Origin of the sequence: Croceibacter atlanticus HTCC2559, assembly GCF_000196315.1 — a bacterium.
Classification (GTDB): domain Bacteria; phylum Bacteroidota; class Bacteroidia; order Flavobacteriales; family Flavobacteriaceae; genus Croceibacter; species Croceibacter atlanticus.
The window spans coordinates 57,672-173,014 of the sequence record NC_014230.1 but is presented as its reverse complement, the minus strand read 5'-3'; the positions used below and the strand labels follow the sequence as shown (position 1 = coordinate 173,014).

The following is a 115,343-nucleotide window of genomic DNA, read 5'->3' as shown; positions in this document are numbered from 1 at the left end:
TCAGGTTGATTATCAAACCCTATAACGTCCTTATATATATGGTAAAGTGGTAAGTAGCCAAAAGATGCAGTGAAAAAGACGCCTACAAAACAAAGTAACATACCCACAAATTGGGCTAAAATTCCTGCAACAAGAATTAACCCAAAGGTAATAAGCCATTTTTTGTTACCTAACTTAAAACTTAGCTTAATAACTTCTGATATGCTTAATTCTGGATGAAATGCAAAAAATAAAACAAAAAATTGAAGAGGTACAATAGCGTAGATTAAAGGTAAATAGCATAATAATGCAGATACCAGTGCTATACCTATTAATGCTAAACTAAGGATTAAAGATTTCTTTAAATATGGTTGTTTAAAGTACATGAAGAAATTTACATCTTCATTAGTTTCCTTGTGGTCTATTTTTTTAATCATTTTAAAAAAAGCAGCTTGTAACGCAAAACTTAAAGCAGAGATTATTACAATAACCACAATTAATGTGATCGCCATTATAAAAATGGGTAAAGCTGCAAGGTCACCTTGTTCAAAAGCACTTGGGTCTGCTATGCCATATACAATCATTGGAATGTATATTAACATTATTAAAGGTAACGTGATAGCAATACTTATTAGCGTTAGAATAAGCCCTTGTACCCAAGTTTCCTTAAATAAATCTAAACTGCGTTGAAAGATGCTGCCAAAATCTAATTCTTTGGCTGTATCTATTCGTCTTTGTAATTCTTGAAACATAACAATTGGTTTTAGTTAGCTTCTCAAAGGTAGCAGAATTAAAAAGATTTAAAATATTTATAAACTTAATTTATAGTAAGTTAAACTCACTTAGCAATGTTAGGCCGTCTTCGGTATATAAATATTGAAAAATTGAAGTTTCGCTTACCATAATCAACTTATCGTCTTGTGGAATAACATCTAATGCAGTAGCATTTTCGAAAAGCTGAATTTGTTCTAAAACTGGTGTCTGGCTAGCGTTAAAAACACGTAAGCCTACACCTTGGTCACAAACAAAAACCAAATCATCTTTTACACCCAATCCATAAGGTTGGTCTAAGCTGTATTGTTCTAGTATAAAAGGGTTTTGTTTATCTTCAACGTTTATAACTTCTAGGATACTTAGATCTTGTCCGCAAAGATTACCACCACGAATTGTAACATAAGCAAAGTTACCTTGTACAACTACAGGATCGCAACCTACAATATGAGATATTTCTGATTGGTATGTAGGGCTAGAAGGTGTGTCTAAAGAATAAATGAACATACCTGCTGTACTACCTATGTAAAGATAGTCTTCATAACTAAAAATAGTTTCAATTTGCCAGCCTACGTGTTCTTCGCCTAAATCTTGTGGGTTGTCAAGATTTGTGATGTCAAAAACATTTAAGCTAAAATTGTCTACGGCATACAGAAAATCTCCTGTAATATTAAATCTAGCTAAAGATCCGCCTTGTCCAGTATTCCCAGAACCAGCATCATTTGACGCTTCAACTACGGCTGTATCATAAAATACTTCTCTTCTAGTTTCTATGGTAAAGCCAACAATTACATCTTCATCTGCATTAAAAGTAGAATAATCTATAAAGTCTGCACCTTCTGGAGTTAGCTCATTATAGGTTGGAAACACATTTTCTAATCTGGCTACAGTTGTAATATTAGTGATGTTCGAAATGTTGAATGCCACTAAATCTATTCCGCTATCTGCATATAGAATATCATCTTTTACAGCAATATCTTGATTTGCAGGAATTTTTAGATAGCTAAGTTTTACTGGGTTTTCAGGGTTAGAGTTGTCAATAATATGTATGCCTTGAAAAAAATCATTTACAAATATATAATCTTCATAGGTGTAAATTTTTCCTGGTTGCTGTATTGGTTGAGGATCTTCAATACTTACAGATGCTCTAAAATCTGTTAAAGATTGTGTTACAGGAATAGCAACTTGATAATCAATAAAATCACCATTATCATCTTGGACACAGCTAACTATTAGCAGTGAAATAACAAAAAGGCTAATGCGGTAAAAGGCTTTCATAGTGAGTTGTTTAGTATACATTAAAGATGCAAAATTTCATAAAACGTTGCGTAGAAAACTATAAATAATAGCTGACACTTTGTCACTCGACAATGAAGCCCTATCTTTGCATTCAATTTCTTCGGAAGGCAAGATGTTATGGAAAAGATTTTAGATGAAAAATTACAAGGTAATAGCCTTGTCTTAGAGCAGGACGCTACTAATAAGCGTAAGCTTTTTATTGAAAGTTATGGCTGTGCTATGAATTTTAGCGACAGTGAAATTGTAGCTTCTATAATGGCTAAAGAAGGTTTTAATACTACTCCAAATTTAGAAGATGCAGATTTGGTTTTGGTAAATACCTGTTCAATTAGAGATAAAGCAGAACAGACTGTAAGAAAGCGGTTAGAGAAATATAATGCTGTAAAACGCGATCATAACCCAAATATGAAAGTTGGTGTTTTGGGATGTATGGCAGAGCGTTTAAAAAGTAAGTTTTTAGAAGAAGAAAAAATTGTTGATCTAGTTGTAGGACCAGACGCTTATAAAGATTTACCAAACCTTATAAAAGAGGTAGAGGAAGGTAGAGATGCTGTAAATGTAATTTTATCTAAAGACGAAACGTATGGAGATGTCTCTCCAGTGAGATTGCAAACCAACGGTGTATCTGCGTTTGTATCCATAACAAGAGGTTGTGATAATATGTGCACGTTTTGTGTTGTGCCTTTTACTAGAGGAAGAGAACGCAGTCGAGATCCACAGAGTATATTAGATGAAGTTAGAAACTTATCAGAAAACGGTTATAAAGAAATTACCTTATTAGGTCAAAATGTAGATAGCTACCTTTGGTATGGTGGTGGTATGAAAAAAGACTTTAGCAAGGCAACTCCTATGCAACAGGCTACCGCTACAGGATTTCCGCAATTATTAAAAATGGTTGCAGAAACATTTCCTAATATGAGAATTCGTTTTTCCACATCTAATCCGCAGGATATGACAGAAGATGTGATTAAAACAATGGCAGCCTACAGCAACATTTGTAAACACATACACTTACCTGTGCAAAGCGGAAGCGATCGCATTCTTAAAGAAATGAATAGGTTGCATACGCGAGAAGAGTATTTTAGTTTAATTGATACTATTAGGGCTTATATGCCAGATTGTAGTATCTCTCAAGATATGATTATAGGATTTCCTACAGAAACCGAGCAAGATCATAAAGACACATTATCGTTAATGGAAAAAGTACAATATAACTTCGGGTATATGTACAAATATTCAGAACGACCTGGTACAATGGCTGGTCGTAAAATGGAAGATGACGTGCCAGAAGAGGTGAAGAAAAGAAGGCTTTCTGAGGTTGTAGCATTGCAGAGACAACTAAGTCAACTTCAAACTGAAAAGAATATTGGTAAAACTGTAGAGGTTCTTGTTGAAAGAGAATCAAAAAAATCTGATAAAGAATGGAGTGGTCGTACTTCACAAAATGCAGTGGCAGTATTTCCAAAAGAGCATTATAAAGTAGGGGATTTAGTAAACGTAAAAATTCACGATTGTACAAGTGCCACGTTAATTGGTAATGCTATAGGCTATAGTGGTACTAATTAAGTAGAATTTTAAATTAAACCTGTAGTTTCAGGTACCAGCATTATGGAGTCAGTTCAAGTTACAAAACAACGTTTCGGTATAATAGGTAATGATACCAAGCTTAACCGAGCTATTGAGAAAGCAATAAAAGTATCTCCTACAGATATTTCTGTATTGGTTATAGGAGAAAGTGGTGTAGGTAAAGAAAGTATACCGCGTATAATACATTCCCTTTCGCATAGAAAACACGCCAAGTATATAGCTGTAAACTGTGGTGCAATTCCAGAAGGAACTATAGATAGTGAACTTTTTGGTCATGAAAAAGGTGCTTTTACTGGAGCTACACAAACTAGAAATGGTTATTTTGAAGTTGCAGATGGTGGTACAATATTCTTAGATGAGGTAGGTGAGTTACCACTACCAACTCAAGTACGTTTATTACGTGTTTTAGAAAATGGAGAGTTTATAAAAGTAGGATCTTCAAAAGTTCAAAAAACAAATGTTCGTATTGTAGCAGCTACAAACGTTAATATGTTTGAAGCTATAAATAAAGAAAAATTTAGAGAAGATTTATATTACAGGTTAAGCACAATCGAGATTGAGTTGCCACCTTTAAGAGAGCGTGAAGAAGATATTCATTTGCTATTTAGAAAATTTGCTTCAGACTTTGCCTTAAAATATAAAATGCCAACCGTGCGTTTAACAGATGAGGCAACTGCATTACTGCAAAACTACAGATGGTCTGGTAATATAAGACAGTTAAGAAATGTTGCAGAACAACTTTCTGTATTAGAGCAATCTAGAGAGGTAGATGCTCGCTCACTAAGAGAATATTTGCCAGATATGGGCAAAAACTTACCTGCTGTGGTTTCTAAAACAAAAAAGGATAGCGACTTTAGTAATGAACGCGAAATTTTATACAAGGTTCTTTTCGATATGAAAAGTGATTTAAATGACTTGAAAAAACTCACTATGGAGTTAATGAAAAATGGAGATTCAAGTCAGGTTAAAGAAGATAATGAAAGCTTGATTCAAAAAATTTATGGTGAAGATGATGAGGTGGCAGAATTTGAGGAAGAATTAGAAGACAAGTTTGAGGTCCTTCAAATCCCAGAAAACAATCATCCAGCAGAACGCAAAGAAGACAAATATCATTTTGCTGAAGAAATAGAAGAAGAGGAAACATTATCCTTACAAGACAAGGAACTTGAACTTATAAAAAAATCTTTAGAACGTCACGGCGGAAAACGAAAAGCCGCTGCACAAGAACTAGGAATAAGCGAGCGCACTTTATATAGAAAAATTAAGCAATACGACCTAAACTAAAACCATTAAAAGATGGTAAATCACACAGTTATGAAATTAAAACTTATTGTTATTATATGCCTTGCTTTTAGTATAACATCTTGCGGAATTTATTCCTTCTCAGGAGCAGATGTTGGTGAGGCTAAGACGTTTCAGGTTAACTATATAAACAACAACGCATCTATAGTTGAGCCAGGAATAGAACGTACGTTTAGATTAGAGCTACAAGACCTTATTCAAAATCAAACAAATTTAGGCTTGTCTACAGAAGGTGCAGATTTAATTTATGAAGGTGAAATTACAGAGTATTATATTGCGCCAATAACAGCAGTTGCAGAAAATACAGCTGCACAAAACAGGTTAACAATATCTGTAAACATTAGGTTTATAAATACTCTCGAACCAGAAAATGATCTGGAAAGACGCTTTTCGTTTTACTACGATTATCCTGGTGGGCAACAATTAATAGGAAGCACTTTAGCTACAGCTTTAGATGAAATCTATGAACGTCTTACACAAGACATTTTTAATGCAACATTAGCAAACTGGTAATTTGAATACAACAGAATTTATAGCACTTTTACAGCAGCCCTCAAAACTAACTGCATCTCAAACTAGAGCCCTAGAGGCAATCGTGGAAGAGTTTCCGTATATGCAATCTGCAAGGGCTATGCAGTTAAAAGGCTTAAAAGATTCAGAAAGCTTTTCCTATAATAAAGAGCTAAAGACTACTGCAGCACATACAGTAGATAGAAGTGTTTTGTTTGAATACATTACTTCAGAAGAATTTTCACAAAATGAAATTGCAAACACCCTTCAATCTCGAGATGACTATTTAAGAAATATTACAGTCTTTGAGCCCGAAGAAGTTATCACTCAAAAAAGTGTAGCTATTGATGATGCAATAAAGATGAAACTTAAAGAGGCGCATCAAGTATTTGACGAAGATTTGTTTGAATTGCCAGCAAAACCTTTAAAAAAAGCACCTAAAGAAGAGGATTTAAGTGCAGATGAAGCGGTAAAAGTAAATCAAGCTTCAGAAGAAGAGATAAAGGATAAGCTTCAAATTGGAAAACCATTAGAATTTGATAAGTCTGAGTCTCATAGCTTTTCTGAGTGGTTACAACTAACAGCTGTAAAGCCTATAGACAGATCTTCTGAAACATTAGAAAACCCAGTTTCAGACTCTAAAATAGGAAATAGGGCAGAAAGTGACGAAAAAGCGAAGAAATTTGAATTAATAGATAATTTTATTGCTTCAAATCCTAAGATAGTTCCTAAGAAAACACCACTTAATGCTAACTTTTTAAAAGACAACGAAGTGCCTCAAGAAAGCCTAATGACGGCTACTTTGGCAAGAGTTTACTTAGAGCAGAAAAATTATAAGAAAGCAATTCAAGCATATAAAATATTAATTTTGAAAAATCCCGAAAAAAGTAGTTTCTTTGCAGACCAAATTCGGGAAATAGAAACCCTGATAGAAAAACAATAATAATGAGCACGTTTACAATATTCTTAGTCCTAATAGTTATCGTAGCATTTTTGCTAATCGTCGTAATAATGGTACAAAACCCAAAAGGTGGCGGTTTATCTTCATCTTTCGGTGGTGGTGGTACACAACAATTAGGTGGTGTTAAAAAAACAACCGACTTTTTAGATAAAAGTACGTGGACACTTGCAACTGTAATGTTAGCATTAATCCTTTTGTCTAACATTAATTTATTTGGTGGCGCTGTAAGTACAGAGTCTCGTATTTTAGATGAAGATGCAGTACCTGCAACAACACTTCCGCAATCTACACCTGCAACAAACGATGCTGAAACTACAACACAAGCTACAGATAGCGTACAGTAGTTTTAAAGACATATTTACAATACAAAATGCCAGCTTATGACAAGCTGGCATTTTTTGTTTGTTATATGTCATAAGCGTAGTGGTGGCATACTTTTGGAATAGTATTAAGTCAAAAAATTAATTTAACTAATAACTAAAAATAAAGACAATGGCACTTAACATTAAACCATTATCAGATCGTGTTTTAGTAGAGCCTCAAGCCGCTGAAACTCAAACTGCTTCTGGAATATATATCCCAGAAACAGCAAAGGAAAAACCACAAAAAGGTAAAGTTGTCGCTGTAGGTGGCGGTAAAAAAGACCACGACATGACCGTTAAGGTCGGAGATATTGTTCTTTACGGTAAGTACTCTGGAACAGAGCTTAAATTAGAAGGTAATGATTACCTAATGATGCGTGAAGATGATATTCTTGCAGTAATCTAAATATAAAATAGTGTAGTCCATTTTAGGATGTTACACATTTTCAATTTAATTAAAGTAAAAACAGTATAAAGCATTAGTTTACCAACTAAGGCTTATGCATAAAGAATTTATAAAATGGCAAAAGATATAAAATTTGATTTAGCAGCAAGAGACGGCATTAAACGCGGTGTCGATGCTTTAGCTAACGCAGTAAAAGTAACTCTAGGACCAAAAGGTCGTAACGTAATTATTAGCAAATCATTTGGAGCACCACAGGTTACAAAAGATGGTGTTAGTGTTGCTAAGGAAATAGAATTAGAAGACGCTCTTGAAAATATGGGAGCGCAAATGGTTAAAGAAGTAGCTTCAAAAACTAATGATTTAGCTGGAGACGGTACAACTACTGCTACAGTTTTGGCTCAAGCAATAGTAGCAGAAGGTTTAAAGAATGTTGCTGCAGGTGCTAACCCAATGGACCTAAAACGCGGTATAGATAAAGCTGTAGAGGCATTAACAAAAGACCTTGCAAAGCAATCTAAAGAAGTAGGTAACTCTTCAGAAAAAATTAAGCAAGTGGCATCTATTTCTGCAAACAATGATGACCAAATTGGTGAGCTTATTGCACAGGCATTTGGTAAAGTAGGAAAAGAAGGTGTTATCACTGTTGAAGAAGCTAAAGGAACAGATACGTATGTAGATGTTGTCGAAGGTATGCAGTTTGACCGTGGTTTCTTATCGCCATACTTTGTTACAGATAGCGAAAAGATGACAACAGACTTAGAGAACCCTTATATTCTTTTAGTAGATAAGAAGGTGTCTTCTATGAAAGATTTATTACCAGTTTTAGAGCCAGTTGCTCAAACAGGTAAGCCGTTGTTAATTATTGCAGAAGATGTAGACGGTGAAGCATTGGCAACTCTTGTAGTAAATAAATTACGCGGTTCTTTAAAAATTGCAGCTGTAAAAGCACCAGGATTTGGAGACCGTCGTAAAGCAATGCTTGAAGATATAGCAATCCTAACTGGTGGTCAGGTAATTTCTGAAGAAAGAGGCTTTACTCTTGAAAATGCAACTATCGAGCAATTAGGTACAGCAGAAACTGTAACTATAGATAAGGATAACACAACAGTTGTAAATGGTTCTGGAGATAAAGACATGATTAAGAATCGTGTTAATCAGATTAAATCTCAAATTGAAACTACAACTTCAGATTACGATAAAGAAAAATTACAAGAGCGTTTAGCTAAACTTTCTGGTGGTGTTGCTGTACTTTATGTAGGTGCTGCAAGTGAAGTTGAGATGAAAGAGAAAAAAGATCGTGTAGATGATGCACTTCATGCAACTCGTGCAGCTGTAGAAGAAGGTATTGTTGCTGGTGGTGGTGTTGCATTAGTACGCGCTAAAAAAGTTTTAGAGAAATTAACTTCTGAAACTTTAGATGAAACTACCGGTATACAGATTGTATCTAAAGCTATCGAGGCACCATTACGTACAATTGTACAAAATGCAGGTGGCGAAGGTTCTGTTGTTATTAACAAAGTTCTTGAAGGTAAGAAAGACTTTGGATATGATGCTAAAACAGAGCAATATGTAGATATGCTTAAAGCTGGAATTATAGATCCTAAAAAAGTAACACGTATAGCATTAGAAAATGCTGCATCTGTTGCCGGAATGATCTTAACTACAGAATGTGCTTTAATCGATATTAAAGAAGATAACGCTGGTGGCGGAATGCCTCCAATGGGTGGCGGAATGCCAGGAATGATGTAAGACAAATACCCGCTAATGCAGGAATGTCTTCACTATAAATTTAAAACCTGTCAACTTTAATGTTGGCAGGTTTTTTTATTTGGGCGTTCCCTCATTATATTCGGTCAGGCTTTCACTACTCACTTTTTTGCGAAAAGCAAAAAGAGTTCAAACAAACCGTTCAATCCCTAACGCAGGATTTTCAACGCTCTTGTTATTTTGTGCTTGACACGGATTTTCTTTATCTAAAACTCCAACCTTTATAATTGTTAGAAGCCTCTAATTTATCTTCAAGGTCATCTTCTAAATGAGGGAAGAAATCAATGCCAGTTAATTCTTCAATTTTGTCTGTAGTCGTAACAAAATCATAGAGAGGTTTATTGGATTCTCTATGAGGAAATAAAAATGCTACAAGTTTTGGCTTACCATTATTGTAGTCTAAAACTAATTTATAAAAGTATTTAGGAACGGTAACATGTTCGTCTCCTATGGTTATTTCTGTGTCATTTAATATGCCACCAGTAACTACATAAACACCATCATATTTTGTAGCCCAATACCGCACCTTTTGTTCTAGCCTATTCCAAATACCAGCATTAAAATCGTGATCTTGTGGTGAAATATTACTGGTTAAAAAAGTTTCAGTAAACGCTTCTTTAGAAAACTTACGATCTCCTGCTGGGCAAAAATGACCTCTATCATAACCAGAATTCTTGTAGTTTCTCCAATCGGCCGACACTGTTGGAACGCCGTTGTCTACTTCAAAATAAGGTCTTTTAAAATCATTTCTAGAGATATGATTTTTTTTCAACTCATAGGCAACCCATTCGGCTTGCTCATTGTCTTCAGAATAAGATAAGGAGTAATACTTATGATGTACAATAGCACCTGTTGTTGAGGTTGGTAAAAAGTTACTGTTTGTAGTTTCTTTAAGCTCTTTAGCTTCTTTAATTAAAGGCTCTCGCTCTTTTTCATCTAAATAACTATTTACAATGTAAATTATAGAAACTGCTAATATGGTTAAAATGGGGTATATGTACTTTCGATTCATATTAAGTTTTTCTTATTAACTAATATTTAAATCAACAACATAACCTTCCCAATTTCTAACATTAAAAACGGTGTTGTCTTCAAAAATAAGATATTGTCCTTTTATGCCCTTTAACGTGCCTTTAAAAATTGGGGTCTTATCTAAATTTAAGCTCTTTACTTTTTCAGGATATTGCACTACAGGAAAATCGATATTGGTTTCACTGTTACTTTCAATAAAATAGGGCAGAGCCTCATCTGGAATATATTGTTTAAGGTGGTCTCTTACCGTTACTAAATTTTCATCTTTAATATCATTTTTTAACATTGAGCGCCAATTGGTTTTATCTGCCACATGTTCTTTTAAGGCAACTTCTGTAATACCTGCAAGATATCTGTTTGGTACTTCTACAATTTCAATAGCTTCGTGAGCGCCTTGGTCTATCCAACGTGTAGGGACTTGTGTTTTTCGAGTTACGCCAACCTTTACATTGCTAGAATTTGCTAAATAAACAATATGCGGTTTTAGTTGTACCTTCTTTTCATACTCTAGGTCTCTATCTTCAATATCTAGATGTGCAGTACTCAATTCTGGTTTCATTATCCAATCTCCAGCTTGAGGTTGGTTAAAAAAATCATCGTAACAGTAGCCTTGGCGGTAAATCTTTTTGTCTTTTCCACAAGCTAAACATTGGTAACGAACAAACTCTATAGATAATGTTTTATCTATAAGTTGGTTCATATGTATGAAGGAAGATTCAAAAACAAGATAGTATTGTACCGGACTTGCTAATTCTGTTTGCATCTTTGTTAAGACGCCTTGGTATTGCATAACTTATTTTTATTAATTTTAGTGGCATAAAGATAGTCAACGTATGCCATTTCCCATAGTCAATTCTGTTGCTTCCTGGTTTTTAAAAAAGAGGATTCACCAAATGGAATTATTTATAAAATATCCTAATGAGGTGCAACATGAACTTTTACACCAATTACTGTATAAAGCAAAAGATACAGAAATGGGTAAAACCTATGGTTTTGATACGATTACAAATTATAAAACCTTTTCGGAGCGTGTTCCTATTCAATCTTACGAACAATATACTGAGCGCATAGAGCGAAGCCGAAGCGGTGAAAACAACATTTTCTGGCCAACACCTATAAAGTGGTTTGCCAAATCCAGCGGTACTACAAATGCCAAAAGTAAATTTATTCCTGTAAGTGAAGACTCTCTCGAAGATTGCCACTATGCAGGTAGTAAAGACTTGTTGTGCATGTATCTTAATAATAATCCTGAAGCCAATTTGTTTACAGGAAAAAGTTTACGCCTAGGCGGAAGCAAAGATTTATATAAAGAGAATGGAACTGTTTATGGTGATTTATCGGCTATTTTAATAGATAATATGCCTTTTTGGGCCACGTATAGTAGTACGCCGAGCAATGAAATTTCCTTAATGAGCGATTGGGAAACTAAGATGCAGGCCATTGTAGATGAAACCATTACGCAAAATGTAACTAGTCTAGCTGGAGTGCCAAGTTGGATGTTAGTATTGCTAAATAATGTACTCGAAACAACTGGCAAGTCTTGTATACATGACGTTTGGCCAAATTTAGAGGTTTATTTTCATGGCGGTGTAAGTTTTGAACCTTATCGCGATCAATACAAGGCAATTATGTCTTCTGAAAAAGTGAAGTATTATGAAATATATAATGCTTCTGAAGGCTTTTTTGCAATTCAAGATAAAAATGATAGTCGTGATTTATTGTTGATGCTTGACTATGGTATTTTTTATGAATTTATACCAATGGATAGCTACGGTAGCGAAGAGGAAAGTGTTATTCCTTTATCTGAAGTAGAGTTAAATAAAAATTACGCCATTATAGTTACCACTAATGGAGGATTGTGGCGATATAAAATTGGAGATACAATTAGATTTACAAGTTTAAGTCCTTATAGAATACGAGTTTCAGGACGTACAAAGCATCACATAAATGTGTTTGGAGAAGAGCTTATTATTGAAAATGCCGAAGAAGCATTAAGAAAGGCTTCACAGCAAACAAATTGTGAGATAGTAGATTATACTGCAGGACCAATTTTTATGGAAGGTACCGAAAAAGGCGCACACGAGTGGATTATAGAATTTAAGAAAGCACCTGAAAGTATAGAGCAATTTCAAAAATGTTTAGATGATAGTTTGCAAACTATTAATAGTGATTATGAAGCTAAACGTTATAATAATATGACCTTAAATATGCTCACTGTTCACAAAGCTAAAGACAAGTTGTTTTATGAATGGTTAAAGAAAAACGACAAACTTGGAGGACAACATAAAATTCCGCGATTATCTAATACTCGGGATTATTTAGATGAGTTATTGAAAATGAATATTTAAATCTGCAATCTCTTAAATTAAGTTTAAACAGAAAAAAGACCTTGAATACAATTCAAGGTCTTTTTTTATTGTTATTGTAATAGATTCTGAATTAACTTCAGAATAAAAATAGATGTTCTTAACCTTTAAAACTTGCTATAGCTTCAATTGTTTTATCCAAGTCTTCATAACTCAATGCATCATTTAAGAACCAACTTTCAAAAGCGCTTGGTGCAATGTAAATACCGTTATCCAACATATGATGGAAAAAGCGTTTAAACGTATCATTATTACCTTTTACAGCTGTTTCAAAATCAGTGACATTTACATCTGTAAAATGCACAGAAATCATAGAGCCTTGTCTATTTATAGTATGAGTAATATTGTTTTTTTCTAGCGCTTCAGTAATTCCGTTATGTAAATATTCTGTTTTATCTTCTAAGCTTTTAAATAAATCTGTATTAGTGTTTATTTCTGTAAGCATTGCCAAGCCTGCTGCCATTGCTAATGGATTTCCGCTTAGTGTTCCAGCTTGGTAAACTGGACCAAGTGGTGCTAAGTGGTTCATTATCTCTTTGCGTGCTGCAAATGCACCAACAGGTAAACCGCCACCAATTACTTTTCCAAAGGTTACAATATCTGCTTTTACATTGTAAAGTTCTTGTACGCCACCTTTTGCAAGTCTAAATCCGGTCATAACTTCATCAAAAACTAATAAGATATTATGCTCATCACAAAGCGTTCTCAGTTTTTGCAAGAAATTATCTTGTGGTAAAATGCACCCCATATTTCCTGCAACAGGTTCTAAGATGATACAAGCTATCTCGCCAATATTAGCCTCAATAAGTGTTTTTACACCTTCAATATCATTGTAATTTGCTAGCAATGTATCTTTGGCTGTGCCTTGGGTTACACCAGGAGAGTTCGGGCTTCCAAATGTTACTGCTCCACTACCAGCTTGTATTAAAAATGAGTCGCTATGGCCGTGATAGCATCCCGCAAATTTTATGATTTTTTCTTTTCCTGTAAAGCCTCGTGCTAAACGTACTGCACTCATACAGGCTTCTGTTCCACTATTTACAAAGCGAATCATATCTATATTTGGAACCATAGATACGGCAAGCTCTGCAATTTTGGTTTCAATTTCAGTTGGTGTACCAAAAGAGGTTCCTAACTTTGCTTTTTCTACTACTGCATCAATTACAGGTTGGTGAGCGTGTCCTAAAATCATTGGTCCCCAAGACGCTATGTAGTCTATAAAGGTGTTGCCATCTGCATCGTGTAGGTAGGCGCCTTTTGCTTTTTCAATAAAAATAGGTGTGCCGCCAACTGCATTAAATGCTCTTACTGGTGAGTTTACACCACCAGGAATTACCTTTTGGGCTTCAGCAAAAAGTGCACTACTTCTTTTATAAATCATATCTTAAAAATCTTTTGGGAGAGGTTTTACGTAAAGCACTTGGCCAATAGAAATATCGTTACTTGTAAGGCCATTAAAATCCTTAAGTTGCTCTACAGTAATATTATGTTTTTTAGCAATTCTGTATAAGGTGTCTCCTTTTTCTACAGTATATCTATTATTATTTTCGGTGACTTTTTTAACATCTTTTCCGGTTTTACCTAAGACTTGAGCATCATATTCATAAAGTTTATAGCGTTCTACTAGGCTTATGAGTTTATTAGGATACCTTGGGTCTGTTGCATATCCTGCTTCTTTTAAACCTTTAGCCCAACCTTTGTAATCATCTTTCGATAATTTAAACAAACCCATATAGCGCTTGCGTTCAGTTAAGAATAATGAGTGATCTCTAAAGGAATATTTTGCATCGTAATATTTTCTGAAGCATTCTTGGGCTTTATCATCATCATGGTAAACTTTACCACCTTTCCAACCGTGGCATTTAATGCCAAAATGATTGTTGGCTTTTCTGGTAAGTTCACCTTCTCCAGCTCCAGATTCTAAAATACCTTGCGCTAAAGTAATACTAGCTGGTATGCCGTAAATTCGCATTTCTTCCATTGCTATTTCTGCAAAGTCTGCAACATATTTAGAAGACTTGTCTTTGTAGGTTTTCTCCTTTATAGTTTTAGTAACATCATCCTGAATTTCTGCAGGCGTATCTTCGTAAGGTTCGTTCTTACTATTTTTAGGTTGTTCTTGATAAACTTGTCGTTCTTTTTGCTCTTTTTTTGTTGTAACCACTCTTTTCTTGCTTCCACAGGAAGCTAATAAGAATGTTGATAAGATGAAGAAAACTAATACTCTAAAATTCATAGGCTAAATTTCTATAGTTGGGAGTCCTTTTTTAGATAACAAAGTGTTCATACCGGATATGCCTTGAAGACCTCCAGTATGGATTGCTAAAATACGGGAATTTTGAGGAAAATACCCAAGTTGTATAAGATCCTCTAAGCCAAAAATCATTTTAGCTGTATAAATAGGATCTAATAAGATATTTTTACTTTTTTTATAATTATTAATAAACGTTACCAAAGCCTCATTTATTTTAGCATAGCCTCCAAAATGATAATCTGTAATGAGCCTCCAGTTCGTTTTATTCGTATATTTTTTAATCTCAGAATTTAAAAAATCTCCTTTTAATGCTGGAAATCCTAACACTGTTTGGTGTGATTTTGATGCGTTTATAATCCCAGAAATTGTACCTCCAGTACCTACTGGGCAGCATATAAAGTTAAAACTTGAGGTTTCTTGTGTTAAGATTTCTTCGCATCCTTTTACAGCTAAATCATTGGTGCCGCCTTCTGGAATGATATAACTGTTAGGAAATTCATTTTGCAGTAGTTTAATAAACTGCGAACTATTTTTTTGCCGGTATGTTTCTCTAGATATAAACTTAAAATGCATACCATTTAGATGTGCTTTTTGGAGTGATGGATTGTTGCTTAACGTAAGCTGAAGGTTTTTACCTAATTCTTCACCTCTAATTACTCCAACAGTTCTAAAGCCATTTGCTTTGCCAATTTCAGCTAAAGCAGAAATATGATTAGAATAAGCACCTCCGAAAGAAATTAAAGTACTTTTTTGAGTTGATTTTGCTTTTTCAAGATTCAATTTTAATTTAAAATTCTTGTTCCCGTGTAGGTTAGTGGAAGCTTTTGTTAAATCTAAAACTTGATAATTAATCATAAAATAAGAATGCCTTTTACTTGGAAGGAATGAGAATTTATATGAGGCAAAAATACGGGAATAAATTAGATTGAATTTTTTATTCTTAACTCTTTGTTAATCAAATATAAACGAATGTTAATTTTATTAAAATGTTATAATATTATCAATTATGTATGGTTGAACCATAATATTGTTACTAATAATGCATAAATATTTTAATATTATGAAATAATTGTTACTTTCGGAAACATCAAATTAATGATTATGGCCCCAAACATTACTCGTTATATAAGCGTGTTTAGCATGCTTATATGTTTTTCTTTCCTTTCTCATTCTCAGGTTGGTATAAATACAGATAATCCAGCGCCTGGTGCTCTCCTCGACATGAATGCTTCTGATAAAGGATTTTTAATGACTAGGGTAGCGTTAGTTGCAACTGATAATCAAACACCAATAACACCTAGTCCCACGACAGGCTTGTTAGTTTATAATACAGCAACCTCTGGTAGTGGTAGTACACAGGTAACTCCTGGTTTTTATTACTGGGATGGAACAGCGTGGCGTAGATTGTTTAATCAAGGTTATACCTTGCAATACAAACAAACTGCAGCAAGAACTGTAACAACTACAGGAAATACAGTAATAACCGGATTAGATACAGGTAATGGATTTACCGTGCCATTTAGTGGTATTTATCAAGTTGTGATACAAGTTTATTATTCTTGTGGCGCTCAATCAGGAACAGATGATGCTGCATCTCAAGGTTCTATAGGCTTATGGTATAATGAAAATGGAGGTGGATTTCAAATACCTAAAGAGGCTTATATAACATCTTCTTCAAAATACATTGGAGGAACAACATTTAACCATTTAGGAAATCAAGCAACAATAGTTCATAATTTAGAATTAAGTGCATCAAGTTCTTATAGAATTGTAGCAGTTGGTAGAGAATGGTTAAGTGTTAATACTACAGAGAGGCCAGTTATTGGAAGACAAACTAATGTTACAGATTATCCAGGTTCATCAACCGATGATGCACAATTAGGTACAATGACAATTTCTTTAATTAAACAGTACTAATATGAAGTTGATTTTACTTTTTTTTATTGCTGCAATTACATTCAATTCTTACTCACAAGTAGGCATAGGTACTACAGATGTTAATGAAGATGCATTACTAGAACTTGATGATGCTAATAAAGGTTTTTTGATTAATAGAGTGTCTCTTAACTCAAGACAAGATGTTGTTAGTGTAACTCCTTCTGCAACAGAGGGCTTAATGGTGTATAACACAAATAATGCTGGTGCGGGTAGTGATGTAGTTAGTCCAGGTTTCTATTTTTGGAATGGAAGTGAATGGGGTAAAGTTTTTTCTGAAGGATATAGTAGACAGTTTACACAAACAGAAACTGTAAGAGCAGAAGATCAGACAACAGTCTACACACTTCCAGGTTTAGATAATGATATTGTTGCGCCGCAAAGTGGGACTTACCAAATTTATGTTATTGGTTATTACGCAGCAGGTATAAGAGGAAATGAATCAAACTCTTATGACGCAAATGGCACTTGTTCAGTTTGGTTAGAAATTGATGATGTAAAGGTAGCAGAAGCTTTTATAAGATCTTCTTCAAAGAGAATTCGAGATGATAATACAAATAGTACAAGAACCTTTTTAGCTCTTTCACGACAGGGTAATATAATTTATAATGTTGATCTTCAAGAAGGACAAACATATAATTTTAAAGTAAGAGCTAAAGAATGGAGTCAAAATAATTCAGATGGTCCTTTTAGCCCAACACCAAATGGAAGGTTTGGTTTTTGGGGATTAGATTCTGATCTATATCAAGGGTCTCCAGGTTATACTGATACTGCAGCAAGAAATATGATGACAATTACACTTCTAAGAAGATATTAAAATAAATTTTACAATTAATCCCCAAACAATTTATGAAACCTAGAAATTTTTATTTTCTAATACCTTTCGTGGTACTCCTAACTTACATATTTTATTATACAAACGATACAAATTCAACTAGTGAAAACATTAATACTAAACAAGAAAAAAACACCTATTATGAACGAGAAAATTTAGAAGACGGAGACACATTTTCAATTGTAGCATATGATCCTTCTACAGGTGAAATTGGGAGTGCTGGTACAAGTTGCGTAGCTCAAACAATAGATTTCCTGGGCGATTTAATTACTAATAATTCAGGAGCTATAATTGGAGGAATTAATACTCAAGCTGCTTATATTGCCCAAAATCAAACAATAGCAAGAAACAGAATGTTAGCAGGAGATACACCTCAAGAAATTGTAGCTTATATGGCTGCAAATGATTTTCAGGGAAACTCCAGCACAAGACAATACGGAGTTGTAGGATTCGATGATTTTGGCAACTTAACTACTGCTGGTTTAACAGGTAATGGAACAGGTAGTTTTGCAGATCATATTACTGGTGTAAATTATGCCATACAAGGTAATATTTTATGGGATTCAGATGTGTTAACAGATATGGAAACTGCTTTTTTAAATACAAATGGAACATTAGCTGATAAACTAATGGCTGCCTTAAAAGGAGCAAAACGAGTTGGTGGAGATAGCAGGTGTGATACTAGAGGAAATAGTGGAAGGTCTTCATTTATAAAAGTTTTAAGACCTGGTGATTCTTCCCCATATATCGATATCACTTTAGGACCAGTTGTAGATGGAGTAGAGCCAATTGATGAACTTGAATGTGCATTCATAAATGCAACTAGTCCTGCAATTTGCTTACAAACAGTATCAACATTTCCATATGTTATGGATTTTGAAGATTTTGTGTGGGACAAAGACATTTCTTCATGTGGTTCCTTAAATAATAATGCCTCTTGGATTCGTACGCAATTTGCTACACCTTCTCAAAATACAGGTCCTGCAACTGCAAACCAAGGTGAGAAATATATGTTTGTTGAATCATCTGATGTTAATAGTACGAGTTCATTTAGTAAGAAAGCAGTAATTGGTTCTCCGTGTTTTCAAATTCCAGAATTTCATTCAGCTCAAATTTCTTTCGACTACCATATGTCTGGAGCAAGTATGGGAACTCTTAACCTCACTGCACAGACAAGTTCTGGGACAGAAGTAATTTGGACACGTACAGGTAATCAAGGTGCAAATTGGGTGAACGATGAGACAGTAGATTTAAGTGATTATGCTGGGCGTACCGTTAAATTTAGATTTGACGCTACTACTGGAACTAGTTTTACTAGTGATATGGCAATTGATGACATAAAGATTACCACAGTAAGAGTTCCTATTAATTTTGAATTTGATGCAGGAGTTTGGACCCCAAATAACCCAACATTAGTAGATAATCCTTCAACAAATATTGATAATATTGAAATTGTCTCAGGTAACCCGACGTTTACTAATGAGGTAATTGCTAATAATGTAACAATTTCAACTGGATCTACTTTAGATTTAGGAAATGCAACACTTTCTCTTTCAGGAAATTTAATAAATAACGGTTCTTTAAATGCAGGTACAGGTACATTACTGCTTAATGGGGATAGTGCTCAAACTGTTTCAGGAAATGCTATAGCTTTAAATAACTTTACTGTTGCAAGTAATTCAACCAAAACATTACAAACACCTGTTTCAATTAGTGGAACAATGAATCTTTCTAACGGAGTTTTAAATACGAACAATCAACTTTCATTTTTAAACACCTATGATGAGCTAAGTCAGACTCATACTAATGGAATGTTAGATGAAGTTACTGGAGGATCTATTGTAGGAAATGTATTAGTGCAGCGCTATTTTCCTGCTAAAAGAGCATATAGGTTAGTAGCGTCTCCAGTTACTACAACAACAACTATTAGAGAGAACTGGCAAACAGATGGTAATGTAGTGCAAGGTTTTGGTACTCATATAACAGGTGCTGGTGGAACGACAAATGGTTTTGACGCTACTGGTACTAATAATCCATCAATATTTACTTTAAATACTGTTGGGCAAAATTATGAAGTATTACCAAACACAAATGCTAACACTCTAAGTGTGGGTAATGCATACTTGTTAATGGTAAGAGGAGATAGAACTATTGATTTGACAGATAACAACGCAACTCCTTCTAACACAATATTAGAATCTATTGGTGAGCTTCACATAGGAAACTTTAACTCTCCTAATATTAGTACTGTTGAAAATGGATCTTCATTGATTGCTAATCCGTATCAAGCATCGGTAGATATGGCTTTAGTATTACAAAATACAACAAACTTAAACCAAAGGTATTATCACGTTTATGATCCAACAATTAATAGTAGAGGTGCTTTTGTTACTGTAGATACACAAGAGAACACAAATAGCCTTACGTTTGGAACAGGTATTTCTCTGTCTTCTGCTAATAAGTTTTTGCAGCCTAGTCAAGCTGCGTTTGTAAACACAGTAACTAATGGTGCTGCGACACTACAGTTTACAGAAGGCTTTAAAGACTTATCTGGTAATGGTACAAATGTTTTCTTTGCAGAGTTAGAGCAGCAATCCATAGGAGTTGCACTTTACAACAGTGAAGATGAATTAAAAGATGGAACTCGCATAATTTTTAGTGAAGAGGATACTAATGCTGTAACTCAATTAGATGCAATTAAAAATCCTAATTTAGATGAAAATATATCTACTAAAATTGAAGAGCAAGAATTTAGTATACAGCGTAGAGCATTTGCAATTGCAGAAGATGAAATTGAATTCTCTATCACAAATTACAGAGAAGATAATTACAAATTTAAATTTCAATTTGAAGATTTAGAACCTTCAACACTTGTGTACTTATATGATGCATATTTAAATACACAAACTCCCTTAAATATTAATGGAGAAACAATTGTGAATTTTAATGTAAATGAAACTAATGCAAGTAGAGCTTCAGATAGATTTAAGTTAGTATTTCAAACAAATGTATTGGGAGCTAACGATATAAATTTAAATAGTTCAATTACTATTTCACCAAACCCAGCAAGCCAATTTATTTTAATATCTAATCCACAATCAATAGGCATTAATTCAATTGTGATTTATGATCTTATGGGGAAACAAGTTATTAAAAGAACTAATGGCCTTAATAAAATAGACATATCAAAATTAGAAAGTGCGTTGTATCTCGTTGAGGTTAATTCAACTTTAGGGTCCTTCCAAAAACGTTTAATTGTGAATTAATTTATAGCACATAATCTTAGTTGAAAAACCTCCTATTTAAGGAGGTTTTTTTATGCAATTAAATAGCATAATGAGTTCATATAGCACAATAATTTAACGGTTAAAATATACTTATGGCAAATAAATTAGCTTAATATATTGTTTTTAATAATTATTTAAATATAATTGTAGTGTATATCCTACAAGCCATGAAAATAAAACTACAAAAATATCTTATTGTTACTCTACTGGTATTAGGTGTGTTACCCTTTACTTACGCGCAAGTGGGCATAAATATTACCGATCCTAATGGCGGTGCCCTTTTAGATGTTAGTTCTAGAGAAAAAGGAGTTTTAATCCCAAGAATAAACATAACCGATTTAACAACTATTGCTCCAATATCTGGACTTATATCATTTGCAGAAGAAATGGCTGCAGAAAGTCTATTAGTATATAATATTAATGACACAACTGGAAGAGGATTTCATTATTGGGATGGTACAACTTGGATACCTTTAGGAGATAAAAATTTAGGAAAAGATGACTTAACTCAGTCTGAAGAGCCAAGAACTTATGATATGAATGGCGAGGATCTTAATTTTACAAATGGTGCTTTCGGTATAAATACACCTAATCCCAATGGTGCAATTGAAGCTACAAGTACAGAAAATTATGATGCCTATACATTTACTCAAGATAACAGTTTAACTGGAGAAAAGGATGTCTTTACTATTGAAGATCAAGATGCAGGTGGCGGTGCACAAGACCACAGCTCTGTACTAAAAGTGCTAAAAAGTGGTAATATTAACTCAGGTGATAATGGGTTTAGCTTAATTGAATTGGCAAACACAGGCTCAGATCCTGGTGCTAATAAGTATTGGATTTCAGGGAGGAAGATTGATGAGTCTGCAGTGCTTTGGGGAGTAGATATTACAGACAATGATTTTTGGTCTAAAGGTGGATTAACTCTTGGTATTACAGAAAATACAAATGGAACATATTCGAGTGGAAACTTTAGAGTTAATAGCAATGGCTATACAGGAATAAATAATACCAATCCTTTAGAGGCTTTACATATTTCAGGAACATCTGAAACAATTAGAATAGAATCCTTAAATAGCACTAATAATGCTTCAAATAATGGAGTTGATGATGCTGTAGTGTATGTGGATTCGAATGGTGATTTAAAAATTAGGCCATCATTAGTTCAAAATAGTATGCCAGAAGACAATCTTACTACATTTATTCCTGCTTCAAGAGATGTTACAAGTTCTAATGGTACTTTGACTCAAGAAACACTCTATACTACAAGTATAACTCTAACTCAAGATGCATTAGTTGAAGTAGTATACCAAATTGGTGTGAATATAACAGATTCTTCATTTAATCCAATTACAGATGGTAACCCAAGACAATATGGTACTGCATTATTTATCGACACAAATTTAGTTGGTTATACATCAGAAGCATACACAAGTCGACCATCAGGTTTAACAGCTTCATCTAGAATTCTGTCAGGAACATTTTTTTTAAATGGGAACGGTTATGCTCAATTAACTGGTTCTCCGGCCGGAACTACTTATGATTTGTCTGTAATAGGTTTTGTAGCTGCAGGCAACGGTTTTGGAGTAAACGGTGAGTTTGGTGGTAATACTGGCGTAGATCGCTTTCAAATTATTTTACATTATTAATTATGCTAAAAAAGATATTTATAGTTTTTATATTGGGATTCAGTCTTCAAAGTTTTTCTCAAATTAATAAAGCACTGAGTGAACAATTAATTGAAAATTTTACTAAGAGTAAAAATAACTCTACAATCGATAAAAATGATAACCAAACTAAAATTAAACGAGTAAATAAAGGAAAAACTGCAATATTAACCCCTTATAATGCGAAAGTGCATAATGCATTTATTTTTGAGATAAAAAAAAGTAACAAAAGACATATTCCAAAGTTGAAATCTTTATCTATAAATGAAAAATTAGAAAAATCACAAATGAAAATTTTAAGTAGAATTCTGGAAAGAAAAAATAGCAATTAAAACTTCTATTTAGATTTATTTTTTGTCACACTTATTAAGAGTGTCGTCACAAATATTTGTATTTAAGCTATTTAGTGTCTGTTAAGTAGGATAATACTCACTATTCGATTACATTTATTATTGTAAATGATAATTGAAGTTAAATGAACCTACTAAAACTCAACGTTTCAATTTTTATTAGTTTGCTGTTCTCTATGTCAGTGTTTTCGCAAGTAGGGATAAATACAGATTCACCTGCAGAAGATTCTATTTTAGATATTGAAAGTACAGATAAAGGAATTTTAATCCCAAGAATAAACCTTCCAGATGCAAACTCTATTTCACCAATTACTAATATTCCAGAAGGAAATTCTGAAGGATTGTTAGTTTACAATACCAATCCGGGAAATGAAGGTTTTTACTATTGGAAAGACAATAAATGGAATGGCATTTCTGGTAATACTATTGGAGATATTAAAAATGGTTTTCAAATAGAAGATCATGGTGGCTGGTATATTTTAGATGGACGCTTAATTTCTTCATTACCACCAAAGGCACAGGCTCATGCTGAAGCAATTTTTGGAGTTACTGCAACTAATTTACCTGATGCAACCGATAAATTTTTGAAAGCCAAAAATGGTTCAGAAACATTAGCTAGCACAGAAGGAAGTAATACAGTTTCAATTACACAAGCTAATTTGCCAAATTATAATTTACCAACAGCAACTACAGATGTTAAAGGTGATCATGGTCACCAGTATCAAGATAAAGGAAGTGATGAGATTGAGGTTGTTGTAGATTTAACCTTTGGTGATATAATGCTTACAGTCGCAGGTATAATAAATGTAAATTTAGGACCATTACTATCAAGTGGTACAGAAATTTATACAGAACAAGTTGCAAATAAAAATTCAGTATCAAGAAACACAGCAAGCGAAGGCAATCATACTCATGAAGTTGTTGTCAATTCTGGAGGATCTAACGAACCTCTAAACAATGTGCCTTCTAGTTTAATCACTAACGTTTTTGTATATCTGGGTGAGTAGATACATGCTTTTTAATGTATAGATTCATATTCACAACACAATTTAATATTACATCACTAGTAATTGTATTTTATCTTTAAATGTTGCATCTCAGCGAGTTAACTAATATTTAACAAGCGCTTAATGTCTTGCGTATTACTTTTATACCCTTAATAAAAGTTATATATGGTTAACAATTATCGTCTTATTATAATGCTATTTATTGCATTACTTTCTTATTCAAGTTGGTCTCAAGTAGGTATTAATACAACTACGCCAAATAACGGATCTCTGTTAGATGTAGATGCAAGAGATAAGGGCATTTTAATACCCAGAATAAATATTTCAGACCTTTCAAACATAGCTCCAATTGCAGGTTTGGCAAATGCTTTAGAAATATCTTCTGCTGAAAGTTTATTAGTATATAATACTAACACAAGTACAGGAAAAGGTTTTCATTATTGGGATGGTACAACTTGGATTCCATTGGGTGATAAAAATTTAGGAAAGGATGATTTAACACAGTCAGAAGAGCCTAGAACCTATGATATGAACGGTGAAGACCTTAATTTTACTAATGGTGCTTTTGGTATAAATACACCAAATCCTAACGGCGCTTTTGAAGCCACAAGTACAGAAAATTATAATGCATATACGTTTACACAAGACAACAGCTTAACTGGAGAAAAAGATGTCTTTACTATAGAAGATCAAGATGTAGGTGGTGGAGGTCAAGACCATAGCTCTGTTTTGAAAGTTTTAAAGAGCGGAAATATTAATACTGGTGATAATGGTTTTAGCTTAATTGAATTAGCAAATACAGGAACAAATCCTGGAAATAATAAATATTGGATCTCTGGTCGTACTACAGATGAAGGCGCTCCACTTTGGGGCGTAGATGTTACAGATAATGATTATTGGTCTGATGGCGGAATTACACTAGGAGTTACAACCAACTCTAATGGTACTTATTCAAATGGGAACTTTAGGGTAGATAGCAATGGTGACACAGGTATAAAAAATACAAACCCTCAGGAGGCATTACATATTTCTGGAGCAAACGAAACAATTAGAATAGAAAGTCTGAATGAAGCTAATAATAACATAAATATTAATTCAATTCCCGAACCAGTTTATGTTGATAACGAAGGAAATTTGATTTTACAACCAACACTAACTCAAGTGTACATGGATCAAAATAATTTAAATTTTCTTGGGAATGGTGTATTTATGGAAACTACTGGTGCGAGGATCACTCAGCTTGTATTTTCAACGACAATTACACTTTTAGAAAGCTCTTTAGTAAATATTACATATTCACTACCAACTATTATTACTCCATTTGGCGAATCTTCAGGTATTATTCAAGACGGTCATCCACGTAATTTTAGAAGTTATATTAGAGTAGGTACAGATGCAAATGATGCATTGGCAAACGATTCAGATAGGTATGGTTATGCATCTGCTATATTTGTAAACGATGAAAATGAAAGCGGAGGAAATATATCAATAAGTAATGGATGGTATTATATTGTAGGTAATGGATTTGTAGAACTGCCAGCAGGTACACATACTATACAATTAATGGGTGAAATTATAGGAGGAGATTTTGGCTTTAGGGCTACTTTTGGTACTTCAGATTATGAAAGATTTCAAGTTATTGTTCATCGCTAAAATTTATTAATACTTCCAAAACCTCCAAAGTCCTCTATTCTTTAAATATGATAAATTTGCTTCATTAGTGAAGGCTTCTCTTTCAAAGCTAATATTTTTATAGGCAATGAGCCTGTTTCCATATTTATACCACTTCAGTAAAAACTCAACAGCATACCATACATAAAAAAAGACAATCAATAACTCAAGCTGTTGTCTTAAATGTATGCGCTCATGATTTAAAAGTATTGGATCATTTTTAAGAGAATTACTCCTTAGTATTATAAATGGCCAAAGGGTAATCCCATTAAATCCTTCGCGTAAAAGAAATCGATTTACAATCACAATCATAAGTTCAAGATAAGAATCTTATTTTTGTGATGAAAGAACACTACAGATGCAATTTAAAAAGCGAATACCTATTGAAGACGGAGATTATTATCTAACTCCAGAAGGCTACAAGTGCTTTACAGAACAATACCATTTAAAAAGAGGTTACTGTTGTGAAAGTGGCTGCCGACATTGCCCATATGGATTCAATAAAACTAAAAAATAGATCATAAATAAAGACACCCTAAATCTTATATCTAAAGACCAACAAACAATATGACTTTTAAAGACGAAATTTTACAAGGGATACCAGAACACTTACCTGCACCTAAACATTATGATGCAACAGTTAACCATGCACCAAAACGAAAAAAAATTCTTACTGCAGAAGAGGAAAAGTTAGCTCTTAAAAATGCCCTTCGTTATTTTGAAGCCAAACATCATAAAACACTGCTTCCTGAGTTTAAACAAGAGTTAGAGAAATATGGTCGTATTTACATGTATAGGTTTCGTCCAGATTATAAGATTTACGCAAGACCGATAGAAGAGTATCCAGGTGAGAGTGAGCAAGCAAAGGGTTTAATGTTAATGATACAAAACAACCTAGACCACGCAGTAGCACAACATCCACACGAATTAATTACTTATGGTGGTAATGGTGCGGTATTTCAAAACTGGGCACAATATAGGTTAGTCATGCAGTATCTGGCAACTATGAATAATGAGCAAACTTTGGTAATGTATTCTGGGCATCCGTTAGGATTGTTTCCCTCTCATAAAGAAGCACCACGTGTTGTAGTTACCAATGGTATGATGATCCCTAATTACTCGCAACCAGATGACTGGGAAAAGTTTAATGCATTAGGCGTTACGCAATATGGTCAAATGACGGCAGGAAGTTATATGTATATTGGTCCTCAAGGTATTGTTCACGGTACAACCATTACAGTACTTAATGGCTTCAGAAAAATAAATAAAGAAACCAAAGGTGGTTTATTTGTTACATCTGGTTTAGGAGGAATGAGTGGTGCGCAACCTAAAGCAGGTAATATTGCAGGATGTATAACAGTTTGTGCAGAAGTTAATCCAAAAGCAACATATACAAGGCATTCGCAAGGTTGGGTAGATGAAGTAATAGATGATTTAAATACATTATCTCAACGTGTTGTAAAAGCAAAGCAAAACAAGGAAACGGTATCTATAGCATATCAAGGAAATATAGTTGAAGTTTGGGAGCATTTTGATAAAGAAAATATTACTATAGATTTAGGAAGCGATCAAACTTCCCTACACAATCCTTGGGCTGGTGGCTACTATCCAGTTGGTTTAACTTACGAAGAAGCTAACAATTTAATGGCTAATAAACCAGAGGCTTTTAAGGAGAAAGTTCAAGAAAGCCTTAAAAGACAAGCTAAAGCAATTAATAAACACACAGAGAAAGGAACATATTTCTTTGATTATGGCAATGCATTTTTACTTGAAGCTTCTAGAGCAGGAGCAGATGTCATGTCAACTGAAGCTAATAAAGAATTTAAATACCCGAGTTACGTTCAAGATATAATGGGGCCAATGTGCTTCGATTATGGTTTTGGACCATTTCGTTGGGTTTGTGCTTCAGGAAAGTCAGAAGATCTTCAAAAAACAGATGCAATTGCAACTAAAGTTTTAGAGCAATTAATGAAAGAGGCTCCAAAAGAAATACAGCAACAAATGCAAGATAATATTACTTGGATAAAAGGTGCTCAGAAGAATAAATTAGTTGTGGGATCTCAAGCCAGAATTTTATATGCAGATGCCAATGGCCGTATGAAAATAGCAGAAGCTTTTAATACTGCAATTAACAATGGCGAAATTGGTCCAGTTATTTTAGGAAGAGATCATCATGATGTTTCTGGGACAGATTCACCGTATCGTGAAACCTCGAATATATATGATGGTAGTCGCTTCACAGCAGATATGGCTATACATAATGTAATTGGAGATAGTTTTAGAGGAGCCACTTGGGTTAGTATCCATAATGGTGGTGGTGTAGGTTGGGGAGAAGTTGTTAATGGTGGCTTTGGTATGCTTCTTGATGGTAGTAAGGAGGCTGCAAATAGGTTACGTTCTATGTTATTTTGGGATGTTAATAATGGGATTGCAAGACGATCTTGGGCTCGTAATGATGAAGCGATTTTTGCTATAAAACGAGCTATGGAAAGTGAACCAAACCTTAAAGTTACATTGCCAAATTTAGTAGACGATCATTTGCTTAATTCGTTATAAATATCACTATTAAAAACATTACCATTATGAACTCATTTAAACTATTAGTTTTAGGAGTCTTTGTATTAGTATTATCATCTTGTAGCAGTGTTCGTGTTGCTGCAGATTATGATAAAGATGCAAACTTCGACTCTTACAACACTTTTGCCTTCTTTAAGCCTGGTATTGATAAGGCTGAAATTAATGATATAGACAAGAAACGTATTTTACGTGCTATTGAAGCTGAGCTTACTGCTAAAGGCTTTGCTAAATCTGAAAATCCTAATATGCTTGTAAGCATATTTACAAAGACTAAGGAAAATGTAAACATTTATAATAATAACTTAGGCTATGGTGGCTGGTATGGTTGGGGATGGCAACCATTTTATTGGGGTACAGGTTACAACACTGTTAGCTCTACCACAGAAGGTACTTTGTATATAGATTTTATAGATGCAGATCGTAAAGAGTTAGTATGGCAAGGTATGGGCTCTGCAGCTTTAGTTACCTCAAATAATATTGAACGTAAAGAAGAGCGTATTAAAGAAATAGTAAAGGAAATTATTGAAAGATATCCTCCAGGTAGTTTTAAAAACTAATCTTAGATTGTAATACCTATACTAAAAGAGTAAAATACTCGGCTTTAACAAGTCGGGTATTTTTTTTGGATTTTATTTATAATATTAGATGTAGAGAAAATAGTTAAGACCAAAATGTAAGTCGTTCTGAATCTAATTTAATAAATATAAAAAGTAAAATTGTGAAACCCCAAAGACCACTACCACCATAGCTAAAAAAAGGAAGAGGTATACCAACTGTAGGAAATATGCCAGTAACCATACCAATATTAACCAAAAAGTGAACAAATAAAATACCGGCTACGCTATAGCCATAAATTCGATTAAATTGTCTTTTCTGCCGTTCTGCTAAGTAAATTATCCGCAGTAAAAGCGCAACAAATAATACAACAACTAAGGTGCTTCCTAAAAATCCCCATTCTTCACCAACAGTACTAAAAATATAATCTGTATGTTGCTCTGGAACAAAGTTTCCTTTTGTTTGTGTGCCTTCTGTCCAACCACGACCAAACCAACTTCCGCTACCTATAGCAATTTCACTTTGGTTGGTATTGTAACCAATACCCTTACTGTCTACTTCTTTTCCTAATACAATATTAAAACGGTCTCTATGACGTTGTTCAAATACGTTATTAAAAATGTAGCTTACAGAATAAGCTAGCCCTACAGAAATAATGAGCAAACCTAAGTAATGAGAAAGTTTTGGCTTTCGTTTTCTATTAAATAAAAAGATTAAAATTAAAAGGGTTGCTGTACAGATAGAAACCATTAATGGTCCTATTAGCAATGTGGTTACAAATAAAGTTATTGCAGAAATACCAACGGCTAAATAAACACCACTTAATCCTTCTCTATATAAAGGGAAGAAAAATGCTGCGTATACCAAAGCACTGCCAGGGTCTGGTTGTGGTATAATAATTAAAGCCGGCAAAGCAATAATTACAAAAGCCTTTAATTGGTGTTTTATGTTCTTTACATTAGTTTCAATATCACTAATATATTTAGCGAGTGCTAATGCTGTTGCAGCTTTGGCAAACTCACTTGGTTGTAAGCTGAAACTACCGAAACTATACCAAGAGGTAGCTCCAGATATGGTTTTACCAAAAACAAATAATCCAATTAAAGAGAGTAGTGCTATTATATAAATAACGCCAGAAAACTTCTCATAAAACTTAGCCTCTATACTTAACATGATTATGATAAGAAATACACTAAGAATTATAAATAAGAGTTGTTTGCCGTATGGTTGCCCTAAGTCCAAATAACCAGTGGCAGCGTCACTTAGGGATGCGGAGTAAATATTTCCCCAACCAAAACCAACAAGTACAAAGAATATGAGTATTGTAATCCAATCAAAATTAGCGATACTTCTAAGCATTACTGATTTATTTTAAAAGGTTCTCCACTAACTGGTTTTGCATACTCATCCTGCAAACTATTTTCTAAAACCCACTTCTCTAAATCGGTTCTTGTAATTTCACCTTTCAAATACTTTTCGATAAGTAAACTTGCTATTCTACCAGCATAGCGTGCGCCCCAATATCCATTTTCAACGAGAATAGCTAAGGCTATTTTAGGGTTTTCTTTAGGTGCAAATGCGATAAATACACTATGATCTGTTAGTTGAGTTTTCTTACCATCAATTTTTGTAAAATTCTCAGCAGTTCCTGTTTTTCCGCAGATTTCAATTCCTGGAACTTTAAGAAAATTAGCAGTTCCGTAGTTATATACATCATGTAAACCTTCAATAACCGGTTCAAAATTCTCTGGTGAAACTGTGGTGTATTTTTTTTCTGTGTAGTTGCTATCTTCAATTGGTTTTCCATTTACCTCTTTAAGTATATGTGGCGTGTAAAACCAACCTCTATTAGCAATGGCAGCCATCATATTGGCTAACTGTATAGGACTCATTAGTACTTCACCTTGCCCAATTGCATTAGATAGTGTTGCTGTAGCATACCATTTGTAGGTAGGATACCTATAGGCACGATTATAAAAATCTGAATCTGGTACTAATCCTTTTTTTCCTATTGGAAGATCTGTTCCTAAGTAATTTCCTAAACCAAAACTTGACAAATGTTTCTTCCATCGATCTATGCCTTCTTGTGGTGTATCATACTTTTCAATAGTTCTTCGATAAACATTCGCAAAATATGCATTGCAAGAATTTGCAATTCCAGGTATCATAGATAGAGGAGATGCATGACTGTGGCAACCCATATGGCCACGTTTACCATAAGAGTACCCCATATGACAGCTAAAACGTTCTTTAGTGTCAACCACATTTTCTTCTAAGCCAATAAGCGCTGTTAAAGCTTTAAAAGGTGAGCCTGGCGGATACTCTCCTTGCAAGCCTCTGTCAAACAATGGTTTAGATATGCTGTCGTAATATAGTTTGGTGTAATTTCTAGATCGTTTTCTTCCCACTAGCATAGAAGGATCGTAGTTTGGAGCAGTAACTAGAGCTAATATCTCACCAGTAGAAGGCTCGATAGCCACAATGCCACCTCTTTTATTGACCATGAGTTGTTCTGCATAGTCTTGTAACTTAGAGTCTATAGTAATAGTTAGGTCTTTACCTTTTACAGGTAACGTGTCATATACGCCTTCTTTGTAAGGCCCAATATCTCTATTAAACCTATCCTTCTGAATATATTTTACACCCTTTTTTCCGCGTAAAATTTCTTCGTATTGTTCCTCTACACCTTGTTTCCCTATTAAATCTCCAGATTGGTAATATGGGTTTTTCTTTATGTCACCATTATTAACCTCTGCAATATATCCTAAAACATTAGCTGCATCATCTATTTTGTAATCTCTAAGTGAACGTTTTTGAATATAGAACCCCGTAAATTTCCTCATTTTTTCCTGAAGAAAAGCATATTCTTTCTTGGTGAGTTGAGGTACGACTACCGAAGATAATCTAGGAGACCAAATTTTAGCTTTTGTAAGGCGTTCTTCAAGTTGATCTTTTGTAATACTTAAAATATTACAAAGCTCTAGTGTGTCAAAAGGTTTTACATTTCTAGGGATAACCATAACATCATAAGATGGCTGGTTGGCTACTAATAGCTTTCCGTCCCGATCAAAGATATAACCGCGTTGTGGGTAATCATAAACAACCTTTAACGCATTGTTTGCCGAAAGTGCCTGAAATGAATCATCGAAAATTTGCAGGTAAAATAATCGTCCTAAAAAAACGAAACCTGTTATGATTATGATGCTAAATAGTAAGAGTTTTCTCAAGTTCTTTTTTTGCTAAAAAGTGTTGTTGTTATAATTATGACGAGTATGCTAAATACTCCTGAAAACAACGTGTTTTTCAATATGCTTAGTATATGGGAAGCATTGAAAATTTCCAAAGAAAATAGTGTTAAATGATGTACAAGTACCATTAGGGTAATGTACGTAAGTCTTGACCCAAATGGTGTTTTGCTGAATTTTAAGGTTTGGTAATCGTAACTTAAACCAAATGAGAACCTTAGGATAAGTGGCCTTACGTATGCCATTAGCAGACATGCGCAGGCATGCATTCCTCCAGAATCTTCAAACATGTCCACAGTTATACCTAATAGGAAACTAAAGAATAACAAGCGAGTTTGATTAATACCTGCAGGTAATAAAATGATGAATAAAATATATAGGTAAGGATTTATATACCCTAAAAAATTAATGTCATTTAATAATAATACCTGTAGTAAGATTAAAACCACAAAACGGACAATATGTATAAATGGATTATTCATTTAATATTGTTGAGTTTTTAAGTGAATCTAATTCTGGTTTCATTAAGTTTTCAATAACATATACAGGACCTATGCCAGTCATGTCGTTAAAAAGTTCAACATTAATTTTATAGTAACTTTTACTTTGGTCTAAGCTAAAATCACTGATTTTTCCTACAGGAATACCTTTTGGAAAAATTGATGAGTTACCTGAAGTTATAATAGTATCACCAACTTTTACAGGTGCTAATCTACCAACATCTATAAGTTGAGCTTTGTAAGGAGACTCGCCATTCCAACTTAATGTTCCAAAATGGTCAGATTTTTTTAAACCTACATTAATTTCAAGGTTGCTATTTAATATTGAAATAATTCTAGAATAATTAGAAGATGTGTTTTCAATAATCCCTAATAAACCATTCGGTGTAATTACGCCCATATCTGGTTTAATGCTATCTTTTTGTCCTTTGTTTATAAGAATATAATTGTCCTTTTTTGAAAAGCTATTGGCAATTACAGTAGCATTATAAAATTTATAAGGTGAGTTATAGGTTGCAGTATCTGTAAAACTTGTGTCTATTGGTATAGATTTAAATCGTTCTAACTGCAATCGTAATTGCTGGTTTTCTTTTACTAATGTTGTATTTACGTCTCTAAGATTAAAGTAAGAATCTATAGATGAGCCAAAACCAAAAACATTGCCGCTTAAAAAGTTGGTAGAGCTTATCCATTTACTTTTATGATAGGAGTGAGACTCAACAGTAAACGCTAATGATATAGCAAACAAGAAAAGAAACAGCAAGGTATTTTTGTTCCGAATAAGGAAGCTGAGTATTTGCTGCATAAGATTTATTTTTATTTAAGAAGTACGCCTTTGTATCTGCTTAAATTTTTTAGTGTTATACCTGTTCCTCTAACTACAGCACGTAATGGGTCTTCTGCAATATACACAGGTAAGTCTGTTTTTTGTGATAAACGTTTATCTAATCCACGTAACATAGAACCACCACCTGCAAGATAAATACCAGTATTGTAAATATCTGCAGCAAGTTCTGGAGGCGTTTGCCCTAAGGTTTCCATCACAGCATCTTCAATTCTAAGAATAGATTTGTCTAATGCTTTAGCTATTTCTCTATGAGAAATTTGTACTTGCTTAGGTTTACCAGTTAATAAATCACGGCCTTGCACGCTCATATCTTCTGGTGGCACCTCTAAATCTTCTGTAGCAGCACCTATTTGTATCTTAATTTTTTCTGCAGTACGTTCTCCAACATATAAGTTATGCTGTGTACGCATATAGTATACAATATCATTTGTAAATACATCTCCTGCAATCTTAACAGATTTGTCACAAACAATACCACCAAGAGCTATAACTGCAATCTCTGTGGTACCACCACCTATATCTACAATCATATTTCCTTTTGGTTGCATAATGTCTACACCAATACCTATAGCAGCTGCCATAGGTTCGTGAATAAGATATACTTCTTTACCCTTAACACGTTCTGCACTTTCCTTAACCGCTCGCATTTCTACCTCTGTTATTCCAGAAGGAATACAAATAACCATTCTTAAATCTGGGCGAAAGAACTTTTTCTTTAATGCAGGTATTTCTTGAATAAACATTTTTATCATCTGTTCACTCGCATCAAAATCTGCAATAACACCATCTTTTAATGGGCGTATGGTTTTAATGTTTTCGTGGGTCTTTCCTTGCATCATTGCAGCTTCACGTCCTACGGCAATTATTTTGCCAGTAGTGCGGTCTCTTGCTACTATTGACGGGCTATCTACAACAACTTTGTCATTGTGAATAATGAGTGTGTTTGCAGTTCCAAGGTCAATTGCAACTTCTTCAGTTAGAAAATCAAAAAGTCCCATTTATGTGTTGTGGTTAAGAAATTTCGTAAATGTATAAAATTTAGTGTTTAAAATGGCGTGTTCCTGTCATTACCATAGCTATTTTATGGTCATTACAGTAATCTATGCTTAATTGATCTTTTATTGAACCGCCAGGTTGTATAACGGCAGAAATTCCTGCTTGGTCTGCAATCTCTACACAATCTGGAAAAGGGAAAAATGCATCACTTGCCATAACCGCACCATCTAGTTCAAAATCAAAGCTTTTTGCCTTTTCAATACTTTGTCTTAACGCATCTACTCTTGAGGTTTGTCCTGTACCGCTTGCACATAATTGCTTGTTCTTAGCTAGTACTATGGTGTTACTCTTTGTGTGTTTGCATATTTTTGAGGCAAACAATAAATCTTCTATTTGTTCTTCGGTTGGCTTTGTGTCTGTAGCATAGCTAAAGTTTTCTTTAGCATCTGTTATATGATCTCTGTCCTGCACTAAAGCACCATTTAAACATGTTCTTACAATGGTTTCAGGTAGTTTAGCTTCTTTTTGAATTAATAAAATTCTGTTTTTCTTACCCTTTAAAACTTTTTCTGCATCTTTTGAAAAGTTTGGTGCTATAACAACTTCACAAAATAGTTTATGAATTTCGTTTGCAGTAGCCACATCAATCTCACTATTACTAATTAAGATACCACCAAATGCAGAAACAGGATCTCCAGCTAGCGCATCTTTGTAAGCATTAAGCACTGTATCTCTTTGTGCAATACCACAAGCATTATTATGTTTTAAAATAGCAAATGTTGGCGCATCTCCATTAAACTCATTCATAAGGTTAACAGCAGCATCAACATCTAATAAGTTATTATAAGATAATTCCTTACCGTGAAGTTTATCAAACATTGCATCAAAATCTCCGAAGAAAAATCCTTTTTGGTGTGGGTTTTCCCCATAACGCAATGCTTTACCTTTTGTTTCGCTAATCTTTAATGCTGGCACATCGTGTTCGCTATTGAAATAATTAAAGATAGCCGAATCATAATGAGACGATACATTAAATGCTTTACCAGCAAAACGCTTACGGTCTGCTAAAGTAGTTTCTCCATTTCCATTAGAGATAACATCTAAAAACTCTGAATAATCTTCCATAGAAGATACACAAATAACATCTTTAAAGTTTTTAGCAGCAGCACGAATAAGTGAAATACCTCCTATGTCAATTTTTTCGATAATATCCTGCTCGCTTGCACCAGATGCAACCGTTTTTTCAAAAGGATATAAATCAACTATAACAATATCTAATTGAGGAATGTCAAACTCTGTCATTTGTGCCACATCACTCTCGTTGTCTTGTCTATTTAAAATACCACCAAATACTTTTGGGTGCAATGTTTTAACTCGACCTCCTAAGATAGATGGATATGAAGTCACATCTTCTACGGCAACACAGTTTATACCTAAACCTTTTATAAATTTCTCTGTACCACCTGTAGAGTATATGGTAACGCCTAGGTCGTTTAATTTTCTAACAATTGGTTCTAAACCTTCTTTATGAAAGACAGATATTAATGCTGATGTTGCTTTTTTTGTGTGGCTCATTGTGGTTTGTTTATTAAAGGTGCAAAAATACCATTTTGATGCAGTAATTTATAACCTAAAAGGGTAATTAATTTCACAAATTTGTAACAAGTTATTAAGACAGGCGTCAAATGTATGTGCTGCGTGTTTTTGTCTACAAGTTGTAAGACTTAATTAAGCCAAATTTTTAATAAAACTTGAGTAACTTACACTTATGTTAATCTATTTTAGAGTCTTAAAAGAAAGCTTCAACTTTGCTATAAATGCATTGCGTAATAATATGTTACGTACATTCTTGTCGTTACTTGGTGTAACAATAGGAATCTTTTCTATCATTGGAGTTCTTGCAGCAGTTGATTCTTTAAAACAAGAAATTACAGGAAGCTTAAGCTCTTTAGACAATAGCACAATGTATGTAATGCGTTTTTCTTTTGGTCCTACAGAAATACCACAATGGAAACGAGAGCAATTTCCAGATGTTACATATGAAGAATACCAATACCTTAAGAGAAATGTATCGGATATTGAAGCTATTACCTATACATTAAACGTTGCCCCAGAAACTTTAAAATATCAAGATAACTCGGTTTCTAGTGTAAATCTAGCACCAGTAACAGATGAGTATTATGATATTGAAGCATTGCAAATTGCAAAAGGGCGCTTTTTTAATGAGCAAGAATCTAATTCTGGCTCACCAGTTATAGTTATTGGAGATGAGATTGCAAACAACCTCTTTGGTAATTTTGATCCTATAGGAAAGCAAATTAGAGTTTATGGCCAAAAGCTTACCGTAGTTGGTGTTCTTAAAAAAGAAGGTTCAGGACTTTTTGGAGATAGTAAGGATACTGCAGCTATGCTACCTGTTAACTTAGTAAGGCGTGTTTTTGGAGATAATAACAAATCTGTTTTTCCTGCAATAATTCTGAAACCTGAACCTGGTGTAGATATTCCAGAATTTACAGCGCTCTTAGGACAGCAAATGAGACGTAAGCGTGGCTTAAAGCCAGATGAGATAGATAACTTCTTTGTAAACCAACTTCAGGGTTTTGCAGATTTTATAGATAATATAACTGGACAGATGAATATTATTGGTCTCATTATCTCTGGCTTTTCACTTTTAGTAGGAGGTTTCGGGATTGCCAATATTATGTTTGTAAGTGTAAAGGAGCGTACCAACCTTATTGGTATTCAAAAATCTCTTGGAGCTAAAAACAGATTTATATTGTATCAATTTTTGTTTGAAGCTGTTATCTTAGCTGTAATAGGAGGCCTAGTAGGACTCTTTTTTGTGTGGATAATTTCTTTAATCGCCTCTAGCTTTACAGGAGATTTTGAGTTTGTACTTTCTCCATTTAACATGTTTATAGGTACAGCAATATCTGCCGTAATTGGCTTAGTTTCTGGTATTGTGCCAGCAGTTTCAGCATCTAAGTTAGATCCTGTTGAAGCTATAAGAACTGGAATGTAAAATGTGATTGAGATTTTAAGCCTCTAAGAGTTCAGCAACTTTTTTATTTACCCATACCAAGAAATCTGTATCTGCATCTGTAAAGGGATCTGCAGTATGGCTATCTATATCTATCTGGCCAATATTTTCACCATTTACAAATAAAGGAATCACTATTTCTGCCTTCACAAATATGCTGCAAGCAATATAGTTGTCTTGAGCCTTAACATCTGGCACTACAAAGTTTTCGTTAGAGACTGCAACTTGACCGCAAATACCTTTGCCAAACGGAATTATTTTATGATCTGTTTCCTCACCAGCATAAGCGCGTAACTTTAATTCTGGTTTATCGCCATTTTTAAAATAAAAGCCTACCCAATCATAGTAGTCTACTTTAGACTCTAACGCTTCACAAATTTGTGTAAGACGATGGTCTACAGATAAATTTTTATTATCAATAATGGTTTCAACTTCTAATTTTAAGTTGTCTAATATATTTGTAGAAACAGATGTACTCATTTGTAATAATTATGTTTTAATTTGCGACACTATGCGCGAACTATTTGGCAAATATAAGTCGGTAATCCGTTTTATCCTTACGTTTTTAGGGAGTTATTTTTTACTTGCTTTAGTATATCAAGGGTATTTAAAATTTGGAGCATCAGACGTGTATTATCCAGATTACATAACCCATTTGGTAGCACAGCAAAGTGAAGCTGTAATTAATGCTTTTGGATATGAGTCTGTTGTGGAGCCACATCCAGATGAAGCTTCAATGAAATTGTATATAAATGGAAATTATTTAGCACGTGTTGTAGAAGGTTGTAATGCCATTAGTGTTATGATTCTTTTTGTTGCTTTTATTATTGCATTTTTTGATACTTGGAAAAGTACACTGCTTTACATTCTAGCAGGTACAGCATTAATTTATGGGCTTAATATTTTTAGAATTGCATTCCTATGTATAGGTATTTTTGAGTATCCTGAACAGTACCATTTACTGCATGGGATATTGTTTCCATTAGTTATTTATGGTATTGTTTTTTTACTGTGGCTAGTTTGGGTAAATAGGTTCTCTAGAAAGAAAGTTAACACATGAAAACACTTATAAAACTAGTTTGTATAGGTTTCTTGTTAGTTTGCTTGGCAGCAATTCGCTTTTTTGAAACTAGTTTGTTTTATGATCCGTTGCTTAACTTCTTTCACAGTGATTATTTAAAAGGTGTAACACCGGAGTTTCATTTTGGTAAACTAGTAGGTTATACAATACTTAGATTTTTATTAAATACTGCAATTTCATTACTTATTCTTTATGTAGCATTTAAAGACAGCAGTGTATTAAAATTTTCTGCACTTTTATATACAATAGTATTTGTTGCTTTAATTTCTGTGTTCTGTATTATGTTATTGCAAGTAGAGCAGATAGATAATTTTATGCCATTGTTCTATGTTCGTAGGTTTTTAATACAGCCTGTTATGGTAATATTATTATTACCTGCATTTTACTATTACAAGCGGCAGCACGATTAGAAAATCTATATCTTTGTAAGAAAAACACGTAACTATGAAACGCAATTCTTACTTAGTATTAGCTTTAGGTTTATTTTTGGTTATGTCTTGTAAAAACAACTCTAAAGACACAGATACTCCAGAAACTGTAACAGTTAATACTACAGCAAAAGAAATACATAAGGCAGCACCAACTACGGTTGAGTTTTCATCAGATGAGGTTGCTATAGCCTATAGCGGCTATAATGCCATTAAGACAGCCTTGGTAAATACTAATTTTTCTGAAGCAAAAAGCAAAGCAGAAACATCTTTAGATACCCTAAGAAAGACAGAGTTAAAATCTGGTTATATTGATGCATTGGCATTATTAGCTGTTGAAGATAATATAGATGGTCAAAGAGAAGCGTTTGAAGCGGTTACTCAAGAAATGACCAATTTAGTTGAAGGGAACATAGCAACTGGTAAATTATATTACCAGTACTGTCCTATGGCATTTAATAACAAAGGTGCTTATTGGTTAAGTAATGAGGAAGCTATTCGTAATCCTTACTTTGGAGATAAAATGCTTAAATGTGGATTGGTAGAGCGTGATATTGAATAACTATTCGCGAAGACAGGAAAACATCTCATAGCAAATTAAACATGTTTCTAGTACATAATGTACGGATATAGTGCGTTCTTTTATTAGTCTATATTAAAACTAAGTGGAGCACCGTTATTTCATCGATATTATAGTTAAATTATAGCTAAAGCATATACAAGCAGTCTTGGTTCCCTCGTACATTTATACTGTTTTTAAAACCGTACTATTATGGGAACACAAAAGCAATCTATGAAGCCACAACCTAAAAAGGCACAGCCTAAAAAAGTTGAAACAAAGGCTCCTCAGGTTACTTCTAAGAAGAAGTAATTTTTGAGTATACCTAACCACGTGTTAGGTGCAATTTAAAAGACAGAATATACTGTACAGGTCGCCTTAAAAAAGCGGCCTGTTTTTTTATGTGTTAAAAGTTCATAAACAAGTATTGTAACTAGCGTTTTTTAGATTTTAATGCCACCATTATGGTTTATATTTTATTGCATTTTTTATACAAAATACATTTATAATTAATTGAAATACAATTAGTTGTGGGGTTTTTGTTAAATTTTATGTCAAGATATACAAAGCATTGGTTTTTGATATAAATTCGTACCCTCAAAACAGATAACTAATACCTGTTTTACTACATTTGAAAACTAATTTTAGATTCGGGCTTAAAGGATTCTTGAAGTCAACCTCAAAAGCTGTTCATCGTCTTGAACACCGAAATCTCCAGGCGACTTCCTTGGTTTTCATACCGTCATTTATAATGGCGCTATCATTCTTTTTACCCCATACAATATTTGAATACCGACTCTAAATTCTCCTTAAGTTTTTAGAATAGTTTCACAGTATCTTATTACACTATTACATTTAAAACCAATAGCTTTGAGATACTTGTGTTTAGAAAACACATTTATATTGTTATTTAATCCTTTGGCAATCAGTTAGTATTGCTATAATATTCTGTAAAAGGAAATTTCACATGAAAACAAAATATATAGATCTTATAGATCAAAGCTTTTACTTTCCACAAGAAGAGTTCAAGCTAAATAAAAATAATTTAGAGTTTCACGGTATAGACCTAATGAAACTAATTTCAGAATACGGTGCGCCTTTAAAGTTTACCTATTTGCCAAAAATTTCAGACAACATAAATCGAGCTAAGGAATGGTTTAGAGTTGCTATGAAAGAGCACAATTATAAAGGGAAATATCATTATTGTTATTGCACTAAAAGCAGTCACTTTCAATACGTTTTACATGAAGCTTTAAAAAATGATATACATATTGAAACCTCTTCGGCTTTTGATATAGACATTGTAGAAAGTTTAAAAGAACAAGGCAAGATTAAGAATGACACGTTTGTAATATGTAATGGTTTTAAAAGAGACCAGTATTTAGAAAATATTGCGCGTCTTATTAACAATGGTCACGAAAACTGTATACCAGTTATAGATAACTATGAAGAGCTAAATCTTTTAGGAGATGTTATTACTAAAAAATACAATATTGGTATTCGAATAGCTTCAGAAGAAGAACCAAAATTCGAATTTTATACATCTAGATTAGGTATAGGGTACAAGAATATTGTTCCATTTTACAATAATCAAATAAAAGATAACCCTCAAGTTAACCTTAAAATGTTACACTTCTTTATTAATACTGGTATTAGAGATACTGCGTATTACTGGAATGAGTTGGTAAAATGTTTAAAGGTATATGTAAGCTTAAAAAAAATCTGTCCAACATTAGACAGTTTGAACATTGGTGGTGGTTTTCCTATAAAAAACTCATTAGCATTTGAGTATGACTACCAATATATGATAAGTGAAATTATTAACCAGATTAAGCAGGTTTGTGATGAAGCAGATGTGCCGGTTCCTAATATCTTCACAGAATTTGGAAGCTTTACAGTAGGCGAAAGTGGTGGTGCTATATATGAGGTGCTTTACCAGAAACAACAAAACGACCGCGAAAAATGGAATATGATTAACTCATCGTTCATTACAACAATGCCAGATACTTGGGCTATAAACAAGCGTTTTGTAATGTTAGCAGTAAATAGGTGGAATGAAGAATATGAGCGCGTACTTCTTGGAGGTCTTACTTGTGATAGTGATGATTACTATAACAGTGAGCAACACATGAATGCAATTTACTTGCCTAAATATAAAAAAGACAAACCGCTATATATAGGATTCTTTAATACTGGCGCTTACCAAGAAACCATAGGTGGCTTTGGAGGATTGCATCACTGCTTAATACCGCAACCTAAACATTTATTAATAGATAAGGATGAAGAGGGAAACATAACAACAAGTGTTTTCTCAGAGCAACAAACCTCAGAGCAAATGTTGTCCTTACTAGGTTACGGCAATGCACAACAAACAGATAACAATAATAAATCAACAACCAATTTTGCTTCAAAAGCATATTTCTTATAATCATGAGTACAACTAAAAATTATGCAGGCATTCCAGATGAATTTGCGAATGCAGAAACTTCTAAAATCGTTCTTATTCCTGTTCCTTATGATGGTACAAGTACTTGGGGAAAAGGAGCAGATAAAGGTCCTGAGGCATTTTTACACGCTTCAGAACAAATGGAATTGTATGATATAGAAACAGAGACAGAGGTTTATAAACAAGGCGTATATCTTGCAGATCCTGTTACAGAAAGTGAGACGCCAAAAAAAATGGCTAAAGCCGTTCATGATATTACAAAAGGACATATAAAACGCAACAAGTTTGTAACCTTATTTGGTGGAGAACATTCAATATCTATAGGAGCTATAAGAGCTTTTAATGAGTGTTTTGAAGATTTAACAGTCTTACAAATAGATGCCCATACAGATCTTAGAAAGAAATATGAAGGCAGCAAATACAACCATGCATGTGCTGTTTATGAAGCTAATGAAACTACTAACCTTATACAAGTAGGCATACGTAGTATGGACATAGCCGAAACAACAGTAATGAATAAAGACAATGTCTTTTTTGCTCACGATATGGCAACAGATGATTATTGGATGGATAATGCTGTAGAGTTAATGACAGATAATGTTTACATCACTTTTGATTTAGATGCATTCGACCCATCAATCATGCCATCTACTGGAACACCAGAACCAGGAGGATTACTTTGGTATGAGACTTTAGAATTTCTAAAAAAGGTATTTACCGAAAAAAATGTGGTAGGGTTTGATATTGTTGAGCTTTGCCCAAATAAAAATGACAAGTCTTCAGACTTTTTAGCAGCTAAACTCTATTACAAGATGCTTACATACAAGTTTGAAAACGAAGCTATCGATGCAGCTTTTGATCACGAATCTGAATACAATGCATCACAAAAAAAACAACTTTCTAACAAAACACAACACGACGATTATGAGCAATAATAAACCAATTTCAAATTTTATTGAAAAATACTTCCTACACTTTAATGCTGCTTCTGTAGTAGATGCTGCTAAAGGGTACGAAACAAAACTTAACGAAGGCTCAAAAATGTTGGTGTCTTTGGCAGGTGCTATGAGTACTGCAGAAATCGGGAAGATATTTGCAGAGATTATACGCCAAGATAAGGTACATATCGTGTCTTGTACAGGTGCAAACCTAGAGGAAGATTTAATGAATTTAGTTGCGCATAGCCACTACAAACGTATTCCTAATTACCGTGACTTAACACCTCAAGACGAATGGGATTTACTTGAAAAAGGATTAAATAGAGTTACAGATACATGTATTCCAGAAGAAGAAGCTTTCCGTAGGTTACAAGAACACATTGTGAAAATTTGGAAAGATGCAGAAGCTAAAGGAGAACGCTATTTCCCTCATGAGTATATGTACAAACTTTTACTATCTGGAGTTTTAGAGGAGTATTATGAGATAGATTTAAAAGACAGCTGGATGTATGCTGCGGCAGAAAAGAATTTACCAATAGTTGTTCCTGGTTGGGAAGACAGTACAATGGGTAACATTTTTGCAAGCTACGTACTAAAAGGAGAGCTTAAAGCAAGTACTGTAAAATCTGGTATAGAGTACATGACATTCTTGGCAGATTGGTATACAGAAAACTCAAAGAACGGTATTGGCTTTTTCCAAATTGGTGGTGGTATAGCTGGAGATTTTCCTATTTGTGTTGTGCCAATGCTATACCAAGATATGGAACGTACAGATACACCTTTCTGGAATTATTTTTGTCAAATATCAGACTCAACTACCAGTTACGGTAGTTACTCTGGAGCTGTGCCAAATGAAAAAATTACTTGGGGTAAATTAGATATAGATACACCTAAATTCATAATTGAAAGTGATGCTACAATAGTAGTGCCATTAGTGTTTGCATATTTGTTGGAAATGTAATGAGTCTAAGAAATTGGTGTTAGTGTACTTTAAAATTTTATTTTTAAAAGAGATAATACTAAAACCTAATCCCAATTTCCTAATACATTCAAAATTAAAAAATCTTGTTTAAGACTGAAGTTCGCTATAGTAAACAACCATCGACCTAAACTATACCATAAATAAAATGGACATAAGTAAAATTGAAAATATTGAGCTGCAATACCTCACTATTCAAGATTATGAAGCTTTAAAAGAAGCAACATTACAATCTTATGGTGGTATCCCTAATTCGTATTGGAAATTAGAGGAAATAGGAAAGCTTATATCTATTTTTCCCGAAGGTCAAGTTATCATTAAGATAGACGGTAAAATTGCTGGTTGCGCGTTATCTATCATAGTAGATTATGACAAGATTGAAAACCAGCATACCTATGATGATATTACGAGTGATCCTACCTTTAAGATTCATGACAAAGATGGAGATGTCCTTTATGGGATAGATGTGTTTATAAAACCAGACTATAGAGGTTTGCGTTTAGGAAGACGTTTGTATGATTACCGTAAAGAACTTTGTGAAACACTAAACTTAAAAAGTATAGTGTTTGGTGGGCGTATGCCTAACTATCATTTGCACGCCGATAAATTTTCACCTAAACAATATCTAGATAAAGTAAAGCGTAAGGAGATTGAAGATCCTGTATTAAACTTTCAAATGTCTAATGATTTTCATCCAGTACGTATTTTAAAAGGCTACTTAGAAGGCGATCAGGCTTCTGGAGAGTTTGCTGTGTTAATGGAATGGGATAACATTTATTATACAAAACCTAGCAAGGCAGTTTCAACCAATAAAAGCGTGGTGCGTTTGGGATTAATACAATGGCAAATGCGTCCTTATAATGATTTAGACGAGCTATTGCATCAAGTTGAATATTTTGTAGATAGTGTTGCTGGCTACCGAAGTGACTTTGCAGTATTCCCAGAATTTTTTAATGCGCCATTAATGGCAAAATATAATGATTTAGGTGAAGCTGAAGCTATTAGAGAATTAGCAAAGTATACAAAGGAAATTACAAATAGATTGTCTGAGCTTGCCATATCTTATAACATAAATATTATTTCTGGTAGTATGCCAGAAGTAAAACGCAATAAGCTATATAACGTTGGTTACCTGTGTAGAAGAGATGGTAGTGTAGAGCGTTATGAAAAGATACACGTTACTCCAGATGAAGCTAAAGTTTGGGGAATGCAAAATGGTAACAAGCTTAAAACCTTTGATACAGATTGTGGTAAAATAGGCATCTTAATTTGTTACGATTCAGAGTTTCCAGAACTGTCTAGGTTATTGTCCGATGAAGGTATGGATATCTTATTTGTACCATTTTTAACAGATACACAAAATGGCTATTCTCGTGTTAGGCTTTGTTCTCAAGCAAGAGCTGTAGAGAATGAGTGTTATGTTGCTATTGCTGGTAGTGTTGGTAACTTACCAAATGTTCATAATATGGATATACAATATGCGCAAAGTGCTGTATTTACACCTTGTGACTTTTCATTTCCTAGTAATGGTATTAAAGCAGAAGCTACACCAAACACAGAAATGATTTTAGTGGCAGATGTTAATATAGATTTGTTGCGAGAACTGCATAATTTTGGAGCTGTTAAAAACCTTAAAGACAGACGTAAAGATTTTTATACACTGGAGCGTAAAAAGAAATAATACACAACCTGCAAACTTAGCTCTGGAGAGTTAATTTGTAAATTCATAGAGATTACGCAAAGTAATTTTGGGTAGCTCACTCAAATCAGTATCAAAATTTATTTTCTAATTACTTAAATGTATAAGGTACAATCTTACCAAGTAGCACAAGGCATCAATATTAAAATGGTGCGTGCAAAGTTAAATTACACACTCTTATTTGCTGAAGCAGATGAGTTATTTTATCAAATTAACGATTACCAATACCTGTCTATTTTTCAATTTGGAATTGTAAGTTTTTTCAACGTGTCAGACACAGAGATTAAAACGATAAAACACCAAATAAAAAACTTTGGAAGAGGACACGTAAAGGATAGTCTTACTGAAGATATTGTTGTAAAAATAACGCCAAACCTTCTTAAAGTATCCTTTAATGCTGTTGAGCTGCCTAGCTTGGAAGATGAAATGATACGTTTGGTAATGTTGCATACCTCACAATCTGTAGCATTAGATAGATACTCTGAAATTACAGAAGCATTGTTAGACGAAGCTAATGTTCATAGTGAAGAACTGGAGCGAAGTGGCCGACTTAAAATTTCAAGCAAGAACTTAAAGAAATTTATTGGGAAGACGTTAAATCTTAAAAACAGGATTTCTGAAAATCTCTATATTTTCGATTCGCCAGATGTTACTTGGGAAGACGAGCAGTTAGCAACACTAGATTATCACTTAAAACAAACATTCGATTTAAAGAACAGATACTTTGCTATTGAAAAGCGTATCACCATAATAAAGGAAAACTTAGAATTGTTTAAAGGCATTTGGGACCATAGAGAAAGCAGTACTTTAGAGTGGATTATTATCATCCTTATCGTTATAGAAGTGATTGATATGTTTGTGTTGAAGTTTTTTTAAAAAGTAAAAGCCCAAATATTACATTTGGGCTTTTTAATTAAACTAAGATTAGATTATTTCTCTTCCTCAGAAGCCTTTTTTGCTTCTTCAGCCTTCTTAGACATTGTACTTTTATGAAGTTCTCTGTCTTTGTCCTTGTCTTCTCGTGCTTCTTTTAAATCGTGAGCATTTTGTACTTCAACTTGAGTTGGGAATGGTAAATCTATTCCAGCATCATCCATTGCTTTTTGTGTGTCATGTAATACTTTAGACCACGTATGAACAACGCTTGCACGATCACTTTTTGTCCACCATCTTACTCTTATAGTTAACCAACTGTCTGCTTGATCCCAAACTAAAGTTTCAACAGGTTTTTCTGAGGTTACACCTTCAATAGAAGTAACTGTGTTTTTTAAGATTTTCATTGCTTCCATATAATTCTCATCATATCCAACACCAACGTCATATTGAGATCTTATATAATCATGTGCAGTTTTTACCTTAACAGAATTGTTATATACAGTGTTGTTTGGTATTACCACACGTTGCCCATCATAAGTAGTAATTATGGTAGATCTTACTTGAACTTTCTCAACAGTACCTTCGTAACCATTTACTTCAATCTGATCACCAATTTCAAAAGGCTGTCTCAATAAAATTAATATACCTGCCAACCAGTTTTGTAAGATATCTTGAAATGCAAATCCAATGGCTACAGAAGAAACCCCTAAGCTTGCAATTAAATCTGCTGGGCTTAAATTTGGAGCCATAATAGTCAATGCCAATGCTATACCAGCAATAGTAATAAGGTATCTTGTAAATGCACCTAATAAATCTCCAAAATTGCGTCTTCCTTTATTTTTAAGACCTCGTTTAACCAATTTGCCTATCCATCTTCCTAGGTAAAGCATGATAACGAAAACGGCAATACCTACAAGGATGTTAGGAAGCGCTTTTATAAAGCCATCTAACCAAGTATCTAATTTTTCGATTATAGATTGTGGATTTACATCTATTTCTCCAGTTTCATCTTTTGGAGTGTCTTGTAAGAGTAGTATTAATTGTGGAATAATCTTCATATATGTGTTTTCACACAAATTAATATTTTTAGATGAAGAGCACTCTTAATGAATGTTTAAAATTTGAAAGCAGCTTTTTTTGTTTTCAATTTTTCAACCAAATTGAAGGCTATAGTTAGGATTAAATTTAAAATGAACTTCCCTTAACTAATCAGGTTTAGATTCTATTTTAAATTTTTCAACAGCTTTTCTTTGTTCTTCTTTAACTACATATTTCTCGTGCTCCTCTTGTGCATAAAAGTCTTTTTTTCTGTTATACAAACTTTGTATGCCATCAGATTTTCCATAAATAGTCACTGTATCATTAGCAAGCATTTTAAACTCTCCCGAAGGTGAGCCATAGTAACCAGAATCCTTACGGTCTACGCCTAAAATTGTTATGCCTTCTTCTCGCAAGTTAAGTTCTTGTAATGTTCTGTTGCACATCCAGCCATCACTATCAACATTGGCTTCTATAACTTTAAAGTCATCTTTAAGGTGCAACACCGCAGCGTAGTCTTGTATTTCTAAATCGGTATAACGTTTCAACATTTTATTAATGATATTAGACAAGCCTCTGTTTACCCATTTACTTCTCACGGCCAGCCAAATTAATAGCATCCCGATTACAATAATTAAGAGGCCATACAGCCTAGAAGCAATAGTTTCTGGTAAGACAAACGTTAAGATTAAGGAAGACATTGCAGTTACAATACCAGCATTCCCAATAAGCATAAGATTATAAATAATCTTACGCCTTACGGGATGGTTCATTATGCTTTCTGTTTCATTAGTACTCATACCAGTGCCAGTATATGCAGATCTTGCTTGAAATTTTGCGCTCTCTGTAGAAAGACCTGTATGTACTAATGCTATTGCTGCAATTTTTGTGATTAGTGCAGAAATAGATACAATTAAAAATAAAGTGACAGCAGCAATCATAATGATAATGTTTTACTAGGAACTATTTATAAGTAGCATAAATGTAAAAAATATTTATGGTGAACTAATTGTAATAGCTATTTATGATTGCTTGTAAACCTATCAATTTTTAATTTTCGGGAAGTATTTCTTTCGTAGCCAAAACGATACTCTTACCAATAAGATAAGTGCAGGAACCTCAACCAAAGGCCCAATAACACCAGCAAAAGCCTGTCCAGAATTTAAGCCAAATACTGCAATAGCCACAGCAATGGCAAGCTCGAAATTATTACCAGCAGCTGTAAATGCTACAGACGCAGTTTTATCATACGATGCTCCAGATGCTTTAGTAAAGAAAAACCCAATAATAAACATTAGGGTGAAATAAATTAATAGTGGTACCGCTATAATTAATACATCTGTAGGAATTTTTACAATGAGTTCTCCTTTAAGAGAAAACATAACTATAATAGTAAACAGAAGTGCTATAAGCGTTAATGGTGAAATCTTAGGTATAAACACTTCTGTATACCAAGTTTCTCCTTTAAGTTTTACTAAAATAACACGACTTAAAATTCCCATGACAAAAGGGATACCTAAATAAATTGCTACACTTTCTGCAATAGTTGCGATTGAGATATTTACAATAGCACCATCAAATCCAAAATAGGGTGGAAGTACAGTTATAAAAATCCACGCGTAAAAACTATAAGCAAACACCTGAAAAATGCTATTTAACGCGACAAGTCCTGCACCGTATTCGCTGCTTCCTTCTGCAAGATCATTCCAGACTAAAACCATTGCAATACATCTGGCCAAACCTATTAAGATTAAACCAACCATATATTCTGGGTAATCACTAAGAAAAGTGATTGCCAAAACAAACATTAGGATAGGCCCAATTATCCAATTGAGCAGTAATGAGGTTGTAAGAATCTTAGTGTCTTTAAACACCTTTGGTAGCAAGCTGTAATTAACTTTAGCTAGTGGCGGATACATCATTAAAATTAATCCTATAGCAATAGGGATGTTTGTAGTGCCGCTATTAAAGCTATTTACAAATTTTGGAAATGTAGGTGAAAAGTAACCTATGGCTACACCAATAGCCATTGCTACAAATATCCATACTGTTAAATATCTATCTAAGAGGCTAAGTTTTTTTGTCTGTGACATTAGGCAGTTTTTAGTTGTGTAAATACATAAAACAGTTCTGTAGCAATTTGTTTACTACGTTCTAAATATTTTTCTTCTTGTTGAGGTGTATTATCAAAAGCTTTCGGATCTTCATACGTTAATGGTAACCTTAACGCAGCACCAGCTATAAATGGGCAACCACCATCTGCTTGTGAGCAAGTCATTATTGCGGCAAAACCACTTTCAGGGTTAAACGAGTTATCCAACGTTTTAGAAAACCCTATAATTGGATGGCTATTTTCTGAATATTTGATACTGTAATGAGAATTTTCTGCATTAGACAAGTTCTCTATTTTAAAACCAGTATTTCGTAATGTTTCTAAAACTGTAGGGAAGAGAGCCGTAGCCTCTGTTCCTGCAGAGTAACTTGTAATGGTCTTAAAATTGAAATGTTGAGCAATAGTTTGTGCCCAAATTTGAGAGAGGTGACTCCTACGTGAATTGTGTGTACAAATAAATGTAATATTGGCTTCTTTGTTTTCCTTTAATTGCTGTTGTAAAAAGTCGGCTAGTTTGTTTAAGCCCTCTTTACGCTCTGTGGCAATTGTAGTAGTGTCTAATGTTTCTAAAAAATTAGAGATTGGTGTGTATAAAGACATGGGTTATAGGTTTTAAGATTAGCAACAGCCGCTTCCTGGTGCACAAGAGTTTTCAGCTTGTAGTTCAGACATTTTTAATTTTGGCTTTTCTTCTGGAATACCACACTGGTCTTTAGCTAAACAATCTGTTTGTGTTGTAGTTAGTTGAAATGAGTTGTTTACAAACTCCAACCCAAATTTTCCAATAGTATCTCCTTGGTATTCAACTTCTATAGGCAGATTTTCATCTATCCCTAATTTAGTTTCAGAAAGCTCAATGATATGAACTAATTTTTCAGGATGTAATCTGTGATTATAATCATCTGCATTCCAAAGTTGAAAATTCACAACTTCTTCATGGCGTACAGTGCCACCACAGTCTATAAAGTGCTTAGTAACTTTTCCAACTTCTGTAACGTGAAAATGGCTTGGTACCAAGCTACCATCTGGCAACTTAAAACTAATAGTTTCTAATGTTTGTAATGCTGATTTTATTTCTGATAATGTCATAATATATGTTTATTTGTATATTGCAATAATACGATTAATAGAATCAAATTTTTTTTAACAACAATTAGATTTTGAGACATCTTGGTTTAAAAATGTAAACATTATACTTTTCATTTTTGCCCAATTTTCTGCATCTATACAATAACAAACGCTAGTGCCTTCAACTTGACCTTTAATAAGACCTAAATGCTTAAGTTCTTTTAGATGTTGAGAAATAGTAGGTTGTGCTAACCCAATTTCTTGAACCAAGTCTCCACAAACACAGGTGTCTATCTTATACAAATGCTCAAGTATTGCTACTCTGGCAGGATGCCCAAAAACTTTTGCATATCGTGCAATTTCGTTTTGGAGATCTGTAAATATTTCTGTTTTTGCTAAACCCATTAATTGTTTAATTTGTTCATTGCAATATTACGATAAATAATAATGTTATAAAACTTATTTCTAAATTTTTTGCAATAGTGTTGTGTGCATTGGGGTAAATGTTGAGTTTGAAATTCAAAAAAAAAACTTAAAACTAAATAATGCCTTAGAGTTTGGAGTAGTAGTATTTAGATTGAATTACTTCAAATTGGTGTTGAACTAATTCTTTACTGCAGGTGAATTTATGTTGGCAGTATTTACTTCTACTAGTTTCAATTTTTTATAATAGGCTTCTATTCTTGAATGTGCTGTGCCATCAACCAATAAAATAACGATTAACATTGCTATAGTTGTAATGCTTATTGCTCTCCAAGTAGGTGTACTTAAAAATATTATGAGCAAGGCAGCAACTATAATTATTATAGGAATTACTTTAAAAACAATAGTTCTGTATTCTTTTAGTGTTGCTTCAGATCGTGATATCTCCGAATCTAAAAATGTTTCAGCATTTGCGTGGTATTCTTTTTCAAATTGGCTAACCCTTTGAATGTTTGTATATAATAATCCGCTACCTATAATTAATAGTAAGATACCTGCAACCAAGGTTGGCATAATATAAGCTCTTGCAATTTCTGTTTTACCGAGTTGCCAAAACCCTATACTGGCAATTAAAAATGCAAATGCAAATAGAATAAAAAATTTAGTTGAAAAGACTTCTGCCTTCGCCCAATCTGTAGCTAGTTTTAAAAGGTCCATTGTTTAGTTTAATTTATATTTTTCTCTGTATTCTGTCGGGCTTATGCCTTCTTTCTTTTTAAATAATCGTGAAAAATAGGGTGGATATTCAAAGCCTAAATCATAGGCAACTTCAGAAATTGTCTTGTTAGGGTTTAATAATATATTCTTTGCTTCATCTATAAGATACAACTGCAAGTGTTCTGTTGAGGTTTTTCCTGTTTCTTTCTTAAGTGTATCACTCAAATAACGTTGTGAAACCGATAGTTTATCTGCAATATTCTCTATACTCGGTATTCCCTTTTCTGGTAATTGGCCAGAGTTAAAATATACATCTAATTGTTTATTAAATTGCTCCAACAGATTATTAGACAACTCTTTTCTATTTAAAAATTGCCTTTCATAAAAACGATTCGCGTATTTTAAAAGAGTGCTTAATTGCGAGATGATGATGTCTTTGCTAAATTCATCTTGGTTGTTCTGATATTCAATATCTATATTTTCAACAATCGATTCGATTTGTTTTTCCTCTTTGGGAGAAAGGTGTAAAGCTTCATTAACAGAATAGGAAAAGAAACCGTATTTTTTTAGTTGTTGAGCTAATTCTGTTCCCTTCAAAAAATCTTCATGAACGTTTATTGAAAAGCCTTTCTGTTCAAAGACTACGCTATCGTCCCATTGTAAAACTTGTCTTGGAGCAATACAAATTAAAGCTCCATTTGTAAAATCATATTTAGTTCTTCCATAGTTTAAATCTCCTTCAACATATTTTTTAAAACTAATAGAATAGCAATCATTTGTTATAGGTGGTGAACTCTCTCTTGGGCAAGGTAGGTAACCGCTGCCTTTAGAGTTAAATACGCTTAGCATTGGGTGCTCTGGTCGTGGTAGCCCTAAATAATCTAAATACGATGATAATGTTTTAAAGTGTTGCATACTACTAATTTAATTCTTTTTCAGCGTTCCTAAGTTAGTAACAATATTAGCTGGTCCTTCTGGAAACCAAGATCTTATTAAAAAATTAGGAATTGAACCTATAGGAATATAATCTGCATTGTAAGTAATTTTGGTTGTTGAGTCACTAATTTTCTCAAATTCATAAATTACCTTATAAGTTTTCATTCTATCAACATCAGATTTTTTATAATCATTCTTTACGGAAACTGCAGTAAAGATGAGTTTATCATCATCAATTTTAGTTCGACTTAGCTCAATAACAAGATCACTATTTGGTAATGGCCAAGGCGCATCAAAGAAATAGTAAGCTAACCATTGGTTGTCAGATATTTTTTTGAATTCTTCAGTTGTTGTTGTTCGCTCTATAAAATATTTATGATTGTCTGTATTGGAGAAATAAGCATCTAGTTCTTCAAGAGATACATTAGCAGTGGTTTGGGCAATGTAATAAAAGTGAGTTCCATTGTACTCTTTTACTAACTCATAGTTTACAACTGTTTTTCCGTCTTTAGATTTTTCTGTAGTCCAATTTCTTTCTTGAGAAAACAATCCAAGAGAGGTTAATAGTGCTATTATGGTGATGTATTTTATGGTATTCATAACCTTAAGCTTTAGTTGAAAATAATTAAGAATTAATATTCCATTTAACACCAGTTTCTTTTTCTGAAACTTCCCATAACTTTTTTGCCACAGTTTTATCTTTTGCATGTGGTTCTAACTTATGCGCACCTACAGGACCTGTCCAATTATTTTTACCGGTTGGGCCATAAAATTCACTTTGATCTAGGTTTGGTTCTGTTGCACACATTAATTGTGGGTAAGCACCCTTTTCAGCTGATTGTACTAAAGGTGAAAATTTCATTAACTGCCATACAAATCTTGTCATTAAACTACCGCTGGTTTTTATTAAAGAAGTTTTTGAAGCACCTGGATGACAAGCATACGCTTTTACATTAGTTATACCTGCTTCTTTAAGTCTATCTTGCAATTCATAAACACACATGATTTGCGCTAACTTACTTTGGCTATAAACACCGTTTGGGCTGTAGTTTTTATCCCAGTTTAGATCATCGAATTTAATGGTCTTAATTCCCATGTTATAACCCATACTACCTACGGTTACAATTCTACCATTAGATTTTTCAATGCGTGGAAATAATAGAGCTTGTAATGTCCAATTTCCAAAATGATTTGTTCCCATCTGGCTTTCCCATCCATCAACTGTAAGTGTTTGTTTAGGTACTTGAGCAATAGCAGCATTACAGATAAGAGCATCAATTTGTGAGACCGTTTTAAGAACTTCTGCAGCAGCGTTTTTAACTGAAACTTGTTTTGCTAAATCCATAGTGATGTTAGATACTTTTATAGCATTACCAAGTTCTTGTTTTAATGTAATTATGGTGTTTTCTGCTTTTTCTGGATTACGATTAAGCATGACCACTTTTGCACCTTTAGAAAGCAATATTTTTGCAGCTTCAAAACCTGTTCCGCTAGTAGTTCCTGTTATAACGTAGGTTTTTCCGTTTAAGTTATGAATGTTATCTGGAGTCCAACCTTTTTTACCGAATTGATTTGTTTTCATTTTGCCTGTTTTTTTATTTAAAAGAATAGAGCAAAGATCGGTTGGTAGCAGGCTAATTACTTTATACAGAATTTCAGATGTTGTATACTTTTTGGTGTATAGAGGTTTTGTGTAACTGAACTATTAAATACACTTACAAAGCGTTAATTATAAGTTCAAGAAAGACGTTATCCATTTCTAATGGATTTGAATATAATTGAATATTCTGTAGTAAAGTTAATGTGTTTGTTGTGCAGGATTTTTATTTATAATCTGGTAGACCTTATGAAGAAACTTATGTTTCTGTCCTGACGAGGTAAGCAAGAAAAACAAGGAATAAAAAACTCTAAGATCAAAAATATGACTCTTAGAGTATAGGATAATAGTGTCTAAATTTAATGTAGATAAAAGTTGTTTTTTACCTCAGTTCTTTGTTGCCTGTAGTTATTAATCCACTGACCAATCTAAAGCGTGTAAAATATCATTTAATCCAAAATAAATATAAATTTCACCGTTAGGCTTTATCAATATGTGATTTATTTTAAAATCGGAACTTTGAAAAAATAACTTTTCTATTAAATCATATTGGTCTAAATAGATGTGCTTCTTTTTATTCGGTTCAATTTGTGAGTCTTTGGTTCCAATTAAGAAAGATTGATATCGCTTGGAGTTGTTTTTTATCCATTTCCAATATTTTTTGTATTTGGAGTCGCTATAAATATTCTTATCATTCTCCCTATACAAATGTATCATAGTCTTTTTCTCTTGGTTAAATTCAGAACCAATAATTTTTGTCAAGAACATTGTTACTTGTTTTAACTGAATCGAATCAAGTTTCCCGATGCTTTTGTGAAGGTAAATTTTCTCTATAATTAACGAATCATTTTCAATAGTTCTAGTATAAATTTTTCTATTATCAAATGATTCAAATTGAGTTTTAGTTATTTGATTACCTTGAAAGTAATAGTGCGTTTCTTTATTTAAATCTTGACTAAAACAAGTTATTGAAATTAAAAATATTATTGTTGTTAGGGTTTTCTTCATAATTACAGGTAACGGTCTAGTATAACCGTCAGTTACGGGTTAATTTGCGTTAATTTTCGGTTTTGCACAGACTTTAGCAATTCCGAGTCGATTCGGACGTAGTCGAATCCGCCGTAATTGCGGTTATACATTGTTATATAGAAGTTGTACCTATATTCTCTCAATCTCACTTTAATAGCTGTATTACAGTATTTTACATATTTTTGTAAAGCAAAATAATGCAAAGAAATACAAGAAAAAGCACCTAATGTTATACCAAAAGTTGTACCTTAGTATCGCAATGCACCAGATTGCACACTATAAATCTAAGGGAAATTATGGCTTCGGTAAAGATTATTCTGAGAAAAGACAAGATAGACAAAACAGGCGATGCACCTCTATATCTAAGAGTAATTAAAGACCGTAGAACTAAGTTTATTTCTTTGAGTCTTAAACTTCATCCAAATGAATGGGATGATGACAAACAAAAGGTAAAGAAGAACCATCAAAACTCTACCAGGTTAAATGCTTATATCTCAAAAAAGGTAGCAGATGCAGAAGGGGAAATTGCCGACTTAGAAAGACGTAATCAATCCACCTCAGCAAGACGAATTAAAGAAGCTATCAAAGGCAAGCCTTTAATTAACTTCTTTGACTTTGCTTTTGACAGATGCGAGAAGCTAAAAGATACAGTAACCCTTTCCACTTACAGAAGTTATAAAAACAACATAGAGAAATTTGAAAGGTTTGTTGGCCATAGAGAATTGATGTTTGATGACATCACAGCCACAACCTTAAAAAACTACGCTTCTTATTGTAGTTCAAAATTAGGTAATAACAACACTACAATTAATTACGCTTTTAGAATCTTAAACTTAATGTTTCGTGAAGCTAAGAGAGAAGACCTTATTTCCAACGAATTAGCACCCTTTACCAAATTCAAGGTAAAGAAAAATAAAACCACTAAACGTTACCTAAATGCAGAACAATTTGATGCTTTTATGAATTTAGAGGTTCCAGACAAGCATAAAGCACAGGTCATTAAGGATATGTTTATTTTTTCGGTATTCTCTGGTGGTTTAAGGTTCGGAGATGTTATCGAATTACAATGGAAAAACTACGATAAGAAAAATCACCGTATCACTAAAACGATACGCAAGACCAAAAGGCAACACAGCATAAGAATAGGTCAAAAAGCTATTGATATTTTGGAGAAATACGCATCATATGATAACAGTCAAAACGATATTATTTTTCCATTTGCCAAGATAGACGAACAGTATTTTAAGGATAGAGAGCATAGAAGTTTAATTACCAATAGAGCAATTTCATTAAGTAATATGTATCTCAGTAGAATGGGTAAACAGTTGGAGCTACCGTTTAATTTATCCTTTCACATAAGCCGTCATACATTCGCTACAAGAGCCTTAAACAATGGTATGCGTATAGAACACGTCTCAAAATTAATGGACCATACAGATATAGGTATAACTCAAGTTTATGCTAAAATCATAAGTAGCGAATTAGATAATGCGGTAGATAAATACATCAATTAAAATATGTTTAATAAACCAATAAATAATATAGTTAAAGCGCATTTTGAAACAATGCGAAAGACAGCAAAAGAGAAAGCCGAAAAGGATTTTAATGATAAAATACTTAATGAAATTGATGGTTTAGATGACTTTGAAAAATTAAAGGTTTGTGTTGTAGAAAACGAAAAGAATAAAGCATTAAAGAAACAAGACCCACATCCTTACTACATAAATAATAGTGATGATTGGTTACTAACACAATTCGCAAATCGTCATTTTTTATTAAATGTTGATGAAACTGACGAGTTTATTCAATCGGTATATTTAGGTGATTATGGAAAATTAATTTTTGATAAAATAGATGAATTATTAAAGCATATACCCAAATTAACTTACAAAGATTTTTTAGCAGGTGTTCAATGCCAATATCTGGAAACTTTCGAGCATTATTATAATATCGAGGAAGAAGACTACTATAAAATTTCTAAATGGCAAATGAATGCTCTATTGGATATAGTTGAATATGACGTTAACAATTGTATTAAGGCATATCAAGAGCACTGCGCCACAATTAGAAACCCAATTAATTTCATTTCAAATGAACTCTCAATACTCGAAGAAGTACTTACAGAAACAATAAATGACACATCAGTCTTAAAACAAATTTTATCCAAACTTTATATTTTCAAGAATAACGAGATAAGCAAATATGATAACGATTTGCTATTAGAAAATTATCCTTTGTTTTTTAACGACGAAAACAACTACAGAAAGCTAAATCCTGACAATTTAAAAGAGCCTTTAAATAAAATTTCTAACAACGCTAAATCTATTGTTAGCAATGAGCTTACAATTTTTTATGTTTTGGATACCGTATTAAAATGGATGAAGAGCATCATTAAAGGAAAGTCCATTTATGAGCCTTTTGAATATATCGATTTAAAAGAGAAAATTAAAGAAGTCAGGATAGAGACTGAGAAAGAATATCAAAAAGAAATTGATGCATTAAATGAATTTTGTTTCAATGATGAGTCGATTACTTCAGAACAAAAAAAGGAATATTTAAGGGCGAAGTTTGGAGATGAGATTGATGCTTATAATAAAATTAAAGACAAAAGAATATTTTTCTTTTTAAGAGATGAAAATGAGGCATTATTGATTGAAAATTTAAGGTTTAGTTATGTTGTAAATAATTTACTCGATGAAGTTTTAGAAGAATTAAAAACAGCTTACAGGATTCTAAATGTAAGTTGGGAAATAACGGCCATTTTCTATGAATTATTTGATAGTAGAACAATGTACTATAAAAATGATTCAGGTTCTCATTTAATAATACATTCACTAATGAATGATATGGTGTTAGATAAAGACGATTACAACGAATTACATTCTTCAATGGATGTTTTCTTTCGACGCTTTCAGAATGATTCCGTGCCTTTGGATATTCACTTTATCAATCATCGTAATGTTCACTTGCGATTATTTGAGAAATGCATATCAAGACTTCAAAAGATATTAGATAATGCAGAACCAAATAATAAAGTTCTTTACATTCAATCAAGGTTAAAGGAATTAAAACAAAGAGAGTTAACGTTTAGAACCATTGCTGAAAGAAATAAAAGATTAGAAGGTAAAGAAGATAAATTTCCAAATTTATTTAAAGAGTTTTTATCAATAGAAGCAGATTTTATAAGAGAAACTTCCGTAATAGCACCATTGAGTTATTTGCCAGAAAATCCTAAAATATTAATTGATAAACCAAGGCTTGAAACATTTGAAGATTTGTTATCTACCGAAAAGCAAACCTATGTACTACAAATGTTAGAAGATTTATCAATAACAGTTGGTGGTAATTATGCATTATCACCAAAGAAATTGGGTGCTATAAGGGGTGTTATTGAAGCATTAAGGGAAAAGAAAATTATACCTCATTTAGGGCTTCATAAAGTTTATGTAATGTTTGCTGATAAAATAAATGCTTCAAAGAAATCCGAATTGGATGCATCTAATACATCTGAAGATTACAAAAAGGATGCAATAGAGTACATAAAAAACAACCCTCTGCACTAATTTGCAAAAAAGATAAGGGTTTTAAAAGGGTGTAACACATTTACCCTTTTTACCCGCTAAGGCTTTTTTCAGATTTGTTGGAGTAATCTAAAAATTATTTCAGCAAATGGAAGCAATCATTTTATCCAAAGACCAATACCAAGAACTTATAGGGCGTATTGACGAAATCAACTCTAAAATTGCAGATGCATCTAAGAAACCAGAAGATACCTTCTTAGACAATGCCGACTTCCTGCAACTTATGCATATTAGCAAGCGTACCGCTCAAACGTGGCGTGATGAAGGTAAAATATCATTCTCTCAAATTGGGAATAAGATATATTACCGTATGTCAGACGTACAAACGCTTTTAAATAAGAACTATAATAAGGCATTCAAAAAAGCACGCTAATAACTTCGGTTTTTAGCGTTTTTCTTTTTGAGGTTCTTATGCTTATGCATAGCCTACTTTGTACGATACCATTAAATCCAAAACGATTATAGATAACCTACCTAAAGTCTTTTTTGCAAACAAGTTGCAAAATGTAGATTGGGCAGGTTTCTTATGGCGTCCTATTCAGAACAAAAAGGCAAATGTTATAGGCTTTCAAAGTGAGTTGCAAAATATTCATCTAAAATTATACGGTAGCGAATTACAAATTGAGAACTCATTGCAAAAGTTCTTTATGGGCAACAACTATCAAGATTTCACTTTTACACAGGTTTTGACTGCGCTTGACACGCTCAATAATCATCTTCCTGTAAATATTTATAAAACCTCACTTTCAAGGGCAGATGTTGGTGTAGTTATCAATCACGATACCATAAAAGAAACAGATAGGTGGATAGATTATAAAAGCACTTTGCCTATTCCTATGATAAAAGGGAATGTTATTTATGGTAAAGAAATAAGAAAAACCAATTACAAATTTAAAGCCTACAACAAGACGTTTGAGGCTAAAAAGACCGCAGATGTAAAACTGGAAGAACAGTTAATGCGTGTAGAATTAAAAGGCAATTATCGATACTTTAATAATCGTGCTAATCCTTTAGGAATCTATTCGGTACAAGATTTAATAGACCCTATTAAATACAACCTACTTGCAAATGAATTGCTCAATTTTTATGCAAACATAAATAAGAAAACCAATCTTGACTTCTCTAATTGGTCAGCTAAAGAAACACGTCTTTATGGTTATATGAATTATGCCGACTCTGCACAAGCAATGAAATTACATCATAAGGAAACTCATAAAAAAGAACGAGGTCAGTATTTAAAATTACTATCTAAATATAAAGATGCAGAACAAGAAAGGTCAGTATTAAATAAGCTTAAAGCGAAAGTAGATTTCTCGATAAGAAACTGAGCCATTTTTAAGACGTGTAGTATAGTCTAAAAATGGGGTAATTTAAATCATTTGCATTTCAAACGCTACTTCCTTAAAGCTATCTTCTAAATCTATTAGTTTATAGTAATCTGAGTTAATAAAATTACATCAAATGCTAATCGTAGTATGTTGCTTAAAATGAATACTAAAATTAGCTTTCACCATATTATAAATAGCATTAATAAATGGAAGATTTACTACAACATTTTGGAAATAATATACGACGATTGAGGAAAGAACAAGGTTTTTCTCAAGAAGAATTAGCGCATAAGGCAGATTTACATAGAACATACATCGGAATGATCGAAAGAGCGGAAAAGAATATAACCCTACTTAATATTGGTAAGATTTCAAAAGCATTAGATGTGGAAATTAAAGAATTATTCTAATGGCTAAACAAAAAAAATACGGTTTCAGAACACCAATACGTAGAACAACTAAAAACATTACAGGAAATAAAGTAGGTGGAGTTTTAACTGGAAGTGAAGCCGAGATTAAGTACTCTAAAAAAATAATTATAGATAAAACACTTACTATACATTATAAAATACCAAAAGAACTGGCAGTAAGTTTATTCAATTCAAATATTGGAATTGCAGCTTTAGGAGGCTATTTTTTATCCAGTAAGGATATAAAAATTTTATTTTCACTAAACGTCAGCGGCAATGAGAGTAAAATTGAATATAATCTTTCTGCAAATCGATACGAATCCATAGGTCACGACTTAGAGGTAGATTTAGATGAAGACTTTTCAGTTATTAATGCGAGTATAGTATTTGAATGTTCAGAAAGAGTATCTGTAAATTACACACACTTTGGTATCGGCTTTGTTAATAAGGATGCTTATATTGAAAGTGAAGAAGCATACAGACATTATTCAAATTCCAAAAAAAGAATTTGTTTTCCAGAACAATTCTATTTTGACAATTATGTAGAGTTTGATAATTCGTCAGAAGGCAGTATAATTCTTACAAAGTCCTGTAATCGTTGCCAAAGATTTCTTCCAATAAATCCGTTTAATCAGCGGCAACAATTAGCATTTTCGAACCATTGTACAACAAAAGCACCTTGCACACATAAAGGGTTTTCCATTTATAACATTGTCTCAAATAATATCTCTGAAGACTCTTTAATTAGTTTTCAAAAAAAATTGTTAGATAAAGGTTATTCATTTGAGGATGGTAATTTAATATCTTATTTTGGTCATCAATTGGAATGCAAAGCTTGTAAGAAATTCTTTGTCAATGCAGCTCTAAATCATTTACGTTCAAGTAGTCAGCATAGGGAAGACTCACTTCGTAGAAGGGCATTTGAATTATTATCTTGCAGGTTGTTAGATAGGAAATGGATATATCACGAGTTTAGAAAAAATACAGGTAAAGAATTTGATAAATACATTTTCGATAAATTCGAAAAAAGCTGTTTCAAGTGTGGTGTCGCCATTAAGTCTTCAAAAAAAATGCATCTCGATCATACTATGCCATTATCGCACTTATACCCATTAGACGAATCTGCTACGTGTTTATGTGCTTCTTGTAATTTAGCAAAAAGCGATATGTTTCCTATAGATTTTTACACAGAAAATGAATTAGAACGTTTATCAGTTTTGACATCACTACCTCTTGAATTATTAAAATCCAGGTCGCCAAATGAATTAGTTATTACTGAATTGAAAAATAAAATTTTATGGTTTATCGATGACTTTCTAAATCATCCCGAATACATTAAGCTTAGGGATGGTAAAAAAGCAGCCGACTCAATACTCCATTCTGTAAATAAAGCAGTTTCAAAAAGCTCTAATCCTTTTAATATAATTAATATATACAATGAAGCAAAGGGCTAATACATTACTAAGTATTGATGTGCGCTAACAGTTCCTTTATCTTTAATTCCGTGTTTTTCTAAAAGTGTAACATCTTCATCAAATAACTCTATATTTTTAAAATACGACTTCGCTAATGCCTCTAACTCTTGCCCCATATTTTTCTTTTTGCTTTTTCCTAAATGAAACACAACAACTCCATTCTTACTTAATCTTTCTTTAGATTGTTGAAAAATGCTATCGTACAACTGGAAATTTTTCTTTTGTTTTTCTCCTACAAAATTTTGTTTCTTTATATCAAAATCATTTTTTTCCCATCCTAAAAACCAACTTCTTAACCAATGAACTAAGTAAAAACGAGTGCTATCAAAAAATGGAGGAGATGTAATAATTGCGTCTATATTGTTGATTTCATCATTCCAAGGTTCCAATATATCTTGCTCATATACATTACCTTCAATAAAATTATCGCTTTTTACTTCAAGAAAAGATCTCGACATTTTCTCATAGAGTTTTTCTGTCAAAGATTTATACTCATATATTCCAGTTGGACTATATGGTGTTATAGAGTGAGATCTTCTACTTAAAGCATATGGTCTATTACCGTGAAGTATATGAAGTAATGCTGATAAAACATAATGATAATTTGCATCCTTGTTTGCGTAAGTCATAAAAAATTTACGAGCTATACAAATCTCTTTGAGAGTTTCTTCGTGATAATACTCTATTAAACTCTTATTAAAGCCAAAATCTTGTGCCAATGCTAACTGATCATCTAAAACATTTGTTTGTGCTAAATAATCCACAAGCTCATCAAATATTTTAGTACAACCTTCTTTACTTTGATTCTGTATTTTTGCAGTAGTTAAGGTTATAGAAATAGGGTTTATATCAAGAGCATATGATTTTCTATTGTTAAGAGATGCCTCAAAGGGAATTGTTCCCGATCCAGTAAAACAATCAAATACATTATCACCTTCTGAAGAAAACGTATCTACCAAATGATGTGAAATTGCAGGTTTTAATTTCCCATAAAAAGAGCACAGTGAATGCTGTTTATTTCCCCAATTCCTCTTATTAAATGGTGCTTCTTTAAAGGGTGGTCTAATCTTAAAATCGTCCCATTTTTTTAAATCAATCATTTTTCAGCTACAATTAAACATTGTTTAACAATTCTTCCACTTTTAGATCTACGGTCTCTTAATTTTAAATTATCGATAATAGTGAATCCTTCATTTTTAAATAATTCAATTAATATTAAATCTGTTGGTATATGTTGATTAGCATAAACACTATCACCAATATCAAGAAATACTTTACCTCCTTTTTTTAAGTATTTATAAAAATTCTCAATAACTATTTTCATATCAAAGAAGTAATCGGTAATCATTTTAGGAATTCTTTTGTCATACCACAAATCTTTATTGTCTAATATGTCCTGTATAAAAGGAATAATGATTTTTTTTTCTTCTTTTGAAACATCATTTATTCCAGCTGTCACTACTTCTTTTCTAAATCTTGACAAGTCTTTTTTTTCTTTCAGGTATCCTAAAAACCATAATTCTAATTTTGTATTTCTAATATAATTAGTGCCATTTAAATATGGTGGGCTGGTAATTATTGCGTCAATTTTTTCTTCATAACCATTCATATAAACCTTTGCATTAGTATTTCTTTCTAAGGTAATTTTGTTTTCACTGCTATTAACCTCATTTAGATCATCTGCAATAACTAACAATTTAGCTTTTAATAATGTTATTATACTTGGTATGTTATTTTTTTCTTTACCTCTTTTATACCTAATATCTCCTGCTCGTTTTAACAAGGATGCAGGTAACAAGCAATTACATACTGCAATCCTCAAAAACTGTTTCGTATTTTTATTATCTATACTTTTTATGTAGTTACTTAACTTTAATACTGCACTAAAATTTTCTTTTTCAAAATAAATACTTCTTCCAAAAACTTTATCATAGTATTCTTTAAGATTCTTATTCTCAGTAGTATTATTAAGTATGGTTTCAATGTTTTGTGAAATGGTATAAAGCTCTTTTTTAAAAGAAGCTTTATCAATATCTGTTAAATCAAATGTTGAAATTTTCAAATCAGTCAATTCCAATAAAAATGGATTTACTTCGGAATATAAACAATGTATTCCATTGCGTTTGCTAAAAACAGGCACGGTTCCAGAACCTGAAAATGGCTCGTACAAAAATTTCGGTGACTCACTCATACTATTTAGAATATTTTCTATAAAGGTTTCAGAAAATCCTTCCAAATATGGGAACCAATTATGTAAAGGCTCTTTTTTAGCGTCTGTATGGGTCACTTCTTTACTAAGCGTTAAGCTTGTAGTTATTTTAGTTAAATCTAACATATAAAATCGGCTAATTATAGTATGCAAAAATAGATTTATACTATTGAAATGCAAAATATTATTTATGTTAAATTTTACCTCCTTAATGTCAGCAAATTGACTTGTTTTTCTAACACTATTAATATTGGATATTTTATTAGTAACAAGGCAATACCCACACAATAAAATCCAGTTTATTGCTAAGGCAAGAAACCTCTGTATTTTATTGTGTTCAGCTCGCCACCGCATTGTTGTTTTTATGTCACGGTAATTGTACCAAAGCTATAATAGCACATTACTTTTTCTTCGTGCCTCAAAAAAATAAAGAGCCATTGCCTACGCTCAAACAATTACAGCGCCATAAAAACAACCCTAAGCTATGTTTACATAATAGAAGTTATAGTAGCAAACGGCGCTTTAATAGGTTTGCTACGCAGTGATAATGCATTTTGTAGCTATAACTGCTATTATGTAAAATATCCGCTCAGCCAATGCGCACATCCGAACTCGACAATTAAAGCACTTATCTCATTCGAACTGCACAAAACCATCACTAAGTCCAAGTTTTCCTTAGCTCAAGTCTTTGTTTGTCTCATTTCGTTAAGCACATTAATTGTCCACTTTTCCCCACCACCCAAGAAATAGGATATAAAAAAATAGGTTTATAAAGTGTAGTCATACGCCATAGCACATTACTTTTTATCGTACCTCAAAAAAGCAATACGCTATCGTCTATAAGTCCTGTAAGAGTAGCTTATTTAAATGCTGTTTTATCAAACAACTATTTAAAACGCTACACTTACAAACGCATCACCCAACGCTCAATTCGGAATAGACCTACTTTTTTAAGTGTCAATTCCCCAGAAAAGCGGAACATCAAGGGAACTTAATAGGATTTTTGAGAATATACTCAGTAGCCATTCTTTCAATATCGCTTGTAGTAGTTACTTTGTTTTCCAATACCCAAGAATCTATATCTTTTTTATCGAAATAAAGCCTTTTGCCACGTTTTGCGTGCGGTATCTCTTTAGTACTTGTCATTTTGTATAAAGCCGATACAGATAGGTCTAAATAAGCTGAAACTTGCTTTATGTTCATAATAGGAGTCGTGGCAATTCCAGTCTCGTTGATATTACTTGCTCTGTAAATGTTTTCAAGTAAAGTTTCAATACGTTCTAATCTTTGATTGATAATTTCAAAAGGATTTTCCATAGTCTTCGATTTAAATTCAGGCTTCAAAAAATAATAAAAAAGAAATCAAAGATATGTGGCTTCCTTCGCCCACCGCACAATGACAAAAAGGTCAAGCCCTACGGGTTTTGGATAAAACTTTTTCTAATATACTATTGTGTTTAGTTTAATACATTTTGCTAAGAAAAACTTTTACCCAAAAACCTTGTCGCCATTAACCACGCCACAATTCTATATTGCTTTCTTTTTTTTCATTTTTTCTTTTAAAAATATATAGGGGCAAAGTAAAAGAGGGCAAACAAAGGCAATCACAACGAGAAGATGTAAAAGCCTTGCAGAAGATTTTATATTTGCTTAAAGGACAAAACGAAAGTATTGTTTAGTCCGAATTAAGTCCGTACCAAGTTCGAATAAGTAATTTTTAAATCTACATATGTTATGGGCAAAATCTCTCAAGGAATTTTAGGAGGACTATCTGGTAAAGTTGGAAACGTTATCGGTGGTAATTGGAAAGGAATTGATTACATCAGAATCAAGCCTTCAAGTGTTGCGAATCCAAGAACGGAAGGGCAAGTAAATCAAAGAACCAAATTTTCAAGCGTGTTGGAATTTCTTCAACCGAATAAAGCTTTTTTAAAGGTCGGTTACAAAAATTTCGCTAATAAGAGGACAGAATTTAACTCTGCGATGTCTTATTTGCTAAATAATGCCATTACCGGTACAGCACCCAATTTTACGGTTGACTATACTAACGCTCTTTTGAGTAGAGGAAGTCTCTCAGGCGTTTTAAATGGCGTTACAGACCTATCAAATGCAGGGCAAGTTGATTTTAGTTGGGGAGATAATTCAGCGGAAGGGAATGCAAGCTCAACTGATAAAGCAATGGTGTTGGTTTACAACCCATCCAAGAAAGAATCTATTTATATTCTTGATGGTGCAGTTAGAACTGCTGGAACACAGACAGTAACAATACCAAACACCTACGCAGGAGACACAGTAGAGCTATTTATGGCGTTTGTTTCGGCAGATGGTAGTCAAGTATCAAACAGTATCTATTTAGGCTCTGGTACGGCGAATTAATAACAACTAAATAGAAATAAGAAAACCGCTCTAAACAGGAGCGGTTTTTTGTTGTCTATACTTGTTTTAGAGGGGTACAGCATAAGGTGTAAAAAGTTATACCTATGTTGTACCTTTTTTGTTTTTAAATAATAAAACCCTTTATTCATAGGTGTTATGAGAGTTACTTAATATAATACATTGTTACCTGCTGGCTTTTTTTATTCATTTATTTCTTTTACTTGTTTTTCCAAGTCCGCAATTCCATTAAACTTTTTAAAGTTCAAGTCTTTTTCTATTGATTTTAATTCAGACGTCAATTCTAAAATCAAGTCCAATGGCTCAACTTCGTGTCCTAATAGATTTTGGTCAAATTGAGTTCCGATTAGTAGTCCATCATTAGCCATTCCAATACACCAATTTTCCATAAATTCGGCTAATGGAATTTCGGATACTTTGTATTTTTTCCAATCGTCTTTTGCACAGGATTTCGCTCTAACTTTTTCTGCCCAAAAACATATCATTCCGATTGGTTTTCCGACATCATCTTCGTATTGAGTTGAACTTGATGTTGCATATCCATTTTTACTTTTTAGTCCATAAACTATTTCGCTATCAGAAACTGTCTTGACGAATCTCAGGTGTCTGGTTTTTAGCGTAATAAAGTCTTGGAACATAGTCAATAATATTTTAACCAAAAAAGTATATAAAAGTAAAAGCTGAAATTAGGGATGATGCCAATAGATTTATATAACTCCATTTATTTCGGTTTGTATTTCGAATTACCATTAGAAGAATAAAAATTAATGCAAAAATTAGGCTTAAAACTCCCAATCCGAATATCATTAGTCCAATAACTCCTTTTCCAATACCAGATTGTCCATCTCCCATCGGGTCAACTTGAATACTTTCAAATTCTGGAATTAAATATGCAATGCACAAAATCAGAATTGTAAGGATAACTGACGTAACTATATTGAAAATTTTCATTGGTTGTTATAGCTGTCTTGTCCTGAAATATGGCTACAGGTTAAAATTAATTTTACGCTGATAATTTATATACCATATTTGGTGTTTTATAATCTAAAGATAAGTGTAATCTTATTTGATTATATAGATTAATTGCATTTTTTGCAGCTCTCTTGGCGTGTGCCACGTTAGTAAAGGTCTGGTCGAGATAGAATTCATCTTTAAGGATTCCATTTACACGTTCAGCCATTGCGTTTTCGTAACAGTGGTTTTCTTCTGTCATACTAATGCCTATCTTTTTTCTTTTAAGTATTTGGGTGTACACATTACTGCAATATTGTATTCCTCTATCTGAATGATGTACTAGTCCTTTAATGGTTTTAGTATTATAAATAGCCTTATTAAGTGCTCTAACACAACCTTTGAGTTCTAAGCTATCACTTAGGTCATATCCTACAACTTTACGCGAGTACATATCTGTGATGAGCGCCAGATAACAAAAGCCTTTCACGGTTCTAATATAGGTGATGTCCGATGTCCAAACTTGATTAGGTCTTGTAATTTCCACATCTTTTATGATGTTGCGGTACTTATAAAATCTATGGTGCGAGTTGGTTGTTCTACAGCTGTATTTTTTTCTTAGGGTTAGCATCTTATGCTCTCTAAGTACTTTAAACAAAGTGTCTCTTCCAATTTTTACTTTTTTGATTTTCAAAATCTTTTTGTAAAGATATCATCAGTTTCCTGACACCTTCCCTAGGTAAGGATTTACGTCTTTTCTGAACAATATGAATAATCTGTTTTTCTAGTTGTAAACGTTTATCAGCTCTACATTTGTATTTGTATATGGCGTCACGTTTCAACCCAAAACAGGCACATAGCTTAGAAAGAGAAGTAAATCCTTTACTAGTTTTTCTGGCTATGGTTAAAGCTTGATATTTAGTTTTTTTTTAAGTTCGAGCACATTTTTATAGCCTAATTTTTGAGCAGCTACTTGTAAGTAAGAATCATTCACCAACTCGTCCAAGTCCTTTTTCACGACTAGTTTTTTAAGCTGTTCAATCTCTTTCTGGAGTGCTTTGATTCGTGTTATCTCATCTTTGGTTTCTACCATAATCCTTGTGTTCATTAAGTCATTACGTTCGTACTTTCTAATCCATTCATTAATGGTTGTAGGCGCAATACTGTAGAGCTTTCCTAATTGGTTTTTGGTGTATTTGCCAACTAAGTTCGGCTAAGATTTTTAATTTAAAATGTTCGCTGTAACGTCTGGTTACTCGGTCATTTTTATACATAACTGTTTGAAATTATGTAGCCTTTATTCAGGACGAGTCAAAATGTTTGCCAACGGTCTCGGCTATGAGTAGTTGCGTGGTTTAGCACTTAACTTTGCAAGTACACACCAAACTGAAAATCCGCGAGGATTTTCAGAAGTAGGCGAGAACAAGCAATTACTTATAGCCATTGTTGTGCGTTCGGTTTTTTATTTCAGGTTATTGTCCGATTTAGTTTTTTCAATGTGATGATAAACCTTATCAAATGTTTGGTCAATTTTTGTCAGTTTCTCCGAGCTTATATTAGTCAGTTTTGTATTCATTTTATAAAGGTTGATTATATGGCTCATTAAAAGATTATACACTAAAGAAATGCAAATTATTATGAATAGAGAAATATTTTTAAAAGTCGGTTCAGTGTTTTTATCAATGATTAAAAACACAATAGTTCCTAATGGTAAAATATATGACAGGATAAACCACAAAACTTTGATAGCTTTAATTTTTTTCAGCTTCTTTATTGGACGAGTTTCTTCATATTTTCTTTTGATAAAATTCCAGAGTTCCGCAACGACAACTCCAACTATCGCAGAAATCATTATTTCGGAAGGATTGATGTCCATTACGTTTATAATTTTTTTAGACCTGTTGGTTAAGATTTATGTTGATGTTTTTATCAAAAATGTTTTTAGGAAAGTTGATTAATCAATTTCAACACTTATTGGTCCGCCATGTGATACATAGCCTCCACCAATTTCATCAATATTTACATCTAATTCATCGCTTGTGGACACTCCAGTTATATTAACATCCATTTCAGAAGATGATTTGATATTTACATCAATTGTACCGTCAGCGTTCACGGGAATTAAACCATAATTTTTGTTTGGAAGTAAATTTGGTTCATTTTTTAGAGATTCTTTTGCGTATGTTTTTGGAATAATATCAAAATCTTTTAAAACATTAATTGTTAAGCAAATTGCAATAACGGTAAGGATACTTTTAGTGTACAAATCTAATTTCATAATTTTAAGTTTTAGGTTATTTTAATTGTATTTTTTTACTTAGGAATTTTTCTCTAAACTGACGCACAACGGTCTAGTATAAGAATAGTAGCGGATTTAGACGCACTAACTTTTCGGTTTAACACAGACCTTTTATATATTTTCTTAGTTTCGTTTTAGCTATTAAACCGCTATTATTTTTATACATTGTTGCCAGCAGTTTTTATTTCTTCAGGAAAATATTTATTCAATGCAGTTTTAGCCTCAATATTACCTTGAAGTAATTTTATACTTCTATCTGTAAAATCAGAAATCTTTAAATGCTTACTAGCAATGTTCCTAATGCCTTTGTTGTTATAAGCAATTAAAACATTGTTGTAGTCAGAATTACCAATCATTTCGTTCAATTCAGCCAATCTCTGGTTATACCAATCATTTATGGATATTTTGTCAAGAAAATTTTGATAGTTTGTCTCCAATTGAGCTAGAGCATTACCTTTAGAAACATCGCTATCTGTAAAGTAATAGTTAACTTTTGTACTAACGTAGTTTGAGGCCTGAATTTCTTTTAATTTATCTAACTCACTTATTATATCCGTTTCGATTAGCTTAACATTCTCTTCATCTATCAAAATTTGTTGAGCAAGTATTTTTAAGAAATCAGAATCAAGAAATAAGTTTTCTACTTCAGCTACTTTGAATGAGAAAATATCACTCTCCTTTAATTTGTCCAATCTATCTGTATCGTGGTGGTCTGAGTCAATTAAGCCATAAGATTTAGTATTTACATTCTGAAGTTTATTAAATGCTTTTGTATGATTTATAACATCAAAACAACTGCCTACTGGCATTATTGTAAGTTCAGGAAAAAGAATAGAATAAACACGTTCATCTATACTACCTTTTACTCCTTCGCAAAAAAGAATGTTTTTTCTACTACCTAATAATTCAAAAAGTAATGTCTCCGGTATTTCGTCAGTTGGAATATCTTCAATATCCCATTTATCAGGATGCGTAAAAGATTTAATCCAAATTTTCTTTGCAGTTGTTCGGCTTGTTGCAAAATCTAAATCGTGGGTTAAATAAATGAAAATACAATCATTTCTTTCATTCTCTAACAAATCCCATAATTTTTTCAGAATTGTCTTATGTAAGTACATTTCTGGTTCGTCAACAACTATAAATCCGTTCTTTGGTGATTGTAAAACTTGAGCAATTAAATATAGCATTACTTTTTCTCCGTCACTCATTTGTATAGCTGGATATGACCTGCCATCATTTGACTTTGCAGTAATATTTATTCCGTCATCACAAGATATTGTTCGATGTTCAATTAAGGAATTCCATATTTGAAATGTAATATCCAAATTGGTAGTATCTGGATTTGAGATAGCTTTACCCGACTTTACAGCGTCAATTGCATTTTTTCTATAAGAGTTACCAACTGAAATATTATCAGCTAATAGGTTTTTTAAGACAATCCCAAATTCCTGTTTGAGATAGTTAAACTCACTATTTGATTTATTAGTTTTATCTCTTAGTTGATATTGTTTTAATTCACTCGCAGTCTTTGCAGGGTTTGCGATTGAATCAAAACTTGGAACAAGTAAAATTCTTTGTGCTGAAATTACTACTCCATTATTTTGAAGATATGTCTTGAATTTATTAGATAAGGTAGTTTTACCACTACCATTAGCTCCTATTGCAACTACATTACTATCAAAATATCCAATTTTGTTGAAGAAGTCAATATTAAATTCAATTTGGTTATAGAGACTTGAAATACTAGTGTTGTTTTGTTCTAAGCTATTTTTAATCTGAGACTTATAGTGTTCATTTTGATGTGCTAAGAAACTTGAATTAGGTTGTCCCCTAAAAGGTAAAATAGATAGAATACTCTCAATGTTTGATTGAAATTGATTAAGATAATTTATTTTTAATTCCCCTTGTTTTGCTTTATTCTCTAAACTAGAAGTTAACGATATTAACTTATCAAAAGATTCCAATGTTTCGCTATTACATCCTAAATCAAATGCTCCTTGTCTATGAGAATTAAATTCATTTTGTGCTTTTTGTATGTATTGAACGAAATCAGTTAATTCTTTGCTCATAGATTGTCTTTAAATTGCTGGCAACGTTCGGGGTCTATGATTTGATGCGTGTAGCGGTCGCTTGCAATCGCAAGCGAGAGTAGCTACGGAAGCATCAAAAAAAAATAAAAGCACTCAATGCCTTAGCATTGAATTATAGACTCTGTTGTCCAATGTAACCGAAACATATTAATTAAAAACAACAGAAAATGAAAAATTTTATTTACGATTTAATTTATTTAATGAATCTGCCCTTTTGGTTTGGATGGAAAATAAAGTACTGTCTTTTATTTGTTCTAATGCATTTGATTTTATGGGTTGTTGTAACTCTTTATTTTTATTATTGAGAAAAGCAAATATTGAAATAATCAAACTGATAAAAGATATTACATAAGGTATGTACCCTGTTTTTGCTCTAAATCTTGAAACTTGGTAATCATAAAAAACCTTTCTTTCTTTTCTGTAATCTATTTTTTTTTGTTCTTGGATAAATTTTTCAATACCCATTTCGTAAGCCTTATATCCTGAATTTGTGATTTTAAAAGAATTACCAATACCTATTCTTTTTATAAGTTTAAGTTCTTGTAATTCAGCTAATGCTAAATCATAATCTTCAAATTCAATATTTTCAAGTTCATTATATAAAATAGAAACATCAAAACTCAATCTATCTATCCCTTTTTCAAATATAATATTATGTATTTCACTCATTTTAAATATTTAGACAACCTCGTATTTCAGAGGTTGCAGGTGCTTTTATTTTTTAATAGACCCCGAACGTTGTCCACAATTAGGGGAATAGGAGAAATTGAGCAAAGCGATGTTTCATTTCCCGTATCCGAATCAGTTGACTTTAACGCCAACGTAGTGACGTGGGAAAGTCAATTGATGAGGTTATTGTGGACAACGGTCTCGTATAAGAATAGTTGCGGGTTTACGTGCGAGGATTTTCCGCAGGAAAATCAGACGTAGTAAACTTGCAACGACCTTTGGTTAAGCCCAAAATTGAGCAATTATTTTTATACATTGTTGCCATTAGTTTTTTAGGTAATCTCCGTATAAAATTTCAGCTGTTGAATCTATTTCACTTCGCATTGCTTTTAATATTTTCAAGCGGTTTTCCGATAATTCTTTAGTCGTATTAAAATCTCTTTTAAAATATTCTGTTACATTTTTATATCCTTTTAATCTAGTTGTATCTCCCAGTATTAAATTATTCTGATAATTTGAATTTAAAGATTCCGATAAAGGGTTTATTAGAGAGTCTACTTTAGCTCCAAAATACATTTCGGACATTTGTATATCAGTTGCCAATTGATTTATTTGCTTATGATATTCGATAGCTTTATTATTTAATATTTCGCTTTCTTCGTTTGTGGAATTTTTTCCACCTGCTAATGATAATTCAATCGTTGACATAAATTTAGCGGAATATAATTTGAAATCTTTAGCTAATACTTCAGTCAATAATATTCCAGAATTTACATTATCAAAAATTTCAATTTGTTTTTCTAAAAGTTGAGATACTTTTTCGGCTTTTGTTCTCGTTTTCCAATAATTTTGTTCTTCTTTTAATTGACTGAACATTAAAAAATATGAAACAAATCCAGTAAACATAGAAGTCAGTAAAGCAGTTAATACTATTTTAAAAGTATCAGATTTTGCTTTTTTTAATTTCTTTTTGTCTTTTTTCGGCACTTCTTTCAAATTAATGGCAACGTTCAGTATAAGAAATCGTAGGGCAGGTGATAAGCACTGTCGTTTCGGTTTATTACTTAGCTAAATATAAATATTTTGCTTTTATCTTTTATTCTATAAACGCCAAATTTTATATTTAGCGGACTTTGTTAATATTCACAGACCTTTCGGTTTAGCACAAACGCCCTATGTTTTTTATACCTTGTTGTGCTTTCGTTATTTATCTTCGTTTTTCAATTGGTCTTTAACTAATGACTTTTTGAAATAGTACTTATTATTCATTTTTGCATCTTCAACAATTTCTCGTTTTAATTCTCCATTTGAATATAAGTTTATGACTTGCTCCAATAATTCTATTAGTTTTAACTGATATGCTTTATTTCTTATTGTAGCAGGAACTCTTAATATTATTTTTTTATCAGCTATTGCCATCGCTCCATCTGAACCAATATTAATTTGAATATCATTTGTGTTGAAGCCTTCAGAAATAAAAACCAAGTAGTTTGTGAATACACTTAAAATAAATTTCTTTGAAAATTCCTCAATACTAAGCTCTTCTCCTTGTTGAGAATAAAATTTTTGTTTATGCTCTTTTATATTTTTTGATAATATTAACTTTTCAAAAGGGTTTTTGTTTTGGCTATAACTTTTTGATATAAAAGAAAAATTAACGTCCGTTAATAATTCAGATAATTTCATATCGCCTCCAGTATGGTTGGCAAATATAGTAGAGTCTATTTCCGATACTAAAAACTTATCTCCATTAAAGACATAATACTCAACAATAAGTTTATTTGAGTTTGTATGTAACCAAAGATTATATAAAAATTGAGATGAGTGAATTGCTCTTTTTTGAAAATTTCCATATTCTTGCATATCAATTAATGTCAATACAGAAGAGTTATTTTCGGTTTTCAGTTTTTTTATTTTGAATCCTTGAAGACTTAAAGATGATTTAAAGTCTAATAGTTTAGCTTCATCTCGAATATTTAAAGGTTCTTTCTCAATTGAGTCTCGTAATTCTTGTATCTCATTTATATTGTCAAAACAAAAAATAGTTTCTGAAACTCGGATTAGTTTAAAGGTTAATAAGATTTTCAATAAACTTGAGAATAGTTCATCTCTTGATAATTCAAATTCTTCATTTATTCCATTTTTTTTATACCAACAAATGATTTTTCCATCAATGATTTTTGAATTATGATGATAAGCAATATTTCGCCATTGATTTAATCGAATTGAGTGATTCGAGATAATTAATAAATCATCTAAATCAGTTGTATTTATTAATTCGTCAATTACAACTCCTAAATCTTTTGATTTGATTTCAGAAAAATCAGACTGTTTATTTCTTTTTATTCTGTTTAAATGAAATAATAACTTAATGAATGGTTTAGAAATTCCTTCAATAGAATGTCCAATCATTCTTAAAGACTCTTCTAAATAGTCTTCTACGCAAAGATTTTTAATGTCAATTTGATTATTGTATAAACTCCAAAATCTAGATATTCCTTGACTAATCTCTGGTAACCAAGAGTTGTATGCTTCAATTGTTTTATTCTGATTTATATTTTTTGCTCCATTAAAGATTTCAAGTATAGTATCAATGCTTTTTATTGATTCAGGAGAATCTCTTTCGACAAGAATATACGATAGCCAATTGTTAACTAAATCAGTTGTAGCATATTTTTTGAGTCTTTCTTGATTTTGAAAATAGTTAGAAAAGCAATCTATTATTTCCGATTTCAATTCATCTGGTGACATTCCAAATTCATAAAATAATGAAAGTGGATTTGTTCTCTCAAAATCGGTTATCTTTTCTTTGTTTTTCAAATTATTGGGTATGTTTTTTTAATGAAGCACAACGGTTGTGTATAAGAACAGTAGGGCGGATTTGCACGCTATCCATTCGATTAAGCACAAGCCGAATTTTTAAATTTTTCTTATTATTTTTTCTTTACTCAATAAGCCAAATTTAAAAATTTGGCGAACTCACAAATGCGCCCGAACCATTCGGTTTTGCTACAATTGCCCTATTGTTTTTATACGATGTTAGGGGCAGTTTATATTCGGTAAAATGCCTTAACGTTCAATTCAGACTTTAACGCTGATACAGTTATTATAGTCAAATCAATTGTGTTAGCAATAAATATACTTACAACTAAAATTGTAGAAATGTATCTCGTTAGTGAATTAAAATCAGCTATAAAAACAACAAGACTTGCGATAACCAACGCAATGAAAATTAGCATATTTAATAGACTGGTTATATATACTTGAGGTAAAGCAGTTGAATTGAGTTTTGATAAATAAAAATGCTTATGAAAAATATCCGTATCGAAATGACCAAATAGCTCTTCAATTTCTTTGTTATAGTTTGATTGGTCTATTTTTTTTGCTGTAATTTCAAAATACAGCTCATCAATGAAGTTTAAAGAATATCTATTTTCCCTATTTAAATTTACAATATTGCTATCCGAACGATTTAATAAATACCAGAATGAATTTGCATAATCTTTAAATCTTGCGATTTCATCCAAGGTATAATTTTTTGGGTTGAATGATTGAAAAAAGCCAAAGGTATTTTCTTCATTTTCTAATCCCTTTAATCCTAAATAGGATTGAATTGCAGTTTCTCCAACATCTCTAATTATTGGTGTTAGTTCTTCGTAAGTGAACCTGTCATTTCGCAAATCTTCATAAGCCAAGTCATTGTATTTATGGTCCATTTTTGATTTGATATTATTATTCCCAAATTTCCAAAATTCACTAAATCCACGAATTTGAAAAGCCATTTTTCTGAAAGCCGTTATTTTGTGGGAAAGAGTATCAATTTCAGCTTTCCGTTGTATTCTTTCTGCTTTTTCAGAAAATAATTTAGAGAATAAGTAAGTAATAATTATTGCTATAATAATTGAAATTGTGCTAATTAATAAGTTTAAAAGTTCCTTTGCATCGAATTTGTATTCTGATGAAAAAAAAGTTAAAAATTTGTATGATAATAAAGTGACAAGAAGGAATAGCGCAATCCTGATTGGAATAATCAAGGGTATTTCAAAAATTTTATTAATTATGCGTTTCATTTTTTTCAAATTGCCCCTAACGGTCTCGGCTATGAGTAGTTGCGTGGTTTAGCACTTAATTTCGCAAGTACACACCAAACTGAAAATCCTCTAGGATTTTCAGAAGTAGACGAGAACAAGCAATTACTTATAGCCATTGTTAGCTCTAGTTATTTTACTTTTTTGTTTTCGTAGTTTTTTCATTTTTAACACTTGCAATCTTCCCATTCTCTAGGTTTTTATCTAACAATTCTCTTCTTACCTCTTTAAATAACTTTTTTCCCTGTTCGGTTAAAGTCCAATAATCATTTTCATCTTTTACACTATGTTTTTTTGTTGATGGTTTAATGATTTCTAAGACATTTAAATCAGCTAAAATTTTTCTAACTGTATTACTTGGAATTGGCCATTCGGCTCTTAGTTCTCTTTCTTTATCAGGATTAAGCATTGTCCCTAAATACATTGAACAGTATTTAGAGCTATTTTCAATCATTAACTCTGGTGCTAAAAGGTTAAAAATTTCTAATAAAGTGAACTCCTCATTCTCGTATTCCCAATCTTCACCTCCATAGTAGAAAAAGGAAGGACTTCTTTTATTATGCTTTAGAGTGTTTAAAGTTTTTTCAAATTCCGCCTTTTCTTCATTGTTTAATTTATTTTCATATTCTTCAATCTCCTTTCTTAAATCCGAGTTTTCAGTACTCAAGCGTGAAATTTCTTTTAGCACTTCAGGGCCCATTGATTCAGATGATTTTACCCATCCTGTTCTTGGGTTAGTGTTAAACTGTTTCATTAATGAAATAGAGACTTTACCATATAAATCATTCTTGTCATTCCAAAAGCTAACTAATTTGCTTTGAATTTTTGATTTGAATGAGGTAAGTTTTTCGACTTTAGTAGCGTTTTTGTCAACTTTTGTTGCAGGCCATTTAACATCCTCATTTATTACAAAGCCCAAAACAGGAATCCCTTTACTAAAGGCATAGTCATATTCTTTTTCTGTGTAGCTGATGTCTCCGTCCATTGAACCATATCTAAAAGCAGATATTATGATATAGTAATCACAATCATTAATTTGACTTTGAATTAATTGCCATTGTTGTTCATCTCCTGCGCTAAACATTTCCATTCCTACAGGAATATGTCCCATTTCTAAAATAGCTTTAATAACTAAATCCCTTTCTTCTTTTAAGTCTTCGTATGTAGAAGAGACAAATATTTGGTATTTCTTTTTCATCTAATTAGAGCTAACGGTTTGGCTATGAGCAGTTGGGGATTTTTTGCTCTTACTTTTCAGTTTAGCACAGACCTTTGTTTTATGTTTTAATTTTCGGATAATCATTTAAACCCCAATTGCTTATAGCCGTTGTTGTATGCTGGGCTTTATTCTTTTTTTAGTTCATCTATAAGCCAAATTAATTTCTGTCTAGCTACACTAATTAAATCTACATAAGTTCTATATAAAACATCTCCTCGTTCATTGTGAGAGCTTATTATCCCTTTTACCTTACCTCCTAAAAGGATAATTTCAATTTTTTGATTGTGAAAATATACATTGAGTTCATCTCGATATTTTAATGCTTGAGATTCCGTATCTCGATTTAATGTAAAACTTGGTCTTTTAAATTCTATTAAGACTAATGACCTAGTAATATTTCTTCCAAAAAGAATATCTGGTCTATCATCTGGCTTTTCTCCTTTATACGTCTTATTAATTACTTTTTCGATTGAGGTTTTTAAGCCTTGGTCTGAGAAAATTACAGAATAATCATCTCCAAAAAGCCAAGTATTTTTCTCAAAAGCTTTATGAACTGTTGATTCAAGAGTTTTAGGATTTTCTATTAAAATATTTAGTTCGTCTAAAAATCTCAATCTATTAATTGCTTGACTAGAAATTATGCTCATTTCTAAAAAACCAAACTCGGAAAGTGCTTCTGCAAATTTTTCAACATCTCCTGTTCTCGTATCCTCTATATTTTGAACAATATCCCAATAATGGTCTTTTTCCATTGCGGATACCATAACAGAAATTACTGTATTTATTCTCTCCTCGGTTTCTCCATAAAATTTCTCAAGAACTTTATAAAGTGCTTTTTTTGCGAAAGGTTGTTTAAAATCAGGTAATTTCTCTAATTCCTTGTTGATTTTTCTTTGATAACGTGCTTTTGCCATTTTCATATCAGTGACAAAAACTTCGTCAACGGATTTCCGTAATTTTTCTGTAGTGCTTGTTGTGAGTTTTTGGTATAATTTACTGTTGTCGATTACTGCACCAAAATCGGCTGTTAAATCATCTTCTAAATCATCACAGATAATTTCTCCATAGACTCTATTTTGTAGTTTTTTAGGAATAATTTCATCATCTGAAAGAAAGTTTTGAGGTCTACCGATAATTTTATTGTTTACTCTAATTGCTATTCCTGCTTGTTTTATTGGCTTTTCTGTAACTGTATAATTTAATGTAGCCATTTTCCCATCTGGCAATTCTATTCTTTCCGAGTATGATTTTCCTTGAAGGTCAAGTACACCGATATTTTCGCCATTTATTGTTATGTCAAAATCCATTTCACGACCATAGTCTCGGATTAAAATTTCCTTTAGTCTATCAGGATTTGGAAAGCTAAAATTTTGATTAATTCCTTCAAGTGTTATTCTAGTTCCGTGTTTTGTTTTATCACAGTCTGTTACATTAATTGGAAGAGGAACTTTTTCTAAGTCATAACCTGCTTTTGCTAAATCGTCTTTGTTAATGGTTAATGAAGTCATTTTACCGCTTGCATAAGTTTCAATTGTCATTTGACTTGCAACCATTAAACCTGAAAATTTTCCGATTCCTTTACGACCTTTAACTTTTCTCTTTTTTGAAAATGTGACATTGCCTTTTCGAGAAGTTCGGCTATTTGCAATATTTAAGTATTCGTTACGAACCTCATTTTCTTTCATTCCTGAACCATCATCTTCTATCACAATTTTTTGGTCAGGTGTCAACTCGTCTGGTAGTTGAATTTTGACATTTTCAGAATCAGCATCATAGGCGTTGTCAATTAATTCCTTTGTGGCTTCTTCGACTGAGCGATATGTTTCGCCTAGTAATTCTGCTAGTTTTGGGTCAACTTTAAAGTGTGCTGATTTTGTCATATTTTTTTATGTTCTAAAGTCGGTTTTGCCTTGCATACAACGTTCGGGGTCTATGATTTGATGCGTGTAGCGGTCGCTTGCAATCGCAAGCGAGAGTAGCTACGGAAGCATCAAAAAAAAATAAAAGCACTCAATGCCTTAGCATTGAATTATAGACTCTGTTGTCCAATGTAACCGAAACATATTAATTAAAAACAACAGAAAATGAAAAATTTTATTTACGATTTAATTTATTTAATGAATCTGCCCTTTTGGTTTGGATGGAAAATAAAGTACTGTCTTTTATTTGTTCTAATGCATTTGATTTTATGGGTTGTTGTAACTCTTTATTTTTATTATTGAGAAAAGCAAATATTGAAATAATCAAACTGATAAAAGATATTACATAAGGTATGTACCCTGTTTTTGCTCTAAATCTTGAAACTTGGTAATCATAAAAAACCTTTCTTTCTTTTCTGTAATCTATTTTTTTTTGTTCTTGGATAAATTTTTCAATACCCATTTCGTAAGCCTTATATCCTGAATTTGTGATTTTAAAAGAATTACCAATACCTATTCTTTTTATAAGTTTAAGTTCTTGTAATTCAGCTAATGCTAAATCATAATCTTCAAATTCAATATTTTCAAGTTCATTATATAAAATAGAAACATCAAAACTCAATCTATCTATCCCTTTTTCAAATATAATATTATGTATTTCACTCATTTTAAATATTTAGACAACCTCGTATTTCAGAGGTTGCAGGTGCTTTTATTTTTTAATAGACCCCGAACGTTGTCCACAATTAGGGGAATAGGAGAAATTGAGCAAAGCGATGTTTCATTTCCCGTATCCGAATCAGTTGACTTTAACGCCAACGTAGTGACGTGGGAAAGTCAATTGATGAGGTTATTGTGGACAACGGTCTCGGCTATGAGTAGTTGCGTGGTTTAGCGATTAACTTTGCAAGTACGCACCAAACTGAAAATCCGAGAGGATTTTCAGAAGTAGACGAGAACAAGCAATTACTTATAGCCATTGTTGGCAACTGGCTTTATATTATTCCTTTGTCTTTCAACCATTTTTCCAACTGATTTGGTAATGTTTCTTCAATGTCAAGAGGGTCAAATGGTTTATATAATTTTCCAACTAAATCGGTGTGAAGGTTAGTCAAGGTTTTGTCTTTTAATAGACAAATAGGTTTTCCAAGTCCCATCATATAACCAACTTCTAAAGATACATTTGGATTAAAGTTGTCTTCTGTGACTCTTTCAAAAATTGAAATTCCAAAATCACTACAATGCATATACGTCCGAATATTAGCGAATAAATCGTCAGCATATTCTTTGTCGTCCGCTCTTAAACCAACAATGTTGTACTTTTTTAAAGTTTCTTTAATAACCTTAACTAATGAATCGTGAACTTTTGTATTTCCAAACTGCATTACAATAAATGCTGTTTTTTGAGTAGTTGGATAATCATCTCTAAAAGCTTCTATATATTTTCCTAATTCTGGTACTGATATTGCTTGGTCTGACACTTTTTGTTCTGTTTTTTTTGAAGCCTGTAAAACAGATTCAACATATTGTTTTGAATACTCTTCTATTTGTTCGTCCGTAATTGTTTTTGCAGTTAAGACTGGAATAGTAAAAATCCAATGAACTTCGCCTATCTCAATTTTCAACTGGTGTATAAGAGATTGAGTTGGAATAATTCCGTATTTACTTAAATCTCTATATGTGATGGAATTTCCACCGGGTTTATCTACAAATGCAAAGTGATAGTTTTGCTGGTCCTTACCAACAAATAAAAAATTCATACGAAAAATTGAAAGCTGATTTGCAGGAACCATAAGTTGTCTGCCAATTTCCCTCACTTTATTTCCGAACTTTTTTACTAATTCATTAGATTCTTTTTGTTCCGCTTCAGATAAGTCTCCACCTGTAGAAGCCATTCCTCCTTGCATTATAAATTCTATCGCAGACATATTTCTATATTTTGGTTTTTTTCCAGCTTGTTGCCAACGGTTTCGTATAACCGTCAGTTACGGGTTAATATGCGTTAATTTTCGGTTTGGCACTGACGCTTGCAATTCCGAGTGGATTCGGACGTAGTCGAATCCGCCGTAATTGCGGTTATATATTGTTGTAACACGTTTTTTATTCAATTGTCAGTATCCTAATTGTTTGAAAAATAAATAATAAAATTACTGGACTTGAAAGTCCGATAAAAATTAGTTTTCTATTCAAGCTATTCCAATTTTTCCAATGTTTTATTGTTCTTCCTATTACTGCAATTCCAAGTCCAAGTGATGTTAGAATTGCTGGAAGAAAGAATAAAAAGTTGAAACTAAAATTATGAGGTGCATAACCTTCTTTGATTCCAAGCAATGGTTCACGAAAATAGTTAATTAGCAGAGCAAAAACTAACAATGAAAAACTTGTCAACGCCATTCTTAAAGTCCATTTTAACTTCTTATTCATTTCTATCTTTAAGTCGTTTTAATAAATCCACTAAATGCTGTTCAGAGTGAGTTCTCATTGAAAATTCAAAATGCCAAAGTGCATCGTTTTTGCTTGTGTTATCCATTCTCCATTTTACAGCAAGTAAATCTTTGATGATGTCAGCTAAATCATCTAATTCGTCCCCAATTCCTATTTCAATATTTGGTTCCATTTTATTTGAATCTAAAACCATACTATACCAATCGAAGTTTGGAAAATTGGATTTAACATTTTCCTTTATTTCGTTGTAATTAAAATCAGGTTCTTCGTCATAATCCGTTTCGTCAAATTCAAATTCCACATTTAGAAATTCAGAGTAAATTCCGACCAACAGATTTTTTAAAACATCGGTTTTGTCGGTCAATTCCACTTTTGGATTGATTCCGAATTCCGTGATTTCGTCTATTAGTTTTCTTAATTTACTCAATGTTTCTTGCTTTGGTCAAATGTGTTACAACGGTCTCGGCTATGAGTAGTTGCGTGGTTTAGCACGAAACTTTGCAAGTACACACCAAGCTAAAAATCCGCGAGGATTTTCAGAAGTAAGCGAAAACAAGCAATTACTTATAGCCATTGTTGCCAGTAGTTATTTTTTAATTCGGATGATGAAATATTTCAATAAATTCTAAATCTTTTGACATATAACAATCGAGACTTCCAGATTGGAAATTGAATATCCGTCTGTTACAGAGTTTCTTTTCTCGTTTGTCTAATTTTACTAAAACATCTTCATTCGCTATTTCCTCAATATCATTTAAGTCAATATTCAGGACTTTGGCCACACATTTTTTAGCTTTTTCAATTTCCAGAAGAAATATTTCTTCACTTATGTTTGTTTCTATTGTTTTGTTACAATTCATTATGCTTTAAGTTCAATAGTTTTGTTCGAGTTATTTATTACCCAACTCTCAAATCTGTCCAAAAAGTTTTTACCCAATAATAAAGGACTGTCTTCATCTCCAACAGATATAATTATGTCTTTAACAGTAAAATTTCCAACCTTTAAGCTTTTAAGAACAAATCTTCGTTGAGAAATTATACTGCCATCCGCAATTCTATATAGTGCGTTACTTAAATAGTTTTCTTTCGTAACTGTACCGTTTCTAATTAATTGAGCCTCTAATTCACTTGAAATAGTTGTGTCAGATGCTCCCGAATCTAAAACAAACCCTTTTGAAATTCCACCAATCTTAACAGGTATTTCAAAAGTTCCATTCTGTTCTTTTAATTGGATTGTTCCACTATTTGAATTTTTAAAACTTACCTCTTTGGCTTTTGCAATTTGCGCAAAAGGGTCATCTTTATCTCTTTCTATTTTTAAGTCATTAAATAACGAGAATAAGTAATCGAAAGCTGTAAGTGCTTTTTTAGCATTATATTCCTGAACAACGTATAGACTAATTTCGTCCGAATAGCCAATTCTATAATCTTTTGTATATGTACTTGTTCTGTTGTTATATTTAAATCTCGTTACCTCAAAACAATTTTCGTTAATACATTTTAATTTCATCCATTTGTCTGAATATTCTACTTCGCTACTCAAGTCGCTTATGTGCACTGACTCGATTTTTTCAATAGTCTCTCCATTATGAACCCAATAAGCAGTCATTGAGAGAATTCCGCTGTCTTTGTCAAAAGTGTAGTCATTTCGAACAGTAATCCCTTTATCTCCGCTTACATAACCAATCCTGTTTGTGTATTTATTCTCAATTTCTTCGATGTAATCTAAAGTTTCATTAATTGATAATTTTTGAGCAAAAGTATAGCTGGTCAAAAAGATAAATATGAAGAATGTTCTTATTTTCATTAGATGTGGTTTTAATTACTGGCAACGGTCCAGTATATGAAAAGTAGCGCTGAAAAAGTGCGCTATCCATTCGGTTGAACTCGAGCCGAATTTTTAAATTTTTCTATTTATCTTTCTTTTTCCAAATAGCCAAATTTAAAAATTTGGCGACCTCTAAAAAGTGCCCGAACCTTTGTGTTTGCAAATGCTCGCGCTATTTTTTATATACATTGTTGTAAACAGTTATATCCTCATCAGTTCGTCAATTGTTTTCTGTCTAATATTACTGTAAACTCCACGAATATTATCCTCAAATATAAATACATTTAAGTCATAATCCTTTTTGCCAAATAGATGTTTACTGCTCATTTTGACTGTTGCATAACTTTTGTTGTTTATGAATTGGGAAAGTAAATCTTCCAATCTTACAATTGACTGATTGAATAACATACGATATTCATAAAACCCATCTTCTTTTTCTATCTCTTTTTTAATCATACTTGCTGTTATATCGATAAAAGAATATGGATTTGTCTCAAAACTATTTGGCGAAATAATGACTTTTTGAATTCTGTACTTGTGGTTTTCCGTTTCATCGTGTTTTATGCCTCGGATTTGTGCAGAACAAAATAATTCAAGTTGCTTGAGAGAATGTATTTTAGATATACTCAATAAATCAGTTAATATAACGGAAAGTTTTTCCTCATTTAAAGTAAGTCTTTTTAAAATTCCAGAAATTTTGTCCGTTAAAGATAAATCTAAATGTCCAGGAAGAGATTTAAACCAATCGTTAATCCTTATAACATCGATTCCATTGGCTTCGGTATTTGAAGTGCCATTACGATAATAGACCTTGCCAACTTCAAGTCCTTTCATTTTCACAACAGGCGTAATCGGCAATTCGTATTTATTGATAGGAAACTCCAGAATTCCAATTTTTTTTAAATTATAATTAACTTCATAGTACTCGAAAAAAGGTCTTGGGAAGACTTTATCTTTAACTTTTTCTTGAAGAATTGACTCGTCTAAAGAATTTGATAATCCAATAACATCAAGTGATTTATCTTCTTTTTCTTTAACTCCAAAAAATATAAATCCTTTTTCACTTCTTATTGTATTTGTAAAACTTATCACATCTTTCACAAATTTCGCCGTGTTTTTTAAATCTTTGTCGTTCGAGAAATCATACAATTCTTGTTTGAAATCAAGTGTCGATGATTCAGGTTTTTCAAGTATTAAAGTTATTTCCTCATTTGAAATCATTTACTATGTTCAATGGTTTGTGATAATTGTTTACAACGGATTATGTATATGGTTTGTTGCGGGTTTTAATCACCTAATTTAGCAGAAACAAACGGAATAGAAAATCCGCGAGGATTTTCGTAAGTAAGCGAGAACTCTAGCAATAAATTATATACGGTGTTGGCAACTGCTATTTTTCCACACGTTTTGTTTTTCCGCTGTTTTATATAGTTTTTTTAGTTGTTTTTCAATTTCACGATATGCTTTGCGGTATTGTTTGTCGGTCCAAATAGCACCTAAACAATTCACATCTTTATCAATCATTATCAAATTCAGAGTTTGTATCGGTTTTTCAATTTTTATTTTGTCCGTTGTCAGTCCAATCATTTGAAATTCGAGAGTATCATTTTCCGTTACGTTTATTTCATAACGTCCATTTTGGTCAGATATAGATTCCGTTCCGCTATTCAGATTCGTGATTTTTACTCCGAATAGACAATTCAGTTTTTCGTCTACTATTTTTCCGTTCAAGTTAGTTCCAGTTTGAGCAAAAGTCAAATTAGAAATTCCAATTAATATTATGAGCAGTATTTTTTTCATAGTTGTTGCCAACGGTATTGTATATGGTTTGTTGCGTGGTTTAGCACGTAATTTAGCAAATAAAAACCTAATAGAAAATCCGCGAGGATTTTCGTAAGTAGGCTAGAACTAGCAATAAATTATATACGGTGTTGTAAAACGTTTTTTAATTCAGTTATAATTTATATTGCAATTGATAAAGTTCGTATTTCTCCGAATTAAAATCTATGTCAACGCTAAATTCATTATTCTGTTTATCTCTAATAATAGCAGCAGAAATATGCATTAATTCCTTGTCTTTTATTTCCGTTATTTTAAACCCAAAAAGTCTAAATTCAAGTATATTTCCAAATTGGGGTTCAACTTCTTTTAAGCGAGAAATCAGTTCGTCTTTGTCAAAAGGAACAAGTTCGTTATTAAGCATATTTTTTAATTCATCAAACTGTTTTTCTTTTAAAAGATTTACAGTTTTTTCAGCTACTTTGATTCTTTTTTCGGCTTTTTCAAGAAGAGAAATGGGAAAGTCAAATTCTTGTTTTTTATTTTCTTTAGAAATCAAAACAACTTTAATTTCATCATAATTTTTCTTTTCCGCTTTTAGGTTTTTATAGAATCTATAAGCAATATTTGAAGAAGGAAGATAAGCTTTGTCTAATCGTTTGTCAATTGCATCGCTTTGACTCATTTCTATTTCGAAGTACTTTTTTGTTCCATCACTTGTTGAAGCAGAAGCACCAATAGAATATTCTGCACGTCCACCATAGAAGTCTAAAATTTCCTGAATTCCATTGTTTTCATTGTCTGAAATGCTAACTAAATGTGATAATATTCCTGTTTTTTCTTCTCCTTCTCGTTTTTTTCCGCAAGATGTTATTAAAAAGGCACAAATTATGAGGCTTAAAATTCTGTTCATAGATTTTTCTTAAATGTTTTACAACGGTCTCGTGTATGAGCAGTAGCGGATTTTATATGACTACTTTTCAGGCTACAATATACTCTAATAAAAAGAAAAAACGGTTCAAGTTTACACTCAAACCGCTATTGCTTATACACAATGTTCTCTGCTGGCTTTTTTAATATTTTATCGGGTTCTCTTAACTGATAACTTCTGCCTTGAAGCCCTTGCTTTGAACAATTTTTATCACTTCATCTTCGGATATTCCTTTGGAACTCACGGTAAGGATTTTGTCGCTGTTGTCCGTATCAACATCCCAATGACAAACCCCTGCGGCATTGTCAAAGTCTGATTGTACTTTGGATACGCAACCTCCACAATTGAGGTTTGTTTTGAATTTCAGTTCTTTATTTTCCATTGTTTTAAAAATTTTATTTGTTATTTAATAATGCAAATTTTGTTACTATTCCATTCTTTATTGTTGTACAATTTTGGAAATGATTTGTAAGATTTACTATATTACTTTTTTCCATTTCAATCGCAAACTATTACTTACAACACTTACGCTACTCATTGCCATAGCTGCTCCTGCAATCATTGGATTGAGTAAAAAACCATTAATTGGGTATAAAATTCCTGCTGCAATCGGAATACCAATCAGGTTATAAATAAATGCCCAAAACAAGTTTTGTTTAATAGTTGCCACCGTTTGCTTGGATAGTTTGACGGCTTGTGGTATTTTGGTTAAGTCGGATGAAATGATGGTCATTTTAGCTACGTCCATTGCAATGTCTGAACCTTTGCCCATAGCGATACTTACATCTGCAGTTGCCAAAGCTGTACTGTCATTAATGCCGTCACCAACCATTGCTACTGTTTTGCCTTCCTCTTGCAGTTCTTTTACAAAATCGGCTTTGTGCTGTGGCAATACTTCGGCTTTGTAATGTTTAATGCCTGTTTGCTCGGCAATGGCTCTTGCTGTGGCTTCGTTATCGCCTGTGAGCATATACAAATCAATGCCCATATCCTGCATTTCTTTAATCGCCTGTGCAGATGTTTTTTTTATTTTATCGGAAATAGCAATTACCGAAAGGGCTTGTTTACTGTCGGAAAACCAAATAACGGTTTTGGATAACTTACTCCATTCATTTGCTTGCTGTTGCAATTCTTCGGGAATACTGATGTTGTTTTCAAACAATAACTTTTTGTTTCCTACAAAATAGGTTTCGTTATTCTGGTCGGCTTTTGCACCTTTTCCTGTGATGCTGTCGAAATTAGTAAGAGAAGTTGAGTTCACTTTATCTAAATATTTCACTACGGCTTCCGCCAATGGATGTTCGGATTGTTTTTCTATACTGAATAAAATGTATTTTTTGCTGTCATCATTATTCAACCATTGAATGCCTGTAACTTGTGGACGACCTTCTGTAATTGTTCCTGTTTTGTCTAAAATGATGGCATTAACCTTTTTGGCTAACTCCAAACTTTCAGCATCTTTAATTAAAGTACCTTGCTCCGCACCTTTGCCAACGCCTACCATTATGGCTGTTGGTGTAGCCAATCCCAAAGCACACGGACAAGCAATTACCAAGACTGTAACGGCTGCTAATAATCCTTGAACTATGGCATTATCCCCTCCAAAAATCATCCAAACAATGAAGGAAAGTAATGCAATGCCCATTACCACAGGCACAAAAATTCCTGCTACTTTATCCACCAATTTTTGAACTGGTGCTTTGCTCCCTTGTGCATCTTGCACCATTTTGATGATTTGGGCAAGCATTGTTTCCTTACCGACTTTTACAGCTTTAAATTGGAAACCACCTTTTTGGTTTATCGTTCCTGCAAATACTTTTTCGTTTTCCTTTTTTAATATGGGAACAGGCTCTCCGCTCAACATACTTTCGTCCACATACGAACTGCCCGAAATGACCATTCCATCCACAGCAATTTTTTCACCGGGTTTTACTAAAATGACATCATCAACTTTTACATTTTCAATAGCTGTCTGTTTTTCTGTGTTGTCTGCTTGAATGACAATAACCGTTTTTGGTTGTAAGCCCATCAGTTTTTTAATGGCAGAAGATGTATTGCCTTTGGCTTTTTCTTCCAATAATTTTCCCAACAATATAAAGGCGATAATGACGGCTGCGGCTTCAAAATAAACGTGAGCGTGTAATCCTCTTTGATGCCAAAAACCTGCAAACAACATATTGAACACACTAAAAATATATGCAATGCCTGTACTCAATGCTACTAAGGTATCCATATTGGCTTTGCGGTGTTTGGCTTGTTTCCACGCATTTATAAAAAAATCTCTTCCCAACCACAATACAACAGGTGTTGAAAATGCCCACATAATTTCATTACCGTAAGGCATATCCATAAAGAACATACCTATTATAACTACTGGCAAAGAAAGAATGACCGCCCATAAGGTTTTATTTTTGAGTTGTTTAAACTTCTTTTCGTGGATGACCTCAAGGCTTTCCTGCTGTTTGGATTCGTCTTCAATTAATAAATCATATCCTACACCTTGGACCGCTTTTCGTATCTTTTCGGCATTGGTTACGTTGGATAGAAATTCAACGATAAGATTTCCTGTAGCATAATTTACAGAAGCACTCACCACTCCCTCTTGATGTGTTACGATACTTTCTGCACTACTCGCACAAGAAGCACAGGTCATTCCCAAAACAGGGAAAGTCTGCGTAACTGTATTTTGATTTGTTGTTGCCATATTTCGACTGTTTTAAATTACAATACAAAGTTGGCAACAATGGATAGGTTTTTTATTGTGGAATTTTGGAAATGATTTGTAAGATTTACTTACACTTCGTCCAAAGGCTTTCTTCTATCTTCACGTATGTTTTTAAAATGGCTGGGCGAGAGCCCTGTTACTTTTTTGAACTGATTGCTGAGATAGGCAACACTCGAATAATTGAGGCGAAATGCAATTTCACTCAAAGACAATTCATCATAAACTAATAGCTCCTTTACCTTTTCTATCTTTTGAGCAATAAAATATTTTTCAATGGTAGTACCTTCTACTTCAGAGAACAGGTTGGATAGGTAGTTGTAATCGTGAAAGAGTTTACTGCTTAACACATCTGAAAGATTGGTTTTCGTTCCATTATCCTGATGATGTACCAAGTCAATGATTATTGTTTTAATTTGCTCAATCAGGCGACTTTTTTTGTCATCAATCATTTCAAAGCCTAATGACACCAACGCTTTACTAAATTTTTCTTTTTCTTGTGCTGTGAGGTCTTTTTCAAGTGTTACTTCTCCCAATTGTACATCAATTGGCTCAATTCCTGAATTATTCAATTCATTTCTCACCGCCATAACACAACGGTTGCAAACCATATTTTTTATAAAGAGTGTCGTCATATTTTTTTCGAATACTTCAATTTTTTCACCAATGTTTTTTTAGCTTGCAGAGAACGGTCTAGTATATGAAACGTAGCGTGTAAAAAGACACTAACGTTTCGGATTATACACGAGCCGAATTTTTATTTTTTATGTTTAATTTTTACTTTTTTTAAATATACAAAAATAAAAATTTGGCGGACTTAACAAGAAAGCAAAAACCTCTCGGAAAGCCTTTAATAGCTATGTTTTATATACATTGTTACCTGGCTGGCGTTTTTCCGCAAACTTGCTAGCGTTGGCAAAGACATACTCTTTTACAGTTTTGGTGTAGCGTGGCTGGTGCGACTGGAAATGTGTATGGCTTTCAGCGTTGGCAATTCCACTATACCATTAAATCATAACTTTCACTTGGTGGAAATAGCAATTCAATCCCTTTTGGTTTTATTTTAAAAAGCGGACCTTTTTCGACAACTTTTCCTTTCGAGTTTCGCTTTATTAAATGGTCAAGTGTTATAATGCCTTGTTCAATTAACAAATCAAATTGAGAAGTGATTGGCTTTTTAGTATGTTCTACCAACTTATATTGAAAATGCTCTCGGTCATTTATTCTGGTACTTTCCGCTTCTACCCAAAAGGTTTCTTTATGTTTTGACTTTAGGCGATTATGAAGTTTGTCTAACGTCCAAACTACAAAATCGCCAACCTCTGGTTTATCAGAGTTTTCAATCAGTTGTTTGATGTCGTTATCAATTCTTAAATTCAAACCTTGCGAGTTTCTCGTAATTGCTGAAACCGTGCAATAAAGTTTAAAAGCATCATCACGTTCATATCCAAAATTGTCAAGAATTTCTGCTGAACTTTTAAACTTACTTAATTTCCAATCAGGAACTTGTGCGAAAAGATTTTTACGATTTGTTCTGCTGTTTCTAAATGATTTAAGTTCAATTCCTTTATAGTCTGGTTGTTTGGATGAGTTAATATCAATTCCGAGCGCAGTCTCAAGTGTCCTGCCTACAGAAGTATCCGCATCAACCATTGAAGGAATTGGACCTGCATTTGCAATTTTTCTCAACATTGCTAAAAGTTCAAAAGCAACTTCATTCTCTGTCGTACTGATTGCATTGATTAACTCTTGAAATGGATTTAGAATTGAAGAATATATTAATTCCTTGATATCCAATTTTGTCAAATTAAAAACTTGAAAATTATCGTTGTAGAAAGTGATACCAATAATATCATTTGGTTCAGCCACTTTTGTTAATCCATAAAACCAAATTCTTGGGTCTCCTTTTTTAGTTGAAGGACGATATAATGATGCTTTTGATTTTATAATCTTAAAACCAGTATGAATGATTGTTGGAATCATTACTTTGCTTTCTGTACCTTGATTCTGCAATTCATAATCGTGAATGTTCTCACTTTTCAAATAACTACGAACAGAACCAGTCGCATCCATAATGGATTTTTTAAGCCCGGTTTCGGTCGGTTCAATTAAGGTAAGAGAAACTTGGTTTTTGGTCAGTAATTTTATTTTTTCTTGTTCTTCGTCTGTAAGTTTTCTCACTTGATATTTTTTAATATTTCACTTGCTACTGCTCTAGCTAATAAAGGCGGAACAGCATTTCCGACTAAAGTGTATTGTGGTACTTCTGTTTTTCTATTATTTCCACCTGTTGAGCGTTTCCCTTGAAATACAAAAGAGTCGTCAAAGGATTGTAAACGTGCCATTTCTCTTACGGTTAATGACCTTGGCGAATTATAATGAATATAATCATCTGCAATGGTCATTATCGTAGAACTTTGTTCGTCTGGTTTTAATACATTATAGTTTCGTTTGTTTGTCGAAAGACCTAATTTTTCTAATTCTGGCTGTGCTTTTTTGTAATCTCCATTTTTTAAGATAACTCCAAGTCTTTCAATAACAGTTTCATTTTGATTACTTGTTTTATGATTGTTGAGTATATCGAAATACTTTTCTCCATTTTCAAGAGCTTCAGTATTTCTTACATAGAAAGGTTTTGTTTGTGGTTTAAAACGCTCAATTAACCTACCTTTTCTTGACCATTCTGCAAAAGATTTTCCACCTTTAGAAATTGGCTTTCCATCAATTTTTCTTTTTTTTAATAGTTTAGCCATTTTCTTTGCAGTTCCATTGTATTGAGAAGAAATATCAACTAATTCGTATCGGTGAGCTTCTTGGTTGTTCCCGATAAAATCTAAATCGTACAATGCTTCGAATATGGTAACCTTTTCTTCTTCAGAAACGGTTGCGGGTATTTCGGAAATAAATTTTTGGTCTTTACGACAACCAATGAAAAGCACTCTTTCTCTATTTTGCGGAACACCATAATTTGAAGCGTTAGCAACAAAAGGTTTTTCTATTTTGTAAAGTCTAATGCTTTCAAGAATAGTTTCCAATTCCTTTGTCTGTGATTTATTGCAATGCGATTTCAATATCTCAATAGATTCATCAAAAGAAGTTGTGTAGATTTTTAAAGCAGTAATAATGTCATCACAATCTTTTTTATAAGTATTTGGAACCTTTAAAATTTTGAAAGCATTTTCGATTTTCGAAATAACATTTTCTGAACTGATTTCTGTGAGGAAATCTGTGAAAGCATTTGCGAAATTGTCGCTATCAATATTGCAAAAATCTTTTTCCTTTATAATATCACGTTTTAGTTTTTCCCATTCTTTTGCTCTCGCTAAAAGATTAAAACCGTGGCGAATAGTGTTTATATTTTCGTCCGTTTTACTGGTTTTGTAATCTGCAATTTTTGGGGTTAGTTTTCTAAATCTATTTTCTACAAAATTGATAAAATCAGCTTTTCCACTTTCTTTATCTTTTTCAAGTAGTTTTTCTAGTTCTACTCGTTTTATGATACTATCAAAAAGAAACGAATTAGATTCTTTTCGTATTTTTTTAATGAATGAGATAAGTAATGGAATTTCTTTTGTGTCGACAATAGAGTTTATCTCCTTGATGATTAGTTCTTTTATTTTTCCTTTTTCTTTTGTCAAAATGCCTTTTACATTTTCCATAACAAAGTATTTTGGTTGTAAAACCTTTATTACTTCTAGATAATGAGAGAATAAATCATCTTTTTTGTCGAATTTTTTTCTTTTACCTGCAAGACTGAAACTTTGACAAGGTGGTCCACCACAAACAACATCTATTTTTCGTCCATTTATTTTTTCCAGTAAATTGTCTAAAAAGTCAGGTTCTGTAATATCTTGTTTAAGAAATTCAGCGTCTAAACCTAATTGGTGATTGTAACGAACAACGTGAGTTAATTCGCAATTTTCGTTGATATCGTTGGCAACAACAAAATCGAAAAATTTATTGTTATGTTCAGCTTGTAAAAAACCCTCGCTAAAGCCACCAGCTCCAGCAAATAAATCAACAAAAGTGAACGGTTTTCCGTAAAGCGAAACTTGTTCTTTTACAATGTTTACATTACTGTTTTCTTTGTAGTTTTCTATGTGTTCATTTAAAAGGCTTTTAACTTCGTCTTGGATAAAAGTTTTTTTGTTGGAATGGTGAAGAAGTTCGTCAGCTCTTTCTCTTAAAAAATCCAAGTAATGGTTTATTTCGTGAGATTCTGTAGTTAAACCAATCGCTTTTTGTTTGGATTTGTCAAATTTTTTAGGTTCTATTTTTTGACCTGTCGAAACCTTAACTTGATTTCCGTTACAGTTTATTCGCAGATGTATTGGTGCAAACCCTTTTTTGTCAGGCTTGTCTAAATAAAAATTAATTGTTGCCATAATTATTCACGGACGTTTTTGCGTACACGGACAAATTTACGGACATTTTTTATAATTCCTAATTTAATTCTACTTTTTGTTCGGATTGTTCGTTGGAAAAAGGCAAGCTCTTTTTATTTTGTGAGGCACGAGCAAAATAAAATGTGCTTGACTGTGCGGCTGGCTTTCGCTTGCAGGTAACGGTTGTGTATAAGAACAGTAGGGCAGATTTGCACGCTATCCATTCGGTTGAACACAAGCCGAATTTTTAAATTTTTCTTATTATTTTTCTTTGTCAATAAGCCAAATTTAAAAATTTGGCGACTTCTCAAATGTGCCCGAACCATTCGGTTTTGCTACAATTGCTCTATTGTTTTTATACGATGTTGTAAACAGTTTTATCCGTCCCAAATGTCAAATTTTATAACTTTGTTTTGGTTATCAAATTCAAAGTACAAGGTTCCAGTATTAATTCCAAAACCAGACATTCCTAAATGATAATAAAACTCCTTATCAGTTTTGATTTGTGGCTCGCCCAACAAGATAATTAATTCTTGTTTTGTCTTGCCATTCAACTTATGATTTTCACGCAAGCTTTCTATCATATTCCACCGCGTAGATAATTCCGTTTCACTTTCCGTCCAATTTTTCCATTTTTCAGAGCTAAACTCTAATGCGTCTTTATCTTTTGTTAGAAAATATCCTACTGAAATAATCGAAACCAAAATTAAAATGAAAAAGAATATTTTTTTAAGCATTGACGATTGAATAATAAATCATAGGTAACAAAATTGAAAATAGTATCATCATTGGTATCCAAATTAAGCTTGGTACTAATGTCCACAGCCATTTTTCTGTTTTGGACAATTCGCTAAACCAAATAAATATTATTCCAATTAAGAAAAATATCCACCCAAAAAATATTCCATAAAGAATGGTTGAAATTATCACTCCAACTATCATCAATATTTTTCCAACCAAAGTTGGTCCATTATCTTCTTTTGATATTATTTTCGAAAGTTTATTTCTCAAATTGTTTACAACTAGTTTATATGCGGAACTTAGTTCCGCATAGCTTTTGATTTAGGTCGGATAAGCGGAAGTTTTCGATATAATGAGTTCCGCTTATCTGCAAGTAAATATATATAAATCTAAAGTTCATCAAACGGATTTCTAATGTTTTGTAAACTTTTACTACTTACGTGAGTATAGATCATTGTGGTTTTAGGACTATTATGCCCTAACAATTCTTGTATGTACCTTAAATCTGTGCCAGACTCTAATAAATGTGTAGCAAAACTATGCCTAAGGGTATGTAAAGTAACACCTATCCTTGTAATTCCTGCATCTCTTAATGCTCGTTTTAAGACCTTTTGTGCACTTGATGACGTATAGGCGCCGCCATTCTGCCCTTCAAATAAATATGTTTTAGGTTTATATTTTTTGTAATACATTCTAAGTAGTGTAAGAAAACTCTCAGATAATAGTGTGTACCTGTCCTTATTTCCTTTTGCTTGTTCAATGCGTATAAGCATCCGTTTACTGTCTATTGCTTCTGGTGTAAGTTGCAATGCTTCTCCAATACGTAATCCTGCAGAATATAATAATGCAAGTAAAGCCTTATGCTTTAAATTGTTTATAACGTTAAACAATTGAGAGATTTCTTCCTTACTTAAAACAACAGGTAATTTTTGTGGCTTTTTAGGCCTAACCAAAGTGTCCAGAACTAAAGGTTTCCCTAAAAATGAAACAAATTTTTTAATGCCATTAATACATTGGTTTTGATAAGCAACACCAAATCCATTTCCTATAATGTAATCATAATTAAACCGCTGTACCCAAATATTAGTGATCTCATCAGCTTGTTTCAATGAAAGATACCTTAAAAATATTCTAGTAACTTCAGTATAAATGTCAATTGTATTCTGTGCAAGTCGTTTTTCTGACATCCATCTGCTAAAGTTTTGTAGTGTCTTTGTATGAGACGAAGAAAGCTTCGGAAGATCTTTAAGTTTATACGAAGTTGTCTCTAATTCAAGCTCTTTATTAATATCCTCGCTCAGTGTGATTTTAATATTAACTATAGTGTTTAAAAATGATAGAAGATCTTTTAAGGTTATACTATCCTTAAAGGCGTAATAAGTTTTAAATGTAGTACTGTAAAATATGAGGCGATGATTCTTAATCGCATTATTAAGTACAGTATTATAAGAAAACCGAAAAGCATAACATTCTTTGCTACGATGCTTAATACTATATATAAGAAGAGATGATGCCAATGGCTATAATTAAATAAATAAAAAATAGGGGCAACTAGGTAAACTTACAAAGGTTACAGCTATTATAAAAATTTAAATAAAAGTTATGGTATTAACTTTTATTTTAACAATGGATTTAGAGAAAAATCCTAATATATATTAAAATATTAGTAAACATACATATGCTTTTTATATTTGAGTTGAATAATTATTAACTATAAAATTATAGATATGGATAAGAAAGAAATTTCCAATTCAATACAAGAAATAATTGAAAATAATAATGATTCATATAAAGGCTATAAACAAGTTGCAGATAAAGCTAATGACAGTCAATTAAGGTCATTTTTTATCCAACAGGCTGCTGAGCGTAAAGAGTTTGCAGGTAAATTATTAAACCAATTAAAAATTTACAACCCAGACCATAACGATAATGCTTCTGGAAGTGCTGTAGGGTCTTTGCATAGAACTTGGATTAACGTGAAAACTGCACTCTCACAAGATAATGATGAGGCGTTGTTAGAAGAATGTCTTCGTGGCGATAAAGCAAGTATCGAAGACTACGAAGAGTTTTTAAATAACAACAAAGAGATTCCTGATAATTTAAGAAGTACAATTACACAACAAGTTCAAGATATTAAAAACACTTTAGAGAGTGTTTCTAGATTAGAGGACGTACATTAAATATATTAATGGAAGCAGCTTTAGGCATCGTCGCAGGTATTTTAACAATGTGTGGTATAGTACCTCAAATTGTTAAAGCATATAAGTCAAAACAGGTTGATGATGTCTCAAGAGGCATGTTAATGATAATTATGTCAGGAGTCGGACTCTGGACTGTTTATGGAATCCTCAAAGATGATATTCCAATAATAATAACTAACGCATTAGCTTTTCTATTAAATGGCTATATGCTTTTATTAACCTATAAACTAAAAAAATAATATTATGAGTAATGGAAATGACAGAAATGTAAAAAATGAAAAAGGACATAGCACTCCTAGAGATAGTAAAAATATGCATAGTGAAGAAGACAACTCAACTAGTGATGGTCTTAAAATATCTAACGAAGAAGAGTAGTTACTACATTAAATAAAAAAAATCCTCAGAATTAATGTTCTGAGGATTTTTTTATTGCTAAAAATTAAATGCTTTCAGAGATTATAAACACTATTTTAAAAAAAAAGATAGTTATATAAAACTTGTCACCTATAATATCACATAAAATTAAAAACCCTCGAAAAACTTAGAGTTTCGAGGGTTTTTGGTGGAGTCGGGGAGATTCGAACTCCCGTCCAAACAAGCAATTCAACAGCTTTCTACATGTGTAGTCTTAATTTAATTTTCGTGCACCAGCCGGCTTAAGACCACCAACTGCTACCTTATTCTCAATTAAAGTTCACTTTGGCATCAAGACCCTGCCAAAACTATGTTTACTTTTTCGGTGCCTCTAGTGAGAACGCCGTAAACCAAGGCCTTCTCGAGACATCTTGGTCACGTGTCTAACACGTGATTAAGTTAATCCTACTGTAATTCGGATTATGCAGCCAAGGCGTAGTTATTCTCGCCGTTTAAAAAAGTGTGAATCATGAGATTTACGAGCTGTGTCCCAGCGCTCGACATGCTTACTATTCAATTAGACCTGCTGTCAAAACCAGTCGACCCCAAGTTTGTATTGAAAATTTTGCTTTCAAAGAACATATTTCACATCAAACAATATACAGTTAGTTTGGTATAATAAAGATGTGGGCGTTACCCTAAATCGGGTCGGGCTTTCAGTGTTACACGGTAACAGCTTCAATCCCTAACGCTAAGACTCATACATTACAAAGCCTTAAAATAAATCTAAAGCAAAGGTAGAATAATTATAATACCTTTGCACCTTCAAAAATGCAAAAGGTATGCCAATACCTTGTTATTTTTTAAGACCGACAAAACTACAGTATTCTATGAGTAACATAACCTTCGCTTTAATAAAAGAACGTAAAAATCCGCCAGACCGTCGTGTGGTATTTTCACCATCTAAATTAAAAGATGCATCTAAAGCATTTAATGATGCTAATTTTATAGTAGAGGCCTCTAATATAAGGATATTTAAAGATCAAGCATACGTAGATGAAGGTTTCACAGTTACTGAAAATGTTTCAGAGGCTAATGTCTTTCTTGGAGTTAAGGAAGTGCCTGTAAGTGCTCTTATACCAAACAAAAAGTATTTTTTCTTCAGTCATACCATTAAGGAACAACCATATAACAGAGCATTGTTACGTGCTATTTTAGATAAAAAAATAGAGCTTTATGATCATGAAACAATTGTAAAGGAAAATGGAGGAAGACTTATAGGTTTTGGTCGCTATGCTGGTTTGGTTGGAGCTTATAATGGCTTTAGAGCTTTAGGCTTAAGAGATACACTGTTTAGTTTGCCAAAAGCAGAAGGTCTTACAGATCTTAATGCTATGAAAACCGAACTGGATAAGATTACTCTTCCTAATATTAAAATAGTACTTTCTGGAACAGGTAAAGTGGCTTTAGGAGCTAAAGAGATTTTAGATCATCTCAAAATTAAGCAGGTTAATGTAAAAGATTACTTAACTACTAATTATGACGAGCCTGTATACACAATGATCGATGTGTTAGACTATAATACGCGTATAGATGGAAAAGAAGGTAACCGTTATGAGTTTTATAATGATCCTACGCCTTATAAATCTAACTTTATGCGTTTTGCGAAAGTGAGCAATATGTTTATTGCTGGTCACTTTTATGGTAACGATGCACCTTTTCTCTTTACTAGAAAAGACGCTAAACACCCAGAATTTAATATAGATTTAGTGTCAGATATTTCTTGTGATGTAGATGGTCCTGTAGCATCAACACTTAGGGCATCTACTATTGCAGATCCTTTTTATGGCTATAATCCAGAAACAGAACAAGAGGTTCCTTTTAATGAAAAAGATGCAATAACAGTAATGGCTGTAGATAATTTACCTTGTGAACTTCCTAAGGATGCCAGTGAAGGTTTTGGTGAAATGTTTTTAAAACATGTTATTCCAGCATTTTTTAACGGTGATAAGGATGGAGTTTTGCAAAGAGCGCGAATGACAACTAGTAAAGGCACGCTAACAGATAGATTTAAATATCTGCAAGATTTTGTGAACGGTAATTAATATTAAGACATTCAACGCGTTAAAAAATTGCATTTAACTTAACATTATACTTTTTTACCTATTTTTATCGGTAAAAGACAGTATTTATATGTTAAGACAATTACCCTTTGCTATTTTAAGATGTATTTTTCTATGTGTTATACTAGTAATAACTGCTTGTTCAGAAGATGATGGTTATGAAGAACCACCTACTACTGTAAATCCTACAGATGATGATCCAGTAGATGATGGTAATACTGGTGGAGAGAATGAGACATTGGTGGTTTTTAATCCAGCAGAAGTTCCTTATCAAAATCTATCTGACTATAATTTCTTTCAAGGAGACATTTCAAATTTAATTCCTCAGGACGATGTTCTGCCTTACGACTTACAGTCACCACTGTTTTCAGATTATGCTAAGAAAAAACGATTTATCTGGATGCCATCTGGCGTTTCAGCTTCATATACTTCAGATGCGTCTCTTCTAGACTTTCCAAATGGCACAGTGCTTATTAAGAATTTTTATTACATAAACGTACAGCCATCAAACACTACAAAAATTATTGAGACTCGTGTTATGTATAAACTCAACAATACTTGGGAGTTTGCAGAATACATTTGGAATGAAGATCAAACCAATGCCGTACTAGATATGGATGGCAGTTTTACAGATATAACTTGGGTTAACGATGGTAATGAAACTCAAACAATAAACTATCGCATACCTTCTGAAGGCGAATGCTTTACGTGTCATAAAAAAAATGACCAACCAATTCCTATTGGTCTTAAGCCTCAAAACATTAATAAGATATTTGCCTATACCGATGGTGAAATGAACCAATTGGAGAAATTTCAATTTCAAGGATATTTAGATAGTTACCCTTCAACTATACAAACTGTAGTAAAGTGGGATGATACATCTGCAGATATTACAGAGCGCGTAAGAGCATATATAGATATTAATTGTGCGCACTGCCATGCAGAAGGTAGCCATTGTGATTATAGGCCAATGCGCTTTGCGTATAATGAAACTGCAATAGCCGAAAATTTAGGAATTTGTGTAACACCTGATGAAAATATTGGAGACCAGTTTACACATATAATTGCATCGGGAAATGCAGCAAGATCGGTACTGTATGAAAGAATAAGCAGTACAGATGAAGCTGTACGAATGCCACTTTTAGGCAGAACTGTAAATCACGAAGAAGGTGCCGCGTTAATACAGGAATGGATAAACAGCCTAGAGCCATCCTGCAACTAAGGAAACTAAACTAAACTTAAATACTTAACTTATGAGAAAAATTACTTTAAGCTTCTTATGTTGCCTCATCTCAAGCTTGGGGTTTTCCCAAGACGATTGCGCGAGTGCAATAGCAATAACCGAAGGTATATATACAGTTGATGCAATAGATGGAACAGAAGTGCCATCGCCAATTTGTGCAGCTAATGGTGGTGGTGCAACTGCAGGCGAATGGTATACATATACCGCACAAGAAAATTTAGGGCTTACAATTACCACAGACCTATCCCAAAACCAAAATCAAGATCCTCAGGCAGATACAAGGTTTCATGTATATACTGGAACTTGTGGAGATTTAGTGTGTCGCTCTGGAGATGATGATGCAGGAACTGGATTTTTATCTATAGCACAATTTAATGTTGAAGCAGGTACAACGTATTATATTGCTTTTGATAATAAATGGAATTCTTCAGGGTTTGATTTTCAAATTATTGAAGGTGCAGTTATTGCAGAACCAGAGACAATCATCACATTTACCTCTACTGGTTCTGAAACAGATGGAACTCAAAGAGCATTGGTCGATATGAATGGCGATTATTTAGATGACATCGTTTCAATTAGCACTACCAATGTTAATATCAGATATCAGCAAACTTCAGGTGACTTCACAACAGCAAACATCGAAACTACATCTGCAGAAAATTCTCCGTCGTGGAGCTTGTCTGCTGGAGATATAGATGGTAATGGCTACAACGATTTATTATATGGAGGTGCAAGTGGTGTCACATTTATGATAGCAAATGATACTGGTACTGGTTTCTCACAAATTTCAGGATCAGAATATGTGTTTTCACAACGCTCTAATTTTGTAGATATTAATAATGACGGTCATTTAGATGCCTTTGTATGTCATGATGTTGAACCTAATGTGTATTATATAAATGATGGTAATGGGAACCTAACCTTTAATCAAGGTGGATTAGGAGATACTGTAAATGGCGGCAACTACGGCTCCATTTGGATAGATTACGATAATGATCGCGATATGGATTTGTTTATAGCAAAATGTCGTGGTGGTAACTCTGGTGCCAACATTAATCAATTACATGAGAATGATGGTAGTGGTAATTTTACAGAAGTAAGTACGGCTATGAATTTGGCAGACCCAGTGCAAACTTGGTCTTCTGCTTGGGGAGATTTTGATAATGATGGTGATATGGATGCGTTTATTGGCGCCAGTTCATTTACTAATGGAGGTCATAAATTTATGCGTAACGACGAGTCTACTTTTACAGATGTTATTACAGGTACAGGTTTAGAGAATTTTGAAGATACAGATATAGAGTATGTAACTCATGACTTTGACAACAATGGGTATTTAGACATTTACTCAGGTTCTGGAAATTTCTTTTTTAATAACGGAGATATGACCTTTACTCAACAGATAGTAAACTTTGGAGCTGGTCCTATTGGAGACCTTAATAATGATGGATTTTTGGATATACTCTCTGGTAATATTTATATGAATGATGGTAATGATAACAACTGGCTAAAAATTACGACAGAAGGTGTGCAAAGTAACTGGAATGGTATAGGAGCAAGAATTGAAATACAAAGCGCAATGGGATCTCAAATGCGAGATATACGTAGTGGAGATGGTTTTAGGTATATGAGCTCTCTTAATGCACATTTTGGAATAGGTACAGATACAGAAATAGAAAGTGTAACTATTTATTGGCCATCTGGTATTGTAGATACTATTTTAAACCCGACAATAAATGAAACCTTGTTTGTTCAAGAAGGTCAAACATTATCAATTAAAGACAATAGCGCACTGCAGTTAAATTTATACCCAAATCCTACACACCAATATTTGTATGTAGAAGGTTTACAAAATGATACAAAGAATACGTCCCTACAAATTGTTGATGTTCAAGGAAAACAAGTAAATAATGTTAGGCTTAATTCAAATAGGGTAGATGTTTCTCAGCTATCTAATGGAATTTACTTTGCAACAATTACTATTAACAACCAAAGTCAGACTTTAAAATTTGTTAAAGATTAAAACTATTGAATCCAGCTGAAGATTACATATTAAAAAAACCTCAACCTTGGCAATCTATTTTGCTAGAGTTGAGGTTTATAATTTTATCAATTTCAGAAGATGTAGAAGAGTCCTACAAATGGAGTTTGCCATTTTATGGTGCCTACAAACAAATGTTCTGCTTTCTAAATTTCAGAAAAACTTATATCGATTTAGGCATTCCTTATGGTATTCATATAAAACAACATTCACAATATCTTGTTGATGGAGAAAACAGAAAAATGCTTAGATCTTTAAGATTTCACACTTTAGAAGATATAGATCATGCTATTGTAAAGGCAATTCTTACAGAAGCATTTCAGAATTTAAAACAACGCTAAAATGTATTAACCACTTGCCTTAATTTAGTAAGGTTAGTAAGTAGGCTTTCTAAGTATTGTAAATCTAGCATATTGGCTCCATCACTTTTAGCATTAGCAGGATCAAAATGAGTTTCAATAAATAATCCATCTACACCAGCAGCAATACCAGCTCTTGCAATAGTATTAATCATATCTGGTCTTCCGCCAGTAACACCACTAGTTTGGTTTGGTTGCTGTAAAGAATGCGTAACATCTAAAACAGTCGGAGCGTATTGTTTCATTGTAGGTATGCCTCTAAAGTCTACCACCATATCTTGGTAGCCAAACATAGTACCTCTATCTGTAACCATAACTTGGTTATTACCACTATCTGTTACTTTCTTAACAGCATGTTGCATACTTTCTGGAGACATAAATTGTCCTTTCTTAAGGTTTACAACCTTGCCAGTTTTGGCAGCAGCCACAACAAGGTCGGTTTGTCTTACTAAAAAAGCAGGGATTTGTAAAATATCTACATACTCTGCAGCTAGAGCAGCATCGCTATTTTCGTGAATATCTGTAACCGTAGGAACGTCAAAAGTGTCAGAAACTTTTTTTAAGATTTTAAGTGCTTTCTCATCACCAATACCAGTAAAACTATCTATGCGACTTCTGTTTGCCTTTTTAAAACTTCCTTTAAAAATATAAGGAATTTTCAATGTATTGGTAATCTCTACCACGCGTTCTGCAATGCGCAAAGCCATATCTTCACTCTCAATAGCGCACGGTCCAGCAAGTAAAAAGAAGTTGTTAGAATCTGTATGCTTTAGTCTTGGAATTAAATCAAGTTTCATAGGTTCTTTGTTTGCTGCAAAGGTACGTATATTCAGGCTCTTTTTTAATTCTGAATTTTAGTATTAAACACTGAAAAAATAGTAGTACATTTGCACGCTTAAAATAAGGCAAGACCTATGGAAATCAAAAATATAGCAATTATTGCTCACGTTGACCACGGTAAAACAACCTTGGTTGATAAAATTATGTATCACTGTCAGTTATTCAGAGAAAATGAAAACACTGGTGATCTTATATTGGACAACAACGATCTTGAACGCGAACGTGGTATTACAATTACATCTAAAAACGTTTCTGTAAACTACAAAGACATTAAGATTAATATTATTGATACACCTGGTCACGCCGATTTTGGTGGAGAAGTAGAGCGTGTACTTAACATGGCAGATGGCGTTTTATTGTTAGTAGATGCTTTTGAAGGCCCAATGCCTCAAACTCGTTTTGTACTACAAAAAGCTATAGACTTAGGCCTTAAGCCTTGTGTAGTTATAAATAAGGTAGATAAAGAAAACTGTACTCCAGACTTGGTGCACGAAAAAGTATTCGACTTAATGTTTGAGCTTGGTGCAGAAGAGTGGCAATTAGACTTCCCAACTGTTTACGGTTCTGCCAAACAAGGTTGGATGAGTGATGATTACCAAAAACCAACAGAGAATATCGAGCCATTATTAGAAATGGTTTATGATCATATTCCCGCGCCAAAAATTGAAGAAGGAACAACACAGATGTTAATTACATCTTTAGATTTCTCTTCTTACACAGGTCGTATAGCAATAGGTCGTTTACAAAGAGGACATCTTAAAGAAAATATGCAAATCTCTCTTGTAAAAAGAGATGGTAGCATACAAAAAGCTAGAATTAAAGAACTACATACTTTTGAAGGCCTTGGCCGTAAAAAAGTAGAAGAAGTAAAAGCTGGAGATATCTGCGCAATCGTAGGATTAGAAAGCTTTGATATTGGAGATACTGTAGCAGATTTTGAAAATCCAGAAGGGTTAAAAACTATTGCTATAGATGAGCCAACAATGAGTATGTTATTTACAATTAACGATTCGCCTTTCTTTGGTAAAGACGGAAAGTTTGTAACATCTCGCCACGTAAAAGACCGTTTAACTAAAGAACTTGAGAAAAACTTAGCACTACGTGTTGAAGAAACAGACAGTGCAGACAAGTTTATGGTATTTGGTCGTGGTGTACTTCACTTATCTGTATTAATTGAAACAATGCGTCGTGAAGGTTATGAATTACAAATTGGGCAGCCACAAGTAATCATTAAGGAAATTGATGGTGTTAAATGTGAGCCTTTTGAAGAATTAACTATTGATCTTCCAGAAGAAGTTTCTGGTAGAGCAGTGGAGTTTGTATCGCTTCGTAAAGGAGAGATGACAAGTATGGAAGCTAAAGGCGACCGTATGGTTTGTGAGTTTATTATTCCTTCTAGAGGTATTATAGGATTACGTAACCAATTACTTACTGCAACAGCTGGTGAGGCAATTATGGCACACCGTTTTAAGGAATATGCACCACTTAAAGGTGATATTCCACAACGTCAAAACGGTTCTTTAGTATCTATGGAAAATGGTTCTGCTATTCCTTATTCTATCGATAAGTTACAGGATAGAGGTCGTTTCTTTGTAGATCCAGGTGAGGATATTTACGAAGGTCAAGTAATTGGCGAAAACTCTCGTGGTGATGATATGGTTGTTAACGTAACTAAGACTAAGAAACTGTCTAACGTACGTTCTTCTGGAGCAGATGATAAAGCGAAGATTACACCAGCAATTAAGTTTTCTTTAGAAGAGGCTTTAGAATATATTCAGAAAGATGAGTATGTTGAAGTAACGCCAAACCACTTAAGATTACGTAAAATCTACTTAAAAGAAGTTGATAGAAAACGTTACAAGATTGTATAATCTAAGTAATGCCTAAATACACAAAACGCTTCAGATTTTTCTGAAGCGTTTTTTTATGCCTATGTGTTATTACTAAAAAAAATCTAGTTCTGTGAAGAACTAGATTTTTAATGTATGTTATATTGATTGATTACCAATCAAACTTGTAGGTGGCACCAGCCATTCCTTGTATACCGTAAACAGGAAAATTTAACCACTTCTCGTAACTATCAGCAAAAAGATTGTTTCCTTTCACAAAGAATGATAATTGATCATTTATAAGATAGTTTAATTGCACATTAGCATCAATATAAGAATCTAATGTAATGTTCTCTGTGGTAAGGTTACCACTCATATCAAAATCTGATGCTTGAGCTTGGCGTTCTCCAACAAAGAAAAGATTAGCGCCTGCAGTAAATTTATCAGTTATTTTATAGTCTGCTAATAAAGATGCTTTAAGTTCTGGCAAGTTCCAAGCTTCTTCTTGGGTGTCGGTATTGTAGCTAAAATATTCAGCATTAAGCCCTAATCGTAGCACCTTTGTAATATCAAAGTTTAGTTCTCCAAAAAAGGAGACTGTTTTAATATTGTCATACACAACACCAAAGCTGTTACCATATTCATAGTCTTCTAACAAACCTCCTAAAGGAAAGGTATTAGTGTTAGATTTAAATAAAGGCTGTGCTTCTACATTAGCGTAACTTCCTTTAATATTATAACTAATAACATCACTTAATTTACCTTTTGCTCCTAAGGATCCAACATATTGTTGGTCTGTAGGCGTAATTGCAAGAGTAGGAGATACAAATGGATTGTTATCTACAAATGCTTTATAGCTGTTTTGTTTAAGCTCTCCATTTAAGCCAGCATAAGCAATAAAATACTCGCCAGCTAGTCTGTAGCTTGCATTTATATTAGGATATACAAATATGTTAGATTCACTACTTTCTGAATCTAGGCTATAAAATACAGAAGCTCCTAAATTTAATTCTAAGTCATCCCTTAATATTAAGATGCTTGGGCTTAAACCAAGGTTAAGGTAGCTAGAGGCTAGGTCTGTAGTGCCTTCGTAATTTTGGTCAAAACTAGTATTTAAGTAATCTACACTTACGTTAGTTTGAATCTTTTCGCCTGCAATCTCAAATTCCATTTCTGGTTTTAAAGTGGCATTAATTTCAGAAGAGCCATAACTATCTCCAAATACAGACAAGCCAAATCTTGTTTGATCTAAGAAGCTGTCATTTAAACTTAAGTTTGCTCTTAAACCTGCTCCAAAGTAATTTTGGACAACATCTGTACGATTAAGGTTGTCATTAGTGACTATAATGTTATTAGAAAAACCGTACCAGTTATATTGCTTATGCAACGCATCTAAACCAATTGTATAGCTTAAATCTCTATCTCTAAAAGAGTAATCTAAACCAAGATTAGTGTCGTAATAATTATCATCTAACAAAACATCATCTATGCCTCCTTGAGCCGAGTTATGTTTAAAATTAATACCGAAGTTCTCGCCGCGATTAATCTCAAAATTGGTGTAAAATTCTGCAAAAGCAGATGTGTAGTTTCCTACACCTAAAGTTGCATAACTGTCAAAAGCCTGAATTGGTCTTGCTTTCTCTACTCTAGCTGCAGTTCCTTTTGTAGGTGTAAATGTAGAAGCTACTGGTATAGAAAAGATTTTATAAGTAATACTTTTCTTTTGCAAAGTAATAGAGTCTAAAAGCTGTGGCGTTTGCTTTACTTTAAACGCATCACTAACAGATGGTGTGTAGGGCTTTACAACAACTACAGTTTCAGAACCAATAGTTTCTTTGTCATCTTCTTGAGCTATAAGGCCAGAACTTGCCAATATAGCTATGGTTAAGATTAGGTATTTTATATTTAATTTGGACATATCCAGACTTAGATTTTTTGTTAGGTGTAGGTTAATTTGAGTGTTTAACATCTTAAAGAACTTAGTTGCCGTTAGTGTTAACATCTGCATTTGTTTTAGCTTCTTCTGTTTTAATTTTAATTAGCTCTGCTTTAGCTTCATCTACAACTGTAGGGTAGTCTGTAAAGTTGTTAATGATATTTTCTAAAATATAAGTAGCTTGGTATGCATCTTCTAAAGCATAAAAGTTCTTAGCCATAACTAATAAACTCTTTACACTATATTCTTTATATCCTGAGTACTCTTTAGCTAAGGTTTGTACACTTTCATTTGAGGCTTTGTAATTACCTGCTTTATTCTTAAAATAAGCATCATAGTATAAAGCTTCTGCAGCTAACTTTCCTGTAGCCGTTTTTTGCACCGTAGCATAAGCCGTTTTTGCTTTAGCTTCATCTCCAGTTTTCATTGCAGATCTTGCTATAATGATATGCGCATCATTTTTAACCTTAGTATCTATACTTGAGTTTGCCAATACATTTTCTGCATAGGAAACAGCTTGCTCATAGTTGTCTTGCTGGTAATAGCTTTTCATTAAGTTAGATTGGGCAAAGACAATGTTCTGCGGAAAATCTGCTTCGGTCTCTAATCGTTTAAGTACTGGTATTGCGTCTTTATAATTTGATTTCTCTAAATAAATTTGAGACAATTGAGCTAAAGATTGTTCTGTAAACTCATTACGTTCTTTGGTTAATACAAATTTATAATGAGAGATACTTTCTTCTTTTTTATTGTCTTTAAATTGAAGTTGAGCTAGATAGAAATGACTTTGTAACGCATGTAAACCATTAGGAAACTCTTCTAGGTAATTTTCAAAACCTCTTAGTGCTGCATTTGCATTTTCCTGCCTGTATTGTTGTTCTGCAGCCTCATAAGTTGTGTTGTCAAGATCTGCATCTGTAACATTTACAAAATCTAAAGTTTTAACCCAGTTGGCATATTCAGAAGTTCGTCCTAAATCTACATATATTAATCGAGCAGTTTTAACAGCTTGGTCTGCCTGTGCGGTTCCTGGAAAATCTGCGGCTACTTTTTTAAATTTCTCCAAGGCTTCATTACCACGATCTGAGTTGTAATAAATAAGACCTTGTTTTAAAAGTGCTTTTGAAACATAAGAGCTTTTAGGGACATCTCTAATTAAACGGTTGTATGCTTTTATACCTTCTTGTGTATTGCCGATAGCTACATAAGTGTTACCTAGCTCATAAAGGGCATCATCACGATATGTAGACCTTGAAAACTGATTTAAAAATGAAGTTAAGTCCTCAATCTTGCGGTCGTTCTTGTTTACAAAACCGTAACTAATAGCTTTTTGAAATGCAGCATAATCTGCAGATTTACCGCCAAGAGCAATAGCATCATTATAGCTTTCCATTGCTGGCCAATATTTACTAGTAACAAAGTAAGTATCACCCAAGCGTAAAAAAGCATCTTTTTTTCTTGAAGTATCTGAAGAGGTTTCAGAGTATTTTTTGAAATATGAGATGGCTTGCTCGTAATCTTTTTGTTTAAAGTAAGCGTACCCTAAATTATAATCTAAATTTTTATATGCTTCTGTTTGAGAGGCCGCACTCATACCTTGAAACTCTTTATAACCAATTAGAGCATCTTGAAAATTATTTAAGTTATAATCTGTTTCTGCGTTCCAATACGTAGCTCTTGCTGTAAAAGAAGCGTCTCTAGGTTCGCTTAAAGATTTTTCGAAATATGTTTTTGCTTCGGTATAGTTGTCTTCATTATACAACTCAATTCCTCTGTAAAAAGCAACTTTTTGATATGCCACTTTATTATCAAAATCTCTACTGCTTTCTAAAAGTTCCATAGCTTCAGCGTAGTTTTTAGAAGTAATATATGAGTCGATCAATAAATTTTGAAGCTCAGTTTTTTCTGCAGTATCTGGATACGTTTCTAAGTAACGTGTTAACACTTTTGGCGTACTCTCATAACTGTTTCCTATTTCATAGGATAGCTTTGCATAATTAAGAAGGGCGTCTTTTTTAATAGCATTATCAAACTCCATTTCAGAAGCGTTTTTAAATGCATTTAAGGCTTGCTGCTTTTGGTCAAGCTTTAAATAAGATTCTGCTAAGTGGTAGTATGCGTTTTGAGCAACAGCATTTTTACCATCTACAATTTTATTAAATTCAGATATCGCATTATCAAACTCGCCTTGTTTGTAATAGGCGTAACCTAGTTGGTAGTAATCTGTATTGTTCCATTTTCCTCTTGTACCTCTATACTCCTTTAGGTAAGGAACAGCTTCAGCATAATTACCTAAATTAAAATAGCTCTCACCAATAATCTTGTTAAGTTGCGACTTTTCTTTAGGATTAGACTTTGCAAGTTGTGCTTTACCTTCGGCTACAGCTTTTTCAAACTTACCAAGCTTGAAATTCATATCAGCTTGAAAGTAGCTTAGGTTTTTCTCATAACGATCGTTTCCTTTTACTTCTTCAAACAGCTCGTCTGCTTCCTGATAATCGTCACCTTCATAAGCCATAAATCCTAAATAATATTTTGCCTGCGCACCATATTCTTTAGAGTCTCTTACTTTATTCATATAGCTTTTAGCATCATCAAAACGTTTGTTCTGAAATAATGTATAGCCATAATTAAAATTGAATTTTTCTTTTTCTGAGTTAGAAAGATTACTTTGGTTTACTTGGTCATACCATTTTCTTGCACGAGAATATTGACCGTTCTCAAAGTAATAGTTGGCAACATCACTAAACGCTGAGTTGCGTTTTGTACTTGTAGGATATCGATCTACAAAATCCTGCATAAGATCATCTGCACCTTGCTGGTTAAGTCTTACTGCACAATTAGCAATATAATAGGAGCAATTGGCCTCAACAGTACCATCTTCTGTGGTTAGCTTTACTTTTTCAAATTGTTGTTGTGCTGCAGCAAATTGATTGTTATCGTACAAAGACAGTGCTTGTTCATACGCTACATATTGATTTGTAAATACAGCTGTTTGTTGTGCTGAGGCTGTATGTAACAGTAATCCGAAACTTAGGATGACTAATATTTTGGGTAGTTTCATTATAAATAATTGTTAGTAGGTTCTGGAGAACTAAATTACAAGTTCATGACTATCATAACGTGAAAGTTCTGTTATAATTATGCAAATCTTATACAGCTTTAACGTAGTTAATTATACAACAGTAAATTTATGATGATACTAAGGTGTTTAAGTTGAAGTTATAGAAGAGAAGCTTTTTTAAATATGTTGTCTGTATATTAAAAACTATAGCAACATTTTACGCCTCATTAGCTAAAATTTGTACTTTTAACCCAAAACCTACACCAATGTCTGAAACTGTTTTAGAACTTAAAAATGCAGCAATTTATCAACGTGAAAGCCTTATACTTTCTGAAGTAGATGTGCATATAAACAAAGGTGACTTTGTGTATTTAATAGGAAAAACAGGAACAGGGAAGAGTAGTTTTATGAAAACACTATACGGCGATTTACCATTGCAAGAAGGAGAAGGTAGTATAGTAGATTATAACCTGAGAACATTAAAAGAGAAAGATATTCCCTTTTTAAGACGAAAGCTAGGTGTAGTATTTCAAGATTTTAAATTATTGAATGACAGAACTATTCGAGGTAATTTAGAGTTTGTTCTTAAAGCAACTGGCTGGAAAGACAAAAAAGGGATGGATAGTAAGATAGACGAAGTTCTTGATAAGGTTGGCATGAAAACCAAAGCCTTTAAGTTTCCTTACCAATTATCTGGTGGCGAGCAACAGAGAGTTGCAATAGCAAGAGCTTTGCTTAATGATCCAGAACTTATTTTGGCAGATGAGCCAACAGGTAACCTTGACCCGCAAACGAGTGTTGAGGTTATGGAAGTGTTGCAAGACATAAATAAAAATGGCAACACTATTTTAATGGCAACACATGATTATGCTTTACTCCTTAAATACCCTTCAAAAACTTTAAAGTGTGATGGACAAAAGGTATTTGAGGTTGTTCAGAAAAAACAAACTACTTAGCCTTACTTAAAGACTTAAGTTTTGGATATAATAAAACACTCAAAATAATAATTAAGGCATAGTTAGGAACGTTGAGCCTGTCATATTGTTCTGCAGAAATCCCTATAACCGTTATTGTATATCCTAAGGATAACGAAATAAATAGCAGTAATTTATCTTCTTTAAATTGTAGTTGCTTTTTTAAAGCTAAGAAAAGCGTTAATAATAAACCTACTATCCCTAAACACGAGAATGCAATATTTTGGAATTTTGAAAGCAGTAATAGTATAGTCTTGCTTAACGTAAAGTAAGGTGTGTTCTTTAAATTTTTAGCATCTAACACATACAAACTTGGAGTGGTGAGATTGTGTAATTGGTTTTTTAAGTACACGTTTATTACACCAAAAGGGTTTTCTGAAATTTCAGAAATAAATTTAGAAGTAGCATATTCACGACGCTCTGTATATGGTTTATTAAAATAAGGAGACATCCAATCGTCTTCGAAAGCTTTGCGGTCTGTGTAATTAGATGTAGCAAAAGCGGCAGGCTCTGTTAGGTAATGGTGTACTGTAAACGAATCTATGTAGCTAATTGTAAAATCACCATACTCTTGTTTCATTAAGCTACATTGTCCTAAAATGATTAAAGCAGCAGCGGCAACAAAAAAACGACTTTTAGATGCTAAAGATTTTAAAAATGTAAACCCATAAATTACGAGTAATAAAAATATTATGAATTTTGAAATTGGTCTAAATTCAATAGATATAATTATAAAAGCTATCCCAACACTCAGCCATAAAATACTGTTATCAATCTTATGTTTTGTTAGGCCATAAATACCTATGAGAATGCAGAATAACCAAGGAATTTCAGAAAGCAATAAATTATTTAATACTGTTAAACCTATACAGGACATAAATAAAAGCGCACCATAAAAAGCGAATTTCCTATTGCTTAGCTTTAAGATAATGAGGTATAGGAAGGTTATGCAGCCTAACCAAAGTAAAAGGTTTATTGGTTTTACATAGGTAAAAACACTTTGATAATCTTGCCCTAATGCACCTGGTATAGTCGCATAAATCGCCATACCTAATGGCCGCCATTGGTGAGGCTGAAAATCATAAATTAATAACTGTGCAGCTTTTAGGTAAGTAGAGCAGTCTACATAAATTGAATTCTGGCTCCACAAATTTATACTTGTAAATACCAAGACATACCAAATGACAGAAATGCTAAGAAGTAGATATAGCGTTTTGTAACTTGATTTATATTTTAGAGCCACTATGATTAATTGAATATCTTTGCAAGATAAATATTTTATTATTGCTTTCTATTCTCATCCCTACATATAATGATAGTTGCAGCACCTTGGTTAATAGCCTTGACGTGCAAGCAAAGGCGATTAAGGAGCCTCTAGAAATCATTATTTTAGATGACGGATCAACCAATTCCAATATTACATTAGAACTTGAAATTTTAGAGAAACGTCCTTTAGTGACCATAATAAGGCATGCTAAAAACAAAGGAAGATTAAAGTCTAGATTAGCATTAGCAAATGCAGCCAAATTTGATTGGTTGCTGTTTTTAGATGCAGATGTTTTACCGTGCGCGTCTAATTTTTTAAAGCAATATTTTCTTGAGACAGAATTGAGTCATCCTTTTGTTTTTGGAGGTGTGTCTTATAAGGATGATGTTTCTCCTGCAAAAGAGTTTAGATTGCATTGGTTATATGGTAAGACTCGAGAACAGCGCGATGTAGCAGTGAGGCAAAATAACCCTTATAGCACTATTGTTTCAGCAAATATGTGTGTACAGAAGTCATCGTTTATACAAATAACAAGTACTAATGCGACATCTAATTATGGGACAGATATTATTTTTTTAGAAGCGATAAAGCAAAGTGGTAAAAATGTAAAACATATACATAATCCCGTATATCATTTAGGGCTAGAACCTATACATAGGTATTTACCTAAACAAATTGAAGCTTTAACAACACTAAAGCAACAAGTAGAAGCAGGTAATTTGGCTGCCAAAGAACGACCGCTACATAAAGCATATTTGTCGCTTAATCAATTTTACATGACAGCCATATTTCAAAACTTATATAGCCTATTCTCAAAATATATCATGGCGAACCTAAATAGTGCATCACCTTCAATTAGATGTTTTGATTTATTTAAGTTGTATCACTATAGTAAACTTTATAACTAATGCCATTTTTTTCAGTAATCATACCGTTATTCAATAAAGCAGAATATGTTGAGCGTACGTTGAATTCTGTGTTATTGCAGTCTTTTGATGATTTTGAAGTAATCATCGTAAATGATGGTTCTACAGATAACAGTTTGAAAATTGCTGAATCTTTTACAGATGATAGAATTGTAATTTACTCAAAAGACAATAAAGGTGTGTCAACTGCTCGTAATTACGGCGTAACAAAAGCAACTTCTAATTACATCGCTTTTTTAGATGCAGATGATATCTGGAAGCCAAATCATTTAAATGCCTTGCATAATCTTATAGTTGATATGCCTTCCTGTGCTCTTTATTGTATGGGTTATATAAAACAAAAATCTGAAAAAAGTAAAATTAGAGCTCAGTTTGGAACAATAGCAGATGGTTATAAAGGTGTGGTTAGTGGATATTTTAAAAATTCATTGCCATTTACAATTGCAGGTATGGGCGCTGTAGCAGTTAATAAAGCGAAGTTTATTGAAGTTGGAGGTTTTACTGAAGGTGTTACTCATGGAGAAGACATAGAACTTTGGACAACCTTAGCATTACAAGGCAAAGTAGCATTGTATAATATTGTCACTGTTACACATTTAATTAATATTAAGGGCAGAGTAAGTAACCTGAAAATAGATGATAAAGTCTTTCCGGACTTTAATCAATTTAATGAAGCAGAACGTAAGTCTAAAGATTTAAAGGTGTATTTAGATAATAACAGATATGCAATTGCATTGGCATATCGATTAGCTAAAGATTCAAAAAATTATAAGTTTTGGAAAAATCAAATTGAGTTAGAAAACCTGAATAAAAAACAGAAATTACTTTTAAAACTACCTGTAGGTTTAGTGGTTACATTAAAAGAAATACATCAGTTTTTATTAGAAAAAGGTTTTTATATATCAACTTTTAGATGATTTAAAGTCGGTGTATTCTCTAATATAATCTGCCTCCTCAAAAATATCACTTGCGAGTACTAAGCATACACTTCCTTTTGTGAAGTCTTCAAGTTCTCTCCAAATACCATTAGGTATTAGTAATCCTTTTAATGGGTTATCTAAAGTAACACGTTTTTTGTCTTCACCATCATCTACAATTACGGTAAAACTGCCATTTAAAGCAATTAAAACTTCAGATTGCTCTATATGGGAATGACCGCCACGTTTAGCACCTTCTGGAACATCAAATAAATAGTAAACACGTTTATGAGAAAACGGAATAGTTTGTTGTTCTATAACTGCTAAGTTGCCTCTTGGGTCTATAATTTTTGGAATATCTAAAAACGTTACGTCTTTTACGGTGGTCTTATCTTCTGTCAAGTCCTTGTTTTAAAAGTTGTTTATAATCACTAATGCCTTCTTGCATTTTCCATAGCTTTTTTGGAAGCTTAGAGATAGATACATAACCTTTTCTAAGCATAAAAAAACCATATTTTGCTACATACAGATAAGCAAAGCTACCGTATTTTTTATAAAAAACTGCGCCACGAGTATATAGAATTCTGTCTGTAGAAACTTCGTCACTTGAGGATATTGGTTCGTGTAAAACTATTGGTGTAGGGTCTTCATAAAACTTAAGGCCTTGTTGCCATAAATCCTTCAAGAAAAATTGATTACTCATATTTGGAAACTTAGCACCTAAACCAAACCACTCATTAAATCGGGCTTGTTTTATAGACCCTTTTTTAA

108 protein-coding genes and 1 other RNA gene (2 of these 109 cut by a window edge) are annotated in these 115,343 nt (G+C 32.9%); 45 read left to right on the top strand and 64 right to left on the bottom strand.

Features of this window, described 5'->3' with window-relative positions; translation table 11 throughout:
• Both CA2559_RS00710 and CA2559_RS00705 read right to left on the bottom strand, forming a co-directional pair.
• A protein-coding gene (locus tag CA2559_RS00710; RefSeq protein WP_013185912.1) for a hypothetical protein crosses the window boundary here: on the bottom strand, nucleotides 1–731 show its 5' portion. Its footprint begins 25 nt before the window's first position; only the first 731 of its 756 coding nucleotides appear in the window; its start codon is at nucleotides 729–731; its stop codon lies beyond the left edge, outside the window.
• Nucleotides 732–801: 70 nt separating this feature from the next.
• Entirely contained in the window at nucleotides 802–2,028 is a 1,227-nt protein-coding gene (locus CA2559_RS00705; RefSeq protein ID WP_013185911.1) for an LVIVD repeat-containing protein, read from the bottom strand.
• A gap of 138 nt (nucleotides 2,029–2,166) precedes the next feature.
• Here CA2559_RS00705 and miaB point away from each other — a divergent pair, with 138 nt between their 5' ends.
• From miaB to groL, 7 genes are all read left to right on the top strand, one after another.
• Nucleotides 2,167–3,615, top strand: coding sequence for a tRNA (N6-isopentenyl adenosine(37)-C2)-methylthiotransferase MiaB (gene miaB, locus CA2559_RS00700; RefSeq protein WP_013185910.1), 1,449 nt, complete (start codon nucleotides 2,167–2,169; stop codon nucleotides 3,613–3,615).
• 42 nt (nucleotides 3,616–3,657) lie between these two features.
• The gene (locus tag CA2559_RS00695; protein WP_013185909.1) at nucleotides 3,658–4,920 is read left to right on the top strand and encodes a sigma-54 interaction domain-containing protein; all 1,263 of its coding nucleotides are present in this window, start codon (nucleotides 3,658–3,660) and stop codon (nucleotides 4,918–4,920) included.
• Nucleotides 4,921–4,950: 30 nt separating this feature from the next.
• Complete coding sequence (locus tag CA2559_RS00690) at nucleotides 4,951–5,451, top strand: LptE family protein (RefSeq protein ID WP_041240840.1); 501 nt, start codon at nucleotides 4,951–4,953, stop codon at nucleotides 5,449–5,451.
• 1 nt (nucleotide 5,452) lies between these two features.
• Nucleotides 5,453–6,391, top strand: a complete 939-nt coding sequence (locus CA2559_RS00685; protein ID WP_013185907.1) for a hypothetical protein — start codon at nucleotides 5,453–5,455, stop codon at nucleotides 6,389–6,391.
• 2 nt (nucleotides 6,392–6,393) lie between these two features.
• Nucleotides 6,394–6,753, top strand: coding sequence for a preprotein translocase subunit SecG (gene secG / locus CA2559_RS00680; RefSeq protein ID WP_041240839.1), 360 nt, complete (start codon nucleotides 6,394–6,396; stop codon nucleotides 6,751–6,753).
• Nucleotides 6,754–6,901: 148 nt separating this feature from the next.
• Nucleotides 6,902–7,177: a co-chaperone GroES gene (locus CA2559_RS00675; protein ID WP_013185905.1), complete on the top strand. Its 276-nt coding sequence runs from the start codon at nucleotides 6,902–6,904 to the stop codon at nucleotides 7,175–7,177.
• Between the two features lie 114 nt (nucleotides 7,178–7,291).
• A complete protein-coding gene (gene groL, locus CA2559_RS00670; protein WP_013185904.1) occupies nucleotides 7,292–8,926 on the top strand; it encodes a chaperonin GroEL in 1,635 nt (544 codons plus the stop codon).
• Nucleotides 8,927–9,146: 220 nt separating this feature from the next.
• Here the strand turns inward: groL and CA2559_RS00665 are convergent, their stop codons facing one another.
• Together CA2559_RS00665 and CA2559_RS00660 are read right to left on the bottom strand one after the other, a co-directional pair.
• Entirely contained in the window at nucleotides 9,147–9,956 is an 810-nt protein-coding gene (locus CA2559_RS00665; protein ID WP_013185903.1) for a DNA/RNA non-specific endonuclease, read from the bottom strand.
• A 15-nt stretch (nucleotides 9,957–9,971) separates the two neighbouring features.
• Nucleotides 9,972–10,766, bottom strand: coding sequence for a DUF2797 domain-containing protein (locus CA2559_RS00660; RefSeq protein WP_013185902.1), 795 nt, complete (start codon nucleotides 10,764–10,766; stop codon nucleotides 9,972–9,974).
• Nucleotides 10,767–10,809: 43 nt separating this feature from the next.
• On the opposite strand from CA2559_RS00660, the gene CA2559_RS00655 reads away from it, so the two are divergent.
• Nucleotides 10,810–12,324: a GH3 auxin-responsive promoter family protein gene (locus CA2559_RS00655; RefSeq protein WP_041240838.1), complete on the top strand. Its 1,515-nt coding sequence runs from the start codon at nucleotides 10,810–10,812 to the stop codon at nucleotides 12,322–12,324.
• 118 nt (nucleotides 12,325–12,442) lie between these two features.
• On the opposite strand, the gene hemL is transcribed toward CA2559_RS00655, so the two are convergent.
• The 3 genes from hemL to CA2559_RS00640 are packed head-to-tail and all read right to left on the bottom strand — an operon-like array spanning nucleotide 12,443 to nucleotide 15,451.
• Nucleotides 12,443–13,723, bottom strand: coding sequence for a glutamate-1-semialdehyde 2,1-aminomutase (hemL, locus tag CA2559_RS00650; protein WP_013185900.1), 1,281 nt, complete (start codon nucleotides 13,721–13,723; stop codon nucleotides 12,443–12,445).
• A gap of 3 nt (nucleotides 13,724–13,726) precedes the next feature.
• Entirely contained in the window at nucleotides 13,727–14,578 is an 852-nt protein-coding gene (locus tag CA2559_RS00645; RefSeq protein ID WP_013185899.1) for a glucosaminidase domain-containing protein, read from the bottom strand.
• Nucleotides 14,579–14,581: 3 nt separating this feature from the next.
• On the bottom strand, nucleotides 14,582–15,451 hold the full coding sequence (locus CA2559_RS00640; protein WP_013185898.1) for a 1-aminocyclopropane-1-carboxylate deaminase/D-cysteine desulfhydrase: 870 nt from the start codon (nucleotides 15,449–15,451) through the stop codon (nucleotides 14,582–14,584).
• Between the two features lie 246 nt (nucleotides 15,452–15,697).
• Between CA2559_RS00640 and CA2559_RS00635 the strand changes: the two genes are divergently transcribed.
• The 7 genes from CA2559_RS00635 (at nucleotide 15,698) to CA2559_RS00605 (ending at nucleotide 25,330) form a co-directional block, all read left to right on the top strand.
• On the top strand, nucleotides 15,698–16,513 hold the full coding sequence (locus CA2559_RS00635; RefSeq protein ID WP_148232757.1) for a hypothetical protein: 816 nt from the start codon (nucleotides 15,698–15,700) through the stop codon (nucleotides 16,511–16,513).
• Nucleotide 16,514: 1 nt separating this feature from the next.
• Nucleotides 16,515–17,348 (top strand): hypothetical protein, encoded by an 834-nt coding sequence (locus CA2559_RS13480; RefSeq protein WP_013185896.1) that lies wholly within the window; start codon nucleotides 16,515–16,517, stop codon nucleotides 17,346–17,348.
• A gap of 32 nt (nucleotides 17,349–17,380) precedes the next feature.
• Nucleotides 17,381–20,632, top strand: a complete 3,252-nt coding sequence (locus tag CA2559_RS00625; protein WP_013185895.1) for a DUF1028 domain-containing protein — start codon at nucleotides 17,381–17,383, stop codon at nucleotides 20,630–20,632.
• A 188-nt stretch (nucleotides 20,633–20,820) separates the two neighbouring features.
• On the top strand, nucleotides 20,821–22,302 hold the full coding sequence (locus CA2559_RS13475) for a hypothetical protein (RefSeq protein WP_013185894.1): 1,482 nt from the start codon (nucleotides 20,821–20,823) through the stop codon (nucleotides 22,300–22,302).
• Nucleotides 22,303–22,304: 2 nt separating this feature from the next.
• A complete protein-coding gene (locus CA2559_RS00615; protein WP_013185893.1) occupies nucleotides 22,305–22,652 on the top strand; it encodes a hypothetical protein in 348 nt (115 codons plus the stop codon).
• Nucleotides 22,653–22,846: 194 nt separating this feature from the next.
• The gene (locus tag CA2559_RS00610) at nucleotides 22,847–23,677 is read left to right on the top strand and encodes a hypothetical protein (protein WP_013185892.1); all 831 of its coding nucleotides are present in this window, start codon (nucleotides 22,847–22,849) and stop codon (nucleotides 23,675–23,677) included.
• 165 nt (nucleotides 23,678–23,842) lie between these two features.
• The gene (locus CA2559_RS00605; RefSeq protein ID WP_013185891.1) at nucleotides 23,843–25,330 is read left to right on the top strand and encodes a carboxypeptidase-like regulatory domain-containing protein; all 1,488 of its coding nucleotides are present in this window, start codon (nucleotides 23,843–23,845) and stop codon (nucleotides 25,328–25,330) included.
• Between the two features lie 6 nt (nucleotides 25,331–25,336).
• On the opposite strand, the gene CA2559_RS00600 is transcribed toward CA2559_RS00605, so the two are convergent.
• Complete coding sequence (locus tag CA2559_RS00600) at nucleotides 25,337–25,660, bottom strand: hypothetical protein (protein ID WP_013185890.1); 324 nt, start codon at nucleotides 25,658–25,660, stop codon at nucleotides 25,337–25,339.
• A gap of 46 nt (nucleotides 25,661–25,706) precedes the next feature.
• Here CA2559_RS00600 and CA2559_RS13790 point away from each other — a divergent pair, with 46 nt between their 5' ends.
• The 3 genes from CA2559_RS13790 to CA2559_RS00590 are packed head-to-tail and all read left to right on the top strand — an operon-like array spanning nucleotide 25,707 to nucleotide 28,482.
• Nucleotides 25,707–25,865, top strand: coding sequence for a DUF5522 domain-containing protein (locus CA2559_RS13790; protein WP_158305525.1), 159 nt, complete (start codon nucleotides 25,707–25,709; stop codon nucleotides 25,863–25,865).
• A 50-nt stretch (nucleotides 25,866–25,915) separates the two neighbouring features.
• Nucleotides 25,916–27,904: a urocanate hydratase gene (locus tag CA2559_RS00595; RefSeq protein ID WP_013185889.1), complete on the top strand. Its 1,989-nt coding sequence runs from the start codon at nucleotides 25,916–25,918 to the stop codon at nucleotides 27,902–27,904.
• A 26-nt stretch (nucleotides 27,905–27,930) separates the two neighbouring features.
• The gene (locus CA2559_RS00590) at nucleotides 27,931–28,482 is read left to right on the top strand and encodes a DUF4136 domain-containing protein (RefSeq protein ID WP_013185888.1); all 552 of its coding nucleotides are present in this window, start codon (nucleotides 27,931–27,933) and stop codon (nucleotides 28,480–28,482) included.
• A gap of 103 nt (nucleotides 28,483–28,585) precedes the next feature.
• Here the strand turns inward: CA2559_RS00590 and rodA are convergent, their stop codons facing one another.
• From rodA to purH, 6 genes are read right to left on the bottom strand one after another with little or no spacing between them, the layout of a single operon-like run.
• On the bottom strand, nucleotides 28,586–29,839 hold the full coding sequence (gene rodA, locus CA2559_RS00585; protein WP_013185887.1) for a rod shape-determining protein RodA: 1,254 nt from the start codon (nucleotides 29,837–29,839) through the stop codon (nucleotides 28,586–28,588).
• Nucleotides 29,839–31,707 carry a penicillin-binding protein 2 gene (gene mrdA / locus CA2559_RS00580; protein ID WP_013185886.1) on the bottom strand — a complete coding sequence of 623 codons (1,869 nt, stop codon included), beginning with the start codon at nucleotides 31,705–31,707 and terminating at the stop codon, nucleotides 29,839–29,841. The genes rodA and mrdA overlap by 1 nt, the downstream gene beginning before the upstream one ends.
• On the bottom strand, nucleotides 31,704–32,207 hold the full coding sequence (locus CA2559_RS00575; RefSeq protein WP_013185885.1) for a hypothetical protein: 504 nt from the start codon (nucleotides 32,205–32,207) through the stop codon (nucleotides 31,704–31,706). Before CA2559_RS00575 ends, mrdA begins: the two co-directional genes overlap by 4 nt.
• On the bottom strand, nucleotides 32,200–33,030 hold the full coding sequence (mreC, locus tag CA2559_RS00570) for a rod shape-determining protein MreC (RefSeq protein ID WP_041240837.1): 831 nt from the start codon (nucleotides 33,028–33,030) through the stop codon (nucleotides 32,200–32,202). Before mreC ends, CA2559_RS00575 begins: the two co-directional genes overlap by 8 nt.
• An 11-nt stretch (nucleotides 33,031–33,041) precedes the next feature.
• Nucleotides 33,042–34,070 carry a rod shape-determining protein gene (locus CA2559_RS00565; protein ID WP_013185883.1) on the bottom strand — a complete coding sequence of 343 codons (1,029 nt, stop codon included), beginning with the start codon at nucleotides 34,068–34,070 and terminating at the stop codon, nucleotides 33,042–33,044.
• A 40-nt stretch (nucleotides 34,071–34,110) separates the two neighbouring features.
• Nucleotides 34,111–35,643, bottom strand: coding sequence for a bifunctional phosphoribosylaminoimidazolecarboxamide formyltransferase/IMP cyclohydrolase (gene purH / locus CA2559_RS00560; protein ID WP_013185882.1), 1,533 nt, complete (start codon nucleotides 35,641–35,643; stop codon nucleotides 34,111–34,113).
• A gap of 193 nt (nucleotides 35,644–35,836) precedes the next feature.
• Between purH and CA2559_RS00555 the strand changes: the two genes are divergently transcribed.
• Nucleotides 35,837–37,090, top strand: coding sequence for an ABC transporter permease (locus CA2559_RS00555; RefSeq protein ID WP_013185881.1), 1,254 nt, complete (start codon nucleotides 35,837–35,839; stop codon nucleotides 37,088–37,090).
• 15 nt (nucleotides 37,091–37,105) lie between these two features.
• On the opposite strand, the gene CA2559_RS00550 is transcribed toward CA2559_RS00555, so the two are convergent.
• On the bottom strand, nucleotides 37,106–37,588 hold the full coding sequence (locus CA2559_RS00550) for a GAF domain-containing protein (RefSeq protein ID WP_013185880.1): 483 nt from the start codon (nucleotides 37,586–37,588) through the stop codon (nucleotides 37,106–37,108).
• Nucleotides 37,589–37,619: 31 nt separating this feature from the next.
• Here CA2559_RS00550 and xrtF point away from each other — a divergent pair, with 31 nt between their 5' ends.
• The 8 genes from xrtF (at nucleotide 37,620) to CA2559_RS00510 (ending at nucleotide 46,114) form a co-directional block, all read left to right on the top strand.
• Complete coding sequence (gene xrtF / locus CA2559_RS00545; RefSeq protein ID WP_041241052.1) at nucleotides 37,620–38,168, top strand: exosortase family protein XrtF; 549 nt, start codon at nucleotides 37,620–37,622, stop codon at nucleotides 38,166–38,168.
• A complete protein-coding gene (locus CA2559_RS00540) occupies nucleotides 38,165–38,599 on the top strand; it encodes an exosortase F system-associated membrane protein (protein WP_013185878.1) in 435 nt (144 codons plus the stop codon). Before xrtF ends, CA2559_RS00540 begins: the two co-directional genes overlap by 4 nt.
• A 34-nt stretch (nucleotides 38,600–38,633) precedes the next feature.
• On the top strand, nucleotides 38,634–39,179 hold the full coding sequence (locus tag CA2559_RS00535; RefSeq protein WP_013185877.1) for a DUF3347 domain-containing protein: 546 nt from the start codon (nucleotides 38,634–38,636) through the stop codon (nucleotides 39,177–39,179).
• Nucleotides 39,180–40,143: 964 nt separating this feature from the next.
• Nucleotides 40,144–41,604: an arginine decarboxylase gene (locus tag CA2559_RS00530; RefSeq protein ID WP_013185875.1), complete on the top strand. Its 1,461-nt coding sequence runs from the start codon at nucleotides 40,144–40,146 to the stop codon at nucleotides 41,602–41,604.
• A gap of 2 nt (nucleotides 41,605–41,606) precedes the next feature.
• Entirely contained in the window at nucleotides 41,607–42,557 is a 951-nt protein-coding gene (gene speB, locus CA2559_RS00525; protein WP_013185874.1) for an agmatinase, read from the top strand.
• Nucleotides 42,547–43,521, top strand: a complete 975-nt coding sequence (locus tag CA2559_RS00520) for a deoxyhypusine synthase family protein (protein WP_013185873.1) — start codon at nucleotides 42,547–42,549, stop codon at nucleotides 43,519–43,521. Before speB ends, CA2559_RS00520 begins: the two co-directional genes overlap by 11 nt.
• A 166-nt stretch (nucleotides 43,522–43,687) precedes the next feature.
• The gene (locus CA2559_RS00515) at nucleotides 43,688–45,220 is read left to right on the top strand and encodes a bifunctional GNAT family N-acetyltransferase/carbon-nitrogen hydrolase family protein (protein ID WP_013185872.1); all 1,533 of its coding nucleotides are present in this window, start codon (nucleotides 43,688–43,690) and stop codon (nucleotides 45,218–45,220) included.
• Between the two features lie 117 nt (nucleotides 45,221–45,337).
• Nucleotides 45,338–46,114, top strand: a complete 777-nt coding sequence (locus CA2559_RS00510; protein ID WP_013185871.1) for an RMD1 family protein — start codon at nucleotides 45,338–45,340, stop codon at nucleotides 46,112–46,114.
• A 53-nt stretch (nucleotides 46,115–46,167) separates the two neighbouring features.
• Here CA2559_RS00510 and CA2559_RS00505 read toward each other — a convergent pair whose 3' ends face one another.
• The 11 genes from CA2559_RS00505 to CA2559_RS00455 form a co-directional block, all read right to left on the bottom strand.
• A complete protein-coding gene (locus CA2559_RS00505; protein ID WP_013185870.1) occupies nucleotides 46,168–47,172 on the bottom strand; it encodes a mechanosensitive ion channel family protein in 1,005 nt (334 codons plus the stop codon).
• Between the two features lie 147 nt (nucleotides 47,173–47,319).
• Nucleotides 47,320–48,093, bottom strand: a complete 774-nt coding sequence (locus CA2559_RS00500; protein ID WP_013185869.1) for a TrkA C-terminal domain-containing protein — start codon at nucleotides 48,091–48,093, stop codon at nucleotides 47,320–47,322.
• A gap of 102 nt (nucleotides 48,094–48,195) precedes the next feature.
• Entirely contained in the window at nucleotides 48,196–49,245 is a 1,050-nt protein-coding gene (gene arsB, locus CA2559_RS00495; protein ID WP_013185868.1) for an ACR3 family arsenite efflux transporter, read from the bottom strand.
• A complete protein-coding gene (locus CA2559_RS00490; protein ID WP_013185867.1) occupies nucleotides 49,245–49,865 on the bottom strand; it encodes an arsenate-mycothiol transferase ArsC in 621 nt (206 codons plus the stop codon). The genes arsB and CA2559_RS00490 overlap by 1 nt, the downstream gene beginning before the upstream one ends.
• An 18-nt stretch (nucleotides 49,866–49,883) precedes the next feature.
• Nucleotides 49,884–50,354 carry a DUF6428 family protein gene (locus CA2559_RS00485; RefSeq protein WP_013185866.1) on the bottom strand — a complete coding sequence of 157 codons (471 nt, stop codon included), beginning with the start codon at nucleotides 50,352–50,354 and terminating at the stop codon, nucleotides 49,884–49,886.
• Between the two features lie 54 nt (nucleotides 50,355–50,408).
• Nucleotides 50,409–50,738 (bottom strand): ArsR/SmtB family transcription factor, encoded by a 330-nt coding sequence (locus CA2559_RS00480; protein ID WP_013185865.1) that lies wholly within the window; start codon nucleotides 50,736–50,738, stop codon nucleotides 50,409–50,411.
• A 198-nt stretch (nucleotides 50,739–50,936) separates the two neighbouring features.
• On the bottom strand, nucleotides 50,937–51,473 hold the full coding sequence (locus CA2559_RS00475) for a hypothetical protein (RefSeq protein ID WP_013185864.1): 537 nt from the start codon (nucleotides 51,471–51,473) through the stop codon (nucleotides 50,937–50,939).
• 3 nt (nucleotides 51,474–51,476) lie between these two features.
• Entirely contained in the window at nucleotides 51,477–52,388 is a 912-nt protein-coding gene (locus CA2559_RS00470; RefSeq protein WP_013185863.1) for a helix-turn-helix domain-containing protein, read from the bottom strand.
• A 9-nt stretch (nucleotides 52,389–52,397) separates the two neighbouring features.
• A complete protein-coding gene (locus tag CA2559_RS00465) occupies nucleotides 52,398–53,009 on the bottom strand; it encodes an SRPBCC family protein (RefSeq protein WP_013185862.1) in 612 nt (203 codons plus the stop codon).
• A 25-nt stretch (nucleotides 53,010–53,034) separates the two neighbouring features.
• The gene (locus CA2559_RS00460) at nucleotides 53,035–53,991 is read right to left on the bottom strand and encodes an SDR family NAD(P)-dependent oxidoreductase (protein WP_013185861.1); all 957 of its coding nucleotides are present in this window, start codon (nucleotides 53,989–53,991) and stop codon (nucleotides 53,035–53,037) included.
• A gap of 426 nt (nucleotides 53,992–54,417) precedes the next feature.
• Complete coding sequence (locus CA2559_RS00455) at nucleotides 54,418–55,014, bottom strand: hypothetical protein (RefSeq protein ID WP_013185860.1); 597 nt, start codon at nucleotides 55,012–55,014, stop codon at nucleotides 54,418–54,420.
• Between the two features lie 317 nt (nucleotides 55,015–55,331).
• On the opposite strand from CA2559_RS00455, the gene CA2559_RS00450 reads away from it, so the two are divergent.
• From CA2559_RS00450 to CA2559_RS00425, 6 genes are all read left to right on the top strand, one after another.
• A complete protein-coding gene (locus CA2559_RS00450; RefSeq protein ID WP_013185859.1) occupies nucleotides 55,332–56,549 on the top strand; it encodes a site-specific integrase in 1,218 nt (405 codons plus the stop codon).
• Between the two features lie 3 nt (nucleotides 56,550–56,552).
• Nucleotides 56,553–58,598: a hypothetical protein gene (locus CA2559_RS00445; RefSeq protein ID WP_013185858.1), complete on the top strand. Its 2,046-nt coding sequence runs from the start codon at nucleotides 56,553–56,555 to the stop codon at nucleotides 58,596–58,598.
• 106 nt (nucleotides 58,599–58,704) lie between these two features.
• A complete protein-coding gene (locus CA2559_RS00440) occupies nucleotides 58,705–58,989 on the top strand; it encodes a helix-turn-helix domain-containing protein (RefSeq protein WP_013185857.1) in 285 nt (94 codons plus the stop codon).
• Nucleotides 58,990–59,047: 58 nt separating this feature from the next.
• Nucleotides 59,048–59,944, top strand: a complete 897-nt coding sequence (locus tag CA2559_RS00435; RefSeq protein ID WP_013185856.1) for a hypothetical protein — start codon at nucleotides 59,048–59,050, stop codon at nucleotides 59,942–59,944.
• A gap of 206 nt (nucleotides 59,945–60,150) precedes the next feature.
• Nucleotides 60,151–60,354, top strand: coding sequence for a helix-turn-helix domain-containing protein (locus CA2559_RS00430; RefSeq protein ID WP_013185855.1), 204 nt, complete (start codon nucleotides 60,151–60,153; stop codon nucleotides 60,352–60,354).
• Entirely contained in the window at nucleotides 60,354–61,808 is a 1,455-nt protein-coding gene (locus CA2559_RS00425; RefSeq protein ID WP_013185854.1) for a hypothetical protein, read from the top strand. Before CA2559_RS00430 ends, CA2559_RS00425 begins: the two co-directional genes overlap by 1 nt.
• Here CA2559_RS00425 and CA2559_RS00420 read toward each other — a convergent pair.
• The 3 genes from CA2559_RS00420 to CA2559_RS00410 all read right to left on the bottom strand — a co-directional run bounded on the left by CA2559_RS00420 (nucleotide 61,805) and on the right by CA2559_RS00410 (nucleotide 65,355).
• The gene (locus CA2559_RS00420; protein WP_013185853.1) at nucleotides 61,805–62,929 is read right to left on the bottom strand and encodes a DNA methyltransferase; all 1,125 of its coding nucleotides are present in this window, start codon (nucleotides 62,927–62,929) and stop codon (nucleotides 61,805–61,807) included. The genes CA2559_RS00425 and CA2559_RS00420 overlap by 4 nt on opposite strands.
• Nucleotides 62,926–64,164: a TRM11 family methyltransferase gene (locus CA2559_RS00415; RefSeq protein WP_013185852.1), complete on the bottom strand. Its 1,239-nt coding sequence runs from the start codon at nucleotides 64,162–64,164 to the stop codon at nucleotides 62,926–62,928. The genes CA2559_RS00420 and CA2559_RS00415 overlap by 4 nt, the downstream gene beginning before the upstream one ends.
• Before the next feature lie 855 nt (nucleotides 64,165–65,019).
• Complete coding sequence (locus tag CA2559_RS00410) at nucleotides 65,020–65,355, bottom strand: helix-turn-helix domain-containing protein (RefSeq protein ID WP_013185851.1); 336 nt, start codon at nucleotides 65,353–65,355, stop codon at nucleotides 65,020–65,022.
• 417 nt (nucleotides 65,356–65,772) lie between these two features.
• Between CA2559_RS00410 and CA2559_RS00405 the strand changes: the two genes are divergently transcribed.
• A complete protein-coding gene (locus CA2559_RS00405; RefSeq protein ID WP_013185850.1) occupies nucleotides 65,773–66,414 on the top strand; it encodes a DUF6266 family protein in 642 nt (213 codons plus the stop codon).
• Nucleotides 66,415–66,614: 200 nt separating this feature from the next.
• Here the strand turns inward: CA2559_RS00405 and CA2559_RS00400 are convergent, their stop codons facing one another.
• From CA2559_RS00400 to CA2559_RS00250, 28 genes are all read right to left on the bottom strand, one after another.
• Nucleotides 66,615–67,070: a DUF2750 domain-containing protein gene (locus tag CA2559_RS00400; RefSeq protein WP_013185849.1), complete on the bottom strand. Its 456-nt coding sequence runs from the start codon at nucleotides 67,068–67,070 to the stop codon at nucleotides 66,615–66,617.
• A gap of 13 nt (nucleotides 67,071–67,083) precedes the next feature.
• Nucleotides 67,084–67,335: a hypothetical protein gene (locus tag CA2559_RS00395; RefSeq protein ID WP_148232755.1), complete on the bottom strand. Its 252-nt coding sequence runs from the start codon at nucleotides 67,333–67,335 to the stop codon at nucleotides 67,084–67,086.
• Nucleotides 67,336–67,435: 100 nt separating this feature from the next.
• Complete coding sequence (locus CA2559_RS13645; protein WP_158305524.1) at nucleotides 67,436–68,077, bottom strand: IS3 family transposase; 642 nt, start codon at nucleotides 68,075–68,077, stop codon at nucleotides 67,436–67,438.
• 210 nt (nucleotides 68,078–68,287) lie between these two features.
• Nucleotides 68,288–68,476 (bottom strand): hypothetical protein, encoded by a 189-nt coding sequence (locus CA2559_RS13915; RefSeq protein WP_238524715.1) that lies wholly within the window; start codon nucleotides 68,474–68,476, stop codon nucleotides 68,288–68,290.
• A gap of 369 nt (nucleotides 68,477–68,845) precedes the next feature.
• Nucleotides 68,846–69,259, bottom strand: a complete 414-nt coding sequence (locus CA2559_RS13785; RefSeq protein WP_013185844.1) for a hypothetical protein — start codon at nucleotides 69,257–69,259, stop codon at nucleotides 68,846–68,848.
• Between the two features lie 78 nt (nucleotides 69,260–69,337).
• Complete coding sequence (locus CA2559_RS00370) at nucleotides 69,338–69,661, bottom strand: hypothetical protein (RefSeq protein WP_013185843.1); 324 nt, start codon at nucleotides 69,659–69,661, stop codon at nucleotides 69,338–69,340.
• Between the two features lie 179 nt (nucleotides 69,662–69,840).
• Nucleotides 69,841–71,751, bottom strand: a complete 1,911-nt coding sequence (locus tag CA2559_RS00365; RefSeq protein WP_013185842.1) for an AAA family ATPase — start codon at nucleotides 71,749–71,751, stop codon at nucleotides 69,841–69,843.
• Between the two features lie 198 nt (nucleotides 71,752–71,949).
• Nucleotides 71,950–72,441 carry a hypothetical protein gene (locus CA2559_RS00360; protein WP_013185834.1) on the bottom strand — a complete coding sequence of 164 codons (492 nt, stop codon included), beginning with the start codon at nucleotides 72,439–72,441 and terminating at the stop codon, nucleotides 71,950–71,952.
• Nucleotides 72,442–72,765: 324 nt separating this feature from the next.
• Nucleotides 72,766–73,437: a hypothetical protein gene (locus tag CA2559_RS00355; RefSeq protein ID WP_013185840.1), complete on the bottom strand. Its 672-nt coding sequence runs from the start codon at nucleotides 73,435–73,437 to the stop codon at nucleotides 72,766–72,768.
• Nucleotides 73,438–73,644: 207 nt separating this feature from the next.
• Entirely contained in the window at nucleotides 73,645–75,261 is a 1,617-nt protein-coding gene (locus CA2559_RS00350; RefSeq protein ID WP_013185839.1) for a hypothetical protein, read from the bottom strand.
• A 230-nt stretch (nucleotides 75,262–75,491) separates the two neighbouring features.
• Nucleotides 75,492–76,511, bottom strand: coding sequence for a hypothetical protein (locus CA2559_RS00345; protein ID WP_013185838.1), 1,020 nt, complete (start codon nucleotides 76,509–76,511; stop codon nucleotides 75,492–75,494).
• 154 nt (nucleotides 76,512–76,665) lie between these two features.
• Nucleotides 76,666–77,727, bottom strand: a complete 1,062-nt coding sequence (locus CA2559_RS00340; protein ID WP_013185836.1) for a DUF4062 domain-containing protein — start codon at nucleotides 77,725–77,727, stop codon at nucleotides 76,666–76,668.
• Nucleotides 77,728–77,873: 146 nt separating this feature from the next.
• Complete coding sequence (locus tag CA2559_RS00335; protein ID WP_013185835.1) at nucleotides 77,874–79,628, bottom strand: ATP-binding protein; 1,755 nt, start codon at nucleotides 79,626–79,628, stop codon at nucleotides 77,874–77,876.
• Nucleotides 79,629–79,842: 214 nt separating this feature from the next.
• Nucleotides 79,843–80,334 (bottom strand): hypothetical protein, encoded by a 492-nt coding sequence (locus CA2559_RS00330; protein ID WP_013185834.1) that lies wholly within the window; start codon nucleotides 80,332–80,334, stop codon nucleotides 79,843–79,845.
• A 328-nt stretch (nucleotides 80,335–80,662) separates the two neighbouring features.
• On the bottom strand, nucleotides 80,663–81,595 hold the full coding sequence (locus tag CA2559_RS00325) for a hypothetical protein (protein ID WP_013185833.1): 933 nt from the start codon (nucleotides 81,593–81,595) through the stop codon (nucleotides 80,663–80,665).
• Nucleotides 81,596–81,767: 172 nt separating this feature from the next.
• Complete coding sequence (locus CA2559_RS00320) at nucleotides 81,768–82,091, bottom strand: hypothetical protein (RefSeq protein WP_013185832.1); 324 nt, start codon at nucleotides 82,089–82,091, stop codon at nucleotides 81,768–81,770.
• Nucleotides 82,084–82,539 (bottom strand): DUF5063 domain-containing protein, encoded by a 456-nt coding sequence (locus CA2559_RS00315; RefSeq protein WP_013185831.1) that lies wholly within the window; start codon nucleotides 82,537–82,539, stop codon nucleotides 82,084–82,086. The genes CA2559_RS00320 and CA2559_RS00315 overlap by 8 nt, the downstream gene beginning before the upstream one ends.
• 432 nt (nucleotides 82,540–82,971) lie before the next feature.
• Nucleotides 82,972–83,919 carry a retropepsin-like aspartic protease family protein gene (locus CA2559_RS00305; protein WP_083798846.1) on the bottom strand — a complete coding sequence of 316 codons (948 nt, stop codon included), beginning with the start codon at nucleotides 83,917–83,919 and terminating at the stop codon, nucleotides 82,972–82,974.
• Between the two features lie 222 nt (nucleotides 83,920–84,141).
• A complete protein-coding gene (locus CA2559_RS00300) occupies nucleotides 84,142–85,161 on the bottom strand; it encodes an AlbA family DNA-binding domain-containing protein (RefSeq protein WP_013185828.1) in 1,020 nt (339 codons plus the stop codon).
• A 147-nt stretch (nucleotides 85,162–85,308) separates the two neighbouring features.
• Complete coding sequence (locus CA2559_RS00295; RefSeq protein WP_013185827.1) at nucleotides 85,309–85,740, bottom strand: carboxypeptidase-like regulatory domain-containing protein; 432 nt, start codon at nucleotides 85,738–85,740, stop codon at nucleotides 85,309–85,311.
• Nucleotides 85,741–85,894: 154 nt separating this feature from the next.
• The gene (locus tag CA2559_RS00290) at nucleotides 85,895–86,632 is read right to left on the bottom strand and encodes a C-type lectin-like domain-containing protein (RefSeq protein ID WP_013185825.1); all 738 of its coding nucleotides are present in this window, start codon (nucleotides 86,630–86,632) and stop codon (nucleotides 85,895–85,897) included.
• A gap of 181 nt (nucleotides 86,633–86,813) precedes the next feature.
• On the bottom strand, nucleotides 86,814–87,032 hold the full coding sequence (locus tag CA2559_RS00285) for a heavy-metal-associated domain-containing protein (RefSeq protein WP_013185824.1): 219 nt from the start codon (nucleotides 87,030–87,032) through the stop codon (nucleotides 86,814–86,816).
• A gap of 96 nt (nucleotides 87,033–87,128) precedes the next feature.
• The gene (locus CA2559_RS00280) at nucleotides 87,129–89,354 is read right to left on the bottom strand and encodes a heavy metal translocating P-type ATPase (RefSeq protein WP_013185823.1); all 2,226 of its coding nucleotides are present in this window, start codon (nucleotides 89,352–89,354) and stop codon (nucleotides 87,129–87,131) included.
• 89 nt (nucleotides 89,355–89,443) lie between these two features.
• Nucleotides 89,444–90,007, bottom strand: coding sequence for an AraC family transcriptional regulator (locus tag CA2559_RS00275; protein ID WP_013185822.1), 564 nt, complete (start codon nucleotides 90,005–90,007; stop codon nucleotides 89,444–89,446).
• A gap of 364 nt (nucleotides 90,008–90,371) precedes the next feature.
• Entirely contained in the window at nucleotides 90,372–91,553 is a 1,182-nt protein-coding gene (locus CA2559_RS00270) for an MvaI/BcnI restriction endonuclease family protein (protein WP_013185821.1), read from the bottom strand.
• The gene (locus CA2559_RS00265; RefSeq protein ID WP_013185820.1) at nucleotides 91,550–93,757 is read right to left on the bottom strand and encodes a DNA cytosine methyltransferase; all 2,208 of its coding nucleotides are present in this window, start codon (nucleotides 93,755–93,757) and stop codon (nucleotides 91,550–91,552) included. The genes CA2559_RS00270 and CA2559_RS00265 overlap by 4 nt, the downstream gene beginning before the upstream one ends.
• A 377-nt stretch (nucleotides 93,758–94,134) precedes the next feature.
• A complete protein-coding gene (locus tag CA2559_RS00260; protein ID WP_013185819.1) occupies nucleotides 94,135–94,494 on the bottom strand; it encodes a hypothetical protein in 360 nt (119 codons plus the stop codon).
• A 393-nt stretch (nucleotides 94,495–94,887) separates the two neighbouring features.
• A complete protein-coding gene (locus CA2559_RS00250; RefSeq protein WP_041240836.1) occupies nucleotides 94,888–96,015 on the bottom strand; it encodes a tyrosine-type recombinase/integrase in 1,128 nt (375 codons plus the stop codon).
• 210 nt (nucleotides 96,016–96,225) lie between these two features.
• On the opposite strand from CA2559_RS00250, the gene CA2559_RS00245 reads away from it, so the two are divergent.
• From CA2559_RS00245 to CA2559_RS13965, 3 genes are read left to right on the top strand one after another with little or no spacing between them, the layout of a single operon-like run.
• Entirely contained in the window at nucleotides 96,226–96,678 is a 453-nt protein-coding gene (locus CA2559_RS00245) for a ferritin-like domain-containing protein (RefSeq protein WP_013185816.1), read from the top strand.
• An 8-nt stretch (nucleotides 96,679–96,686) separates the two neighbouring features.
• Nucleotides 96,687–96,938, top strand: a complete 252-nt coding sequence (locus tag CA2559_RS00240) for a SemiSWEET family sugar transporter (RefSeq protein ID WP_013185815.1) — start codon at nucleotides 96,687–96,689, stop codon at nucleotides 96,936–96,938.
• Between the two features lie 4 nt (nucleotides 96,939–96,942).
• Entirely contained in the window at nucleotides 96,943–97,074 is a 132-nt protein-coding gene (locus CA2559_RS13965) for a hypothetical protein (RefSeq protein ID WP_013185814.1), read from the top strand.
• A gap of 185 nt (nucleotides 97,075–97,259) precedes the next feature.
• Here the strand turns inward: CA2559_RS13965 and ssrA are convergent.
• Nucleotides 97,260–97,660, bottom strand: a transfer-messenger RNA (tmRNA) gene (gene ssrA, locus CA2559_RS13635).
• A gap of 292 nt (nucleotides 97,661–97,952) precedes the next feature.
• Between ssrA and CA2559_RS00235 the strand changes: the two genes are divergently transcribed.
• From CA2559_RS00235 to CA2559_RS00220, 4 genes are all read left to right on the top strand, one after another.
• Nucleotides 97,953–99,158, top strand: a complete 1,206-nt coding sequence (locus CA2559_RS00235; RefSeq protein ID WP_041241048.1) for an NAD(P)-dependent oxidoreductase — start codon at nucleotides 97,953–97,955, stop codon at nucleotides 99,156–99,158.
• Between the two features lie 88 nt (nucleotides 99,159–99,246).
• Nucleotides 99,247–100,398: a hypothetical protein gene (locus CA2559_RS00230; protein WP_013185812.1), complete on the top strand. Its 1,152-nt coding sequence runs from the start codon at nucleotides 99,247–99,249 to the stop codon at nucleotides 100,396–100,398.
• Nucleotides 100,399–100,429: 31 nt separating this feature from the next.
• Nucleotides 100,430–102,442, top strand: coding sequence for an FG-GAP-like repeat-containing protein (locus CA2559_RS00225; protein WP_083798845.1), 2,013 nt, complete (start codon nucleotides 100,430–100,432; stop codon nucleotides 102,440–102,442).
• A 5-nt stretch (nucleotides 102,443–102,447) separates the two neighbouring features.
• A complete protein-coding gene (locus CA2559_RS00220; protein WP_013185810.1) occupies nucleotides 102,448–102,801 on the top strand; it encodes a DUF1801 domain-containing protein in 354 nt (117 codons plus the stop codon).
• Here the strand turns inward: CA2559_RS00220 and kdsA are convergent.
• Nucleotides 102,798–103,616 carry a 3-deoxy-8-phosphooctulonate synthase gene (gene kdsA, locus CA2559_RS00215; RefSeq protein ID WP_013185809.1) on the bottom strand — a complete coding sequence of 273 codons (819 nt, stop codon included), beginning with the start codon at nucleotides 103,614–103,616 and terminating at the stop codon, nucleotides 102,798–102,800. The two genes, CA2559_RS00220 and kdsA, sit on opposite strands and share 4 nt — an antisense overlap.
• Before the next feature lie 117 nt (nucleotides 103,617–103,733).
• Here kdsA and typA point away from each other — a divergent pair, with 117 nt between their 5' ends.
• Entirely contained in the window at nucleotides 103,734–105,530 is a 1,797-nt protein-coding gene (gene typA / locus CA2559_RS00210; protein WP_013185808.1) for a translational GTPase TypA, read from the top strand.
• 130 nt (nucleotides 105,531–105,660) lie between these two features.
• Here the strand turns inward: typA and CA2559_RS00205 are convergent, their stop codons facing one another.
• Complete coding sequence (locus CA2559_RS00205) at nucleotides 105,661–107,406, bottom strand: TonB-dependent receptor (RefSeq protein ID WP_041241047.1); 1,746 nt, start codon at nucleotides 107,404–107,406, stop codon at nucleotides 105,661–105,663.
• A gap of 61 nt (nucleotides 107,407–107,467) precedes the next feature.
• Nucleotides 107,468–110,488, bottom strand: a complete 3,021-nt coding sequence (locus CA2559_RS00200; RefSeq protein WP_013185806.1) for a tetratricopeptide repeat protein — start codon at nucleotides 110,486–110,488, stop codon at nucleotides 107,468–107,470.
• A 266-nt stretch (nucleotides 110,489–110,754) separates the two neighbouring features.
• On the opposite strand from CA2559_RS00200, the gene CA2559_RS00195 reads away from it, so the two are divergent.
• The gene (locus CA2559_RS00195; protein ID WP_013185805.1) at nucleotides 110,755–111,444 is read left to right on the top strand and encodes a cell division ATP-binding protein FtsE; all 690 of its coding nucleotides are present in this window, start codon (nucleotides 110,755–110,757) and stop codon (nucleotides 111,442–111,444) included.
• On the opposite strand, the gene CA2559_RS00190 is transcribed toward CA2559_RS00195, so the two are convergent.
• On the bottom strand, nucleotides 111,437–112,705 hold the full coding sequence (locus tag CA2559_RS00190; protein ID WP_148232751.1) for a hypothetical protein: 1,269 nt from the start codon (nucleotides 112,703–112,705) through the stop codon (nucleotides 111,437–111,439). The two genes, CA2559_RS00195 and CA2559_RS00190, sit on opposite strands and share 8 nt — an antisense overlap.
• Before the next feature lie 41 nt (nucleotides 112,706–112,746).
• Here CA2559_RS00190 and CA2559_RS00185 point away from each other — a divergent pair, with 41 nt between their 5' ends.
• Nucleotides 112,747–113,637 (top strand): glycosyltransferase family 2 protein, encoded by an 891-nt coding sequence (locus tag CA2559_RS00185; protein WP_041240835.1) that lies wholly within the window; start codon nucleotides 112,747–112,749, stop codon nucleotides 113,635–113,637.
• On the top strand, nucleotides 113,637–114,572 hold the full coding sequence (locus tag CA2559_RS00180; RefSeq protein WP_013185802.1) for a glycosyltransferase family 2 protein: 936 nt from the start codon (nucleotides 113,637–113,639) through the stop codon (nucleotides 114,570–114,572). Before CA2559_RS00185 ends, CA2559_RS00180 begins: the two co-directional genes overlap by 1 nt.
• On the opposite strand, the gene CA2559_RS00175 is transcribed toward CA2559_RS00180, so the two are convergent.
• Complete coding sequence (locus tag CA2559_RS00175; protein ID WP_013185801.1) at nucleotides 114,558–114,974, bottom strand: sugar 3,4-ketoisomerase; 417 nt, start codon at nucleotides 114,972–114,974, stop codon at nucleotides 114,558–114,560. The two genes, CA2559_RS00180 and CA2559_RS00175, sit on opposite strands and share 15 nt — an antisense overlap.
• Nucleotides 114,961–115,343 carry the end of a glycosyltransferase family A protein gene (locus tag CA2559_RS00170; RefSeq protein ID WP_041240834.1) on the bottom strand. Its footprint extends 406 nt past the window's final position, so only the last 383 of its 789 coding nucleotides appear in the window; its start codon lies off the right edge, out of view; the stop codon is at nucleotides 114,961–114,963. The genes CA2559_RS00175 and CA2559_RS00170 overlap by 14 nt, the downstream gene beginning before the upstream one ends.

Excerpts from the sequence above, each read along its gene's own strand:
- CA2559_RS00625 (WP_013185895.1), top strand. The coding sequence starts at position 17,381 with ATGAAACCTAGAAATTTTTATTTTCTAATACCTTTCGTGGTACTCCTA.
- CA2559_RS00465 (WP_013185862.1), bottom strand. The coding sequence starts at position 53,009 with ATGAATACCATAAAATACATCACCATAATAGCACTATTAACCTCTCTT.
- CA2559_RS00325 (WP_013185833.1), bottom strand. The coding sequence starts at position 81,595 with ATGTCTGCGATAGAATTTATAATGCAAGGAGGAATGGCTTCTACAGGT.
- CA2559_RS00690 (WP_041240840.1), top strand. The coding sequence starts at position 4,951 with ATGAAATTAAAACTTATTGTTATTATATGCCTTGCTTTTAGTATAACA.
- CA2559_RS00455 (WP_013185860.1), bottom strand. The coding sequence starts at position 55,014 with ATGAAGAAAACCCTAACAACAATAATATTTTTAATTTCAATAACTTGT.
- CA2559_RS00695 (WP_013185909.1), top strand. The coding sequence starts at position 3,658 with ATGGAGTCAGTTCAAGTTACAAAACAACGTTTCGGTATAATAGGTAAT.
- CA2559_RS00425 (WP_013185854.1), top strand. The coding sequence starts at position 60,354 with ATGGCTAAACAAAAAAAATACGGTTTCAGAACACCAATACGTAGAACA.
- secG (WP_041240839.1), top strand. The coding sequence starts at position 6,394 with ATGAGCACGTTTACAATATTCTTAGTCCTAATAGTTATCGTAGCATTT.
- CA2559_RS00615 (WP_013185893.1), top strand. The coding sequence starts at position 22,305 with ATGCTAAAAAAGATATTTATAGTTTTTATATTGGGATTCAGTCTTCAA.
- rodA (WP_013185887.1), bottom strand. The coding sequence starts at position 29,839 with ATGCTTAGAAGTATCGCTAATTTTGATTGGATTACAATACTCATATTC.
- CA2559_RS00550 (WP_013185880.1), bottom strand. The coding sequence starts at position 37,588 with ATGAGTACATCTGTTTCTACAAATATATTAGACAACTTAAAATTAGAA.
- arsB (WP_013185868.1), bottom strand. The coding sequence starts at position 49,245 with ATGTCACAGACAAAAAAACTTAGCCTCTTAGATAGATATTTAACAGTA.
- CA2559_RS00415 (WP_013185852.1), bottom strand. The coding sequence starts at position 64,164 with ATGTTAGATTTAACTAAAATAACTACAAGCTTAACGCTTAGTAAAGAA.
- CA2559_RS00195 (WP_013185805.1), top strand. The coding sequence starts at position 110,755 with ATGTCTGAAACTGTTTTAGAACTTAAAAATGCAGCAATTTATCAACGT.
- CA2559_RS00635 (WP_148232757.1), top strand. The coding sequence starts at position 15,698 with ATGGCCCCAAACATTACTCGTTATATAAGCGTGTTTAGCATGCTTATA.
- hemL (WP_013185900.1), bottom strand. The coding sequence starts at position 13,723 with ATGATTTATAAAAGAAGTAGTGCACTTTTTGCTGAAGCCCAAAAGGTA.
- CA2559_RS00275 (WP_013185822.1), bottom strand. The coding sequence starts at position 90,007 with ATGACGACACTCTTTATAAAAAATATGGTTTGCAACCGTTGTGTTATG.
- CA2559_RS00225 (WP_083798845.1), top strand. The coding sequence starts at position 100,430 with ATGAGAAAAATTACTTTAAGCTTCTTATGTTGCCTCATCTCAAGCTTG.
- CA2559_RS00340 (WP_013185836.1), bottom strand. The coding sequence starts at position 77,727 with ATGAAAAAGAAATACCAAATATTTGTCTCTTCTACATACGAAGACTTA.
- CA2559_RS00460 (WP_013185861.1), bottom strand. The coding sequence starts at position 53,991 with ATGAAAACAAATCAATTCGGTAAAAAAGGTTGGACTCCAGATAACATT.
- speB (WP_013185874.1), top strand. The coding sequence starts at position 41,607 with ATGAGTACAACTAAAAATTATGCAGGCATTCCAGATGAATTTGCGAAT.
- CA2559_RS00590 (WP_013185888.1), top strand. The coding sequence starts at position 27,931 with ATGAACTCATTTAAACTATTAGTTTTAGGAGTCTTTGTATTAGTATTA.
- CA2559_RS00645 (WP_013185899.1), bottom strand. The coding sequence starts at position 14,578 with ATGAATTTTAGAGTATTAGTTTTCTTCATCTTATCAACATTCTTATTA.
- CA2559_RS00295 (WP_013185827.1), bottom strand. The coding sequence starts at position 85,740 with ATGAAAAAAATACTGCTCATAATATTAATTGGAATTTCTAATTTGACT.
- CA2559_RS00510 (WP_013185871.1), top strand. The coding sequence starts at position 45,338 with ATGTATAAGGTACAATCTTACCAAGTAGCACAAGGCATCAATATTAAA.
- CA2559_RS00265 (WP_013185820.1), bottom strand. The coding sequence starts at position 93,757 with ATGGCAACAATTAATTTTTATTTAGACAAGCCTGACAAAAAAGGGTTT.
- CA2559_RS00565 (WP_013185883.1), bottom strand. The coding sequence starts at position 34,070 with ATGGGACTTTTTGATTTTCTAACTGAAGAAGTTGCAATTGACCTTGGA.
- CA2559_RS00665 (WP_013185903.1), bottom strand. The coding sequence starts at position 9,956 with ATGAATCGAAAGTACATATACCCCATTTTAACCATATTAGCAGTTTCT.
- CA2559_RS00240 (WP_013185815.1), top strand. The coding sequence starts at position 96,687 with ATGGAAGCAGCTTTAGGCATCGTCGCAGGTATTTTAACAATGTGTGGT.
- CA2559_RS00205 (WP_041241047.1), bottom strand. The coding sequence starts at position 107,406 with ATGTCCAAATTAAATATAAAATACCTAATCTTAACCATAGCTATATTG.
- CA2559_RS00490 (WP_013185867.1), bottom strand. The coding sequence starts at position 49,865 with ATGTCTTTATACACACCAATCTCTAATTTTTTAGAAACATTAGACACT.
- CA2559_RS00335 (WP_013185835.1), bottom strand. The coding sequence starts at position 79,628 with ATGACAAAATCAGCACACTTTAAAGTTGACCCAAAACTAGCAGAATTA.
- CA2559_RS00600 (WP_013185890.1), bottom strand. The coding sequence starts at position 25,660 with ATGATTGTGATTGTAAATCGATTTCTTTTACGCGAAGGATTTAATGGG.
- CA2559_RS00260 (WP_013185819.1), bottom strand. The coding sequence starts at position 94,494 with ATGCTTAAAAAAATATTCTTTTTCATTTTAATTTTGGTTTCGATTATT.
- CA2559_RS00400 (WP_013185849.1), bottom strand. The coding sequence starts at position 67,070 with ATGTTCCAAGACTTTATTACGCTAAAAACCAGACACCTGAGATTCGTC.
- CA2559_RS00230 (WP_013185812.1), top strand. The coding sequence starts at position 99,247 with ATGTTAAGACAATTACCCTTTGCTATTTTAAGATGTATTTTTCTATGT.
- CA2559_RS00485 (WP_013185866.1), bottom strand. The coding sequence starts at position 50,354 with ATGACATTATCAGAAATAAAATCAGCATTACAAACATTAGAAACTATT.
- CA2559_RS00610 (WP_013185892.1), top strand. The coding sequence starts at position 22,847 with ATGTCAGTGTTTTCGCAAGTAGGGATAAATACAGATTCACCTGCAGAA.
- CA2559_RS00520 (WP_013185873.1), top strand. The coding sequence starts at position 42,547 with ATGAGCAATAATAAACCAATTTCAAATTTTATTGAAAAATACTTCCTA.
- CA2559_RS13475 (WP_013185894.1), top strand. The coding sequence starts at position 20,821 with ATGAAAATAAAACTACAAAAATATCTTATTGTTACTCTACTGGTATTA.
- CA2559_RS00370 (WP_013185843.1), bottom strand. The coding sequence starts at position 69,661 with ATGAAATTAGATTTGTACACTAAAAGTATCCTTACCGTTATTGCAATT.
- CA2559_RS00305 (WP_083798846.1), bottom strand. The coding sequence starts at position 83,919 with ATGAAAATAAGAACATTCTTCATATTTATCTTTTTGACCAGCTATACT.
- CA2559_RS00450 (WP_013185859.1), top strand. The coding sequence starts at position 55,332 with ATGGCTTCGGTAAAGATTATTCTGAGAAAAGACAAGATAGACAAAACA.
- CA2559_RS00480 (WP_013185865.1), bottom strand. The coding sequence starts at position 50,738 with ATGGGTTTAGCAAAAACAGAAATATTTACAGATCTCCAAAACGAAATT.
- CA2559_RS00640 (WP_013185898.1), bottom strand. The coding sequence starts at position 15,451 with ATGATTAATTATCAAGTTTTAGATTTAACAAAAGCTTCCACTAACCTA.
- CA2559_RS00540 (WP_013185878.1), top strand. The coding sequence starts at position 38,165 with ATGAAAACACTTATAAAACTAGTTTGTATAGGTTTCTTGTTAGTTTGC.
- CA2559_RS00475 (WP_013185864.1), bottom strand. The coding sequence starts at position 51,473 with ATGGACCTTTTAAAACTAGCTACAGATTGGGCGAAGGCAGAAGTCTTT.
- CA2559_RS00360 (WP_013185834.1), bottom strand. The coding sequence starts at position 72,441 with ATGAGTGAAATACATAATATTATATTTGAAAAAGGGATAGATAGATTG.
- CA2559_RS00470 (WP_013185863.1), bottom strand. The coding sequence starts at position 52,388 with ATGCAACACTTTAAAACATTATCATCGTATTTAGATTATTTAGGGCTA.
- CA2559_RS00180 (WP_013185802.1), top strand. The coding sequence starts at position 113,637 with ATGCCATTTTTTTCAGTAATCATACCGTTATTCAATAAAGCAGAATAT.
- CA2559_RS00675 (WP_013185905.1), top strand. The coding sequence starts at position 6,902 with ATGGCACTTAACATTAAACCATTATCAGATCGTGTTTTAGTAGAGCCT.
- CA2559_RS00705 (WP_013185911.1), bottom strand. The coding sequence starts at position 2,028 with ATGAAAGCCTTTTACCGCATTAGCCTTTTTGTTATTTCACTGCTAATA.
- CA2559_RS00285 (WP_013185824.1), bottom strand. The coding sequence starts at position 87,032 with ATGGAAAATAAAGAACTGAAATTCAAAACAAACCTCAATTGTGGAGGT.
- CA2559_RS00320 (WP_013185832.1), bottom strand. The coding sequence starts at position 82,091 with ATGAATAAGAAGTTAAAATGGACTTTAAGAATGGCGTTGACAAGTTTT.
- CA2559_RS00655 (WP_041240838.1), top strand. The coding sequence starts at position 10,810 with ATGCCATTTCCCATAGTCAATTCTGTTGCTTCCTGGTTTTTAAAAAAG.
- CA2559_RS00595 (WP_013185889.1), top strand. The coding sequence starts at position 25,916 with ATGACTTTTAAAGACGAAATTTTACAAGGGATACCAGAACACTTACCT.
- CA2559_RS13915 (WP_238524715.1), bottom strand. The coding sequence starts at position 68,476 with ATGGTAGAAACCAAAGATGAGATAACACGAATCAAAGCACTCCAGAAA.
- CA2559_RS00500 (WP_013185869.1), bottom strand. The coding sequence starts at position 48,093 with ATGATTGCTGCTGTCACTTTATTTTTAATTGTATCTATTTCTGCACTA.
- CA2559_RS00430 (WP_013185855.1), top strand. The coding sequence starts at position 60,151 with ATGGAAGATTTACTACAACATTTTGGAAATAATATACGACGATTGAGG.
- CA2559_RS13965 (WP_013185814.1), top strand. The coding sequence starts at position 96,943 with ATGAGTAATGGAAATGACAGAAATGTAAAAAATGAAAAAGGACATAGC.
- CA2559_RS00245 (WP_013185816.1), top strand. The coding sequence starts at position 96,226 with ATGGATAAGAAAGAAATTTCCAATTCAATACAAGAAATAATTGAAAAT.
- CA2559_RS00420 (WP_013185853.1), bottom strand. The coding sequence starts at position 62,929 with ATGATTGATTTAAAAAAATGGGACGATTTTAAGATTAGACCACCCTTT.
- CA2559_RS13785 (WP_013185844.1), bottom strand. The coding sequence starts at position 69,259 with ATGGACATCAATCCTTCCGAAATAATGATTTCTGCGATAGTTGGAGTT.
- CA2559_RS00440 (WP_013185857.1), top strand. The coding sequence starts at position 58,705 with ATGGAAGCAATCATTTTATCCAAAGACCAATACCAAGAACTTATAGGG.
- CA2559_RS00365 (WP_013185842.1), bottom strand. The coding sequence starts at position 71,751 with ATGAGCAAAGAATTAACTGATTTCGTTCAATACATACAAAAAGCACAA.
- typA (WP_013185808.1), top strand. The coding sequence starts at position 103,734 with ATGGAAATCAAAAATATAGCAATTATTGCTCACGTTGACCACGGTAAA.
- CA2559_RS00300 (WP_013185828.1), bottom strand. The coding sequence starts at position 85,161 with ATGATTTCAAATGAGGAAATAACTTTAATACTTGAAAAACCTGAATCA.
- CA2559_RS00330 (WP_013185834.1), bottom strand. The coding sequence starts at position 80,334 with ATGAGTGAAATACATAATATTATATTTGAAAAAGGGATAGATAGATTG.
- CA2559_RS00290 (WP_013185825.1), bottom strand. The coding sequence starts at position 86,632 with ATGAACAGAATTTTAAGCCTCATAATTTGTGCCTTTTTAATAACATCT.
- xrtF (WP_041241052.1), top strand. The coding sequence starts at position 37,620 with ATGCGCGAACTATTTGGCAAATATAAGTCGGTAATCCGTTTTATCCTT.
- CA2559_RS00280 (WP_013185823.1), bottom strand. The coding sequence starts at position 89,354 with ATGGCAACAACAAATCAAAATACAGTTACGCAGACTTTCCCTGTTTTG.
- CA2559_RS13480 (WP_013185896.1), top strand. The coding sequence starts at position 16,515 with ATGAAGTTGATTTTACTTTTTTTTATTGCTGCAATTACATTCAATTCT.
- CA2559_RS13790 (WP_158305525.1), top strand. The coding sequence starts at position 25,707 with ATGCAATTTAAAAAGCGAATACCTATTGAAGACGGAGATTATTATCTA.
- CA2559_RS00445 (WP_013185858.1), top strand. The coding sequence starts at position 56,553 with ATGTTTAATAAACCAATAAATAATATAGTTAAAGCGCATTTTGAAACA.
- CA2559_RS00410 (WP_013185851.1), bottom strand. The coding sequence starts at position 65,355 with ATGGAAAATCCTTTTGAAATTATCAATCAAAGATTAGAACGTATTGAA.
- CA2559_RS00200 (WP_013185806.1), bottom strand. The coding sequence starts at position 110,488 with ATGAAACTACCCAAAATATTAGTCATCCTAAGTTTCGGATTACTGTTA.
- CA2559_RS00505 (WP_013185870.1), bottom strand. The coding sequence starts at position 47,172 with ATGAAGATTATTCCACAATTAATACTACTCTTACAAGACACTCCAAAA.
- purH (WP_013185882.1), bottom strand. The coding sequence starts at position 35,643 with ATGAGCCACACAAAAAAAGCAACATCAGCATTAATATCTGTCTTTCAT.
- CA2559_RS00345 (WP_013185838.1), bottom strand. The coding sequence starts at position 76,511 with ATGAAACGCATAATTAATAAAATTTTTGAAATACCCTTGATTATTCCA.
- CA2559_RS00555 (WP_013185881.1), top strand. The coding sequence starts at position 35,837 with ATGTTAATCTATTTTAGAGTCTTAAAAGAAAGCTTCAACTTTGCTATA.
- groL (WP_013185904.1), top strand. The coding sequence starts at position 7,292 with ATGGCAAAAGATATAAAATTTGATTTAGCAGCAAGAGACGGCATTAAA.
- CA2559_RS00530 (WP_013185875.1), top strand. The coding sequence starts at position 40,144 with ATGAAAACAAAATATATAGATCTTATAGATCAAAGCTTTTACTTTCCA.
- miaB (WP_013185910.1), top strand. The coding sequence starts at position 2,167 with ATGGAAAAGATTTTAGATGAAAAATTACAAGGTAATAGCCTTGTCTTA.
- CA2559_RS00605 (WP_013185891.1), top strand. The coding sequence starts at position 23,843 with ATGGTTAACAATTATCGTCTTATTATAATGCTATTTATTGCATTACTT.
- CA2559_RS00575 (WP_013185885.1), bottom strand. The coding sequence starts at position 32,207 with ATGAATAATCCATTTATACATATTGTCCGTTTTGTGGTTTTAATCTTA.
- CA2559_RS00660 (WP_013185902.1), bottom strand. The coding sequence starts at position 10,766 with ATGCAATACCAAGGCGTCTTAACAAAGATGCAAACAGAATTAGCAAGT.
- mreC (WP_041240837.1), bottom strand. The coding sequence starts at position 33,030 with ATGCAGCAAATACTCAGCTTCCTTATTCGGAACAAAAATACCTTGCTG.
- CA2559_RS00535 (WP_013185877.1), top strand. The coding sequence starts at position 38,634 with ATGAAACGCAATTCTTACTTAGTATTAGCTTTAGGTTTATTTTTGGTT.
- CA2559_RS00405 (WP_013185850.1), top strand. The coding sequence starts at position 65,773 with ATGGGCAAAATCTCTCAAGGAATTTTAGGAGGACTATCTGGTAAAGTT.
- kdsA (WP_013185809.1), bottom strand. The coding sequence starts at position 103,616 with ATGAAACTTGATTTAATTCCAAGACTAAAGCATACAGATTCTAACAAC.
- CA2559_RS00515 (WP_013185872.1), top strand. The coding sequence starts at position 43,688 with ATGGACATAAGTAAAATTGAAAATATTGAGCTGCAATACCTCACTATT.